The 91,226-nt window shown below is 67.6% G+C and carries 77 protein-coding genes; 34 read left to right on the top strand and 43 right to left on the bottom strand.

Going from position 1 to position 91,226, the window contains the following annotated elements:
- Positions 1–118: 118 nt before the first annotated feature.
- The gene (locus KEG38_RS42495) at positions 119–814 is read right to left on the bottom strand and encodes a carboxymuconolactone decarboxylase family protein (protein WP_272426428.1); all 696 of its coding nucleotides are present in this window, start codon (positions 812–814) and stop codon (positions 119–121) included.
- Positions 815–877: 63 nt separating this feature from the next.
- Complete coding sequence (locus KEG38_RS42490; protein ID WP_272426426.1) at positions 878–1,147, bottom strand: carboxymuconolactone decarboxylase family protein; 270 nt, start codon at positions 1,145–1,147, stop codon at positions 878–880.
- 337 nt (positions 1,148–1,484) lie between these two features.
- Here KEG38_RS42490 and KEG38_RS42485 point away from each other — a divergent pair, with 337 nt between their 5' ends.
- Positions 1,485–2,069 carry a TIGR02265 family protein gene (locus tag KEG38_RS42485; RefSeq protein WP_272426424.1) on the top strand — a complete coding sequence of 195 codons (585 nt, stop codon included), beginning with the start codon at positions 1,485–1,487 and terminating at the stop codon, positions 2,067–2,069.
- Here KEG38_RS42485 and KEG38_RS42480 read toward each other — a convergent pair.
- On the bottom strand, positions 2,058–3,158 hold the full coding sequence (locus KEG38_RS42480) for a class I SAM-dependent methyltransferase family protein (protein ID WP_272426422.1): 1,101 nt from the start codon (positions 3,156–3,158) through the stop codon (positions 2,058–2,060). The two genes, KEG38_RS42485 and KEG38_RS42480, sit on opposite strands and share 12 nt — an antisense overlap.
- Positions 3,159–3,397: 239 nt before the next feature.
- Positions 3,398–4,420 (bottom strand): Rieske 2Fe-2S domain-containing protein, encoded by a 1,023-nt coding sequence (locus tag KEG38_RS42475; RefSeq protein ID WP_272426421.1) that lies wholly within the window; start codon positions 4,418–4,420, stop codon positions 3,398–3,400.
- 535 nt (positions 4,421–4,955) lie between these two features.
- Between KEG38_RS42475 and KEG38_RS42470 the strand changes: the two genes are divergently transcribed.
- Positions 4,956–5,726 (top strand): VOC family protein, encoded by a 771-nt coding sequence (locus tag KEG38_RS42470; protein WP_272426419.1) that lies wholly within the window; start codon positions 4,956–4,958, stop codon positions 5,724–5,726.
- Positions 5,727–5,733: 7 nt separating this feature from the next.
- Here KEG38_RS42470 and KEG38_RS42465 read toward each other — a convergent pair whose 3' ends face one another.
- The 4 genes from KEG38_RS42465 to KEG38_RS42450 form a co-directional block, all read right to left on the bottom strand.
- Positions 5,734–7,374, bottom strand: a complete 1,641-nt coding sequence (locus KEG38_RS42465) for a hypothetical protein (RefSeq protein ID WP_272426417.1) — start codon at positions 7,372–7,374, stop codon at positions 5,734–5,736.
- Between the two features lie 64 nt (positions 7,375–7,438).
- Positions 7,439–7,978 (bottom strand): DUF4142 domain-containing protein, encoded by a 540-nt coding sequence (locus KEG38_RS42460; RefSeq protein ID WP_272426415.1) that lies wholly within the window; start codon positions 7,976–7,978, stop codon positions 7,439–7,441.
- 154 nt (positions 7,979–8,132) lie between these two features.
- Positions 8,133–10,178 carry a monovalent cation:proton antiporter family protein gene (locus tag KEG38_RS42455; RefSeq protein WP_272426413.1) on the bottom strand — a complete coding sequence of 682 codons (2,046 nt, stop codon included), beginning with the start codon at positions 10,176–10,178 and terminating at the stop codon, positions 8,133–8,135.
- Between the two features lie 108 nt (positions 10,179–10,286).
- Positions 10,287–10,844 (bottom strand): hypothetical protein, encoded by a 558-nt coding sequence (locus KEG38_RS42450; protein ID WP_272426411.1) that lies wholly within the window; start codon positions 10,842–10,844, stop codon positions 10,287–10,289.
- Between the two features lie 152 nt (positions 10,845–10,996).
- Between KEG38_RS42450 and KEG38_RS42445 the strand changes: the two genes are divergently transcribed.
- Complete coding sequence (locus tag KEG38_RS42445; protein ID WP_272426409.1) at positions 10,997–11,545, top strand: DUF2231 domain-containing protein; 549 nt, start codon at positions 10,997–10,999, stop codon at positions 11,543–11,545.
- Between the two features lie 321 nt (positions 11,546–11,866).
- Here the strand turns inward: KEG38_RS42445 and KEG38_RS42440 are convergent, their stop codons facing one another.
- From KEG38_RS42440 to KEG38_RS42390, 11 genes are all read right to left on the bottom strand, one after another.
- A complete protein-coding gene (locus tag KEG38_RS42440) occupies positions 11,867–12,790 on the bottom strand; it encodes an SDR family NAD(P)-dependent oxidoreductase (RefSeq protein WP_272426407.1) in 924 nt (307 codons plus the stop codon).
- 132 nt (positions 12,791–12,922) lie between these two features.
- A complete protein-coding gene (locus tag KEG38_RS42435; RefSeq protein WP_272426405.1) occupies positions 12,923–13,369 on the bottom strand; it encodes a hypothetical protein in 447 nt (148 codons plus the stop codon).
- A 107-nt stretch (positions 13,370–13,476) separates the two neighbouring features.
- On the bottom strand, positions 13,477–15,495 hold the full coding sequence (gene ligA / locus KEG38_RS42430) for an NAD-dependent DNA ligase LigA (protein WP_272426404.1): 2,019 nt from the start codon (positions 15,493–15,495) through the stop codon (positions 13,477–13,479).
- A gap of 17 nt (positions 15,496–15,512) precedes the next feature.
- Positions 15,513–17,138 (bottom strand): right-handed parallel beta-helix repeat-containing protein, encoded by a 1,626-nt coding sequence (locus KEG38_RS42425; protein ID WP_272426403.1) that lies wholly within the window; start codon positions 17,136–17,138, stop codon positions 15,513–15,515.
- An 18-nt stretch (positions 17,139–17,156) separates the two neighbouring features.
- Positions 17,157–18,350, bottom strand: coding sequence for a sialidase family protein (locus KEG38_RS42420; protein WP_272426401.1), 1,194 nt, complete (start codon positions 18,348–18,350; stop codon positions 17,157–17,159).
- Between the two features lie 104 nt (positions 18,351–18,454).
- Entirely contained in the window at positions 18,455–19,903 is a 1,449-nt protein-coding gene (locus KEG38_RS42415; RefSeq protein WP_272426399.1) for an adenylate/guanylate cyclase domain-containing protein, read from the bottom strand.
- A gap of 40 nt (positions 19,904–19,943) precedes the next feature.
- Positions 19,944–21,149, bottom strand: a complete 1,206-nt coding sequence (locus KEG38_RS42410; protein WP_272426398.1) for a cytochrome-c peroxidase — start codon at positions 21,147–21,149, stop codon at positions 19,944–19,946.
- A gap of 137 nt (positions 21,150–21,286) precedes the next feature.
- Entirely contained in the window at positions 21,287–21,547 is a 261-nt protein-coding gene (locus tag KEG38_RS42405; RefSeq protein WP_272426397.1) for a hypothetical protein, read from the bottom strand.
- Entirely contained in the window at positions 21,544–21,795 is a 252-nt protein-coding gene (locus KEG38_RS42400; RefSeq protein WP_272426396.1) for a hypothetical protein, read from the bottom strand. The genes KEG38_RS42405 and KEG38_RS42400 overlap by 4 nt, the downstream gene beginning before the upstream one ends.
- Positions 21,796–21,864: 69 nt before the next feature.
- Positions 21,865–22,728, bottom strand: a complete 864-nt coding sequence (locus KEG38_RS42395; RefSeq protein ID WP_272426395.1) for a class I SAM-dependent methyltransferase — start codon at positions 22,726–22,728, stop codon at positions 21,865–21,867.
- A gap of 28 nt (positions 22,729–22,756) precedes the next feature.
- Entirely contained in the window at positions 22,757–24,154 is a 1,398-nt protein-coding gene (locus KEG38_RS42390; protein WP_272426394.1) for an APC family permease, read from the bottom strand.
- A gap of 101 nt (positions 24,155–24,255) precedes the next feature.
- Here KEG38_RS42390 and KEG38_RS42385 point away from each other — a divergent pair, with 101 nt between their 5' ends.
- From KEG38_RS42385 to KEG38_RS42375, 3 genes are all read left to right on the top strand, one after another.
- Positions 24,256–24,603 carry a hypothetical protein gene (locus tag KEG38_RS42385; protein WP_272426393.1) on the top strand — a complete coding sequence of 116 codons (348 nt, stop codon included), beginning with the start codon at positions 24,256–24,258 and terminating at the stop codon, positions 24,601–24,603.
- A gap of 11 nt (positions 24,604–24,614) precedes the next feature.
- Positions 24,615–25,940: a hypothetical protein gene (locus tag KEG38_RS42380; RefSeq protein ID WP_272426391.1), complete on the top strand. Its 1,326-nt coding sequence runs from the start codon at positions 24,615–24,617 to the stop codon at positions 25,938–25,940.
- Between the two features lie 83 nt (positions 25,941–26,023).
- Positions 26,024–26,755, top strand: a complete 732-nt coding sequence (locus KEG38_RS42375; protein WP_272426389.1) for a hypothetical protein — start codon at positions 26,024–26,026, stop codon at positions 26,753–26,755.
- Between the two features lie 5 nt (positions 26,756–26,760).
- On the opposite strand, the gene KEG38_RS42370 is transcribed toward KEG38_RS42375, so the two are convergent.
- From KEG38_RS42370 to KEG38_RS42345, 6 genes are all read right to left on the bottom strand, one after another.
- The gene (locus tag KEG38_RS42370) at positions 26,761–27,828 is read right to left on the bottom strand and encodes a M28 family metallopeptidase (protein ID WP_272426387.1); all 1,068 of its coding nucleotides are present in this window, start codon (positions 27,826–27,828) and stop codon (positions 26,761–26,763) included.
- A 39-nt stretch (positions 27,829–27,867) separates the two neighbouring features.
- The gene (locus KEG38_RS42365) at positions 27,868–29,271 is read right to left on the bottom strand and encodes an HTTM domain-containing protein (protein ID WP_272426385.1); all 1,404 of its coding nucleotides are present in this window, start codon (positions 29,269–29,271) and stop codon (positions 27,868–27,870) included.
- The gene (locus tag KEG38_RS42360) at positions 29,264–30,352 is read right to left on the bottom strand and encodes an imelysin family protein (RefSeq protein WP_272426384.1); all 1,089 of its coding nucleotides are present in this window, start codon (positions 30,350–30,352) and stop codon (positions 29,264–29,266) included. Before KEG38_RS42360 ends, KEG38_RS42365 begins: the two co-directional genes overlap by 8 nt.
- Before the next feature lie 47 nt (positions 30,353–30,399).
- Positions 30,400–31,791: a di-heme oxidoreductase family protein gene (locus KEG38_RS42355; RefSeq protein WP_272426382.1), complete on the bottom strand. Its 1,392-nt coding sequence runs from the start codon at positions 31,789–31,791 to the stop codon at positions 30,400–30,402.
- A 5-nt stretch (positions 31,792–31,796) separates the two neighbouring features.
- Positions 31,797–32,987: an imelysin family protein gene (locus KEG38_RS42350; RefSeq protein ID WP_272426381.1), complete on the bottom strand. Its 1,191-nt coding sequence runs from the start codon at positions 32,985–32,987 to the stop codon at positions 31,797–31,799.
- Positions 32,988–33,069: 82 nt separating this feature from the next.
- Positions 33,070–33,549 carry a hypothetical protein gene (locus KEG38_RS42345; protein WP_272426379.1) on the bottom strand — a complete coding sequence of 160 codons (480 nt, stop codon included), beginning with the start codon at positions 33,547–33,549 and terminating at the stop codon, positions 33,070–33,072.
- 100 nt (positions 33,550–33,649) lie between these two features.
- Between KEG38_RS42345 and KEG38_RS42340 the strand changes: the two genes are divergently transcribed.
- Complete coding sequence (locus tag KEG38_RS42340; RefSeq protein WP_272426377.1) at positions 33,650–34,918, top strand: ferritin-like domain-containing protein; 1,269 nt, start codon at positions 33,650–33,652, stop codon at positions 34,916–34,918.
- Here KEG38_RS42340 and KEG38_RS42335 read toward each other — a convergent pair.
- Positions 34,871–36,058, bottom strand: coding sequence for a type 1 glutamine amidotransferase domain-containing protein (locus KEG38_RS42335; protein WP_272426375.1), 1,188 nt, complete (start codon positions 36,056–36,058; stop codon positions 34,871–34,873). The two genes, KEG38_RS42340 and KEG38_RS42335, sit on opposite strands and share 48 nt — an antisense overlap.
- Before the next feature lie 211 nt (positions 36,059–36,269).
- Here KEG38_RS42335 and KEG38_RS42330 point away from each other — a divergent pair, with 211 nt between their 5' ends.
- The 4 genes from KEG38_RS42330 (at position 36,270) to KEG38_RS42315 (ending at position 42,025) form a co-directional block, all read left to right on the top strand.
- Positions 36,270–38,027, top strand: coding sequence for a DEAD/DEAH box helicase (locus tag KEG38_RS42330; protein ID WP_272426374.1), 1,758 nt, complete (start codon positions 36,270–36,272; stop codon positions 38,025–38,027).
- A 40-nt stretch (positions 38,028–38,067) separates the two neighbouring features.
- On the top strand, positions 38,068–40,128 hold the full coding sequence (locus tag KEG38_RS42325) for an alpha/beta hydrolase (protein WP_272426372.1): 2,061 nt from the start codon (positions 38,068–38,070) through the stop codon (positions 40,126–40,128).
- A gap of 4 nt (positions 40,129–40,132) precedes the next feature.
- On the top strand, positions 40,133–41,350 hold the full coding sequence (locus KEG38_RS42320) for an alanine racemase (RefSeq protein ID WP_272426371.1): 1,218 nt from the start codon (positions 40,133–40,135) through the stop codon (positions 41,348–41,350).
- A gap of 192 nt (positions 41,351–41,542) precedes the next feature.
- Positions 41,543–42,025: a hypothetical protein gene (locus tag KEG38_RS42315; protein ID WP_272426369.1), complete on the top strand. Its 483-nt coding sequence runs from the start codon at positions 41,543–41,545 to the stop codon at positions 42,023–42,025.
- A gap of 202 nt (positions 42,026–42,227) precedes the next feature.
- Here KEG38_RS42315 and KEG38_RS42310 read toward each other — a convergent pair whose 3' ends face one another.
- Positions 42,228–43,775 carry an IS1182 family transposase gene (locus tag KEG38_RS42310; protein WP_272426431.1) on the bottom strand — a complete coding sequence of 516 codons (1,548 nt, stop codon included), beginning with the start codon at positions 43,773–43,775 and terminating at the stop codon, positions 42,228–42,230.
- 1,189 nt (positions 43,776–44,964) lie between these two features.
- Positions 44,965–45,270 carry a hypothetical protein gene (locus KEG38_RS42305; RefSeq protein WP_272426367.1) on the bottom strand — a complete coding sequence of 102 codons (306 nt, stop codon included), beginning with the start codon at positions 45,268–45,270 and terminating at the stop codon, positions 44,965–44,967.
- A gap of 120 nt (positions 45,271–45,390) precedes the next feature.
- On the opposite strand from KEG38_RS42305, the gene KEG38_RS42300 reads away from it, so the two are divergent.
- Entirely contained in the window at positions 45,391–46,626 is a 1,236-nt protein-coding gene (locus tag KEG38_RS42300) for an RICIN domain-containing protein (protein ID WP_272426365.1), read from the top strand.
- A gap of 179 nt (positions 46,627–46,805) precedes the next feature.
- On the top strand, positions 46,806–47,609 hold the full coding sequence (locus tag KEG38_RS42295; protein WP_272426364.1) for a hypothetical protein: 804 nt from the start codon (positions 46,806–46,808) through the stop codon (positions 47,607–47,609).
- Between the two features lie 346 nt (positions 47,610–47,955).
- Here KEG38_RS42295 and KEG38_RS42290 read toward each other — a convergent pair whose 3' ends face one another.
- The gene (locus KEG38_RS42290) at positions 47,956–49,017 is read right to left on the bottom strand and encodes an aldo/keto reductase (protein WP_272426363.1); all 1,062 of its coding nucleotides are present in this window, start codon (positions 49,015–49,017) and stop codon (positions 47,956–47,958) included.
- Between the two features lie 115 nt (positions 49,018–49,132).
- On the opposite strand from KEG38_RS42290, the gene KEG38_RS42285 reads away from it, so the two are divergent.
- Together KEG38_RS42285 and KEG38_RS42280 are read left to right on the top strand one after the other, a co-directional pair.
- The gene (locus tag KEG38_RS42285) at positions 49,133–50,050 is read left to right on the top strand and encodes a LysR family transcriptional regulator (RefSeq protein WP_272426362.1); all 918 of its coding nucleotides are present in this window, start codon (positions 49,133–49,135) and stop codon (positions 50,048–50,050) included.
- Positions 50,051–50,148: 98 nt separating this feature from the next.
- Positions 50,149–51,024, top strand: a complete 876-nt coding sequence (locus tag KEG38_RS42280; RefSeq protein WP_272426361.1) for a hypothetical protein — start codon at positions 50,149–50,151, stop codon at positions 51,022–51,024.
- 35 nt (positions 51,025–51,059) lie between these two features.
- Here the strand turns inward: KEG38_RS42280 and KEG38_RS42275 are convergent, their stop codons facing one another.
- The 5 genes from KEG38_RS42275 to KEG38_RS42255 all read right to left on the bottom strand — a co-directional run bounded on the left by KEG38_RS42275 (position 51,060) and on the right by KEG38_RS42255 (position 57,039).
- Positions 51,060–52,031, bottom strand: coding sequence for a DUF1259 domain-containing protein (locus KEG38_RS42275; protein WP_272426360.1), 972 nt, complete (start codon positions 52,029–52,031; stop codon positions 51,060–51,062).
- A 129-nt stretch (positions 52,032–52,160) separates the two neighbouring features.
- A complete protein-coding gene (locus tag KEG38_RS42270; protein ID WP_272426359.1) occupies positions 52,161–53,783 on the bottom strand; it encodes a sialidase family protein in 1,623 nt (540 codons plus the stop codon).
- A 20-nt stretch (positions 53,784–53,803) separates the two neighbouring features.
- Positions 53,804–54,748: a hypothetical protein gene (locus KEG38_RS42265; RefSeq protein ID WP_272426358.1), complete on the bottom strand. Its 945-nt coding sequence runs from the start codon at positions 54,746–54,748 to the stop codon at positions 53,804–53,806.
- Between the two features lie 23 nt (positions 54,749–54,771).
- Positions 54,772–55,650, bottom strand: coding sequence for a right-handed parallel beta-helix repeat-containing protein (locus tag KEG38_RS42260; RefSeq protein WP_272426356.1), 879 nt, complete (start codon positions 55,648–55,650; stop codon positions 54,772–54,774).
- A 45-nt stretch (positions 55,651–55,695) separates the two neighbouring features.
- Positions 55,696–57,039 (bottom strand): hypothetical protein, encoded by a 1,344-nt coding sequence (locus tag KEG38_RS42255; RefSeq protein ID WP_272426354.1) that lies wholly within the window; start codon positions 57,037–57,039, stop codon positions 55,696–55,698.
- A 298-nt stretch (positions 57,040–57,337) separates the two neighbouring features.
- Here KEG38_RS42255 and KEG38_RS42250 point away from each other — a divergent pair, with 298 nt between their 5' ends.
- From KEG38_RS42250 to KEG38_RS42230, 5 genes are read left to right on the top strand one after another with little or no spacing between them, the layout of a single operon-like run.
- The gene (locus tag KEG38_RS42250) at positions 57,338–57,943 is read left to right on the top strand and encodes an RNA polymerase sigma factor (protein WP_272426353.1); all 606 of its coding nucleotides are present in this window, start codon (positions 57,338–57,340) and stop codon (positions 57,941–57,943) included.
- Positions 57,928–59,178 carry an outer membrane protein assembly factor BamD gene (locus KEG38_RS42245; RefSeq protein ID WP_272426352.1) on the top strand — a complete coding sequence of 417 codons (1,251 nt, stop codon included), beginning with the start codon at positions 57,928–57,930 and terminating at the stop codon, positions 59,176–59,178. Before KEG38_RS42250 ends, KEG38_RS42245 begins: the two co-directional genes overlap by 16 nt.
- Positions 59,175–60,212 (top strand): hypothetical protein, encoded by a 1,038-nt coding sequence (locus KEG38_RS42240; RefSeq protein WP_272426350.1) that lies wholly within the window; start codon positions 59,175–59,177, stop codon positions 60,210–60,212. Before KEG38_RS42245 ends, KEG38_RS42240 begins: the two co-directional genes overlap by 4 nt.
- The gene (locus KEG38_RS42235; protein ID WP_272426348.1) at positions 60,209–61,528 is read left to right on the top strand and encodes a hypothetical protein; all 1,320 of its coding nucleotides are present in this window, start codon (positions 60,209–60,211) and stop codon (positions 61,526–61,528) included. Before KEG38_RS42240 ends, KEG38_RS42235 begins: the two co-directional genes overlap by 4 nt.
- A 27-nt stretch (positions 61,529–61,555) precedes the next feature.
- Positions 61,556–62,059 carry a hypothetical protein gene (locus tag KEG38_RS42230; protein ID WP_272426347.1) on the top strand — a complete coding sequence of 168 codons (504 nt, stop codon included), beginning with the start codon at positions 61,556–61,558 and terminating at the stop codon, positions 62,057–62,059.
- Between the two features lie 43 nt (positions 62,060–62,102).
- Here KEG38_RS42230 and KEG38_RS42225 read toward each other — a convergent pair whose 3' ends face one another.
- Positions 62,103–63,635, bottom strand: a complete 1,533-nt coding sequence (locus tag KEG38_RS42225) for a mechanosensitive ion channel family protein (RefSeq protein ID WP_272426345.1) — start codon at positions 63,633–63,635, stop codon at positions 62,103–62,105.
- 178 nt (positions 63,636–63,813) lie between these two features.
- Here KEG38_RS42225 and KEG38_RS42220 point away from each other — a divergent pair, with 178 nt between their 5' ends.
- From KEG38_RS42220 to KEG38_RS42210, 3 genes are all read left to right on the top strand, one after another.
- Positions 63,814–64,107 carry a hypothetical protein gene (locus KEG38_RS42220; RefSeq protein WP_272426344.1) on the top strand — a complete coding sequence of 98 codons (294 nt, stop codon included), beginning with the start codon at positions 63,814–63,816 and terminating at the stop codon, positions 64,105–64,107.
- A 12-nt stretch (positions 64,108–64,119) separates the two neighbouring features.
- Complete coding sequence (locus KEG38_RS42215; RefSeq protein WP_272426342.1) at positions 64,120–65,787, top strand: serine/threonine protein kinase; 1,668 nt, start codon at positions 64,120–64,122, stop codon at positions 65,785–65,787.
- A 227-nt stretch (positions 65,788–66,014) separates the two neighbouring features.
- Positions 66,015–68,261, top strand: coding sequence for a penicillin-binding protein 1A (locus KEG38_RS42210; RefSeq protein WP_272426341.1), 2,247 nt, complete (start codon positions 66,015–66,017; stop codon positions 68,259–68,261).
- 7 nt (positions 68,262–68,268) lie between these two features.
- Here KEG38_RS42210 and KEG38_RS42205 read toward each other — a convergent pair whose 3' ends face one another.
- The 3 genes from KEG38_RS42205 to KEG38_RS42195 all read right to left on the bottom strand — a co-directional run bounded on the left by KEG38_RS42205 (position 68,269) and on the right by KEG38_RS42195 (position 72,906).
- Positions 68,269–69,348, bottom strand: a complete 1,080-nt coding sequence (locus KEG38_RS42205) for a serine/threonine-protein kinase (RefSeq protein WP_272426340.1) — start codon at positions 69,346–69,348, stop codon at positions 68,269–68,271.
- A gap of 435 nt (positions 69,349–69,783) precedes the next feature.
- The gene (locus tag KEG38_RS42200) at positions 69,784–71,265 is read right to left on the bottom strand and encodes a serine/threonine protein kinase (protein ID WP_272426338.1); all 1,482 of its coding nucleotides are present in this window, start codon (positions 71,263–71,265) and stop codon (positions 69,784–69,786) included.
- A 105-nt stretch (positions 71,266–71,370) separates the two neighbouring features.
- Positions 71,371–72,906: a serine/threonine-protein kinase gene (locus KEG38_RS42195; RefSeq protein WP_272426336.1), complete on the bottom strand. Its 1,536-nt coding sequence runs from the start codon at positions 72,904–72,906 to the stop codon at positions 71,371–71,373.
- Between the two features lie 458 nt (positions 72,907–73,364).
- Here KEG38_RS42195 and KEG38_RS42190 point away from each other — a divergent pair, with 458 nt between their 5' ends.
- The 8 genes from KEG38_RS42190 (at position 73,365) to KEG38_RS42155 (ending at position 85,267) form a co-directional block, all read left to right on the top strand.
- Positions 73,365–73,622, top strand: a complete 258-nt coding sequence (locus KEG38_RS42190; RefSeq protein WP_272426334.1) for a hypothetical protein — start codon at positions 73,365–73,367, stop codon at positions 73,620–73,622.
- A gap of 473 nt (positions 73,623–74,095) precedes the next feature.
- Positions 74,096–76,222 (top strand): GMC family oxidoreductase, encoded by a 2,127-nt coding sequence (locus KEG38_RS42185; protein WP_272426333.1) that lies wholly within the window; start codon positions 74,096–74,098, stop codon positions 76,220–76,222.
- A gap of 12 nt (positions 76,223–76,234) precedes the next feature.
- Positions 76,235–77,074, top strand: a complete 840-nt coding sequence (locus tag KEG38_RS42180; protein WP_272426332.1) for a gluconate 2-dehydrogenase subunit 3 family protein — start codon at positions 76,235–76,237, stop codon at positions 77,072–77,074.
- A gap of 324 nt (positions 77,075–77,398) precedes the next feature.
- Positions 77,399–78,202, top strand: a complete 804-nt coding sequence (locus KEG38_RS42175; protein WP_272426331.1) for a hypothetical protein — start codon at positions 77,399–77,401, stop codon at positions 78,200–78,202.
- A gap of 226 nt (positions 78,203–78,428) precedes the next feature.
- Positions 78,429–82,220 carry an ATP-binding protein gene (locus KEG38_RS42170; protein WP_308215653.1) on the top strand — a complete coding sequence of 1,264 codons (3,792 nt, stop codon included), beginning with the start codon at positions 78,429–78,431 and terminating at the stop codon, positions 82,218–82,220.
- Positions 82,221–82,477: 257 nt separating this feature from the next.
- Complete coding sequence (locus KEG38_RS42165) at positions 82,478–83,494, top strand: zinc-dependent alcohol dehydrogenase family protein (protein ID WP_272426329.1); 1,017 nt, start codon at positions 82,478–82,480, stop codon at positions 83,492–83,494.
- A 50-nt stretch (positions 83,495–83,544) separates the two neighbouring features.
- A complete protein-coding gene (locus KEG38_RS42160; RefSeq protein ID WP_272426328.1) occupies positions 83,545–84,315 on the top strand; it encodes an SDR family oxidoreductase in 771 nt (256 codons plus the stop codon).
- Positions 84,316–84,658: 343 nt separating this feature from the next.
- On the top strand, positions 84,659–85,267 hold the full coding sequence (locus KEG38_RS42155; RefSeq protein WP_272426325.1) for a Dps family protein: 609 nt from the start codon (positions 84,659–84,661) through the stop codon (positions 85,265–85,267).
- 251 nt (positions 85,268–85,518) lie between these two features.
- On the opposite strand, the gene KEG38_RS42150 is transcribed toward KEG38_RS42155, so the two are convergent.
- Complete coding sequence (locus KEG38_RS42150; protein WP_272426324.1) at positions 85,519–86,040, bottom strand: DUF3592 domain-containing protein; 522 nt, start codon at positions 86,038–86,040, stop codon at positions 85,519–85,521.
- A 105-nt stretch (positions 86,041–86,145) separates the two neighbouring features.
- Here KEG38_RS42150 and KEG38_RS42145 point away from each other — a divergent pair, with 105 nt between their 5' ends.
- Together KEG38_RS42145 and KEG38_RS42140 are read left to right on the top strand one after the other, a co-directional pair.
- Positions 86,146–87,036 carry a LamG domain-containing protein gene (locus KEG38_RS42145; protein ID WP_272426323.1) on the top strand — a complete coding sequence of 297 codons (891 nt, stop codon included), beginning with the start codon at positions 86,146–86,148 and terminating at the stop codon, positions 87,034–87,036.
- A gap of 31 nt (positions 87,037–87,067) precedes the next feature.
- The gene (locus tag KEG38_RS42140) at positions 87,068–87,505 is read left to right on the top strand and encodes a hypothetical protein (protein WP_272426321.1); all 438 of its coding nucleotides are present in this window, start codon (positions 87,068–87,070) and stop codon (positions 87,503–87,505) included.
- Here KEG38_RS42140 and KEG38_RS42135 read toward each other — a convergent pair.
- Genes KEG38_RS42135 through KEG38_RS42120 form a run of 4 tightly spaced genes read right to left on the bottom strand, consistent with a single transcriptional unit; the run spans position 87,490 to position 90,550 of the window.
- On the bottom strand, positions 87,490–88,293 hold the full coding sequence (locus KEG38_RS42135; RefSeq protein WP_272426320.1) for a phytanoyl-CoA dioxygenase family protein: 804 nt from the start codon (positions 88,291–88,293) through the stop codon (positions 87,490–87,492). The genes KEG38_RS42140 and KEG38_RS42135 overlap by 16 nt on opposite strands.
- Complete coding sequence (locus KEG38_RS42130; RefSeq protein ID WP_272426319.1) at positions 88,290–89,267, bottom strand: aldo/keto reductase; 978 nt, start codon at positions 89,265–89,267, stop codon at positions 88,290–88,292. The genes KEG38_RS42135 and KEG38_RS42130 overlap by 4 nt, the downstream gene beginning before the upstream one ends.
- A 44-nt stretch (positions 89,268–89,311) precedes the next feature.
- Positions 89,312–89,635, bottom strand: coding sequence for a hypothetical protein (locus KEG38_RS42125; RefSeq protein WP_272426317.1), 324 nt, complete (start codon positions 89,633–89,635; stop codon positions 89,312–89,314).
- 54 nt (positions 89,636–89,689) lie between these two features.
- Positions 89,690–90,550, bottom strand: coding sequence for a hypothetical protein (locus tag KEG38_RS42120; RefSeq protein ID WP_272426315.1), 861 nt, complete (start codon positions 90,548–90,550; stop codon positions 89,690–89,692).
- Positions 90,551–90,613: 63 nt separating this feature from the next.
- Here KEG38_RS42120 and KEG38_RS42115 point away from each other — a divergent pair, with 63 nt between their 5' ends.
- Complete coding sequence (locus tag KEG38_RS42115; RefSeq protein WP_272426313.1) at positions 90,614–91,081, top strand: hypothetical protein; 468 nt, start codon at positions 90,614–90,616, stop codon at positions 91,079–91,081.
- Positions 91,082–91,226 lie beyond the last annotated feature (145 nt).

The raw sequence follows: 91,226 nt of genomic DNA, 5'->3' as shown, positions 1-91,226 counted from the left end.
CAGTTCTTCCACCCCGAGTCCAGGGCTTGCCCTGGTTCGGGTCGAGGGGCGAACAGCCCCCGCGGGGTCCGGGGCAGCGCCCCGGCGCGGCGGCCCCACGGTGACGGGGAGGCGCTCGTCATCCGGAGGTCGCGAGCGCTGCGAGGCCATGGTGCATGCGGGAAAACGTGTTCTGGTGCGCGACGAGCGTGATGGCCGCGAGGATCGCGGGATCGTCGAGGCCGTGCGCGTGGAGCGCTGCCGCATCCGCGGCGGAGGCGGCCCACGGCGTGCGCGTGAGCTTCGTTGCGTACGCCGCGAGGGCGCGCTCGCGAGGATCCCGCGCGACCGCGTCCTCGTAGCGGGCGACCGCGCCGGCATCACACAGCTCGACGGCAGCGGCGCGGGCGAGGAGCCGGCGCTCGTGGCGCGAGAGCAGCACGTCGCGCTCGAAGTGATACGCGTGCCACTCTTCGAGCAGCCCCTGGGCAAACGCGCGGCGGGGGAACACGGGCACGCGCGAGCCGTCGACGGCGGGATTCCAGTCGCTCGGCGGCGGACGCGGCAGGGCCTCGCGCGTGGGATCGATGGTGAGGCGCGGCAGCGGAGACTCGTAATCGAACGTGATGCCCGTGCCGTCCGCGACACGCGTGTAGTAGTTGAAGAACGCGGCGACGCAGATGGCCTGCTCGACGCCGTCCTCGGACAACCCCACGGCGCGGAGGTGGTCGAGATCGGCGGCGTCGATGGACCACGGCGCCTCGGTCATGACGACCGCGAACCCGGCCAGGGCGCGCTGCCGCGGGGAAGCGCGCGGGAGGTCGGTTCCCGTCACGACGTCCGCGGCGAGGGCCTCATCCTGAGAAGCGGCACGCAGAAACTCTGCGTGAGCTGACGTTCAGTAAAAGCACTGGTTCGTCCGCGAGGCGGACGTGGCGATGAGCTCACGCTCCGCCCAGGAGAGCCCGTCGCCCCGGTGGAACGTGCCGGTCGCGGCGAAGGTGATCCGGAGGAGATCCGGGTCGAGACTGTGCGCGCGGTGGATGCCGGCCGGTCCGCCGTGCGGCGCACGGTAGACCGCGGGGATCGGGCGCGACAGCACGGCATCGTAGACGGCGCGGAGGGGTGCGTCCGCTTCGTGGGCCTCGACGATCCGGATGTGGGGCATGACAGGAGGCTATCATGGATCCCGAGGCGGAGTGAAATCCGGACGCGGACGCCGAAACGCGAAGCGGTGGAGCGCGGGACGATTCCCATGTCATTCTGGCAATGACGGACGCACGATTCTCGCGCGCGTGCTATGCGCGTGCCGCGCCGAACCTGTCATGTAGAACATGCCATGTAGAACGCGGGGGGAAGAACGGGGGAACTTTGGGCGCGAAGAACCGATAACGGCTCGGCCGCCTCGATGGGCAGCACGAACGTCCTCATCGGGGATGGTGACGGACGGGAAGGTTCGTGTAAGCTGCGAGCACTTCGTTCCTGGGAAAGGACCTGGACGGGCGATGGACTCCAAGGAGATGCTTGACAAACGGATCGTGCTGGCAACGAGCACCGACAACATGCTCGGCATGGTGCTCGACGGCGCGCTCACCCACCTCGGCCAGGCCTACGGGGTCGCGAAGGTGAACACCATCCGCACGCAGGTGATGGGGGACAAGACCATCCGCTCGTTCTTCTGGTACCCGGTCACCTCGCTCCTCAAGGTCGCGCGGCGCCTGGTCGACGACCCGAGCCTCGGCCTGACCTGTGACGAGGTCATGACCGGCTGTGGCCAGCACGCCTTCAGCTCCCTGCTCGAGTCGCCCGTGGGGAAGATGCTGGCCCGGTTCGGCCAGGGCAACCCGCAAGCCCTCGTCGCGAACGGCCCCTATGCCTATACCCTGGCCGTGAGCTTCGGCGAGCGCGAGTACTCGAAGACGGGCGAGCGCTCGGCCGACGTGGTCTTCACGCGCGACCTCTTCGGCCCCGCCTTCACCGTCGCCGTCTACAAGGTGGCGTACAAGCTCGTGAGCAACGTGGACGCCACCGTCACCGCGACCATCTCCAACGACGCCGGGACCGACTTCACCGTCCACTCACGGTGGTGATTCCATGCTCGGGCGGTCGCCACGCTTGCGGACCAAGAGGAGGTGGAGGCAGCCGGTGGGGTCCGTCCAGACCTCCGCATCCTCGACGTTCGGCAGCCCCGAGGCCAGCCCCAGCATGTCCGGCACATCCCTGTAAATGAGGTACCAGTCCATCGCCGCCTCGATGAAGCGGCGCATGGGATCGTGGCCGTTGAAGTTCCCCAGCGCCAAGAGGCCCCCCGGCGCGAGGTTGAGCCAGAGCCGCGCCGTGAGCGCCGTCGCGAACCGGGGCGAGAGGTAGTCGTACAAGCCGATCGAATAAATGAAGTCCTGGTCGCCGGGGACGAGGGTGGCCTTGCCGCGGATGAGCGTGAAGACCGAGCCGGACCAGGTGCGCACGTGGGCAGGATTCATCCGCTTGCCGAGCGCCGTGACGGCCGCATACAGGGCCCCCTGGTCCTGGTCGAGCAGCGTGACGCCGTCGAACGGCGTCGTTGGCACCACTTCGGAGAGCTCCGAGGCCGCGCCCGATGCCACGTTCATGACGTAGCGAGCGCCCCGGTTCCACTCGTCGTGGAGCAGTGACTTGAGCTTCTCCCGGCGGTTCCGGACCGCGACGAAGCCGGGCTGCTCGAGCACCCATCGGTCCATCCAGCGACCGAGGGTCGTCTCGCCCTTGGGGACGTTCTTATACACGTCGTCCATCATCAAGAAGTCGCCGGCGTAGCCCCGAGGTTTGGCGAAGCAGCGATGGATGATGGGGCTCTGCCAGAAATAAGTGCCCAGGACCTCCTGGAAGCGGCGCTGGGCCGGGGAGTTACGCAGGAGGCCGGAAGGCCCGAGGGCGTCGCTCGCCTCCCAGATGCCGCGCAGCATCTCCCCGAGCCGGGCGCAGTCCTCCGGCGACGGGGGTAGCGCGCTCCGTGGCGACGCCTCGAGCTCCCTGCACCATGCGGCGAGCTGGGCGAGCCGCCGCTCGCAATCCATCGAGATGGGCGGCCCTTGGACCTCCTCGTCCTCCGGACCGAATGATCTTCGAGCAGCGTGCTCCCCCGCCGCGCGCTCCTCGGCCCCCTTCGCGATGCTTTCCCTGGCAAGCTGCTGGGACATGGCCGGGCTCCTGTCGTTGTTCTCCGAACTGACGCAGAGCATCGCCGAAAAACGCCCTCGCTGACAACCCTTCAGGTACTCGACGCACGAAGGACACGTTTGGGTGAGTCCGGCCACGCGAACCCCGGGGCCTCAGCGGCCCTCGACGCCGTTCGCGGGAACGTAAGCGGTTCTTTGGCGACGAACCCGCCGCGCAGCAGGGCCACAGGGCGCAACCTCGGGGCGCGCGGGCAGGCGCTTCAGCGAATGAACTCGGCCGAGGGGTGTGCCCGCGGGAATTTGCGCAGGTATTCGAAGAAACGCGCGAGCGCCGTGTCGCTCTTCGTCAGGGCGCCAGGCCGGAAGTGGACGCCCCGGAGGATGGGAGCGTCGTCCGCGAGGATTTGCCGCTGCACGCCCATCGCGAAGTCGAGCAGCTCCTTCTGCGACGCCGCATCGCCCTCGGATTTCCTCGTGGCCAGGACGTAATACACCTTCGTGCGCCCCGGCGCCGGCATCCCGAACGGGGCGATGTATCCATACCAGCGGCCGTTGAAGAAGCTGCTCTGATAAAAGATCGTCGTCCCGAAGATCCCCACGCGGAACGTGACCCGCGGGCCCGCAGGGTGGATGCCGTCGAAGTCGTACATCATCGAGTGGTCGGTGAGGACCATGTTCTCGGCGGGCTCGCCCTTGTCGAACTTGAAGCCGTGCACGACGCGGATGTGCTGCACATCCGGCGTATTGCAGCAGACGACCCAAGGATCGACCGGAAAGACCTCGTCGTGCGCCTCGACCCGGAAGACGAGATCGTCGTCGGGATAAGGGAAATCCGGGAGATCGAAGAGCGGGGTTTCGCCGTTGAAGACCCAGATCATCCCGTACCTCTCCACCGTCGGGAAGCGGAAGAGGCAAGCGCCGGGCGGCGGCGGGTCGCCGGGGCCGGTCTTCAAGCAGGTTCCCTCCTGGCTGTACTCCCAGTGGTGAAACGCGCAGCGGATGGCGTCCCCAACGACCGATCCCGCGGCGAGATCAGCGCCAAGGTGCGGGCAGTAGGCGCTGAGCGCTTGCACCCTGCCGCTCTCGCCGCGAAACACCACGATGCGCCCGTCGAGGAAGCTCGTGCCGAGAATCGTCCCCGGTGAAAGCTCGCTCGACATGCAGACGGGATACCACGATTGCGTGAATACCCCGCCCTCCCCTTCGGCCGGGATCGGTTTGCCGAGGAGTCTCCTCCTCGCGCCGACCGCCGGGCCCGGTCCCCCATGGCTCTTGGTGTCCATCGTACGTCGTCTCCGTCCTTCGTCCGTGATGGCCGATTCAATGCGGGAATGCCGCGCTTCGAGTAGACGGGACCGCCAAGGCGCGTGTCAAGCAACGCGGGGGGCCGTTTCGCTGGGGCTTTGCCCCAGACCCCACCGGGGCTGTCCGCCCCTGGACCCGGACCAGCGCAAGCGCTGGACCCGGGGTCGATGAACTGCGCAACGCGCAGTTCATCGAACAGGCCGAGGCAAGACCAGGAGCGACGCTGCCAACCGAGAGCGCCGCGACGTGTCGACCGGCAACGTTGTCGCTGGTCTTGCCACCGGCCTGTGGGAAGAACTGCGCATCGCGCAGTTCTTCCCCAAATGGTCCAGGGCTTGCCCTGGTTCGGGTCGAGGGGCGAACAGCCCCCGCGGGGTCCGGGGCCGCGCCCCGGCCCCACGGTTCCAGCCGAGACCCATCGATGTGTCATTTGCGCATTCGCTGCGCCAAACTCTTCAGGTGACATGAAGGCCGCGCTGTGTAGAATGGGCCCCGCCACGAAGGGAGGAGTCTATGACGGTGAAGAGCTCGTATGCACCCGGCCAGTTTTGCTGGGCGGACCTGATGACCACGGATCCCGCGGCTGCCAAGGCGTTCTACACGACGCTGTTCGGCTGGACGGCCGAGGAGATGCCGTTTCCCGGCGGGACGTACACGATGTTCCGGAAACGCGAGCATGACGTGGCGGGGCTCGGCGGGCAACCGCCTGAGGAACAGTCGCGCGGGATCCCGCCGCATTGGAACGTCTACGTCTCCGTGGACGACATCAATGCCGTGTCGGCCAAGGCTGCCACGCTGGGAGGGAACATCCTTGCGCCCGCGTTCGATGTGATGGAGTCGGGGCGCATGGCGATCCTCGCGGATCCCACGGGTGCCGTGTTTTTCCTCTGGCAGCCGCAAAAGCACATCGGCGCGACCTTGTGGGGCGAACCGGGCGCGCCCTCTTGGTTCGAGCTCCAGACCACCGACCCGGAGAAAGCCAAAGCGTTTTACACGGCGCTCTTCGGCTGGTCGACCGGCGGCGACGCGACGTATACGGAGTGGATCGTGCGCGGCGAACACGTCGGCGGGATGCTGAAGATCGACCCGAGCTGGGGCCCGGTGCCGCCGAACTGGGGCGCGTATTTCACGGTCGAGAACGCGGACGACACGGTGGCGAAGGCGCGCGGGCTTGGCGCAAAGGTCTACATGCCGCCGAAGGAGATCGGTGGTGGCGGTCGGTTCGCCGTGCTCTCGGATCCGCAGGGCGCGGTGTTCTCGGTGTACGAGGAAAAGCGCCGCTGACTGCCCTTCACGGCCCCGGAGGGCTGCCGCCCCGGATCTTGAAGAGCACCTGAAACTTCACGGAGCCCTTCACCTCCGGGGCCACGATCTTCTCGAGTTTGTCGTAGATGGCCTGCGCGAACGGCTGATCCACGGTCGGCCGCTGGGCCATCTCCAATTTCTTCTTCTTCCCGGGCAGGAGCTCGCATTCGACGAGCAGATCGGTGCCCGGCCCCTTCGACGTGCCCACTTGCGCCTCGACGATGGTGATGATCTGCTTGGCGAACTCGCTCAGGTCGTCGACCGTGGTCCGCTTCGCGATGTCTTGCTCGCTCGTCAGGAGCACCAGCGAGGTTTCGACCTTGTCGTTCCGCTTCTGCGCCGCGGCGCCGCCCTCGGGCTGGGCCGTATCCCAGCCCCATTCGGATTCGTACCGTTTGCCGTCGATGGGATTCACGTAGGTCGTCTCGACGTGTTCCACGGCAAACGCCGGCATGTCGCCCTGGCCGGGAATCGTGATCTCTTTGCCCGAGATGAGCGCCTCGCGAATCCGTTTCCACGTGGCCACGGGGAACATCAGGAAGAACCCGTCCTCGGCCACCCCGGCCTTGGACGCGTCTTTGTCGCCGGCGAGGACGAGGAAGTTGGCCGTGATCCGATCGTTCATTCCCACCGGGCTCGTGATGGCGGAGAGCCCGGTTTGTCCGGGATACCAGAACAGGCCCGTGTTCGAGCTCGGATCCATTTCGAGCATCAGGATGAGCGCGTCCTCGTCCCCCTTCGCGACGGCCGCCTTCAGATTGTCGAGCCCGCGGGGAAGCACGCGCAGGACGATACGATCCCCCGGAATGAAAAAGCTCTTCGTCGGGGCGGCGTTCTTGAGGCCGCCCTTTCGCTCCATGCGCACCGACGCGCCGCGGACGTGTGTCCGCGGGCCCTTCGTGATCATGGTCTGGTCAGCCTCCCCGGGCCTGGCCACGGAAGGGCGCTTGCGGTCGGTCCAGAACGGCGTCGGATACGCCATCGCCGCGGCGCCGAGCCGGGCCAGGATCCGCGCATAACCGGCCTGCCCCCCCACGTTCTCCTCTTCGCACGTGACCATCACGGCGGAGAGGTACGGCACGTTCGCCGCGATTCCCTCCAGCGGCTGCGGCGGACCATAGATGATGCAATGAAACCCGTCGCGCCCGAGGAGCGGTGGACCATCGAGCTGCGAGCGGCCATGGACGTCGACGAGCTGCCCCTGCTCCGCGAGCTCGTAGATGAGCCCGTAGAGCTTGAAGAGCTGACGATCGAACGTGCCCTCGGCATCTCCGGGCTCGCGCTTGATGGAGAACCGGATCTCGCGTTGCCCGAGCGGCCAGAGGCCCTCGCTCACGTACGTCCAGAAGTGCAGCGGTCCCGCGGGCGTCGAGATCGCGTGCGAATACACCGTGACGGAGAGCTTCCCCGGCACGACCTCCTCGCGCAGGAGCACCTGCGCGGCGGACTCGGACGATCGGGACGCGGAGGCCTCGGCGCGGGGCGGCGGCGCGCCCGCCGAGATCGGAGGTTTTTCGTTCGCCGGCCCCGCGCAGCCTGCGGCGAGCGTCGCGGCGAGCAGCGCCGAGCGCACGCCGCGACGTGCCGTGATCCATGTCCCCTGCCGATGCATGCGCTTCGTCGCCATCGGCCGACGAGGGTAGCCGCATCGGAGGCGCGCCGTCACCTTTGTCGTGGTTCGCCCTCGGGCGTCATTCTTGGGGCAACGTCCGGAGGATCTCCTGCGCCGCGTCCAGGTGCCCCCGCAGAATGGGCAGGTTCTTCTCGGCGAATGCCTTCACGTCCGCGTCCCGGGAGGAGGACAGCGCAAGCGACAGGATGGCCACGTCGTACCGGTGCGACTCGATGACCGTGTGCAAGTACGCTCGGTCGAAGCGATTTCCCTGGAGGTTCGAGAGACGCTGGAAAAGGCTCTCACCCAGAGGCTCGAGCTCCGTCGGCATCTCGACGCCGAATTTACCCGCGAGCGCCTCGATCCCCTCGGTCACGTTCACGTGCTCGGCGAGATCCTGCAGCGCGAGCGCCTCGACCTTGGAGTTCTTCGCCAAACGCACGGCGAGCCGCGCGGCCTTCACCGACCAGAGATTGCTGCTCGCCGCCGCCTTCACGAATTGCGCGTCGTCGTACGCGACCGCGAGCTCGGCCGCCGCTTCCTCTTCCGGCGTCTCCGCAAGGGCCACGGACGACATCCCCATCGTGGCGAGCATGATCGCCATGAAAAATTTGTTCATGATGACATTCCCCCTCCCCGGCTCCTCACGGAGCGCCGGCTGTCCTGGCTGAATCCTGGGACCGCGAGCGCACGGGCGGGAGCCTAGCCGGAGAAAATGTCGCGCCTCGCTGCCGAGGCGCGCGACGACGAGGGAGCAGATTCGCGAATCCGCGTCAACCGCGTGAAGTCGGCATGACCTCGCTGACCGGCGCCTCGCCTTCGGCCAGCGGCCGGCTCAAAAGATCAACGGCCTTCTTCACCGAGCTCACGGGCCCCGCGAGATAGACGATGTCGCCGACATCAAAAGGCTTCTGCGGATCCATCTGTTCGAGGAGTTTGTCGCCGCGACGCACCGCGATGATGAGCGCCCCGGTCCGGCGACGCACGCCGAGGGACGCCGCCGAGCGACCCACCGCCGCGCTTGCCATGGTCACCGAGGCGCTCTCGATCTTGAGCTCGGCGAGATCCGCATGCTCGCCGAGCACCCGTCGCGGGAGCCTGTGCGTGCGCTCCGTGGTCTGCGTGGTCGCGCGCGCCTCGTCCACGCGATCGTCGATCACGTTGCGCGGAACCTCGAGCCAGCGGAGGAGCCGCGCGAGGATCTCCACGCCGCCCTCGACCTCCTCGGCCACCACGTCCGTCGCGCCCATGCGCAAGAGCGCCGGTTTCTCCAGGAGGTAATGCGCCCGCATGAGGATCGGAACCTCGGGCGCGACGCGTTTGGCCGTGTCCACCACGCGCTGCGCGGCCTGCGGATCGTTCATGAGCAAAAGAAGTGCGCGTGCCTTTTCGAGGTGGGCATGGCCAAGCGCCTCCTCGCTCGTCGCGTCGCCGTAATACACGGGCTGGCCCGCGGTGCGCGCGGCGCGGACGGTCTCGGCGTTCAATTCGAGCACGACGTACGAGACACCGGTCGCCTCGAGCGCGCGCGCCACTAGCTTGCCCGCGACGCCGTAGCCCACGATGACCACGTGCGCCGAGAGACCGTGCGCCTCGCCCGCATCCGCCTCGTCGATGCTGCGCACGCCGATGAGGCGCTCGAGCGGCGCGAGCAAGCGCTGCCCCGCGGTGACGTGCGGCGCGACGCGCACGAAGACCGGCGTGAGGAACATGCTGGCGATGCCAGCCGCGAGGAGCGGGCGCGTGGCGTTTTGATCGACCACACCCGCGCTCTCGCCGAGCCGCGCGAGGACGAACCCGAACTCGCCGAACTGCGCGAGCCCCACACCCGCGAGCCAGGCGACGCGCGCGGGAAAACGCATGGCGAGCGCAGCGATCGTGGCAAGCACGCCCTTGGCGACGAAGAAGCCGCTGAGGAGGAGCAGCACGAGCAGCGGCCGCTCGAGCACGACCCGCGGGTCGAAGAGCATGCCGAGCGAGACGAAAAAGACGCTCACGAAGGCGTCGCGCAGCGGGAGCATGTCGCCCATGGCGCGGTGGCCGTACTCGGTGTCGGCGACGACCATGCCGCCGAGGAACGCGCCGAGCGCGAGCGAGAGGCCGGCGAGCGACGTGAGCCACGCGGTGCCGACGCAGAGCGCGAGCACGGCGAGGAGGAAGACCTCGCGGCTGCGGCTCGCCGCGACCCAGCGCAAGGCCCGCGGGACGACGAGACGCGCGACGAGGATGGTCGCGACGACGACGGCCGTGGCCTTGCCGAGCGCGAAGCTGATCTCCTTCGCCATGTTCGTGCCCGCGGAGCCTTCGCCGAGCATGGGGACGACGAGGACCATCGGGACGACGCAGAGGTCCTGGAAGATCAAGGTGCCGACGATGAAGCGGCCGTGCGGCGCGTCGAGCTCGCGGCGCTCGGCCAGGGCGCGGAGGACGATGGCGGTGCTGGAGAGCGCGAAGACGAAGCCGTAGAAGACGCTGCGCCCGGCCGGCTGTCCGAGGGCGTTCGCGACGAGCGCGACGACGCCCGTGGTGAGCCCGACCTGGATGATGCCGCCGAGCGCGACTTGACGGAAGATGCTCTTCAGGCGCGCGAGCGAGAACTCGAGGCCGATCGTGAAGAGCAAGAGGACCACGCCGATCTCGGCGAGGATCTCGATCGCGTGGATCGAACGCACGAGCTTGAAGCCGAACGGCCCCACGAGCGCGCCCGAGAAGAGCAGCCCCGCGACCGTGGGCAGCGAGAGGCGCGACAGGACGACGGTCACGAGGACGCCGAGCGCCGCGATGACGGCGATCTCGTCGAGGAGCGGAATGTGGCCCATCGGAGTGGAAGATAACGTCGAACGGGGTTCTTTTGAAGACAAACGAACGGCGCGCTCGATCGTCACCCCATCCGCGTGCCGAAGCAAGCCACTTCGCGCGTGGCGTCGTCAGGCCGAGGGCTTCCCGAAGTCGACGGCGAACCAGAGCACATGGACCGCGCCCTTCTTCGTCTTCACCATGGCCGGGCCGAGCCAGACGTCGGGCGCGACCTCGCGGATCTCGTCGCGGATGCGAGCGATGAAGAAGGGGTTTCCGGGTTGCTCGTAGTCGAGGTAGACGCAAGGGCGGTCGTCGACCGCAGAGGGCTCGATCCGCGTGCGGAACGGGAACCAGTCGAACCGGAACGGCAGGAGTTTTACGCGGTTGATACCCGTGCCCTCGCTCCGGTCGAGCGCGCCGAAGCTCTTGCCATCCCAGGGAAAACGCCGGCGGGACGCGAGGAACTTGAGCGCTGAAAAGAGCGGCGTGCCGTCGGTGCCGCGGACAGCGAGCATGCGGCCCTTCGGTGTACCCACGAGGCGCTCGACGCTCATGGGCGCGGGGGCGGCGCGGTAGAGTCGATCGAGCTCCGCGCTCGAGAGCTTCGCAAGATCGTCCAGGTTTCGCACGAGCGCGGCACCCTCGCCGCGGGATGTCGTGCCGTTCGCAGTCGTCGTCGTGGCCATGAAATACCTCCCCTCCAGGTGACAGGAGCCATGGAACCACGGGCGCCGCACGATTGAAAACCCGCTTTTCGTGCGCCTCCCGCGATTCCAGAGGGGACGATCCGAAGGCAGGCGGCCCGAGCGTTGCTTGGCCGGCATTGCGAGGTGGCAGCATGAGAGTTCCGTGGCTCCTGCGTGTCGTCGAGCGGCTACAGCTCGATGAGATCGTCGAAGTGTTTCACGCGCCCGTGCGTGGTTTCTTCACGCGGCATCCCCGCATTCGAAGGGCGCTCGATGGAACCTGGCTCGGGCATCCGCTGCATGCAGCGCTGGTCTCCGTGCCCATCGGTGCCTTCACGACGGGCCTCGTCCTCGATGTCGCGACGCTGCTCGGGTGCACGTGGGCGGCGCGCGGGGCGGATCTCGCATTCCTGTTCGGGCTCGTGGCGCTCGTGCCCTCGGTGCTCACGGGGATCACGGACTTCGGTTACATCGAAGGAAAGGCGCGGCGCGTGACGTTCGTGCACGCGTTGTCAGCCGCGGCGAGCACGATGCTCCTGGTGGGCTCGGTGATCCTGCGGGCAATGGGGCTCCGCGGCGCGGGGATCGCAGTGTCGTTGCTCGGTTTCCTGATTCTCGGGGTCGGCGCCTGGCTCGGCGGGGAGCTCTCGTATCATTATGGTGCAGGCGTCGGGCGCATCTCGGAAGATCGGCGCGAGTAGCTGAAGCCGCTTCGCTGGGGCGTTGCCCCAGGCCCCACCAGGGGCTATCCGCCCCTGGACCTGGACCAGCGCAAGCGCTGGACCCGGGGTCGATGAACTGCGCGATGCGCAGTTCATCGAACAGGCCGAGGCAAGACCAGGAACGATCCTGCCAATCAAGAGCCGCGCTGCCATTTCGAACGGCAACGTTGTCCCACCGGCCCGTTGGAAGAACTGCGCATCGCGCAGTTCTTCCACAAATGGTCCAGGGCTTGCCCTGGTTCGGGTCGAGGGGCGAACAGCCCCCGCGGGGCCCGGGGCAGCGCCCCGGCGCGGCGGCTTTCAGTAGAGTGTCCCCTTCCCCCCGCGGCGCATGCCGAGCCAGCCGAATCCGCCGCTCTTCGCGTGCGGGTCCTTCGGTTCGAAGAGGTTGCCGAGTGTCGGCGTCGCGTGTTCGGCGCGGATCGAAAAGCGGCACGTGACCGAGCTCATGAAACGCGCTGAGAGTGCTGGAGAGAGCCGGCTCAAGATGTAAACGAAGGCGCCTGCGACACCGATGGGACGCCGCGGGCGCGGCCGTTCGGCGAGCCCGACGAGGATCTCGGCCACTTCGTTCGCCGAGGAGACCGGAAGTACCGGCCCGACCTCGTGGCCCGTGAGGTTGCCGGCGCGCTCGTAAATGGGCGTGTCCACCGAAGGCGGGAGCACCGAGCATACGTGGATGTCGGGAAAACGCGCGAGCTCGAGGCGCAGGCACTCCGAGAGGCCGAGGACCGCGAACTTGCTCGATACGTACGAGCTCACGAGCGGCGCGCCCACGAGCCCCCAGCCAGAAACGTTGTTGATGAGTATTCCCCGGCGCTGCGCGAGGAATACCGGGAGCACGGCCCGCGCCCCGTGCAGGTAGCCGTAAAGGTTCGTCTCGACGACCCGCTTCCAGGCAGCGCTCGGCGTGTCGAGCAGCGTGCCGAAGAGCAGAAGCGCCGCATTGTTGATCCACACGTCGATGCGGCCGAAGCGGGCGATCGCCGCTTGCGCGAGCGCTTCCACCGCGGCTTCGTCGGTCACGTCGGTCGGTACCGCGAGCGCCTCTGCGCCGAGCGCCTCGCACGCGCGCGCCGCCTCCGCGAGGGCGTCCGCCTGCCGCGCTGCGAGCACGACCCGTGCCCCGCGCCGGGCGAATGCCTCGGCCGTCGCGAGACCGATGCCGCTCGATCCGCCGGTGATGACGACGACCGATCCCTTGATCCCGCTCGAACCCACCATATCGATTCCACTCCGGCAAGACCCGCGCCCCACGGACCGAATAGGGCCTGGCCCCCGCTCCCCGGACGTGGGGAGTGAGGGCCGGGCGATCTCACGAATCCCAAGCTCGAAACGCCTGCGTCCCGGCTCGACCTAACGACCGAAGCGGTCGTCGTCGAAGCGGTCGTTGTCGAAGCGGTCGTTGTCGAAGCGGTCGTCGTCGAAGCGATAGAAGCCGCAAACACGCCTCACGCAGTACCTGTACTCGCTCTCGCACCGACCAGGGCGGAAGTGGTGCCTGGGGCCGAACCGATCTTCGAACCGCTCGCAGCGGAAGTAGTTGCGCTGGCAGCGCCTCATGCAGCGGCCATACCAGCCCCGGCGGCCGCGATCGAAATTGTCGAACGGCGGCGGCTGGCTCGACAGCGCTTCGTCGGAGGACGTGATGTTGCGCTCCTCGGTGGCCTCATTGTCCATGAGCGCGCCCTCGGTCTCGGCGACGATCCCTTCCTCCACCGGCTGCTCGGCGCGGGCCACGCTGGCGGTCCCGACGAGACCCATCGACATCACGGCCAAAAGCAACGACTTGATAGCGTTCATCGTACATCCCCCCTGCGCCCGGGACGCCCCGGACAGGCAAGCTGTACGTCGTGCCCGGACGGCCGAACGTCCACAGGGGGAAATGCTTTTTTCTGTCTGTCGTGAGCTCACGCTCCCGGCTTTGCCAGAAGCTCCAGGAACTGCGCCTCGTCGAGAATCCTTACGCCCAGCTTCTCGGCTTTTTCGAGCTTCGAGCCCGGCCCCTCGCCCACCACGAGGTAGTTCGTCCGCGACGAGACGCTCGACGTCACCTTGCCGCCGAGCGCCTCGATCCGGGCCTTGGCTGCCTCGCGCGACATGCCCGCGAGCGTCCCGGTGATCACGAATGTTTTTCCGGACAAGGGCCCCTCCGTCCCCTTCCGCTCCTCGGTCAGGCGCACGCCGGCGCGGCGGAGATCCTCGACGAGCGCCTGCGTGGCGGGCCGGTCGAACGCCTCGCGCACCGCTCTGCCGATCGTGGGCCCGACGCCCTCCACGGCCGCGATGTCCTCCACGCTCGCCCTGGCGATTGCGTCGAGCGAGCCGAATGCGTCCGCGAGCCGCCGCGCCGCGGTCGCGCCCACGTGGCGAATGCCGAGGCCGTACAGCAATCGATCGAGGGGTCGATCCTTGGCGGCCTCGATCGCCGCGAGCAAGTTCCGGATCGAACGCTCCTTGTACCCGGGCAAACCCGCGAGATCCGCCTCCGTCAAGAAAAACACGTCCGACGGGCCCCGGATGAGGCCCCGATCGAGCAAGGCTTGCGCCGTGGCATAACCGAGGTGCTCGATGTCCATCGCGCCGCGAGAGGCGAAATGGACGACACGCTCGAGAGCCTGCGCCGGGCAATCGAGGTTCGGGCACCGCGCGACCGCCTCGCCTTCAGGCCGGACGACCGGGCCGCCGCAGGCCGGGCAAACCGTGGGCATGTGGAAGGGGCGCTCCGCACCGGTGCGCACGCTCGGAATGGGGGCGACGACCTCGGGAATGACGTCACCCGCGCGACGCACCACCACCGTATCACCGATGAGAATGCCTTTCCGGGCGATCTCGCTCTCGTTGTGCAGCGTCGCCATTTGCAGGGTGACGCCGCCGACGCGCACGGGTTCGAGGATCGCGAACGGCGTGACCGCGCCGGTCCTGCCGACATTGACCCGGATGTCGAGGAGTTTGGTCGTTCGTTCTTCCGCCGGGAGCTTGTACGCGACGGCCCAGCGTGGCGCCTTGGCCGTGGTGCCGAGCTCGATCTCGGCCGCGAGTGGATTCACCTTCACCACGGCCCCGTCGATCTCGTGCGGCAACGAATGCCGATCCTCCGCGAGGCGCCGGACCTCGGCCTTCACTGCGTCGAGATCGGGCGTGCGCGCCGAACGCGGGTGGACCCGGAGGCCGACGTCGCGCAGGTAGTCGAGCATCTCGAAATGGGTCGCGAACGTGCGCCCCTCGATCCGCACGAGACCATGAAAATAAATGTCGAGCGGCCGCCGCGCCGTGACGGCCGGATCCTTTTGCCGGAGCGTGCCGGCGGCCGCGTTGCGCGGGTTCGCGAACAGGGGTTTTCCTTGCTGGCCGAGATCCTCGTTGATCCGATCGAACGCGGCGATCGGCAAAAATACCTCGCCGCGGACCTCGAGCCACGCCGGCGGGTCTTCCGTACGCAGGCGCGCGGGGAGCGCGCGCAGGGTCCTCAGGTTTTGCGTGACGTCCTCGCCCACCGTGCCGTCGCCGCGCGTCGCGCCGCGCAGATAGCGGCCGCCTTCGTAGACGACCGCGACAGAGACGCCGTCGATCTTGGGCTCGGTCACGAGGTCGACGTCCCGGCCGAGGGCGCGACGCACGCGATCGTACCAGGCGTCGAGCTCGGCGTCGTCGAAAACGTTATCGAGGGAGAGCAAGCGGTCGCTGTGGCGGACGGGCGCGAAGAGCGCCTCGGGCGGGGCGCCCACGCGCTGGGTGGGCGAATCGGGCGTGATCAGCTCGGGATAAGTCGTTTCGATGGATTCGAGCTCCCGGACGACCTCGTCGTATTCGGCGTCGGAGATCTCGGGCGCGGCGAGGACGTGATACCGATAATCGTGGTGCGCAATGGCAGCCCGGAGCTCGTCCGCCCGCACGCGCGCCCGCGCGAGGTCTTCGTCGGAGGGCACGCCGGGAGCATGCGGCTTCAGCGCGAGGCGCGCAAACGACGGCGAATGCGGGTCGAAAGGAAGGCGCCGGCAACGAGCGCGAGGGCGCCGTGGTTCGTCGCGTCGTCCGTTGTTCCGGCCACGCGGCAACCGCAGCTCCCGTCGGAACCGGGATCGTCCGCGGATGCGCCGCCCGCGCCCGCTCCGCCGCCGCCGGACGCGCCCGCTCCGCCGCCGCCGGACGCGCCCGCTCCGCCGCCGCCGCCCGTGCCGGAGCTGCTGCTCGAACCTCCGCCCACGCCGCCCGTGGGCGAATCCATCACAAACTCGTAAGCGCCCACCGCGGGGGGTTTGGCGCGGAGGTATCCGTCGAGGTCGGTGGTAAAACCGTCTGCGCTGTGATCGATGCCAGCGCCGCGCGCGGGCGAGCTCTCCGTGAGGTGGTAATCGTCCGCGTCGGGCGCGACAAACCCGGCCTCGGCGACCGTAGGCACGAAGAGATTGCCCTCGGCCGCCCAGCCGACATCGTTCCCTGCCCCGATGGCCGAGGTCGGCCCCACGACAAAGTTGTTGTAGGCGAACGCGCCTTCGATCTTGTCGCCGAAGACCTGTACCGCGGCCTTGCCGAATCCGACCAGCGTGTTGTGGGCGATGCGATAAGCGACGGGCCCCGGGTTGTTCTGGATGTTCGCGTAAATGTTCGTCTCGCCGAAGCGGAGCACGACGTTGTCGGCGACGGTGGTGTCGTTCGCGCCGAACACGAAGATGCCGTTCACCGGGCCGTCGGAGATGATGTTCCGGCGGATGTCGCACTTCGAGGGGCCCCCGATCTGCAGGCCCATCCACTGGTATTGCACCATCTCGCCGCCGACACGGCGGATCACGTTGTCGTGGACGCTGCAGCCTTCGCGGGCCATGCCGACCTGCGCGCCGTCCCAGCCCGTGTCCTCCACGAGGCAATGGTCGATCTCGATGCCCTCCAGGAAATGCGGCATGCGCACCTCCTGCTGGCCGTTGCAGGTGATGGTGTGGCCGGCGCCCTGGGTGCTGCCCACGTAAAACCCCTCGCCGCCGGTGTCGTGGATCCAGAGGTGGTGGAGGCGCACGTTTTTCTGGATGAACTTGTCCTGGTCGGCGCTGCCGTCGCAGAGGGGGTCGGTCTTCGACATGACGCCCGCGAAGCCGGTCTCGTAGACCTCGATGTGATCGACCTCGTAATCGGTGCTCTTGTCGAGGAACCAGAGGCCGACGCCCGGGTACGGTTCCTTGTCCGGCGCGCTGACCCGGAAGCCGTACTCGACGCCGGCTTCCCCGGTTCCGGTGAGATGAAAATGGTGGGAGCTACCCTGGAAATCGACGGCATACGCACGATCGGTGTTGCGCACGTTGACGACGCCGCCGCAGTTCTTGACAACGACGGGCGCCTCCGCCGTGCCGCGGATCTCGCGGAAGCGGATGAACTCGTAATCTCCGGCCATGACGCAGACGACGTCGCCGGGCTCGACGCCGAGCTCGGTGCCGTTGACGGCCGTCGTTCCCGGCATGATCTCGTGATTGCAGCCGCATTCGGCGGCCGACGCGGAGGCCGGATCGAGGATCAGGAGCGAGAGGGCCGTGCAGGCGGAGAGGAGGAGCGAGGTGCGGGCGTGGATCGAGGAAGGCATGCCCACATGCTAACGGTATCAACGGCGGCGAAACAAGGTGCCCGTGGGGCGCGGCGAATAAACACCCTCGCCACCCACGAAGACCTCGCCGCTCGGTAAGGCGAAAATCGTATCCACCATGCTGTAGGCGAGCTTCGTCCACATGTTTTGCGCGGCGAGCTCGTCGGTCCACGTTTTTCCGCCGTCCTCGGAATGCTGGAACGTTCGATTGCGGCCACCCACGAAGATTTCACTTTTACCGCGACAAGCGAGCGCGCTGAGCTCCATCGGGCCGAAGGTATGCGCCTTCGCCCAGGTCTTGCCGCGATCCTTCGACTGATGGATCGAGCCGCTGGAGTCGATGATGTGCATCACGCCGTCGCCGGTGCCGCAAATGCCGCGGAGGGGCGCGGCGTTGATGTTCACGAGCGTCCAGGTCTTTCCGCGGTCCGTCGTGTGCACGAGCGCGGTCGTGCTCTGCCACGAGCCGTCCTTCGGGGCGGCGTCGCCGAAAGCCCAGACGTCGCGACCTTTGCCCCAGACGCCGTAGAGCCAGCGAAGGCCCAGCGTTTCCCCTTGCCGTTCCCACGTCTCGCCGCGATTCGTGGAGTGCAGGATCACGCCGTCCGAGCCGACGGCGTAGACGTCCTTCTCGTCGGCCCAGAACCCATTGTAATATGCATTCGCCGGGACCGAGGTGGTTTTCCACGTGACACCGCGATCCGTCGAGCGATAGATGACGTTTTTCGAGCCCACCCAGACCTCGTCGGGCGAGGTGCCCCAGACGCTGAGAGCCTGGGCCGATGGCGGGAGTTTTACGAGGCGCCACGTGAGGCCGCGATCGTTCGACTGCAAAAATTCGTCGGCGGTGGCGGCAAAGAGGAGGTCCCCGGCGCCCCATACCTCCCGCACCGGGGAATGGTAGTTGCCGTGCTCGCCGGTCCACGTGCCGGGCGGGCCGTCGAGCAGGGCCAAAGCCATCTCGCGGTACGGTTTGCCCTCGGGCGGAGGCCCGGGCGAAGGTTCGGGCGCCGCGGGCTTCTCTTCGATCGCCGCGGGTGCGGGCGGCTTCTCTTCGGTCGTCGTGGTCGGAGGAACCAGGGCCACGGGCGCGGATTCGACGGGCGCCGCGGCGGGCGCAGGTCCGGTAGAACTCCCGCCGCCGCAGGCGACCGCGAGGAGGGTCGCCGGCGCAGCGGCCCAGGGAAACAAGCGCGTGAGAGATCGGTGCATTCGCGTGCCTCGTTCGAGCGCGTCATCCTACCCGCAAGCGGTACGATGGAGATGGAGGTTCGCGCCTCCAGGGATGGAGGCTGAAACCTCCATCCGAGGCGCCGTTACGGGATGGACAGAGGCGCTTCCGCCCCCGCGCGGACCATACGCACGACGGGCACCTCGCCCGCGATGCCCTTGAGCGGCGCCGTGGCGCGCGTCGCGACGAGCTCGGCCGCGTGCACGGCGCCTTCGACCCCGGGCGCCTCGAACACCTCGCTCGTGCACACGATCTCCCCGGCCCTCGCAAGGCCCTGCACGCGCGCCGCGATGTTGACGGTGCGGCCAAAGTAATCGAGGCGCTCGTTGAGCTCGACCGCGATGCAAGGCCCCGTGTGCAGGCCGATCTTGAGCAGAAGGTCCACCTCTTTCAGCTCGGCGATCGCCCGGTTCATGAGGATCGCAGCGCGCATCGCGTGGATCGGCTCGGCAAAGCTCGCCATGACCGCGTCGCCGATGGTCTTCACGATGGCCCCGCCCTGCGCCGCGGCGATCGAGCGGAGGACGGAAAAATGCTTGCGGACGAGGTCATAGGCGCGGAGATCGCCGACGCGCTCGTAAAGGGCCGTGGAGCCCGTGAGGTCGGTAAAGAGGACGGTGACGCGCTTGAGCTCGAGCCCGCCCTCGGAGGGGATGCTTTCGGCGCGAAAGAGGTCGCGGAACGACTGCGACGAGACGAGCCGCGCCCCGGTGAGGTACGGGAGCAGCGGGTGTGTGAGGGGTTTTCCGGGCTCGGCCGGATCGGGCCAGGTGCCGCCGACAGGCGCGACGAAATACCCGACGGCATGGGTCGTGCGGTTCAACATGCGGAGCTCGACGCGGCCCGTGCCGACGTCGACGCGGGCCGGGATCGCACGGCCGTCGAGCAGCTCGAACGAGGCCTCGCGCGGGCCGCCCGCCTTCACGCGGACGTACACGGCAACGTGGCCCGCGGGCGCGAGCAGGACGAACTGCCCGGCTTCGGTAAAGTCGACGGCCGCGACGTGGGCCTCGCCGGGGAGCGCGCGTCCCGCGGCGAGGATGCTCTCGCCAAGCGCGCGGTGCGGGCTCGATGCAGGCGCGACGCTCGACGAGAAGTAGAGCCGGATGGCGTCCTCGCGCGGATCGACGCTGTCGGGCGAATGAAAGCGGATGCGGCGCGCCGAGGGGGCCACGGTGAACGCGACCTCGACGCGGTCGTCGATGGATCCCTCGAGGTGGAGGTTGCAGAAGTTGCAGTGCTTCGACTGGAGCGCGCGCAATCCGCCGGAGGTCGTGAGGAAAGCCATGCAGCCGGGGCAAAGCATGCCCCAGGCGAAATCGAGGATGCCGACGTGCGTGGCATGGAGGAAGAACTCGATGCCCTCTTGCTCGTCGAGGCCGTGGCTCGCCGCATACCGGAGAGGGCTCATGCGGAAGAGGGCCTCGTCCGGCGCGCTCGTGACGTACGCCGCGAAATCGTCGAGGGTGCGCGCCGAAAAGCGGTTCTTGCCGCGGAGGACGTCGAGCCGAAGGGAGAGGTCGGAGGGCGTCATGCCGCTCGATCCTACCAGCTCCCCACGGCTGCGCGAGCGTTCAGGGGGAGGCCTTTTCGAACGGGTCCGCGTACATCGGATCGACGAGCAACTCCTCGTCGGTGAGCGTCTTCAAGAAAGCGACGAGCGAGGCCTTTTGCTCGGGCGTGAGGTTCAACTTGCGGGGCTCGGTCGAGCCCTGGACGCGCAGGCGCGGGTCGAGGTTCGGGTGCGGCTTCACGCCGGAGTTGTAATGCTCGACGACCTCGGCGAGGGTCTCGAAGCGGCCGTCGTGCATGTAAGGCGCGGTGAGCGCCACGTTGCGGAGCGAGGACGACTTGAACCGGCCATTGTCCTCGGGGTTGCCCGTGATCTCGCCGAGGCCGTTGTCATCGATGTCGGTGGTCGCGTCGAGGCCGTTGTTCGTGGGGATGGCGATGAAGAAAAACGCGTTGTTCCGGCGCGGCGGCGGGTGAGGCGGGCCGTCGTCGAGGTGACACGCCGCGCAGCCGCCCGCGGGGCCGAGGAAGAGAGCCTTGCCCGCGTTCTCCTCGGGCGTGAAGTTCGGGAAGTCGGCAGCGATGTTGCCGCCCGCGGCCTCGATGCCCTCGTCGAAGCGCGAGCGGTACGAGACGATCGATCGGACGAACTGCGCGAGGGCGCGCGAGATGCGATCCGAGGTGATCGCAGGGTCGCCGAACGCTTTTTCGAAGAGCGCCGGGTAGTAGCTCTTCGCGGAGACGTTCGCGACGAGCTCCTCGAGGGTGAGGCCCATCTCGACGGGATCCTGGATCGGCCCGAGCACCTGATCTTCGAGCGTGGCGGCGCGTTCGTCCCAGAAGAAGCGGCCGTTGCGATAGTAGCGGGCGCCTTCGACGCTCATCGAGTTGCGCCCGGTCTCGCCGCCCTCGAAGCCGAGGCTCAGTCGCGTCGTGTCGGCGAAGGCGTCCTTCTGCTGATGGCAGGAAGCGCAGGCGACGGCGCCGTTTTTCGAAAGGGTTGTGTCGTAGAAGAGCACGCGGCCGAGGGTCGCGCCGTCGTTGGTGATGGGGTTTGCCAGAGGCGTGTTGTCCTGATCCTGCGCGAGCGGGCCCTGGAAATGCTGCGGCAAATCGATCTCGGCGTAGTTGTAGGGCGTCGCGGGGAGATCAAGCCCGTCGTCGGTCGCCACTGGGGGATCCGGCGGATCGATGGGATCGGGCGTCTCGGAAGCGGGGCCCTCGCAAGCGGCAAGGGCAGCCATGCAGGTCAAGGAGATCAAAGCCATCGTCGTCGTCTTGCGCACAAGGCACCTCTCGTCGTCGCCAGGGGGAAAGCCCGACGGCGAGACTGAGCAAATGAGGTGCCAACGGAGAGACAGGCGCAGCCGCGGGGGTGCGCCGCGGGCGAGGTACAGGGATGGAGTTATTCGTTGCCGAAGCCCTGCGAGCCTTTGCCTGGGTCCCGACCCACGTGGCGCGTGGCTCCTTGGCTCTGCTCGCCGCCGACATTCGTGCCGAGCGGGGGCTCAGACGTGCCGGGGGGCTCGTCGCGGTCCTGTTTGTCCTGCGGGACGTTTTGCCGGCCGGGATCGACCGCGCCCTGGTTGCCGACATTGCCCTCGGTGAGATCGCCGTATCCCGGCGCTTCTCCGAGCGGCGCTCCACGCTGGTTCGATTGGCTCATGCGTTTCCTCCTTTTCGCGGGCCTCCCATCGCGCGGCCCGGATCTCCCGTGATCTTGGCGCCCGGCGGGGCTGGTTCGTCGTATTGATGCGGATTGTCGGCGGTATAGCCGCGCTGGCTCGCTCCCTGCTGCCGAGCGATGTCGGCGATGGATCCGCTCGCGTCCGGATTCACGGTCCGCGTCGATTGCCCGGGCTCGATCCGCTCGGCGCCCGCCTCGTCACGCTTGCCCGCCCCCTGTTTGGCCATGTCCCCTTTCCTTTCCGCGCGGCCGCGCACGAGGTCCATGGGCCCAGGCGCCGTCCACGTCGAGCGCCCTCACGGGCTCGTCCCCTCCCGCTGCGCCGTGAATGCCCGCGATTGCCCGCCGGCCGGCATGACGTTCCCGTGAATGCGTGTCCCCTCGACACGGCCGCGGAAATGCATCTCGGGGCCCTCGGCCGTGCGGAAGCTCAACGCGTCGCCCTGCAGGACCACCTCCGCGAGCGGCAAGCGCCGATTGCCGATCTGGAGCGTGCCGCTCACGTCCTGGAACTCCTGCTTGAGCGTGAGCGTGGCCGGCGCCTCGCCCTGCGCCGTGGGGACCGACAAACGGTACGTGCCCTGCACGCTAGCGGGGACGATCCACAGATACACCTTGTCGTCGCCGACGTTTTCTTTCCGGTCGGGCCGCCATTCCCCCATGTCGAAGTCGTGCGAGACGATCCGCGCGCCGGGCTTGAGCTCGGTGAGCAATTTGTTGCGGATCTTCAGGTTGACCGAGGGCAGGAGGTAAAGCGTGACGACGGTCGCGTCCTTGATGTCCGCGTCGAAGAGGCTCTGCTGCCGGAACTCTACGCGATTGGTGACGCCGGCCGCCTTGGCATTGGTGTTCGCCTCCTGGATGCGCACCGGATCGATCTCGACGCCGACGGCGCGCGCGCCGAGCTTTTGCGCGGCCATGACCACGATGCGGCCGTCGCCACTGCCGAGGTCGTAGACGACGTCATCTTTCGTCACGCCGGCGATGCCGAGCATTCGCGTCACGGTCTCCTCGCGCGTGGGCACGAAGGGCACGTCTTTCTGGACGGTCTCCTGTCCTTGCGCGACCCGCGTCACCTGGGGCTTGCGCGCGCCCTCGGCGTGTGCAGTCGCCGGCAGGAGGCAAAGTGCGAGGTACGGAACGAGCATTCGCTTCGGCATGGGCCCTCTCTCCTCGTGATCGATTGCGTTAGCGACGAGCCTCCGCCGCCCGCCGCCGCGCGAGACCTCGCGCGCGCGGAAGGAGCAGCACCGGCACACCAGCAAGGAGCACACCCACGCCCACGAGCGCGCCAATGCCCGTGTACGCCAGGCTCGACCGGAGCATGTGCAGGCAGACGCCGCAAAAGAGCACCGGCACGAGGGGATACAGCGGCACGCGGAAGGGACGCGCGGCGTCGGGGTCCTTTTTGCGGAGCACGAAGAGCGACAGGCCCACGAGCAGGAGAAACCCCCAGAAGACGGGAGCCGTGTATTCGACCATGGTCACGAATCCGCCGCGCGTGACGTCGCCGAGGAGGACCAGCGCGAGCGCAATGGCGCCCTGGACGACGAGCGCGCTCCGCGGGGTGTCGGCCCCGTCGTGCCACCGGCCGAGGCGCCGGAAGGGCGCGAAGCTCTGGCCGAGCGCGAACGTCGTGCGCGCTCCCGTGAAGATGGTCGCGTTCATCGTGCTCAGCGCAGCGAGCGAGACGAGAATGCTGATGAGCGGGACGCCCACGGGACCGATGGCCCGGCGCATGAGATCGGCCGCGACGGCGTCGGAACCGGCAATGGCCTGGAACCCGAGGCCACGGAGGAAGATCAGGTTGACGGCCAAGTAAATCGCCGTGATGAGGCCAATGCCAATGACCAGCACCCGCACGACAGCGCGCCGGCCGCCGCGCAGCTCGGCCGAGAGGTAGGCCGCCTCGTTCCATCCGCCGTACGTGAGGAGCACGAAGACCATCGCCAGGCCAAACGCCGGGTTCGCCGCGGTCGCCGTCGCCGCAGTGGCCGGAGCCGGCGCGGGCGTGAGGACGAGGCCAGCGACGACCACGAGCACGAGGCCAAGGACGAGCGCGGCCGTGAGCGCACGCTGCAGGACGCGGCATTGCTTCAGGCCGGCGATGTTCGCGCCGGTCAGGAGGGCGATGACGAGGGCAGCCCAGACCGACGCGGAGTGCGGGCCGAACGAGGCCACCCGGGAGGCGTAATCCCCGATGAGAAAGGCCTGCATGGTGATGGATCCCGTCTGGATGACGGTCATGCGCGACCAGGCGAAGAGAAACCCCACCGTGCCGCCGAACGCTCGCGTGAGGTAGTGGTAATCGCCGCCTTTGTGGGGGTACGTCGAGGCGAGCTCGGCATAACAGAGCGCGCCGAGCAAGGAGGCCACACCTCCGAGCACCCAGGCGAGCATGGCGCTCCTCGCGCTCGTCACGTTCGCCGCGACGAGCGAGGGCGTCTTGAAGATGCCCGCGCCGATCACGATGCCGACCACGAAATAGACGCCGTCGCTGACCGAGAGCCCCCGCGCGTCGCGTTCGGAGGCTCGCCCCGCGGACGAAGTCGCTCGGATCCGGAGGGTGTCGAAAAAGCGTCGCATCGGCCCCCGAGTGCGTGCAGAAGCCAGGCCAGGCGGCGGGCGGCGCGCGGTCTCCGCCGAGAATTTGCCCGGCCGGCGAGCGCTCGGTAAAGCCCTCGGGCATGCGCTTGCTCCTCGCGTCCCTCCTCCCGTTTTGCCTCCTCCCGCTCGCGGCCTGTAGCTCCGACGAGGTCCAATGCACCACGATCGCCGCGGTCTCCGTGACGGTCACCGTCGTCGACAGCACCGAAACGGCCGTCACCGACGCCGAGCTCACGTATACGGTGAACGGCGGCGCCGCGAAGCCGTGCGAGCAGGTCATCGAGAACACCTACGATTGCGGCGTGGAAGAGGCGGGCGACTTCGTCATTACCGCAACGCGCGACATGGCGACGAAGACCGCGAATGTCACGGTGACCTCCGATGAATGCCACGTCATCGGCCAGGCTTTGACGATCACCATCGATTGATGCGTTTTGCCATGCAAACCCCGGCTCCTGCGCGCGCCACGCTCCTGACCCTCGGGAGCGCGCTCCTCGGCGCATCCTGCGTCGTCCAATCTCCGCTTCAAGCGACCATCGTGTCGGATCCGCAAACGGCCGCGCCCGCGCCGCAGCCGCCGGCGCAGGCGGCCGCGCAGCCGCCGGCCTCGGCCCAGCGGCCCGAGGTCGCGGTGATCCCGATCGAGGACGACCGGCTCTTCCGCGCCGAACGAGCGGCCCTCCGCGCCGAGCTCGCGGCGCACCTCGCCCGGGTCGCGCCCGATTACCTGATTCTCGGGCCGGCCATGGTCGATCCGAAATTGCGGCCCGTCTCCCAGAAAACCGGGCATCGATGCGCCTACGAGGGCGAACCCCTGTCGCGGCGCGCCCACGACGAGGGGTGGTTGACGACGGACGTCATCCACGTCTCCGGGGTCGCGGGGGGCAAGGGCGAGGAGCTCTGGGTCAACATTCTTCCGCGCACGGGCGGCCCCGAGGTCACGTTCCAGGCGCCCTGGGATCGGAAGCTCGGGATCGTGGATCGATATCGCGCGGCGTTCGCGTCGCTCGTCCGCAACGACGGCGCGGGCGGCCTCATCGGTGGCGTCGCCGGCCTCCTGGTGTGGGCTGATAGCAGCGCCCTCCGCGAAGGTCCCCTCACGCTCTGCGAGTATCAAAACTTCGGTCGGTGTGACCCCGGGAGCATCGACTGGAAAGATCGCGCGGGCAGCCTCGCCGCATGTTTTGCGAACGATGACGACGTGACCCGCGATTTTCTCGTGCAGGGCGATGCGGGCGGGCGGTATTGCGAAATGGAAAACCTCGACCTGCGGGACGGCCGCGAGGGCGCGCGCGAGGCTTGCGTGTGCCAGGCGCTCGTGGGTTCGACGGCGATCAGCAAGCGGCCCGGGCGGCGCACGATCCGCGTCCGATACGAGGCGCCGGATCTCGCCGGAAAGCCGCGGCCGGAGCTCCGTGTGATCGAGGCGAGCACGAACATCCACGTCGAGGACGACTGGCATTCGATGGATCAGGTGGTCGACGGGAAGAAGCGATACACGTCCGTCAAGCGGCTCGTGGTCGACAACGTCGATTCGTTGCAAGCGCCGCTCGCGCGTTGCGCGGCCCCTGCCGGCAGCGTGATCGTGGTCGATCTCGACATCCGCGAGGACGGCGTGCCCGCCGCGGGCAAGGTGGTCGTCGGGACGACCGATCGTGAGCTTTCCGCGTGCATCGAGAGAAACCTCGGCCGCGGCACGTTCACCTGCACGGACGACGGCAGCAGTGCGAGGGTGCGCGCAGCGCTGCATTGGCACGCTCCCTGACGCAGGAGATGGTCACTGCATTGACCATCGATTTCGTCTCGATTCGTCCTTTCAATGGTGCGTGCGGAGTGTATACTTCCGTCATGCGCAACTCGTCATTTGCCGTTGCGGTAGCCTCCCTCTTCCTCCTGCTCGGTTGCGAGCAGGCTTCTTCCGAGCAGGCGTCATTCGACCCGCTGCGTGGCGTCAAATTCGCGATTGTTCCCGCGCCGGAGCCGTGTGCTCCTGCGAGTGAGCTGCCCTCGATCGTTGCCCCGCCGTCCACGGAACCGCCTCCCACGGAGCCGCCTCCCACGGAGCCGCCTCCCACGGAGCCGCCGGATCCGACCGATCCGCCCACGGATCCGCCTCCGGATCCGACGGATCCGCCCGACGAATGCGACGTTCCGCTCCTCACGCGGACGCAGGGTTTCTGGAAGAACCACACCTGCGTCATCGATGGCGTCGTGGGTGGGCTCTCGCTCTTGCCGGTCTCGCTCGGCGCGACCGTGACATTCGATTCGTCGGCTGAGGTACAGGCGTATTTCCAGACGCCGCCCAAGGGCGACGCGCAGATCATCCTGGGCCACCAGCTCCTCGCGGCGAAGTTCAACGCCAAGGCATTCGGTATCGGTAACTACGTCTTCGCGGACGTCGACGCCGATGGGGATCTCGAGACGGTGGACGAGCTCCTCGCCCTCGGGGACGTTGCGTTCGACGAGGGCAGCGACGAGCGCCGCCTGGTTCTGGGCGCGGTTCTCGACGCATTGAACAATGCGGGAGATGGCGAGTCCTTGCCGTTCAATCCCGCCTGCGGAGGTCAGGGCGGAACGTAGGCGCTCTATCGCCCAGACCGCTCCTTCCGCACTTCGTCGATCACCGTCAACGTGAGGCGCACGGCGCGCTCGATCTGGTCGATTTCGACCAGATCGGGCGTGTCCGTGGGCTGATGGTAATCGGCGAGCGCGGCATCGGAGAGGAAAATCGTGGGGGTGTGCGGGCCAAACGGGACGCTGTCGGAGGCGTACCCGAGCCGTGTCATCGCCGCCTCAGGAATGCCAAACAGAGGTCGATCCTCGCGTGCCGCCGCACGATCGAGCAGCGCGCGGGTCCTTTCTCGATCCCGTGTCCCCACGACGAACCCGAGCGCCTCGGATGCGCGCGGAACGACGAGCCGGAGCGGCGATCCGTCGAGCAGGGGCCGGCCGACCATGTCCAGATTCACCATGAGCGCGAGGCGCGAGAGAGGCACCGTCGGCGCCTCGACGTAAGCCTTCGCCCCGAGCACGCCGCGCTCCTCGGCGCCAAACGCGACGACGACGAGGTCGAGATCCATCCCACGCAAAGCGTTCAGGCGGGCAATTTCGAGCAAAGCTGCGACGCCGGAGGCATTGTCATCAGCGCCGGGATATGCTTCGTCGTCGCGTTCGCCCTGCGCATCGTAATGGGCACCGACGAGGACGGCAAGGCTGTCGGGACGGGTCTTGCCGCGGAGATGGGCGATGACGTTCTGGTCGCGGACGCCGCTGCGCTCGAAGGGGACACAAGGGTCGTGGCCCTCGGGCGGTGAAAAACCGAACGAGAGGAAGGCGCGCGCGAGCAGATCGGCGACGCGGCGGTTCTCGGAGGAACCGGCCGCGCGGCCGTGGAGGGCGGGATCCGCGAGGAGATGGACCCACGCACGGAGGTTTTCCCGGGAGGGCTCGGGCGCGCGGAGGTCGAGGCGTGGCGCCGAGAGCGGCGGGAGATCGGCCGCGACGGCGCAAGCGGGCTGGATGGGCGGAGGCAAGGCGGACGGAGGCGCGGAAGCCGCCATCAGCGCGGGAGGCGCGGGCGGGGCCGTGGGGGGCGCAGCCGGAGCGCCACACGCGGCGAGGACGAGCGAGAGGGCGAGCGGGAAGCGCGGCATCGGCGAGAGGGTACGCCGGGCCGAGGCCGATTCACCAGATCAAGGTTGCGAGGAGGCCGTGGCGGATGCCTCGGCGTTGTCGTCGAGCGGCAGGATCCACGGTTTGGGCAGCAAGGAATCCTGGACGGTCGTGAGGTCGACGCTGGGATCGATGATCCGCCGGCTCGGTCGACCATTCATGGTCACCCACGCATCCGCGTACACGGCCACGTGTTTGCCCCGGCGCGTGTAGTCGTCCGCGACGTGGTGCGCGAGCTCGAGGATCATGTCCGGGCTCTGCGCCATCATCTTCGTCTGGAGCGGCGTGAGCCACCGGGAAGGCTCGGCGCGGATCGTCCGGCCCGTGGCGTGGTCGTGGATGCGGAGCTCGACATAGCCGAGTTTTTCCACGAGCATGACCCTCCAGGCAAACCTGAATCCCTCCTCGCTCCAGGCCGTGTTCCCAGGGTAAAGGAAATGGCGGAGCGGGAGCGCAATCTGCACGATCGCATGCACCGCGAGGAGCGCGAGCCCCATCCGCTGCCACGCGCCGAGCGTACGCGGCGGCTCTGGGGCTGTGAGATCCTCGGGAATCGAACAGGCAAACCGGCGCGAGAGCCGCGCGAGGAGCGGACGCGGCCAGCTCGGCGGGAAAAAGATCAGCGCGGACGCGGACATGATCCACGGAAAGACGCCGATCGGAAAGAGCATGCCCGTGATGAAATGAAAGCCGATCACCGCGGCATACGCGAAACGCCGCGTGCGATCGCGCAGCAGGAAAAACACCACGGTGAGGTCGAACGCGGCGCCCGCGAAGCTCGCGGCGCGCGCGACCCAGTGCTCGGCGAGCAAGGGTCCGACGAGCGGGATGTCCGTGTGCGCCGAGAGCCAAATGCCGAGCGGTTCGCCGCGCAGGAGCCAATCCGAGCCGAGCTTCGCGATCCCGGCGAATACGTACACGACTCCGATCTGGAAGCGCAACAGCAGGAGCGCCCAGGCCGGCGCGGTGCGGCTCGCGAGCGCCGGGTTTCTCCATGCGTCGATCGACGCCGCCCGGTGGAGCGGCAGGAAGATCATCAGGAAGGAGAGGATGCTGATGAGGTAATAGTGATTGAGATAGGTCGCCTTCTCCAGGAGCTCGACGTACGTGAAGGCGACGAACAGGACGGCCGCGGCGGCGCGGTAGAAGAGACCAACCATCACGAGGGCGCTCGCGAGACCGAGGACCACGAAATGGGCGTACATGCCCCAGCTCGGCCAGGGCGAGACCCACGAAAAACCGAAGTAATGGAAGTGGAACGGGGGGGCGATGTAAAAATCGCGGATCCAGCCGTTCGCCCAGAACCGGACGATGCTCATCAGCATGAGCGCGCCGAAGAGGATACGGAACGCGGCGAGGGACGCGATGTCGACGGGGCGGAAGAGCCTCTCGACGAGGCTCTCCCGTGGCGATGTCTCAGTCACCGTCATTGTCACTCAAGGTGACGCTGACGCCGAGGACGCTGGCGACGTCGGTGGAGAGCACACGCCGCAAGACCCGGAGCGCGTCGTGCGCCTTGGTGACAGCCGCAGGATCACTCGTGATCGCGGTGCGCAGAGGTCCGGGGATCGCCGAGGTCGCGGCCATCGCGTCCGTGAGGGCCTTTCGAACGGAGGAATCGATGGCCGGGCTACGCGCGGCCACGAGCTCCGTGACACCACGCCCGCTTTGGTCGCCGTGGCGGCCGAGGTAGACGTCCTCGATGCCGCGGAGCGTGCCGAGCAGGTCTTCGATGGAGTTGTCGCTGAAGCGTGATTCGACGAGCGTCGGATCCGGCCCGGCGCCGCTCACCGCGCCGAGCGGGCCCGAGACCCGGTTCTCGGCCACCGCCTGCATGGCGAAGACGAGCAGGTTGACGACCCGCGCGATGCCGTCCTGCCCCGTGAGGAAGAGCGTGCTGCCCGACCCCGCTTTCGCGACCTGATCCACGAACGCGCCGCCTTCCAGGCTCCACGCTTCCTGCGCTGTCGTCGCGTCCGCGGCGATCGTCTCGGCGAGGGCGCGTGCATACGCACAGCGCTTCTTCCCCGCCGCATCCGCGGCCCCGAGGGACGCGAGGACCGCGGCATTGCCGCCCGCCGGATCGAAGAGCATGTATTCGAGCGCCGGCAGGCCCTTCGTGGCCACGCCGAGCGAGGCGATGTGCGTGGCGGTGACGGGCTCGGGCGCGGCCGTGATCGCGGACTCGATCGAGTCGGGACGCGCAGGCCAGAAGTCGAGGGCGGTGCCGAGGCGGAGGTCTTCCACCGGGCCGAACCGGAACGCCTCGGCATGCTTCCACGGCACGCGCGCCGCGCGCCACGCCGCCTGCGCGGCTTTCAGCGTGTCTTCCGTCGGCGCGTCGCAGAACGCCGCGACGGCGGGAGGTAGTGGGAGCGCCTCTTTTTCGAGCTCGTCGTAGATCGGCAGCATGACCTCGTAGGCGAGGTCGTGCATCACCGCGCGTTGCGCCGTGTCGTCAGCGGTGGGCGTCTCGCACGAGGCTGCCGCGAGGGCGAGCGTCATGGTGAGGGCGAGCGCGGATCGGGAAGGAAAGGCGGGCGGGGACAAGCTCATAACGACTCCAGGAACCGAACGAGCGCGCGGCGCTCCTCGGCCGGCAGGGCGCGGAACGCCTCGCGGGAGGCTTCCGCCTCGCCGCCGTGCCAGAGCACGGCCTCGACGAAGCCGCGCGCGCGGCCATCATGTAGCAGATTTTGGTGGCCATTGACGGTCTCGAGGAGCCCGAGGCCCCAGAGAGGCGGCGTCCGCCACTCGCGCCCGTCCGCCTCGAAATCGGGCCGGCCGTCCGCGAGCGCCTCGCCCATGTCGTGGAGGAGCAGGTCCGTGAAGGGCCGGATCGTCTGGCCCGAGAGCTCCGGGTAGCCGTCGAAGGTGCCGGTGCGAAACACGGGCGTGTGGCAGTTGCCGCAGCCGAGCTTCAGGAACTGTTGCTTGCCGGCGAGGACCACGGCGTCGCCCACGTCGCGGCGCGCAGGGACGGCCAGGGTGGTCGAGTAAAACGCGACGTCCCCGAGGATCTTTTCGCTCGCCTCGGGGCTGCCGCCGGTCGGGGCGGCCTTGCAATCGGCCTGCACGTCCGTGCACTCCTGGGTCAGGAACATCGACGTGGTGATGCCCATGTCCCCGAGGAACGCGCCCGCCGTCTGCTGCATGAGCGTCGGCTGGTTCGCCTTCCAGCCGAATCGACCGAGCGCAACGGCCCCGCGCGCCACGTCCCATACGTGGTTCGCCCGCCCCGAGATGCCGTCGCCGTCGGCATCGTCCGGATCCTCGGCCTTCAGGAGGTCCTCCTCAGCGATGGCTTCGAGCAGGCCGAGGCCGATCATCGCGGGCGCGACGCGCGCGGAGATCAACGTGTCCGGCTGCATGTCGCCGCGGGCCGCGGCGGTCGTGTAGACGGGTTTGCGGAGGCTGTACGTCTCGCCGTCCGGGAACGAGCCCGGCATTTCTTCATAGGCGACGAACGCGTCGCCCTCCGGCCCGACGTTGGGGATCGCGCGCGGCTGGAGCTGGCCGCCGTAGACGGGCTCGGGAGCGGGGCCGCCGTGCGCGTCCACGCCGGGGATGCTGAGACGGAGGAGGACCGAGACGAGGGGTTCGGCCGGATCGTCCGGCGGGCTGCCGCGGCCGTCGAGGAGGTGACAGGACGAGCACGAGCGCGCATTGAAGAGCGGCCCGAGCCCGTCCCGTCCTTCGGTGGAGGCAGGAGCGATGACCCAGTTTTCCTTGAAAAACGAGTTTCCCACGAAGAACGCGCTGCGCCGCTCCGGCGTCATGTTGCGGGCCGAGAGCGAGTAGGCGTTTTTCGAGGTGTCGTGCACCGTGGTCTCGCCGCCGGAGAGCTCTTCCCCCGGCTCGGCCGAGAGCCCGGTTTCCCCGGGCGGGGCCTCCGCGCCGCAGCCGAGGACCACGAAGACCAAAGGAAACACGGGCCATCGCATGGCGATCACTCCTCGATGTTGAGCTCGATGCCGAGCAACGTCGCGACCTCGATGATCGACGTCGTCTGCTTGCGGAGCGCGTCGATCGCCGCCTTCACCTTCTGCCGCCCGGGCGCCGTGTCGTCGCCGAGAATCGCCTGATCGAACGGATTTCCAATGGCCTCGATCGCGGCGATGCTGGCCTCCATCTCCTCCTGGAGGCGCGCGTCGAGCGCCGGATCACGCTCGCGCACGAGCTCGTCGAGGCCGGGCCGGTCGACCTGGCCGAAGCGGCCGAGGTAGACGTTCTGAATGCCGCGCGCGTTGTTGAGCAGATCCTTGTGCGTGTTGTCGCTGAAGCAGGAGTGCTCGTCTTCCTGCTCCTTCGTGTCCCACGCGACCTGCATCCGCTCGCCGGCGAGCTCGGCGCCGCTCAGGCTGCCGAGACCGAGCAGAATGCGGCGCAGCGCCTCCTCGGGCGGGAGCGCGACGAACGACGCCCGATACGCGCCGCCCTCGGGCGCCCATTCCGCCGAGACCGAGCCGAGATCCGAGAGCAGGAGTTTTCCTGCCGCGAGGAGGTACTGCCCGCGCCGCTCCTGGTTCGCGGCCGTGCCCATGTCGACCACGTAATCGGTGTACGGGCGCTGCCCGGGGCCGTCGGCGGAGAGGTCCTGCCCCCAGAGCAAGAACTCGATCGCGTGATACCCGGTCGCGATGTTCTTCTCGCCGTCCTTCTCGTTCAGTTCGGCGATCGTGGACTCGTCGATCGTCGGGTACGTGGCCGCATCGTTGATGATGCCCGCATTGGCATTGCCGTCCACGTAATCGACGTAGGCCTCATCCATCGGCCAAGCGTTGATGCGGCCCTCGGGGCCGTCGTCGTCGTCGATGGGACCGCCATAAAAGCGGAAGGCCTCGGTCAGGCCGTACGGATCACGCGCGAGGAGCCACTGCTCGCGGGCGGCATCGAGCTTCGCCTGCGAGGGCTCGGCCACGAACTGGGCGAGCGAGGCATTGAGCGAAGCGGATTCGTCCATGGCTTCGGCGTACGAGTCGTGCACGAGGGACGCGTACGCCTCGATGATGGGCGGCGCGGTCTCGGAGAGGGGCTTCGTGCCCGACGCGGGCTCCTCCGACCCGCAGCCGGTGAGCAGCCCGGCCACGGCCGTCACGAAGGCCGCGGATTTCAAGATTCGTTTCGCAGGCTTGGTCATGTCTCGGTACTCCAGAAATTGAAAGTGACTTTCACTTGTCACAGACGACCGAGCCCTGTCAAGCGGAACGGGGCCTTCGTGTTCAGCGATCGGTGGGGCGGATCACGCCTGCGGCGCGGAAGGCTTCGTCGAGGTCCGCCTGGACGTCGCCCGTGGGGAGCGTCGTGGATCGACCGTCCTCCACGACCTCGAGCGCCGAGCATTCGTAACAGATGACGAGATCGACGGTGCGGCCTCCCTGCACGGCATGCACGCCATGGCGCGGGTTGAAGCATTTCGCCTGCGTGCCGCCCTTGCGCACGCCGGCATTGACGATGCCGGCGATACGCTCGCGCGCCTCGGGGCCTTCGACGTCGCCCTTCGCGAGGACCTGATGTCCGTGGAACGTCTCGACGCCCGGCGGCGGCTCTTCCCCGCGGTCGGGATCGAGCGCGAGGACCTGGAACGAATCGGCCCCTTCGAGCACGGCCACCGCGGAGTCCGGGAGCGAGCTGCAGCCAAGAACGGGCGCGGCGACGAGCGCGAGGAGGGCCGTGGCACGGGCGACGAAGGGAATTCGCATGGATGCGATCTTATCTCGCAGATTTGACGTACCCGTCCAGACGAAGACTCGTGATACCCAGACGGAGCCGCGTCCGGATTGGCGCGCGGACGGAGGAGTCATGGATCGTTCTTTCCTTTTCCGGCGCCGGATCGCGGCGCAGTTGCTCGGCGTTGCACTCGCAGGGATGGGCGTGGCGGCCACGCAGGGTTGTGGCAGTGACGTCGACTCGGGAGGCCAGGGAGGCCAGGGAGGCCAGGGAGGTCAAGGCGGCGCCGGCGGTACCGGGCTCATCGGCTCAGGCTCCACCTTCGAGACGAAAACGGAGTGCTTCGCCTGGCCCGAGGGAGACGCCGGGAGCGGCGGCTCGAGCGGCGTCGGCGTCGGCGGCGCAGGCGGCGCAGGCGGGAGCGGCGGCGCAGGCGGCGCGGGCGGCTCGATGGTCCCCCCCTGCCCGCCCAAGGACGCGGCGTTGATGCACCTGCCGAGCGGCTCCCCCGCAACGTACTGCAGCGCCGTCGTGAATACCGAGGGGGCCTTCGAGGACGGCCAGTGCTGCTACGAGGTGACGTACGAGACCTGCGGCGCCGTCGGTCGGCCCTACCTCGTGGAAGGCCGGGCCCGCGCGGCGACGCGCACAGCGGGCCGATCCAACTGGATGGAGAGCCCCCTCCCCTCGCCCAACCTCGCCGGTTTGTCCCCGGACGAGCGCGCCCAGCTCGCCGTCGCCTGGACCCACGACGGCCTGCTCGAACATGCCTCGATCGCGTCCTTCGGTCGTTTCGCGCTGGAGCTGCTCGCCGTGGGGGCGCCGGCCGATCTCGTGGCACGCGCGCACGAGGCGGCGCTCGACGAGGTCCGGCACGCGCGCCTCGCCTTCGCGCTGGCGTCGGCCTACGCCGGGGAGCCGATCGGGCCGGGCGCGTTCCCGTTTGCCGGGGGCGCGGTGGACGTGAGCGCGAATCTCGCGGACATCGCCGCGCGCGCGGTGCGGGAAGGCTGCATCGGCGAGACGCTCGCCAGCCTGCTCGCGGCCGAGCAAGCCGCGCGGGCGACGGATCCGGCCGTGCAGGAGGCGCTCCTGGCCATCGCCGAGGACGAAGCCAGGCACGCGGAGCTCGCGTGGCGGGCGGTGGCGTGGGCGCTTCGGAGCGGGGATGCGTCCGTCGCGCGGGCCGTCCGGGCGGCCTTCGCGGAGGCGCTCGCCGCGGGCGTCACGCTGGAGGTGCGAGCGGGCGGGGCGGGCGCGCTCGAGGCGCATGGGCGGCCGGAAGCGGCCGTGCTGCGAGCCTCGATGGCGCGCGCGCTCGAGGAGGTGGTGCGGCCGGCCGCAACGGCGCTCCTAACCGCGCCGACCGGTGAAGGCCGCGAGCGCGCGGAGCGCGGGTAGCATCACAAGACCCGCGGCAAACGCCGCCGTGAGGCCGAGGACGCTGCGCGCCTTGGCCACCTTCGGCAGGAGCGCCGCGCCGGCGAGGGCCAGCGCCGGCGGCGCGCTCCGCTGCGGCGACGACGCAGCCGGCGCCCACGGCCGCTCGGGCGTCGGCTTCGTACCCGTGAAGAAGTCCACAAGCGACTTCGTGAACACCGGCAGATCCTGCGGTCCGCGGCTCGAAATGATGTTGCCGTCGCGCACGACCGCCTCGTCTCGCCAGGTCGCCCCCGCGTTCACCAGGTCATCCCGGATCCCGGGCCACGACGTGATGTGCCGCCCGCGCAGAATGCCCGCTGAGGCGAGCACCCACGGCCCGTGACAGATCGCGCCGATGGGTTTGCCCGCCGCGTCGAAGGCCCGGACGAACTCGCGCACCTCCTGGCTCTGCCGCAGAAAATCCGGCCCGATGAACCCGCCCGGCACGAAGAGCGCGTCGTACTCGCCCGGATCCGCCTCCCGGATCGTCCGCTGCACGCGCACCCGCCGTCCCGGGACGTCGACGTTCATCCCGACGATCTTCCCGGGCCTTAGCGACAGCACCTCGACCTCTCCGCCCTCGTCGCCGATCGCCCGCGCCGGGCCGAAGAGCTCGACTTGTTCGAACCCGTCCGCCGCGAGCACCGCGATCTTCCGGCCCGCGAGCCGCTTGCGCCGCGACGGTCGCGCCGCGAAGAAGCTCGCGATCCCGAGGGCGAGGTACTTGGCGAGCGTACCCGAGTTGCCCATCGCGCGGCGGAAGTTCGGGACGAGGCGGTCGGGCAGGACCAGCGCGTCGAAGGCGTACCCGCCGAGCGCCGAGAGCGAGCTGGCGAGCAGGATGTCCCGGGGCCGCTCGGGACGGGCCCGCGCCAGCACGCCCTGGTACGCGAGCCCCCAGCCGAGGAGGCCCCCGGTGAGTAGCAGGAAGCCGAGGGGCGTGACGCCGCGCTGGAACCGGATGCCGACCCGCCGCGTCGGCACAGCCGCCGTGGCCATCGCGTTGAGCCCGGCCCACGGTGAGCCTCGCTCGATCGTCGAAGAGCTCATCATGGCCGTCGCGGTCGCCGCCGTCAGCGCGGCGCCCGTCCACAATCCTCGCCTCACGATTGCTCGCATGGTCTCTCCTTCCGCGTCGTGCACCCGGAGAGAGCCGCGGATTGCATCACAAGTGCCACGTCCGAGCGGCCGGACGCTCTCGGCCCGGGGGTTCGACGCGGTGTGGCGGACGAAACTCCGGGCAATCGGTCGTCCGACCTGCTACGGTGCGCGCCTTTCTACATGGGGGCGCCGCTCGGACGAACCGAGCTCCTTGCCCCGCTCGCATCCGATGACCGAAATCGACACCCTTTCCCCTGCACTCGCGGCTGCCTTCCAGAGCCGCGGTTACACGACCCTCACCCCGATTCAGCAAGCCGTCCTCGACCCGGCCCACGCGGGGCGCGACCTGCGCCTCTTCTCGCAGACCGGCTCGGGCAAGACTGTCGCCATCGGCCTCGTCCTCGCCCCCGACCTCGAGCGCATCCTGGCCGAGCGGGCGAGCGCGGCCCCGGCGTCCGCACCGTCTGGCGCGGCCACGCCTGCCACGATCGTGATCGCTCCGACGCGCGAGCTCGCCGCCCAGCTCGCCCGTGAGCTCTCGTGGCTCTTCCGGCCCCTCGGCGCCACCGTCTGCGCCGTCACCGGCGGGACCAGCATCCCGCAGGAGCTCTACAACCTCCGGCAGGGCCCGCTCGTCGTCGTGGGCACGCCCGGTCGTCTCGTCGACCACCTCGAGCGTGGCGCGATCGATCCCTCGCGCGTCTGCGCGGCCGTGCTCGACGAGGCCGATCAGATGCTCGACATGGGCTTCCGCGAGGAGCTCGAGACCATCCTCGGCAAGATGCCCGAGGAGCGCCGCACCCACCTCGTCGCGGCCACATTTTCGCGCGAGGTCTCGGCCCTGGCGAACCGCTACCAGAAGGACGCCGTCGCTGTCGAGGGCACGAGCCTCGGCGAGGCGAACCAGGACATCACGCACGTCGCGCACCTCGTCAAACCCGATGACCGCGACGCCGCAGTCGTGAACCTGCTCCTCCTCGCGCCCACGGAGCGCGCGCTCGTCTTCGTCCGCACCCGCGAGGGCGCCTCCGAGCTCGCCGAGCGGCTCGGGCAGGCCGGTTTTTCGGCGCGCGCGCTGAGCGGCGAGCTCGAGCAGCGCGAGCGCACCCGCACCCTCGCGGCCTTCCGCTCGGGCGCCGTGACCACGCTCGTCGCGACCGACGTGGCTGCGCGTGGGCTCGACATCCCCGACGTCGGCCGCGTCATCCACGCCGATCCTCCGAGCGATCCGGAGACCTTCACCCATCGGAGCGGCCGCACCGGCCGGGCCGGGCGCAAGGGCACGAGCGTGATGCTCGTCCCGCCGCAGGCCCGCGACTACGTGGCTCGCCTCTTCCGCGGCGCCGGCATCCGCGCCACCTGGTCGGCCGCGCCCTCGCCCGAGGACGTTCTTCGCGAGGCTGACGTGCGTCTCGCCGCCGAGCTCCGCGCCCCCGCGGCCGAGCCTGCCGATCCGCGGCTCCAGGCCCTCGCGGCGTCCTTGCTCGCCGACATGGATCCGGCCGTGCTCGTCACCACGCTGCTCGCCCGCTCGCGCCACACCGGCCCTGCGGCGCCGCTGCCCGTCACGCCGCTCGTCCCGCACGAGCCGCTCCCGCGCCGCCCCCCGGAGCCTCGTTCCCCGCGAAACGCGCCGAACGCTGGCGCGTTCGTCCCGTTCCAGGTGAGCTGGGGCGGCCGGCACGGCGCCGATGCGCGCCGGCTCCTCGCGCTCGTGTGCCGGCGTGGCGGCATTCGCAGCGATCAGGTTGGCGCCATTCACGTCGGCGACTTCTCGTCGAGCGTCGAGGTCGCGACGCCCGTCGCCTCGGACTTCGCCCGCTCGGCGGCGCGTCCGGACGAACGGGATCCGCGCGTCCGCATCCGGCCCATGCCCGAATCGAACGGCGACACGCACGCACGCCCGGCGCCTCGGCCCCGCGGCCGTGGTCCGCTCGGCGGCGACGAGCCCCCGCGCCGCTTCCGCAACCATTTCCTCACGCGCTGAAGCCTGGACACGCGCGCCGGCCACGGCGAAAGTGGCCTTCATGCCGCGCGCGTTCGCCCGCCCACGCGTCTCCGCACACCTCTCGGCCGCCGCCTTGGTCCTCGCCGCAACGGGCCTTGGCTGCGGCCCCTCGGGGACGAACCCTCCGGCCCCGCGGCGCACCCGCATCGCCCTCGACTTCACCGGCGAGAGCGGCTTCTTCGGCGCGCCCTTCCCGAGCGACGCGCGCCTCACGGCGAGCGGCACGGCCGACCTCTCGGCCTTCCCGAACCCCTCGAACAACGGCATCGCCGCGCAGATGATCGACCTCGCCGGCGACGTCCGCGGCTTCGGCACCACCACGGCCGTCTACTTCGGCCTCGACGGACCCTTGCCCGCGGGCGAGCTCCTCGCGCCCGTGGACAGCCTCGCGCCCGAGGCCCCTGCCCTCCTCCTCGACGTCTCCGCGTCCGGTCCCGATTCCCTTCGCCGTTCCCCCATCTCCGCCCATTTCCTCGAAGACGGTGGCCCGTACGGCGCGCCCAACCTGCTCGCCCTCCTCCCCGTGCAAGGGGTCCCGCTGCGGCCGAACACCACGTATGCGGCCGTCGTCCGGACATCTCTCGCGGATCGCGATGGCGCCCCGCTCGGCGTCTCCCCGGCGATGGCGGATTTGCGCGCCGGCAAAGCCCCGGCCGGCATGTCCGAGGAGGCACTCGCGACCTACACGAAGGCGCTCACGGCCCTCGCCGAGGCGGGCATTCCGGCGGACGAGATCGCCGCGCTCACGGTTTTCACCACGGCCACGCCAATCGACGATTATGCGCGTGTCGCCGAGGCCATGCTCGCGGAGCCGCTCCCCGCGCCGTCTTCACCGTTCGTACGGAACGAGGTCTTCGACGCGTATTGCGTGTACGAAACCACGATGGGTTTGCCCGTATATCAAAGCGGGGAACCCCCGTATACCTCGGCGGGCGGCAACTGGGTCTTCGACACCGCGGGCAACCCCATGCTCCAGCGGTACGAAGACGCAAACTTCGTCGTCACCGTCCCGCGCCGCCCCATGCCGCCGGCCGGATACCCCATCGTCCTTTTCTCGCGCACGGGCGCGGGCGGCGAGCGTCCCCTCGTCGATCGCGGCGTCCGCGCCGAACCGGGCGGACCTGCGCTCGAGCCTGGCACCGGCCCCGCGCTCACCTTCGCCCGCGCTGGCTTCGCGGGCGCCAGCGCCGACGGCCCTCACGGCGGCCTGCGCAACAAGACCGGCGGCGACGAGCAGTTCCTCGTCTTCAACGTGGGAAACCCCGTCGCCCTCCGCGACAACATCCGCCAATCCGCCGCCGAGCTCGGCCTGCTCACGCATATCCTCGGCGCGCTCGAAATCGACGTCGCCGATTGCCCCGGCGCGGACGCGGCCGGCGGAAAAGCTCGTTTCGACACGGAGACCCTCGCCCTCATGGGCCATTCGATGGGCGCCTCGATCGTCCCGCTCACCGCGGCCTTCGAGCCACGCGTCCGTGCCTTGCTCCTGAGCGGCGCGGGCGCGAGCTTCCTCGCGAACATCGTTCACAAGCAAAAACCGCTCGCCACGCGCCCGCTCGCCGAGTCCCTCGTCGGCGTCAGCGGCACGGGGTACACGCTCACCGAGGTCGATCCGCTCCTGAACCTCCTGCAATGGGCCGGCGAGCCCGCCGACGTGCAGCCGTACGCCTCGCGGATCCTGCGCGAGAGCGAGGGCCCGCCGCGGCATGTCCTCATGATGCAGGGCATCGTCGACCATTACATCCTGCCGCCCATCGCGAACCCGATGAGCCTCTCGCTCGGCCTCGACCTCGCCGGCTCGCCACTCGACGCCTCGCACCCCGAGCTCGCCGTCTACCCCCCGCTCTCCGCGCTCCTCTCGCTCGGCGGCCGCGCGGAAATCCCCCTGCCCGCGTCGGGCAACGTCGACGGGGCCACCGCGGTCGTCGTGCAACATCCGGAAGACGGCGTCGAGGACGGGCACGAGGTCGTCTTCCAGACCGAGCCCCCGAAACACCAGATGCAATGTTTCCTCGAAAGTTTTGCGAAGGGCACCCCGCGTGTCCCGACGGCGGCGCCCGTCAGCGCGGCTTGTGATTGACGCCATGGAAACCCACCAGCACCGCTACGATCGTTACCGAAAAACCCTCGCCGGCGAGGCCTTGCCCGTCGCGCTCGTGGATCTCGACGCCGTCGACGCGAATGTCGACGCCGTCCTTTCGCTCGTGCGCGAAAGCCCCGGAAAAACGCTCCGGATCGGCACGAAATCCGTTCGATCCGTCGATCTCGTCCGCCACATCCTGCACCGCGGCGGCCCCTCGTTCCGCGGCCTCATGGCGTATGCTCCTGCCGAGGCACGTTACCTCGCGGCGCAGGGCTTCGACGACATACTCGTCGCATACCCCACGGCCCAGCCCGCCGACGCGCGCCTGCTCGCCGAGACGAACCGCGAAGGAAAACGTGTCTCCATCGCCGTCGAGGAGCCCATCCACCTCGACGTCCTCGAAGCCGCCGCCGCGCCCTACGGCGTCCGCATTCCGGTCGTCGTCGACATCGACGTCTCCCTCCGCCGCCTCGGCGGCCGCGTGCATCTCGGCGTCCGCCGCAGCCCCCTCCACGAGGCCCGCGGCGTCGCCGATTTCGCCGAGCGCGTGGCCTCGTCCCGCCACCTCGAATTCGCGGGCCTGCTCGGCTACGAGGCGCACATCGCCGGGACGCCCGACCAGACCCCGCTCGGCCCTCTCCCGCCCGGTGCCAAACGCGCCCTGAAGCGAATCGCCTGCGCCGCCGTCACCACGCTGAGGCACGAAATCACCGCCGAATTCGAGCGCCGCCGCCTCCCGATTCCCCTCTTCAACGGCGGCGGCACCGGCAGCGCCGCCTCGTCCCTCGCCGACCCTTCCCTCACCGAAATCACCGTCGGCTCCGGCTTCCTCGGCAGCCACCTCTTCGACCATTACGACGATTTCCGCCCCGAGCCGGCCGCCTTCTTCGCCCTCCAGGTGACACGGAAACCTGCGCCCGGCTTCGTCACGTGCCAGGGCGGTGGCCTCGTCGCCTCGGGCGCCGCCGGCCCGGATCGCCTCCCGATTCCGTACCTACCCGAAGGCCTCTCCTTGCTCGATCTCGAAGGCGCCGGCGAGGTCCAGACCCCGCTCGCCGTCCCGCCTCACGTAAAACTCGCGCCCGGCGATCCCGTCTTCTTCCGCCACGCCAAGGCCGGCGAGCTCGCCACGTTTTTCCGCGACTACCTCCTCGTCCGCGGCGACCGCGTCGAGGCCCACGCGCTCACCTACCGCGGCGCAGGGGAATGTTTTCATTGAAAACATAATCGTCACCCGCGCCGCGTTTTTCAACTGCCGCGCCAGACGGCGGTGCGGTAACAGGTGGTCATGGCATCCGGACCTCGCAGCGCGACCCTACTCGCTGGCACCGGCGTGGCGCTCGCGCTGGCGGCGGCGTGCGCGGGGACGCCATCCCGACGGGAACAGGTGTTGCGCTCGTTTCGGCAAACCGTGGCTGAGGATCTCGGCGGGGCGGTGACGTCGCCGGTGCTCGACTGCGGTGAGGTCGCGAGCTCGTACGACGAGCTCGTCCAGCACGACAGCGAGCCCCGGCGCTGCCTCGCCCATGCGTTCCGCACCTGCCGACCCGCGCGCGTGGATGGCTCGTACGACGGCGTCGATAGCGGGCCGTTTTATTGGTCAGCGGTCGTCACCACGGATGCCGACAAGGCTGGGTGCGAGGTTCGTTATTACGAAGACGCGCGCCTCGATTCCTATGGCGATCGGTCGATCGCACGGTACCGTTGCGGCGACCCCGCCCCCGAGACCGGCGCGCGCGAGATCAGGCCCTCGTGCGAGCTGGTCTGGAAGGAGCGACACGTGCTCTGCAGGGCGTATGCAGGCGAGACGGCGGCGCCGGGGGCCCGTCAGGGTTTGCCGCCGAGCACGAGTTGCGTGGAGCTACCGGCCGACGTTCGATGGTCGAGCCCGTGATCTTCCTCCGCTTCGTGGACCTGAACGCGACCTAGGTGGCTGGTGTCGATCGCGAGCCCGTCGAAGAGGTCGTGGCCGCTCGTGTTCCCATGGCCGCCAGGGTGCATATCGGACAGGTCACCTGACGGCTGATAATGGTTCGGATCGTCTTCTGGTCTTCCGTGGCGGGGGCGGGGGTGTGCGGGGCGCCCCCTGCCCCCGGTCACACGGCCCAGCGCGTTCTCGACCGCTTGTCGTGCCGCAGCCCCAGCGCGGCGAGCCGTCGGAGGTTCTCCGCGGCGCAGAGCATCGTGAAGTCGCGCGTGACTCGCTCGGTGCCGCGTACGCGTACTCGACGTCCGCCGTGCCTTCGTCTCATCAGATGTGCGAGCTTGCGCTCGACCTTCGGGCGCGTGGCTTTATAGCCAGCGCGCCACGCGGGGCTCTTCTGCTCCGTGCGCGCGTGCTGCAGCAGATGCTCTCGCTGATTCACCGCGACGTTGCGGCCTTGCTTGGATTTCGTGCATGACGCCGCGAGCGGGCACTTCCCGCAGTGCGCACCGAAAGACGCTACCCCTGAGCCATCCTTTCGGCGGCGTATCTGGACGAGCTGCCCAGCCGGACAGGTGACCGTATCGCTCGCAAGATCCATGTGAAACGCGTCCTTGGTGAATTGGCCATCAGGCGATGTAGGGGCCTGCACCTTCACATGGGCCGCAGCACCTGCGCTCTCGAGATGCTCGAGCACCTCGCCCGTGCCGTAGGAGCTATCGCCGTAAACGGCGATTTGCTTCTCGTGCTGCTTTCGCGTCTCGGTCTCCAACGCTTCCTTCAGCAACTCTTTGGCCACGCTGCCATCGGCGGCATTGCCCGGCGTGGCGATCGAAGACGTGATGATCTCCGAGTCCGGGTCGATTGCGATATGACCCTTGTAGCCATCGAAGCCGCGAGCCTGCGTCTTGTGCCCGTGGCGCGCCTGCGGGTCGACCGTCGAGATGACGCGCTCGGGCGCCACGCGCCGGGCAATGCGGAAGAAGCCGCCTTCGGTCTGCTCCAGGTCCTGTCCCACGACCGTGGCCAAGAGCGCCGCCGCCTCGCATACCGGCACCGCGAGCGAGCGACCATCCAGGTGTGCGAGCAATGCATATGCATCGCGCGCCAGCGCATCCACCAGCGCCTCGCGTGCGGCTCGCTCCTCCCAATCGCACGCAGGCTTGCCGGCGGTGCTGTAATCGTCGTCCCGCCCCAGAACCCCGCGCAGCTGCGCAGCAAGCTCATTTCCAGCCACGCGAAGCAGGGCACGAATGGCTGCGCGGATCATCGTGACAGTGTCCTGCGTGGCCACTGCGTCGTACAGCGGCGTCGAATCCAGCACGCGTCGACGGCCCACGAGCCCGGCCGCTTTGGCCACTTCGAGGACCGTGCGAAAGATCCGGTCGGGATCCTTCGACTGCCGCAATCTCTCGCGCATGTCGACCAGGACCGTATGAACGAAGCCGGGATACTCGAAGTCGAGCCCGCCGGCCGCGTACTTCCAGCGGATGTCGAAGCTGAACCGCTCGACCGCTTCCCGGTCCGAGAGCCCCTCCAGCCGCTGCAGCACCATCACCACCGCGACGATGCGCGGCGGGATCGAGCGTCGACCGATGTCCCGGAACAGGTCCGCGAACGCCTCATCCGGGAAGAGCCGATGGCACTCGCGGTGCAACAGGCTGTAGATCGACGTCGGCGACAGCTTCGCTCCGCAGTACGCCGACGTCGACCTCCACATCTCGCCCTGCTTCGGGGTTTGTCCACGGGACATGGCACCGCCTTACACCATCGCGCGATGGTTTAGGAGAGAAAAACACCAGCCACCTAGAACATCGATCGGTTTGCAACCGCTCGATGTCCTAGCTCTTTTGTCCCGAGGGGGACGCCTCGCGTCCCCCTCTCGTCCGGGCAAAGCCCGGCCGATTCACCCCCCGAGGGAAGATCGCTTCGCGATCTTCCGAGCATCGAACCGGTCGATGCTCTAGAACATCGAAAGCTCATTCGAGTGCAGGCACCAAAACACAATGCTGCGGCGTGACCTGCCAGCGAAGCGATTTGCCTTCCTCGACCTCGCCCGGGTGAGGTGGAGGCGTCCGTGGCCTCGAGCAGATGGCTCCCCATCCACCGGCCCCCTGATCCGCGGGCCTCACGGTCAGCTGACTCCATGTCGGACCGGAGCCGAGCTGCGACAGCCATTGGATCTCACCACATCCGTCGGGCCCGGTGATGACCTCAGGGAGAGCAGGTCCGGCGGGCATGCCTGCTTCCCATTTGTATACGGAACCGGGGACGGTGTGCAAGGCTTCGGAGGTCACGCGTGCTCCCACGAGCGGCGCCCCCTTTTCATCAGCGAAGCACATGTGCACAGGGGGCGACGTCAACGTGGCCGCGTTTGCCGACTCGTGTGCTGAACGTGGTGACGTACAGCCAATCAGCAAAATTGCGAGGCCGAAGGACGATGGGCAAAGATTCGTGCTCACGTCGTCCCCTGACGTGGATTTCAGACGAAGATTCAATCCGTGCGCGTCGACAGCAGCGGCTTGTTGGGTGGGTGACGCACAGCGTGATCCGCTCCCGCGCAGGCGGCCGAGGCAAGAAGAAGCCCGAGCCGCCCCCGGCAGGACCCGCCGGAGGCTGAAAAACCCCCCCCGGCAGGCCGTCGACAGGCGCCTCGGGGCTCCCAAACCCCCCTCCCCGCCCCGTGAACAGGCGCCGGAGGGCTGAAAAACCCCCCCGGACGGGCTGTCGACAGGCGTCTCAGGGCTCCCAAACCCCCCTTCCCAGCCCGGCAGCAGGCGCCGGAGGGCTGAAAAACCCCCCCGGACGGGCTGCGGACGGCTTCCGGAGGCTGAGAAACCCCTCAGGGTCTGGGTCGACGACCGCAGCATGGGACCAAAGTCCCATACCGGGACGCGCCCCGCCTCCGGCTACTGTGTGTCGCGCGGGGCCAGAGAGGGCTCCCCGAACGCTTCCCTCACCCTGCACCGGAGGTACCTCATGACCGAGACGACGACGAAAAAAGAGCGGCCTTTGAGCAAGAAAGCGACCGAGCGCGCGAACAAGCTTCGCGAGAAGCTGTCGGGCGCGCGCGCCGACTCCCTTGGGGCCCGGAGGATGCAGAAGAACCGCGCGGCAACCCCCTCTTCGGGGCGGCCCTTCATGCCGCGGCGCGCCTCGAGGCGGGCCACGAGCTCAGCGATCTCGAGCGAACCCTCGTCGATGCCCTCGAGCAAGGGATCAGCCAGGAGGAGATCAAGGCGTGGGGCAAGGCGCACCGCGAGACCAAGGGCGCCCGCACGAGGGAGATCTTGCCCGACGTGATCGCCGATCGGCCGATCGACCAACCCTTCACCATGAGGGACCTGGCCGACGCTCTGCCCGCGCAGGTCGAAGCGGTGAAGGCCCAGGGGAACGTGCGCGTCGTGGACATCGCCAAGCTCGCGCCGGACCAGGAGCTCGATCAGAGGGACGAGGCATTCCTCGCCGCCGCGAGAGAGTACGGCTCGAGCTTCGTCTACCTCACGAGCAGCGCGCCGCAGCCGGAGCCCGCTCCGACGTCCGCCGAGAGCTCGGACGGCCCGAGCGAGGTTTTCATCATCCAGCCGTTCAAGTTTCGGACCATCAAAAGGTCGGGCGATACCGTTACCGACCCATCCGACGAGATCTTCTGGTGCTTCAGCGCCGGGAGCGACGAAGATACATGTACGTTCCAGTCCAGGGTATTCGATAGCTGCGACGACGGGGACTGGGACGATCGCTTCGATTATGGCCATTTGGCCTTCATCGGACGGGTGAGCGATTCGCTCGCCATGACCATCGATTGCTGGGAAGAAGACTCCGGAACGATCTTCGGCAACACGTCGGAGTACCTGCACAAGGCGGCCGACCATTGCCTGAGGGCTTGCCAGGAGCTCCAGGGCGATCCCGAGACCAACGCCGCCGGCTGGGCTGCTCTCTGCTCCATCACCCTCAGCCTCGTGGCAGAGATCTTGGACCTCTTCAAGAACGAGGACGATTTCGTGAAAGGTCTCCGCTTCGGCTGGGACAGGGCTGCCCTCCTGGGGCTCGACGACCGAGAGCTCAGCTTCCGCTTCGACGGCGAATCCGATCACGGCGGGGGCATCCAGGATCTCTACCTCAGGTTCAAGACGATCCCCACGGGGACGCTCGTGAAGCTCGTATCGCAGAGGAGCGGAAAGCTCATCTGCATCGACAACGCGGAAACCGCGAACGGCGCTCGGGTCCTTCAATGGGAGTGGGACGCGACCTGGAACACGCACCGGCAGTTCCGCCTCGAGTGGCTGGGCGGGGGGCTATTCAAGATCGTCGCAGTGCACAGCGGGAAGGTCCTGGACGTCCCCAGCAGCTCTCGCGACTCCGGGGTTCCGCTCATCCAGTACAACTTGACCGTAAACAACAACCAGAAGTTCCGTCTGGGTCCCCTGGGTGGCGGGCTCTATGCAATCGCCGCGGAACACAGCGGGAAGAATCTGGACGTGGCCGGTGGGACCACGGCAAATGGGGCCGAGATCATTCAACATCATTGGCTCGGTAGTGACAACCAGAAGTGGAGGATCGTGCCCGTCTGACGGACCGGCCTGTCGCCTCCTGCGAACAAGGCCACCCACCGCCTCCCGCCGTCCTCCCGCCGTGAGGCCCCGGCAAGCCCCCTCGTCCCCACGCAGAGCCCCCCGCGGAGGCGAGCTCCGCCTCCGCGATGCCCTCCACACTTGCCCGCGCGCCTCTCCCCATGATTCCATCCCGCGCCATGACCAGTCCCCAATTCGATCCCGTCAAGGGCAAGCAAGCCTTCGACGTGCTCTTCCCTCACTATAAGACAATGCCCGTGGAATCCCTGGCCGTCGTCAATGCCGACGCGGGCCTCGCCGCCGTCGCCGCGCTCGGCCTCGCCGCGCGCGCGAGCGAGCCGAAGCTCTTGGCCCGCTACAAGAGCCTGCCTCCGAGCGAGTTCGACGCCGCCCTCGTCGAGCTGCTCCCCACCGCCGCCTGGGCGTGCTGGTATGCCGCGACGGAGGACCAGAAGGCCCGCGCCCTCTCCACCGAGGGAAAACTCCCGGCCGAGCTCGTGCAGAAGGCCCTCGGCATCGAGGCACGCATGCAGGCCCTCTGCGAGTATCATTTGAATGACCACCCCGAGGTCGGCCCCTACCTCGCCATGCTGCGCGCAGGCACCGGCCACCGCGACCTCGCCGCCGATTTGCTCGGGTATGCCACCGTGTATCGAGACCATTATGACACCCTCAAGGACGACAAGAAGCACTTCCGCGCGACCGACGCCGACGACGCCGTGAAGGCCGCCGAGGAGATCCTCGCGAGCCTCGGCGCTCGGCTCAGCCCCGAGGCGCGCGTGGCCGGAGAGCACCTCGCCCGCGCCTTCACGGTCTTGCTCGATACCTACGAGGAAGTCGCCGCGACGGGCCGATGGCTCCTGCGCCACGAGCCGACCCCGGAGAAGACCTTCCCCTCCCTGTACAGCGTGATCCGCTCCCGCGCAGGCGGCCGAAGCAAGAAGAAGCCCGAGCCAGCCCCGGCAGGACCCGCCGAGGGCTGAAAAACTCCCACCCGAGGCCGCCGCGCCGGGGCGCTGCCCCGGACCCCGCGGGGGCTATCCGCCCCTCGACCCGGACCAGGCACGGCCTGGACCGAAGGTGGAAGAACTGCGCTCCGCGCAGTTCTTCCAACGGGCCGGTTGGACCCCATCGCCCATCGAAAGGGCAGCGCGGCTGTCTTGGTTGGCAGGGTCGTAGCTGACCTTGCCTCGGCCCGTTCGATGAACTGCGCATCGCGCAGTTCATCGACCCCGGGTCCAGCGCTTGCGCTGGTCCGGGTCCAGGGGCGGACAGCCCCGGTGGGGCCTGGGGCAACGCCCCAGCGAAACGGTTCCAGGATGTGTCGTATCAGATGCGGCGCGCGACGTTCGAACCGCCGAAGATGAGCTGCTGGACCAGCGGCCGCGCGACGAAACGGGCCGGAAAGATAGGCTCGGGTGCGCTCGCCGCGTCGAGCCGCGCGCGCTGCTCGTCGGAGAGCACCACGCCGAGCGCGCCAAGGTTGTCCTCCGCCTGCGCGAGCGTGCGCGCACCCATCACCGGCGCGGTCACCGCCGGGTTCGAGAGCGTCCACGCGAGCGCCACCTGCGAAGCTGTTGCGCGGATCTCCTGCGCCACCGAGCGCACGACGTCGGCGATGCCCAGCGCGCGCGAGCTCAGTTGACCCGAGGAAGCCATGACGCCTTTACGCGTCGCCGCCACCCCCGCTTCGCGCGAGTCCGCGACGTCCGCACGCGTGTACTTGCCCGTGAGCACGCCACCGCCAAGCGGCGACCAGGGCAGCACGCCCATGCCCAGCGCCGCGGCCATCGGAATGAGCTCGTGCTCCACCGTGCGCTCGACGAGGCTGTATTCGATCTGGAGCGCGACGAAGGGCGCCCAGCCGAACAGCTCCGCGAGCGTCTGCATCTGCGCGATGCGCCAGGCGGGCGTGTTGCAGATGCCGGCGTAGACGATCTTGCCCGCCCGCACGAGATCGTCGAGTCCGCGCATCACCTCTTCCGGCTGGGTGGTGGAGTCCCAGGTATGCAAATAGAAGAGATCGATGCGGTCGGTGCCGAGCTGTCGCAGGCTCTGCTCCACCGAGCGCTGCATGTTGAGCCGATGGTTGCCGCCCGAATTGGGGTTGCCCGGTTCGCGCGCCATCGTGAACTTGGTGGCGAGCACCACGCGCTCGCGCTTGTCGCGCAGAAACTCGCCGAGCAGACGCTCGGAGGCGCCGTCCGTGTAGTTGACGGCGGTGTCCACGAAGTTGCCCCCGCGGTCGATGTAGAGGTCGAAGATGCGGCGCGACTCTGTCGCGTCCGCGCCCCAGCCCCAGTCCTGACCGAACGTCATGGTGCCCAATGCGAGCGGTGAGACGCGCAACCCGGAGCGGCCCAGCAGGCGGTATTGGTCGAGTGAAGTCATCGTGTGGTCCTCCGATGAGCGGGGTCATCCCGCCCTGTGTGCGAACAAGCTAGGCCGCGCGCGCCGGAAAGAGAACTTGCCGCGTTCTGGACGCCTCGGTAAGTTCCTCTAACCAATGGCAGTCGATCTGAATGGTGTCGCGGTGTTCCTGGCGGTTGCCGAGGCGAAGAGCTTCACCACGGCCTCTCGGCACCTTGGCGTCACCCGCTCCGCCGTCAGCCAGGCGATCCGGCGGATGGAAGACCGCCTCGGTATCGCATTGGTCCAGCGCACGACGCGCAGCGTGAGCCTTACGGAGGCCGGCGAAGAGCTCTACCGGCGGGTCGCGCCCGCAGTCAGCGAAGTCGGCCTTGCGCTCGATGCCACGCGCGATCGCGACGCTGCCCCTTCGGGCCTTCTGCGGCTTGCGGTGTCCTCTATCGCAGAGCGCTTCATCTCGGGTGCCCTGCTTGCGAGCTTCGTCGAGAGCCATCCCGGCATTCAGCTCGACATCACCATCACGGATGAAGAGTTCGACATCGTGGCGGAGGGCTACGACGCAGGCGTTCGCCTCGGAGAAGTCATCGAGCAGGACATGGTCGCCGTGCCGGTTTCAGCCCATCAGCGCCAGCTCGTCGTGGGCGCGCCCTCCTACCTCGCACGCCATCGCGCGCCGAAACATCCGACGGAGTTGTCTCGGCACTGCTGCATTGGCTGGCGCCCCTCGCCGCGCGCCGAGCCTTATCGCTGGGAGTTCGAAGAAGATGGGCGGGAATTCGACGTGGCGGTGCATCCGCGCATCACGACGAACGATATGTGGGTGATGGTTCGCACGGCAGTTGCCGGCGGTGGGCTCACGTTCGGCATGGAGGAGACGTTTCGGCCCTATCTCCAGCGCGGCGAACTGGTGCCGCTCCTGGAACGCTACTGCCCGCCGTTTGCCGGGTTCTACCTGTACTTTCCTGATCGAAGAAACCTGGCGCCCAAGCTCCGCGCGCTGGTGAGCCACGTTCGCTACGCGACGAGTCCTTCCAAGACGCGGAAACACGGCTGATCTTGCGCGTCTGTCGTGAGCTTGCCGGACCTCGGGAATCCGGTGTATGAGCCGTCCGCCCGCTCGGTTCGGGCGCGCACGGAGGTTTCATGCAGCGGATGATCGGAATTCTCGGGCTCGGGCTGTCGCTTGTTGCCTGTCAGGGAGAAAAGACTGCGGGGGACACGGCCGCGAGCAACTCGGCGGCGGCGCCGAGCACGAAGACGGCGGGGCCGACAGGGACGCCGAAGTTCGTGCACAAGAAGGATCCCATCAATGACGAAGCCGGCCGCAAGGTCGAGACGAAGTTCGTGAAGATGGAGGGAACCGGCGACGACGCCATGCCCGTTTTCGCGATCACGAACAAGTCCGGCAAGCGGATGAAGAGCGCCCAGACCTGGATCTTCTACTACGACAAGGATGGCAAGTACCTCGACCGCTATCCGCACTCGATCATCAGGGACCTGAAGGACGGCGATACGGCCGAGGTGCCGCTCGGCCGCAAGAAGAAGGAGATCAACAAGGAGGCCACGACCTACGAGGTCGAGCTCTCGCGCATCGACTTCGACGACGGCTCGAACTGGTACAACGACGACCTCGTCCCCAACTCGCCCTCGCGCCCCAAGGGCGGCGTGCCCGCGGACGAGCTCAAAGCGCACGCGGGCGAAAAGGTCACGGTCGACGTCTACGCCCTCGATTCGTTCAAGGTGCGGCTCAAGAACGAGTCCGATAAAGAGGTGAAGCGGTGCGAGGTGATGCTCTATTACTGGGACGACAAGAATAAGCGCAAACTCGACACGATATCGGCGGGCCTCGACGATGTGGGCCTCAAGCCGGGCGAAACCCGAGACTTCACGCTCGAGGTCGAGGACTTCAAGGTCCCGCCCGAGGCCAAGATCGTGGCGGGCACGGTGCCGACGGTGACGTTCGCCGACAGCACGAAGTTCGAGAACAGGAAGCTGCGCTCCTTCGATCGCCAGCCGCCGCCCGGCTGAGGCGCAGACCCCTGCGCCAGCAACCGCAGGTGCGCTCATCCCCCGGCTTTCGTCAGGTTCAACGCCTTCTTCACGCTCGTCGCGAGGGCAGCGGCGGTGCCGCGGCCCCAGTAGTGCAGGAACAGGATCCGCGGCTGCTCGCCGACCATGTGGTGATGGATGGCGACCACGTGGATCCCGTCGCCTCGCAGCGATTTCAGCACCGGCTGTAGCTCGTCCTCGGTCACGGCGAAGTCGCCGTCGACGACTGCATTGTCGTCGGCCCCCGCAAAAGCTGCCCAGGTGTTGACGCCCATCGCCTTGCCGATCTGGCATCCGCAGGCAGCGTTCGTCGCCGGGCGCCCGATCGTGACCTTGTACATCCCATCCTTCGCCGCGCCCTTCACGCCGAAGACAGCCTCCACTTTGGCGCCGTCGATGGAGTTCGTGGCCGGGAGCGGCGCGCCTGCGAATCCAGGAGCGGGCTCGGGAGACTTCGCGCGAATCGTCTTTGCGGCATCGAGCGCGCCCTTTACGCCCTTGCCAAGGGTGTCCACGCTGCCTTCGCCCTCGATGTGCATGAAGTAGACCTTGGGTTTGTCGAAAAAGAAGTGGTTGTGCAGCGCGGTGACTTGGAGCCCGCTGCCGAGAGCCGCGCTCATCGCGTCGCTCACTTCGTCCTCGAAGAGCACGAGATCGCCCATGACCATCGCCTCGACGCCGGGCGCCTTCCCCGGGGTGAAGCCGGCCCAGGACGTGAGGCCCATGAAGGGCGGCATGGTCCACCGGTCCACCTCCACCTTGACTTCGTTGCGGGGGAAGGAGACGCGGACGACGCCGTCGGTCACCTCCGGCTTGAGGCCCGTGGCCGCCTCCACGGCTGCGGGATCCATCGCCGCGGGCGCCGGCGGGGGGGCTGTGGAGCCGGCCGTGGGGGAAGACGGAGTATCGGGGGACGGAGGCGGCGTGCCCTTATCACAGGCGGACGCCAAGAGCAGAGCCATTCCGATGACAACCTTTTTCATCATGGTACCCAACCCCTTTCACAGCGATGCGACGTGCAGATCGTCGAAGTAGGTCACCAAATCCGCCTTGGCGGCTCGTGCCCATGCCGGTGATGTAGCGAGATCCGCACGAGCGGCAGGGAACGCCCGAGGTCAATCGGCGCGGGCGAAAAAGACCTCGAGATCCGGTCCGCCGCGGTTCTCCTCCCACGCGACGTATACGGTACCAAAAACGTCCGTCGCGACCGAAGGATAGTCGCCCACGACGCCCTCCTTGCCGGCGACGGTGCTCGGCGCGAGCGGCGGATCGAACGTGCCATCCTCGTTGAAGCGCGAGAAAACGGTCCTCTGCCCGTCGGTCGTATCGAAGAACGCGACGTACACATTGCCCGCCACGTCCACGACCGCCTGCGGGTGGAACTGATCGCCGCCGAGCCCCGCGCCCACGTCGATGTTGGGGGACCACGTCATTCCCCCGTCCTTCGACGTCGCGAAGAAGACGTTCGCGCCGCCACGGCGGTCCTCCCACGTGGCGAAATACTCGCCGGTCTGCGGATCGACGGCCACGGAAACGTTGAGCTGGTTTTGCCCCTGCATGTCGTCATCGATGCGCACGGGCGCCCCGAATGTCTTGCCCCCGTCGGTGGAGGCGGCCGAATAGATATTGCTGTCGCCGCCTCCTTCGAGCGCATCCCAGGCCACGAGTACGTCGCCGGTCGTCGGATGAACACCGACGCTCGGCGCCTTGGAATTGTTGAGCGAGCCGCTCACCGCGACGGGCGCGCCGAAGGTCTTGCCGCCGTCCGTCGAGGCAGCCTGCTGGATCGTGGTGCCGTCGACGAACGCCACGTGAATGCCGTCGATCCCGAGCGCGATATCGGGGTTCGTGCCTTTCCCGATCGTCACTGGCGTGGAGAACGTGCCCGCAGCGGGGTCGAACGCGGCAAACAGGACGTTGCCACCCTCCTCCCACGTCAGGAACAGGACCTCGGGCAGGACGAGCATCCCGGCTTCGTCGACGACCGCGTTACGGACCACGATGGCGGGGTTTTGCCCGCTCATCGTGACGCGCGCCGCTGTCGGCCAGGTATCGCCGAAATCGCTCGAAATCGAGAGCGTCACGGCTGCGCCGTCCTCCATCGCGAGGTAGAGCCGCGTGCCCGTGATGTTCGAGGCGAGGTCGGGATCCGCTTGATCACCGTCCATGGCCGCATTGACGATGACGTCTCCACCGAACGCGAGCACGTGCGGGATGCCCGCGACCTGGCACGAGACGAAGCTCGACATCCCATTCGCGCCGAGCGGGGCCACGACGACGAAGGTACCCTTGCCGTTGTCCAGCGGCGCGAGCGTGGCGCGGCGCGCCTCGGGACCGACCGTGATCTTCTGATCGAGCGTGGCCGGCCCGGGCCCATATCGCACCTCGAAGCCGCCCGAGGAGTCGATCATGCCGTTCACCTTCCAGCTTACGCTGAGGGCGCCATCGGCCTCTGCGGCGAACACGTCGAGCCCCTTGGGATCCAGGCAGCTCGGAATGCGCCCCGCAGTCCCTTCGGGCTCGCAGACGTTGCCGTCCCCCGAAGGGCGACAGAGGAAACCTCCCGGGCAGCTCGCTGCATTGGCGATGTCGCAGGAGCAGCGGTCACCCTTCGTGGGGTCGCAACCGTCGTTCCTGTTCTCGTCGTCGCCGCAGCCGGAGACGCTCGCCACGAAGGCAAAAAGCGCGACGGAAGCGAGCGTGAGGAGCTTGTGCGTTACCTTGGACGATTTCCGCATGAGCATGTCTCCCTTCCGGTTCAATGCCACTTCCACTTGCCCTTGCCTTTGCCTTTGCCCTTCCCGATGACGATGACGGGAGGCTGAACGACGACCACCGGGACCCAGTTCACGGCGACGAACAGGGGAAGGACGACAGTCCCGACGACGATCACCACGCCGGGGCTCCAGCCGCAGAGCACCACGATGGGCTCGATGTCGCTCTCGTCGTAGAACACGACCGTGAGCTTCGACGGGTTCGCCTTCACGGTCAGTTTGCCCGTGAAATACATGGCCTTGGGCTCGGGGGTGAGCTCGATCATCTCGGGGCTGCCCGCGACGACGCCGATCTTGACCTTGTGTTTGCCCACGGGCATCGGCTTCAGGTCGTCGTCGAGCAGGTAAACGCGCGTCTCGCCCGTCTTCTGGTCCGCGACAACTTCGAGAAGGTCGTCACCCGCTACCTGGAGAATCCCGCCATTCGGTCCCTTCTTGCCTTTGGGGATTTCGACTCCGGCCGTGACCTTGGCCGTCGCGACGAGCTCCTTCGTGCCGCCCTTCGGGAGATGCAGCGCGCCCTCGACCGGCTTGCCGTTGACCTGGAGCTCGTAATCCACCTCGGTCAAATCAGCGTCGAGCTTGGGGATGTCCGCCGTGTGCAAGCCCGTCTTCGCGTCGAACACGAGCGTCGCCTTTACCGGCTGCGCGCCCTTCTGCAGGGGCTTGACGGTCAGCTTGCCGGAGACGTCTTTCTCGACGGGTTGACCGTCGGGCGTCTTGACCCGCGCCCGCACCTTACCGTCGGGCGTGACCGACCACGAGATCGTGGCGGGGTCGTGTTGCTCCGTGATCGTGTCGTCCGCCGAGAGGTTCTCGGCGGTGACCTCCGCGGAGGCGTCGGACTTCTTGCTGCACGCCGGCAGCGTAGCCATCGAGCCGAGGACGAGAGCAACGAACGTCGTTCGCAAGATCATGGTGGACTTCATGCGGTGGTTCCTTCTCGCCCCATTCAATCACAAGTGCCCATCGGCGGGGTGACGATCGGTTCGACCCCGAAGTTGTCGAGCAGCGTGGCATTGCTCGAAGGCACTACGGTCGTCCCGCAGAATACGTTCCGCACGAATGCGCCGGCATTGCCGGTGATGCTCGTATTTCCGAACACCCTGGAAAAGCTGATCCCGAAGTTGTTGCCCTTCGACGCGAGATCCCCCGTGATGGTCAGCCCACGTAGCCGGACCGCCTCGCCGTTGACCGTGACCGATCCGTTGATGACCACGGCGTTTTCCAGGAAATTCTCGCCGAAGAGGAGCACGCCCTTGCCGGTGATCGTCAGGTTGCCGGTGTACGTGCCGCCGCGCAGAACCACGACCGCGTCATCCACGCCGAGCTTTGCCTCGACGTCAGCCAGGATGTCCGCGGGGCCGAAGAAAAAACCGCCCGAGTTGGCGCCGACTGGATATCGGATCGGTGTGTTCGGGTAAGTCTCGGCGTTCGCTCCGTCGAACCCGAGCGGGGCGTCGTACACGTCGCCCTCGGCGAGCACCGTGTGCTTCAGCAACGCGTCTCCGATGCGTACATCCACCTCGCCGACCCCCGTGCCTACCACCGCGATCCCCGATTCACTCGTATCGGCGCTTCCTGGGAAGGCGTCGACGGGGATGAGGTCCCGTTCGTCGCCCGTCACGGCGGGCGTGCCCGTCGTGTGGCCCGTGTTGGCGACGGGGTTGATCACGGCGACGAACGCCGTGCTCCCGGCGGGAACATCGACATCGTCGGGCCCATTGTTGCCGCTCCCGCCATTGCCTTCGTCGCCTCCGCAGCCGACGAGGCCCGCGAATGCGAGCATCCACACGCCCAGGGAAAGGAAGGTCGGTGTTTTCTTCAGCATGGTTCCTCCAGGACGAAGCAATTCGTTGTTGACCAAGGGTAACGTTTACAACGTGCAGACCCCGCCGGTGCACGAGAGACCGGAGCAGCAATTGGCCTGGGCCGCGCAGGACGCACCCACGGACTTGCAGGGCGAAGGCACGCACTCGGGGAACTCGCCGCCGCCGCAAAGGCCCGAGCAGCACTCGCCGTTGTTGGAGCACAAAGCCCCGTCCAGCGCGCACGTCGGGCCGCCGCCGTCCGGCGTGCCGCCCTCGGGCACACCGCCGTCGGGCTCGGGGGGGACGTTGAAGCTGCCGCATTTCAGTTTGTTGCCGTCGTTCGGATCCGGCGAGCAGAGCCCGCCGCAGCAATCGTCCGGCGTCTGGCACGCGGCACCATCGGGCTTGCACATGCAATCGGCGCACGTGCCGTTGTTGCACATCGAGCTGCAACAATCGGCGTTGGTCGCGCAGGTGTCGCCGACGACCTTGCATGCGAAGCCGTTCTCGCATGTCTTGCTGTTCGCGTTGCACTTCTTCGAGCAGCAATCGGCGTCCGTCTGGCAGGCCACGCCGCTGAGCGAGCAGCACGGCCCCTGGCAACGCGTCACGCCGTAGGAGCCTTCGAGGCAAAGGAACGCGCCTTGCGGCATGCCCGGACAACACTCGCCGAAGGACGGATCGCAGATCTCGCCCGGCGGGCGGCAGTTCGGCGGCTGCCCGCACTTCTTGACGCCGCTCCCATCCGCTTGGCAGTTGCTCGTGCAGCATTGGGCGTTCGCCCCGCAGAGCTCGCCGATGGGCTTGCAGCCGCCGATCGACTGGCAAAACGACGAACCCGGCAGGAGCTCCACGCACGCATTGGAACAGCACTGACTCGGCCCGTTACACGCCTCCCCGACGGCCTTGCACGCGCCGAGGGATGTACACTGCTTGATCCCGTTTCCGCTGTCCTCGCAGAGGTTGCCGCAGCAATCGGCGTTGGTGTTGCAAACCTCGCCGGTGACGTGACACCCGCCGAGCGAGAGTCCACACGTTTTCACCCCGCCGCCCTTGTCCAGGCAAACCCCGCTACAGCAAACGCTGCCGCCGGTTGCGCAATCCTCGCCGGGCTGGAGGCATCCGCCGCCCTGGGCACACACGCCGCCTTGGCACAGGTTCGAGCAGCAGTCGGAGTTCGCCGTACACGCGTTGCCGAGCTGCGTGCATTGCGCCGTGGCGTCGCAGACGCCGTTCTTGCATCCGAGGCCACAACACTCGATCGCTGCGCCGCAAGCCTCGCCCTCGCCCTTGCACGAAGCGCCGCCGGTCCCCGAGCCGCCCGCGCCTGCCATGCCGCCCGTGCCACCACCCGCGCCCGCGCTGCCCCCCGTCCCCGGCGCCGCGCCGGCGCCCGCGGTGCCACCCATGGACGGATCGTCGCTGCACCCAGCACCAAGCACGAAGCCAGCGCCAACGACGGAGGACAGGGACGCGGCAAGGAACAAGAGACGGTGTGATCGCATGGGTCTCCTCCAGGCTTGGAGGGAGGTACCGAGAGGGACCCAGGGCGGTTCACGTTTTTTGCGTGTTGCAGTTCACGAAGATGATTTCGGTGAACCGTGGGCGCAGCTTCGGGGTACCTCCACGATCGAGCCCTCGATGCCGCCCGCGCCCCAAGCCAGCCGACCCCGCGACAGCGTCCCCCAGGGGAACGCGAGCCCGGTCGTGCGAACCTTGCCGGTCATGCGGGACGACATGGCCATCGTGCGCGGGCTCCGCGCGGGCGAGCCATGGGCGCGCGCAGCGCTCTTCGATCGGTGCGGCCCCTCGGTCGAGCGGATCGTCCGGCGTATCCTGGGCCGCTGCGACCGCGATCAGATCGCTGAGCTCGTGCACGAGGTGTTCGTGCAGGCGATGGCCTCGCTCGACAAGCTACGCGATCCGGATGCGCTCGTGGGCTGGATGCAGATGGTCGCGACGCATACGGTCTACAAGGCGATCCGGGCGCGCCGCGCCCGTCGCTGGCTCCTGTTCTGGGCGCCCGCGGAGCTGCCCGAGCCGATGGTCGAGGACGTCGATTCCAGCGTCGCCGAGGCGTTCCGGAGGACGTACGCCGCGCTCGACAAACTCCCCGCCGACGAACGCGTGGCCTTCGTGCTCCGGTACGTCGAGGGGCTCGAAGTCGAGCGTGTGGCGGCCCTGTGTGAGGTGTCGCTCTCGACGATCAAGCGGCGTCTCGACCGGGCGGAGACGCGGTTCGCGGCCATCGCTCGTGGAGACGAGGTGCTCCGCGGCTGGCTCGAGGAAGGTGGGCGATGGACGACGAGATGAAGCAGCGCCTCGAACGGCTCGGCCGTGCGGTGGCGGATGTCTCGGACGCGTCGGCCGATCGCGGCGCCCTCGATGCCGCACGATCCCGGTTCCTCGCGCCCACGCCGCAGGCCCCGGAGAGCGCGAGGCGCAAGGGCATCGTCGCGGGCCTCGCCCTTGCAGCCGCTTGCGCAGGTGCCTTTGCCTTGTACGTGGCGACGCGGACGCCAGCTCTCTCGTTCACCGTGGGCGCGTCGCCGGTCCAGGGCGTGGCAGGCGACTGGATCGCTGCTGGGGAGACGTCGCTCGGCCTGCGCTTCTCGGAGGGGAGCGCGTTGACGCTTGCGCCGGGCGCGCGGGTGCGCGTGACCGAGACGAACCCCCGAGGAGCTGCGGTGCTCATCGAGAGCGGCGCCGTGCACGCCGAAATCACGCACGCGCACGACGACACGCGCTGGGCGCTGCGCGCGGGCCCGTTCGAGGTGCGGATCACCGGGACTGCGTTCGATGCGCGGTGGGACCCCGCGACGGAGACGTTCGAGGTCGCGATGATGGAAGGTTCGGTCATCGCTACGGGGCCGCTCCTGCGGGAGGGGCGTGCGCTCGTTCCCGGCGAGCGCCTGCGCGTCTCCGTTCGTGAGAGCAAGCTCGAGATCCAGGAAGCCCGGACCGCGACGAAGTCGACGAACGAGCCCGCGCCACCCGGTCCGTCGTCGGTCCAGACGAACCCCTCGGCGCCGATCCTCTCGCCAAGCGCCTCCGCGGCGATGCCCGTGGCGCCCGTCCCGGAGGAGAGCTCCGCGCAACCCGGCTGGCGGGAGCTCGCGTCCGCAGGCAAGTACAAGGATGCGCTCGCCGCGGCGGAACGCGCGGGCTTCTCGCAGGAGGTCGAGCGCGCTTCTGCCGCGGACCTCTTCGCGCTCGCGGACGCCGCGCGCTTCGCCGGCAGCCCTGCGCGCGCTCGCGAGGCTCTGATGGCCGCGCGCCGCCGGTTTGGGGACCGCGGGCGCAGCGCCTTTCTAATAGGCAAGATCGCGGCGGATCAACAACGGTCGCCGGGAGAAGCGGCCACGTGGTTCGAGACGTACCTGCGTGAGGAGCCCGGCGGACAGCTTGCCGAGCAGGCCCTCGGCCGCTTGCTGGAGATCCGGCGGCGTGGCGATCCGGCCGCCGCGCGTGCGATCGCGAAGCGGTACCTCGCGCGGTATCCGCAGGGCGCGTACGCTGCGCTCGCGAGGAGCGTACTCGAGCCTTGAGCGGACGACGAACGATGGCGCTCGCGGTGCTCCTTGCGGGGCTCGTCACCGCGTCTCTTGTGCTCGCCGACGCCGGAGCGCGGGTGGTGATCGTGGCCCCGTCGCTCGGGGATCCGACGGCGCAACGCATGCGTGACGAGCTTTCCGTGCTCGGCTTCGACGTCGTCGTGAGAGCCGGCGTCGCAGGGGAAAACCTCGCAGACGTGGCGCGCGCCGAAAGAGCGGCAGCCGCGGCGCGCGTGGAGCGCTGGCCGCCGGAAATCCTCGTGTGGGTGGGCGAGGGCGCGAAGGACGCGGGAGAGCTGCGGGTGAGCGAGTCGCTCGCCGGCCCTGTGGAGCCGGAGCTGCTCGCGCTCCGCGCCATCGAGCTCTTGCGTGGTCGTCTCCTGCCCGTCCCCGCAGGTTCCCCCACGGCGGCGCCCGGCGCGGCGCCTCCGGTCGCGCCGTCCGCCCCATCGACCTCACCGCCTGCCGCGAGCAGCGCTCCGCCGCTTGCGGATCCTCCTCCGCCCCGAGAACCCCGCGTCTCCCTGCTCGCGGGCCCCGCGCTCCTCGCGAGCCCGGGCGGCGTCTCCATCTCCCCAAACCTCGCGCTCTCGGGCCGTTTGTCTCTCTGGAGCCGCGTCTCGGCCGAAGCGTGGTCCTTTCTCCCCCTCTCGCCTGGGTTTGTCCAGAATGCCGACGGCGAGGTGGCGCTGCGTGCATTTTTCCTCGGCGCTGGCGTCGGCGTCCGCGTCACGTCCCCCGACGAACCCTTTTTCGGATCCGTCGGGGCCGGCGTGGGGCCGATGCTCCTCTGGTTCGAGGGAGAAGCCGAACCGCCGAGGATCGCAGCCTCCGGTACCCGGTGGGCGGCGCTCGCATACGGACGCGCGGGCATCGGTTATCGTATTCATCCCCGCGTCCGTCTCCGTTTTGATGGTTTCGTCGGCCCCGTGTTCCCGGAACCCGTGCTCCGTATCGTCGGCCGCGAGGTGGCCTCGTTCGGTCGCCCCGCGGTGTTCTTCGTGCTTGGCGCGGAGGTGATGCCTTGAAGCGCTCGTACTTCCTGTTGGCGCTCGGCGTGTGGGGATTCGCTTGTGGGCAAACGTATCTCGACGGCGTGCTGCTTCCGAGCGGCGACGGCGGCGCGGGTGGCATCGGTGGCGGGTCGACCGCCGGTGGGGTCTCGTGCAAGAGCGAGGGCGAGGCTTGCAGCGCTGCCATCGAATGTTGCGGCCTTGGCTGCGAAAATGGCGTCTGCGACGCCACGGCGCCCTGCACGCAGCTCGGCGATGCATGCGCCGTGAGCTCCGATTGCTGCTCGAACCTGTGCCAGGGCGGCGTGTGTGCGCAGGGCGGCGGATGCCTCCAGCCCGGCGAGGACTGCGCGATCGGGGGGAGCGAATGCTGCAGCGGCATTTGCCTGGACAAGGGCGGCGGGGTGAAGACGTGTGGCATCTCGCTCGGCGGCTGCCGCGTCACGGGCGAGCTCTGCAACACGAACGCGGATTGCTGTGGAAACCTCTGCGAGGACAGCGGAAGCGGGATCAAGCAGTGTACGTCCCTCGGCGCATGCAAGGCCGTCGGCGAGGCGTGCAATGGCCCGAGCCAGTGCTGCTCCAACGCGTGCGTGGAGCTTCTGGCGGGAGCTGCTTTCTGCCAGTCGATCGGCGGCTGCAAGCCCATCGGCGAGCTTTGCTCCACGGACGCACAATGTTGCACGAGCAACTGTCAGGCCGACGGAAGCGGCGTCACGAAATGCGGGCAGCCCGCGAACTGCCGCCCGCCCGGCGAGATCTGCGATTCGTCCTTCGGCGAGTGTTGCCCGGGCATGCCGCAAGGCGCGCTGCTTTGCCTCGATGGCTCCTACGGCGTCACGCGTTGCCAGGGGCCGTGCTGCTCACTGAGCGGCGTCGCGTGTCAGGCGGACGTCGATTGCTGTTCAAGGAAATGCAACGTGAACAGCAAGACCTGCGAGGACGGCTTCGCGTGCAAGGTCGTCGGCGATACCTGCGTGAGCAACGCTGAGTGCTGTAGCTCGACGTGCAGCGGCGGCACGTGTACCGATTGCACGTGCAAGCCGAACGGCGAGCCGTGTCAGACGCCGGACGATTGTTGCGGCAAGCTATGCTCGCCGGATCCAGACGACGGCGGCGCGCTGAAATGCGGCACCTTCGGCGGCAGCCCGACGTGCGTGCCCGAAGGTACGCTCTGCGGGAGCAACGGCGAGTGCTGCTCCGGCCTCTGCGGTGGCGGGGAGTTCCCGAGCTGCAAGCCGTCGGGGTGCAAGTCCGTGGGTACGTCGTGCGCGAGCGGGGCGGAGTGCTGCTCCGGGCTCGCGTGTACGGGTGGGGTCTGCACGTTGTGAACGGCTGAGTCCAAAGGAGAAACGAAGATGATTCGAAAAACGGTCTACCGCGTTGCCGCCCTGGTTTTCCTCCCGCTCCTCGTGGCTGCTTCGTGCGGCGACGACCGCCGCTACGACGACGGCGACGACTGCGAGATTGGTGTCCCCGGGGAGGGCGCGGCGTGCGAGTGCAGCGGGCTCGATTGCGTGTGCCCGTCCTCTGGCGACTGCGAGATCAACTGCATCGAGGGCTGCAACCTCCAGTGCGCCGGCTCCGGGTCCTGTGACTTCCTGTGCATCGCCGGATGCAATACGGAGTGTACCGGCTCGGGGAACTGCTTCGTGGATGTCGGCGACGACTCGACTGTTTCCTGCACGGGCAGCGGCGATTGCGACGTGACGTGCGCGGGAGACTGCGCGGTCGCGTGCCCCGGGAGCGCCACCTGCACGGTTCGCTGCGCAGCCGGCGCGATCTGCACGATCGACAAGTGTTCCGGCACGGTGGAGAGCTGTCCGGACGGCGTGCAGGTGTGCAACGGGAGCTGTTCCTGATCGACGGCGAGGTCATCACCAACGGGGCCACCGTGGAAAGCACTCACGGGGCCCCGAGCTCGAAGAAATTGCGAATTCGAGCCACCAGGTCGAGCTCCACCCTCCCTACCGACGGCGCTGCGTCGTTCGCAGCGTCGAAGCCCTGACGTGCTGCCTTGAGCTCCTCGGTCCGCTGCGCGAGCACGGCGGCGAGCTCCCTGGCGAGCTCGGGGCGGTTCTCGATCACGCGCTGGAAGGTCGCTTTTTCCAGACGGAAACACTCGACGTCGGTCTCGGCGGCCACGGTGGCGCGCCGCGGCGCCCCCGTGAGGAGTGACATCTCGCCGAAGAAGCTCCCGGGCCCGAGCTTCTTGACCGGAAGCTCCCGCCCGCCCTCGGAGACGCGCACCGATGCCGTGCCGTCCTCGACGAGGTAAAGGCAATGGTGCCCCTCGTCCCCCTGGTGGGCGATGATCTCGCCGCGGGTGAACGGGGCGTAATTGAGCTGCTCGGCGAGCTCGGTCCGCTCCGCATCGGAGAGCGCCTGGAAGAGCGGGACCATCTCGAGCAGGTGCTTGCGCCTCGAAAGGCGCTTTGCGTTTTTCTCTGCCGCTCGACTCGTCTCCTCGGTCATCAGGATCGAGGCCGCGGGGATAGCCAGATGCATGCCCGCGCGCTCGAGCGCAAAGAAGATGCGCGTGCGGACATCGGAGTCCGTCGAGGCGTCCGCGTCGAGGTCCGTCAGCCAGTAGCGCAACGCATAACGCCCGTACGACTCGCCGAGATCGACGAGCACGCAGCTCGGCGGAGGATCCACGGCGACACGCTCCATCTTGGCGTTCTTCACGGCGTCGCGCACGACGTCGATGACGTCCGAGGGCTGGTAACGGAAATCCACGTTGAAATGGATGACGCGCCGCAAATACTGCGGCTTGCCCTGGCGGCGGCCGAACACCGTCACCTGGGACTTCATGAGCACGTTGTTCGGGATGAGTACCGTCTCCCAGTTGCCCGTCTCGATCGCCGTGTACCTCCACCGTATCTCGGCAACGCGCCCGCTCACGTCGTTCACCTTGATCCGGTCACCGACCTCGATGGAGTTGTCGAGCTGGAGCGCGAGCCCGCCCGCGATGTTGCCGATGACGTCCTGCAAGGAAAAGCCGAGGATCGCGGTGAGCACCGCGCTCGTGGCGATGAGGCCCGAGAGGTTGATGCCCGCGCGGCTCGTGATGGAGACGGCGGTGACGACCGAGAAGATGGCCACCAACACGTCTTCGACGATGCGCGGCGCGTGCAAGCGCAGACGAGGCAGGATGACGTGGAAGAGCAGCACGGCCGCCGCGCCCACGAAGGCGACGCCGCCAAACACCGCCGCCGGGATCCTGATCTCGTTCACGAGAGACGAGCCCGTGACCGCGAGCCCTGCCGCCCCGAGGAGCGAGAGCACGTGCATCGACAGGAAGAAGCCGAGCGGACGCAAGCGGGGCCGGCTCGACGCCGAGAACCGACTCGCCACGAGCGCGATCACGAGCGCCGTGAGCAACCAGAAGGTGTGCGCGATGAGCGCTTCTTGCCAGAGAGCGTAGAGGAAACCCACGGGCGCACCCTATCAGCTCGTCCCGCGCCGCCCCAGGGTATGGGAAGCAAGAAACGCCCACCCCGGTCGCACCGCACATGGGCCACTGGCCCTCGCCGAGGCCCACGGCCGCATCGCGCGGCCCATCGAGCTGCCGCTCGGGGACGCGAGTGGCTGCGCGTCGCTCCGGATCGTCTCGGTGGAGGCGGGGCCGACGGTGCTCGCCGGTGGGTTCGAGAAAGATCTCGCGCTCGTCGTCGCGCCCTCAGTCACGATCCCCTGCCAGCCGCCGAACCCCGACGCGAAGCTGCCGCCGCTCGTGAACGTGGCCACGCTGCAGCCGGGACCGTTCACGGTCACCGTGCCGATCGTCGGGACGTACGACGAGCTCGCCAAAGCCGCTCGTGGGCGAGTTCGGCGAGCGTGGGGCCAAACCGTCCCGACTGTTGCGGACATCGAAAACGACATGAACTGCCGGTGCATTTGGTGTTAGCATCCGGCCGGCATGGATGAGCTAGAGCGCAGAGTCGGCACGGTCCTGTGCGGAAAGTGGACGCTCGAACGGCTGCTGGGTTCCGGCGGCATGGCGGCTGTCTACGTCGCCGTGCACAAGATCGGGCGGCGAGACGCCATTAAGATTCTCCACCCCGAGATCGCTCGCGTACCCGAGCTGCGCGCGCGGTTCGATCAGGAAGCGCGTGCCGTCAATCAATTCGTGCATCCTGGAGCGGTCGAAATCCGCGATGTCGACACGACCGAGGACGGTTGCCCGTTCCTCGTCATGGAGCTGCTCGAGGGTGAGTCGCTCGCCGCGCGTGCCCGTCGCGGCCCGATGGACATATCCGAGATCCTGCGAATCATCGACGGGCTTTTGGACGTCCTCGCAGCGGCGCACGCGCATGGCATCATCCACCGCGACATCAAGCCGGACAACTTGTTCTGCCTGCGCGACGGGCGCCTGAAGGTGCTCGACTTCGGTGTCGCCCGCGTGCGACAGGCGGCCAACTCCGTTCACACGCGCACTGGAACGACGCTCGGCACGATCGCGTACATGCCCCCGGAGCAAATCGCAGGTAAAGACGTCGATGCGCGCGCCGATGTGTTCGCGGTCGGAGCGACGATGTTTCGGCTGATCACGCGGAGGCGCATCCACGAGGCGCACTCCGATTCCGAGCTGCTCATCAAGATGTCTTCGCTGCCGGCGCCGTCCCTCGCGAGCGTCGCTCCGGAGGCGCCGCAGGCCGTGTGCGCCATCGTCGATCGAGCGCTCGCGTTCGAGCGCGATAAGCGCTACCCGAGCGCGAGGGCGATGCTGCAGGACATACGCGCAGTCCGAGCCGGCCAACCGCTCGCCATCCCCCAGCAGGTCGTCATAGCCGCGGCCTCCAGCCATCCGGATGAGGCGATCGGCACGGACGCGACGGTGGCCGCTCCGCACGCAGCGGCGGCGGGGGCAGGACAGGGGCTCGTTCCTTCATCGGCCGCATCGGCGCGCGCTGGATCGGCGGTCGCTCCAGCGCGTGCGCCGTCCTCCACCGCGTCGGTCTTCACCCAGGCGACGCAGTGGACGGTGACCACGGTACGCGGACGAAGACTGCGATGGGCCGCGCTGGCGTTCCCGTTGCTCGGCGCAGGCGTGCTCGCCCTCGTGTATTACCGTGCGGTGCACGTCGATTCCGACGCGACGCCTTCCGCGTCGAGCCGGACGCTCAGGCCACCGGCCTCGCCGTCCACACGGAGCCCCGCGGTCGCGCCTGGAACTCGCAGCACGGCTGCGGTTATCGATCCCAGCCTCGCGAAAACGGGCGGCGACAAGCCTCGCCTGCCGAGCCAGCCGCCCCGCGGCAACGGGCAAGGGGCTGGCGCCCTGCCACATACCAACTGCATGACGACCAACGCCTGTGACTACGTGTGCGACGACGCGTGCGAGGTCTCATGTAAAGACCCGCGCGGCTGCGAGATAGGAGCGCGCCGCGATGCGCAGGTAGACTGCACGGGATCGTTGACGTGCAAGGTCTCGTGCGAAGGGGATTGCGTGATCAACTGCATCGAGGGCACCCCATGCCTGGTGCACTGCACGCCTGGATCCCGATGCGTGTTCGGCGCGTGTCCGCAGCAGAGCGAGACCTGTGCGGGCGATATCACCGTGTGTGGAGCCAAATGCCCTGAATGACGAACATGCGGGGAATGTGAATGGCCACGAATCGGTTTGACAGCCCTGACAAGGTCGCGTCCGGCTCGCACGCCGACAGCCGTCCTCTCGACGCGAAGGCGAGCGCGCGCTCGCCGCACGCCGTCCCTCCGACGATCCCCGACGTACAGCCAGGGCCGCCACCGCCCGCAGGCAGCGACCAGCAGCGCAGGCGAAAGGTGTCTTGGAAACGACGCTTGCGGCGGTGGATGTGGCGCATCGCTACGGCCGCTTCGATACTGCTGGGCCTCGGTTTTCTTTCGTTTGCGGCCCTCATCTTGTACTACGGCCAAGGCCTGCCAGAGACCGCGGAGCTCAAGAACTACCGTCCGCCGCAGGTCACGCGCATCCTCGCGCGCGACGGGACACCACTCGCGGAGCTCTTCACCGTGCGACGCACGGTCGTCCCGATCTCGACGGTGCCAAAGAGCATGAAGTTCGCTGCCTTGGCTGCGGAAGACGCAAGCTTCTACTCGCACGAGGGGCTGAACTACTTCGGCATCCTGCGGGCACTTCTGGTGAACCTGTGGTCCGGGCGAACGCGCCAGGGCGGCAGCACGATCACCCAGCAAGTCGTCAAGAATGTGCTCCTCACGAACGAGCGCACCTTCGCGCGCAAAATCCGTGAGCTCATCCTCGCGCGCCGCATCGAACAGGAGCTCACGAAGGACGAGATCCTCGAGCTTTACCTCAATCACATCTATTTCGGGCATGGTCGCTACGGCATTGAAGAAGCAGCGCGGTACTACTTCGGCAAGAGCGTTCGAGACGTGCAGCTCGCCGAAGCAGCCACGCTCGCGGGCCTGGTGAAGGGGCCAAGCGTCTACTCTCCGCGCGTCGACCTCGCCAAGGCCGAGGAGCGGCAGCGCTACGTACTACGGCAGATGGGCGACAAAGGATTCGCGCCGCTCGCCGACGTGGAAGCCGCCGCTCGCCAGAAAATCACCCTCGCCCCCTTGCCGGAAAACAATGCGGAGCTGGCGCCCGAGGTCGTGGCCGAGGTCGAGCGCAAGCTGGTCGCCGTGGCCGGCCCGCAGGCCGATCAGGGTGGCTACACGGTGACGACCACGATCGACCCAAAGCTGCAGTCAGCGGCGAGGGCGGCGGTGCGCAATAACCTCGACGCGTACGCCGCACGCCGCGGGCTCGTCGCTCCGCTCAAGCGTGGCAAGGGCGATCCGGCTCCCTTCAAGGGAACCCCCACGCCGGGCGGCGGGCGCGTCTACAATGGCGTGGTCACAAAGGCCGACGACGGACGCGGCACGCTCACCGTGAGCGTCGGTACGGCCGAAGGCACCGTGAAGTTGGACAAAGCGAAGCGCTATAATCCTCGCAATCTACCCCCGAGCCAGTTTGCCGAGGTCGGCAAGGTCGTGCGTGTCACCTTTGCCGACGACGACCCGCGCAGCGGACGGCTGGAGCTCGCGCTTGGGCCCCAGGCTGCGCTCGTCGCCCTCGACGTCCGTACGGCCGAAGTGCTCGCGGTCGTTGGCGGCTATGACGCCGTGCGCGGCGCCCTCGATCGGACGAGGTCGGCGCATCGGCAGCCTGCCTCGACGTTCAAACCGATCGTTTACAGCTACGGGATCCACACGCGCGTTTTCACCGCGGCGTCGATTCTCGAGACCGAGCCGGCCGCTCTCGGAGGGAGATACCGACCCGCCAACTACGACGAGAGCGACGGACAGTCTCCGCGTCGGCTGCGTGAGGCGCTTGCCACGAGCGTCAACGTCGCCGCGGTGTGGACGCTCGACAAGCTCGGGCCGGCCAAGGTCGCGGCGTGGGCGCAATCCCTGGGCATCGCCTCGAAGCTCGGCGCGGATCTGTCGCTGGCGCTCGGAGCTTACGAGGTTACGCCGTTCGAGATGGTCGCCGCGTACAATACGTTCGCCGCTGGCGGCACGTACCGTGAGCCGGTGCTCATTCGGAGCATCACCGACCCGGACGGCAAGCCGCTGCCGCTACCCGACGCAACGCCTCCACGCCGCGTGATGGAGGAAGCCGAGGGCTACATCATGACGAGCCTCTTGCGTTCGGTCGTCGAGACGGGGACAGCCAAGCGCGCGCGCTCCATGACGATACCCGTCGCGGGCAAGACGGGCACCTCGAATGCTGCGAAAGACACCTGGTTCGTGGGTTACTCGCCGGCTATCGCATGCGCCGTCTGGACGGGTTACGACGACGCCTCTCCGCTCGGCGCCGGAGAGACGGGCGGCACGACGTCGCTGCCGGCCTTCATCGCGTTCATGCAGGAGGCACACAAGACGATACCGCGTACCGACTTCGCCGCGCCGCAGGTCGGGCTCGTGCGCGTGCCCATCGATCCGCAGACCGGTCAACTCGCGCCGCTGGGTGTCGGGGGCATCGAGGAGGTGTTCCTTGCGGGCACCGAACCGACGGGGCCCGCGGAGCTGCCGTCGAGCAACGAGCCTGCTCCCTCGCTGTGGCCTTTTTGAGTCTCGGTCAGTTGCTCAGGATGGCGATCAAGAGCGCGACGCTGAGCAAGAGCGATACGACGATGGACGCAATGAGCCACGGCCGCATCGCCGGCGAGGTCCACCGGGGCGCGAGCGGCGTCGCGCTCGTCGGGTGCCCCGGAGCACCGAGGTGCATCGAAACGGTCGGCTCGATCTGCCTCGGCGCGCCCTCCATCGCCGCAATGGCCCCGTCGATGGCCGCGATCACGTTGGTCGCCGTCGGATAACGTTGGGTTGGGTCTCGCTGGACGAGCCGCATCACGATCGCCTCTACTTCGGGGCGGATACCTGCTCCCGGAGCACGCTGGCGGAGTGGGGGCGCTTCCTCGAGGAGCCGCTGCCGGAAGGAAGATTGGCCGTCGCTCGCGTCGAACGGGCCTCGCCCGGACAGCATTTCGTACAACATGAGTCCAAGCGCATAAAGATCCGCGCGAGCATCGACGGCCTCCATGCCGCGCACGGCCTCCGGCGCGAGATAACTGAGCGTGCCGAGGACTTGGTCGGCAGCGGTGAGGTCCTGGCCTTTGCGCGCGGCCTCGCGGCTTTCGGTGGACAGGAGCTCTACGTTCACCTTGGCGAGGCCGAAATCGATGAGCTTGACCTGATCATGGGCGCCGAGAAGGATGTTTTGCGGCTTCACATCGCGGTGCACGATCCCCTTCGCGTGTACCGCCTCCAGAGCAGACGCGATCTGCCTCGCGATGTGGAGCGCGCGTCGCGCGGGGAGCGGTGCCGAGGCGATCACGTCCTGGAGCGGGGTGCCCTCGACATACTCGAGGACGAGAAAATGCGACCGATCCGGGAGCTGACCGAAGTCGCTCGCCGAGACCACGTTCGGATGCTGGATATGCGCCCCCGCGATCGCCTCGCGCTCGAACCGCGCCACGATCTGGGGGAGGTTCCGGGCGCCCGGCTGGAGGACTTTGATCGCGACCTGCTTGCGCAGGTGCACCTGCTCGCCGCGGTACACGGCTCCCATGCCGCCCTCCCCGAGAAGCTCGTGGACGCGGTACCTCTCCGAGATCAAGCTCCCGATCAGCGCTGGCGCTTGGTTGTCCGAGCGCACCAACGTGGGTGCGTCATTGTCTGAGCGCACCAACGTGGGTGCGTCGTCCGTCCACCGTACCGTAGTCTTTTCTTCCCCAAGCGCCGAGTTCGAGAGCTCAACGACGGATGCGTCGCGTCGGTTCCCGATCATCGGCACCGTGACGTCATCGTCGGTGCTCGAGCGCCCCTTGGGTGGGATGATCCCTGCCATGTCGAGGAGTGTACACGGACAAAGGTGCTGAGAGCGGAGGAACCGCACCGCCGTCCGAGTGGACATCATGCTCGATCCACCCCACGGCACGGAAAGCTGTGTAGTTCCGTGATGTTCGTGGAGTTGGTCCCGTACACCGACATCAGCCTACAAGGATGACCACAGTGCAACGGGCCGTAGCTCGCTGGACGCCGCCCGCATCGCCGGAGCCCAAAGCCCCGTCCCGAAGGTGCACGCCTCTAGCTATTCCCATTGAAACTCGGAGGGGTGGTAGGCTTTGAGGCCGTCAACCGGAATGGGCCCTTCGGGGGTGCCACTGCACACTTTGACGCCCTCGTCATTCGTGCGTACTGGATATGCATTTTTCAATTTCGACGTGACGCAAAATGGATATTTGCCGTCCTTGAGGAGTAGCCGATACTTGCCATTTGGGGCGGGCCGGCGCGTCGATGAGGGCCCAGCGGTCGAGGATGGCTTGCTGGTATTGGAAGACGCGGCCATCGTGCCGCTCGCCTTGTCCTCTCGAGATGTGTCATCGTCCGCGCTCTCACGAGTGTCTTCGGCGGAGTCCCCCGAACGAACGACGAAGAAGACAACGGCGAGGCATACAGCGACAGCAAAAGAGCCAATCACTGCAATCATCAAGAACCGGGAATTCGAGCCTGCTCCTGCGCTGGTTGCAGCAGATTGAGGCCGCACGGACGTGGCGACGGGTGCCTGCATCGCTTGGTCGGGAGCAGGAGTGACCATTGGTGCCTGCATCGCTTGGTCGGGAGCAGGAGCAGCCATCGTCGGCCCATCGACACTGATTCCAGTCGACGCGTCGGCTCGGATCGACACCGGAACTGGCGCGTGAGGGGTAGCCTTGGCGCCCAGAACTCGCTCGATGTCTTCACGCATGGCGCGGGCCGTTGGATAGCGGCGCGATAGATCGAAAGCGAGCGCGCGATCGACGATGGCGCAAACCTCTGGGCTGACAGAGGGGGCAACGGTGCGCAGGGCCGGCGCAGGCTGCGTCGCCATCTTGATGAGGAGCTCGCTTTCCATGGAGCCCTCGTGCACATGGCGTTTTGTCAGGATCCGAAACATCGTGGCGCCGACGGCGAAGACGTCGGCCCGCCCATCGATTTCGCGACCAGCGATTTGCTCGGGCGACATATAAGGTATCGTCCCGAGCATCGAGCCGATACGTGTACGAACATTGGAGCCGCCCTGTTTCATTCGAGCGATCCCGAAGTCGAGGACTTTGACGCCGCCTGAAGAGGTCAAAAACAGATTATCAGGTTTGATGTCTCGATGAACGATGCCGAGCCCGTGCGCGACATCGAGCACTTCGAGCACGGTCGAGACGATGCGGAGCAGCTCGCGCTCCTCGATGCCGCCGGAGCGATGAGCGCGCTTGCCGAGCGATTCACCATCGAGCAACTCCATCACCAAGAACGGCGATCCATCTTCGCTCGTGTCAATGTCTAGGACATTGACGGCTGCGGGGTGACCGAGCTGGTTTACTGCGAGCGCCTCTTGCTCGAACCTGGCTCGATGCTCCTTGGAGACCGCGATTTCCGGATGGAGGATTTTGATTGCGCAGCGCCGGCCGATCCTGTGTGTCGCCTCGTAAACCGCAGCCATCCCGCCGACGCCGATGAGCGAATCGATGCGCCATTTGCCCCGGAGGACCGTTCCGATTCGTGCTGTATACTGTTTTAGCTCGGGATCATCACTCATTGAGGTTCAGGCTCTCCAATATACCGGATGCGAGGACAGGTGAAACATCCCCCGAGCCGCGCGGGGCGGCCGGTTTACATGCCCTGTCCGTGAGCGATTGGCTTCTCACTTCGGTGGTGCGTTCACCCTGAACGTCCCCACGGCCCACCCGACACCGAAAACGAGCTGCAGCACGTCCCACGGCGCCCACGCCACGCCGATGGCCTGCCGTAGCAACACCGTCTCGAACAGGTGAATGAGGATCGTGCTCGCGCCATAGACGCCGAGGCCTCCGGCGACGATCGGGAAGAGCCGTGCGAGGAGCTCCGAGACTTTGGCATCGTCCTGCCAAACGATCCGGTACGCACGGCGGGCGAAGAACCCGCCAATCGCGAGCACGAGGCCTCCGACGACCAAAATTAGGAATGCTGACTCTCCCCCTGTGATGTTGCCACGGACAGAGGCTCCGCGCGAAAGCCGCAGAATCGACGCGACCGCTGCGATGAGCATCCCCGCGGCGCCGCACGCACCGATCGCGGCGGTGCCGGCCAGGAGCATCCTGTCCGAGATGAGCGCGTTCTCGCGTCGCTTCAGCGAGACACCCGCCGAAGCAGAGCTCCCGGTCACGCTGGTGCCCGCGCTGGACGCTTCCGGATCGAACGGCGTCAGGGCCTCGTCGAGCTCACGGATATCCTGGAATCGGTCCTGCGGCTCTTTCGCCATGGCCCGCTGGATGATCATCTCGACGTTGTCCGGGATGCTGGGCTCGAGGGTTCGCGGGCGCGGCGGATCCTCCGAGAGCACACGCATGAGGATCGAGGTCGGCTCGTCTCCGTCGAAGGGTCTCCGACCCGTGAGCACGGCATACAGGATCGCGCCGACGGCATAGATATCGGTGCGATGATCGATTTTCTGCCCCTTCGCCTGCTCGGGTGACATGTACGAAGGCGTGCCCATGATCATCCCGGTCTTGGTGAGCGCGGGCCCGGTGCCGGAGTCGACCTTCGAGATGCCGAAATCAAGGATCTTGGCCGTGGGTTTCTCCAGATCGCCGGTGAGAAAGACGTTCTCCGGCTTCATGTCCCGATGGACGATCCCTTTAGCGTGGGCCGCATGGAGCGCCTTGCAGATCTGCCGGACGATTCGCACCGCCGGACCGAGCGCCATCTTGCCTGATCGCTCCAGGTGTTCGGCGAGCTCACGCCCCTGGAGAAGCTCGCCGACGATGTAGGCACGGCCATCTGGCGTACGATCGACGTCGTAGACTTCGAGAACGTGAAGGCTCTTGATGGTTGCTGTAGCTTCGGCCTCCCGGATGAAGCGAGCGAGCACATCCGGCTGCCGGGCGTACTCGGGGTGCAGCATTTTGATGGCGAATCGCTTGCTTGCAATGCGCGTGTGTTGCGCCTCGTAAACACGCCCCATGCCGCCCTCGCCGAGGACACGCACGAGCCGGAACGTGTCCCGGAGCGTGGTTCCGACGAGCTCGTCGTGGAGGGAGAGCGCCGCCCCATCTTGCGGGCAGACGTTGAAGTGGGGAGGGTACGTCCTGCTACAGGTCGGACAGGCCTTGCTGCCCGCCTGCGGCGTGACCGCTGCGAGAGCAGCGTCAGGCGTCGAGTACGACGTCATCTCCGAACCGAGGATGCTCAGGCTCGCCATCGAGGAACGCACGACGATGGAGGGCGCAGAGGCATGCGGATCCGACGATGCAGCGGGAGGGGCCGCGTAGCCCGCTTCCCCCAGAGGACGCTCGGGACCGGAAGGCATGGGGCGGCCACGGTAACATGACAGGCTGGACGCGTCTGCCCCCCTGAAGAGCGGGGTTGCAGGAAGTGCCTGTAATCACGGCTACCATGTTATCATCCGAACCGAATAGGCCGCACGTGGCGGGCGCTAATCGTCCAGGATCAGCGTCCGCGCTAGATCCTTCGCTAGGAGCTCGGCGAGCGCGTCCTCGGAGTCCGCGGCGTTGGCCGGGACATCGGCTTCGATGAACGCAAGACCGTATTTGTCCTCGACCCCTTTTATTGATGTCGTTGGGGCTGGTGTTCAGGTTCGCCGGATCGGAGAACAGCAATGGCCCCGGACCCCCACCCCAGCGGGGTATCGCGGCCCCTGTGATCCGGGTAATTCGTCCAGTATGCGATCTTGACGATGACGACCAGCAATCGTCCGAGGGATTGGAGCACGAGCGATGCGTCCTTCGGATTCCCCTTGACCGTCAGCGCCGTGAGCGTGCCGCCCAGGAGCGCATCGACGAGGCCTTGCTGCTGGGCATCCTGGGCGGGCTCGTAAGCTCCACGCTGCTCAATCTGCTCGTGCTCCCACCGCTGTTCGCGCGGTTTGCGAGGTTCGAGACGCCCGGCACGACTTGACCCGTCGGTATGGCCGTCCCCGAGGGCCGTTCGTCCGGGTGCCACGGGAGCGGCCGAGCGTGCCCGGGCGGCATGGGCACGACGGGCAATTCATGAGCGTGGTCACGCGTGTTTCCACGAGCGAACGCGCACCACGCGTCATCACCTTGGCGGTCTTGTAGGGGCATCCTGCACGGCGCACGTCGTAGGGCCAAAGGCCCACGCGTTCGAGGCGGCCCGCTTTTACGATTTCGCCCCAATCCGGCATGATCGAAGGAGTCGCGAAAGCTTGACTCCCGAGGTACCGTGATCCAGCGTACCGAAAGCCGACGCGCGCCCATGAGAGGACTCTGGGCGTACACGGTGATTCGTCGGAGCGCTCCGCCCTGCGCGCGGGGCGGACGCCCTTCCGAGTGACAGGTTGGCGCGAGGGGATCGCGCGCCCAGCGTTTCCGGTCCGGGCATGGGGGAGTATGTCGAATCATAACGATACATTGTCCAGGCGAAAGTTCGTCGCGGTCACGGGGGGCGTCAGCCTCGGCATCATTGCATTCGGCCATGCCCTTCCGGGCGTGGCGAAGGCGGAAACGCCGGACCAGGGCGATTTCGACTTCATCGTCTGCGGGACGGGCTCCGGCGGTGCGATCGTGATCAACCGCCTGGTCAACGAGGGATTCAAGGTGCTCGCGCTGGAGGCGGGCATCGACATGCCGACGCCGAACGCTCGGCGGGCGGAGGGCACGCAAAGCACGTTCGACGACTACGAGTCGAAGGATTGGCCCTACGTCGGGGAGCCGGAAACGACCGGCTACGGGTTCCAGGTCCCGATGGGGGATCAGGCGATGGGCAAGATGGTCGGGGGTAGCAGCCACCATTACGGCATGGTGTGTTATCGGGCCGCCCCCGAGGACTACGACGAGTGGGACCATTACCTGCGCGACGGCGCCGGAAGCCTGGGCAACCTCCAGTTCGTCGGCACGAACATCGTTTCGGGCAACAACTTCACGTCGGAGCTGAAAGCGGGCGACTACATCCGCCTCGACCAAGATGGCCAGCCCTTCCGGGTCGTCGATATCATCGATGACGAGCACCTCCAGATCGACCCGGGAGGGCTCCCCGTCCCCACCGGCTCGGGGCCCGGGACCAAGCTTACGCCCTGGAACCGCAGCTCGATGCTCACCCACTATAAAAAGGCGGAGAACGACATCGACATCGAGCACCCCGCGATCGATCCGAGCACCCACAGCGGCACCGGGTACATCGAGATCGGTCGGATCGGCGGACCGCTGCTCGGTGATACCCGCCCGAACGTCACGACCCCGCGCATCAATCCGGTGCTGATAGATATCGTCCAATCGCTGACGAATTCGGCCGCCCACGACAAGCTGCCGCTAGATTTCGTCGACGACATCAACGATTGGAACTTCCTCGCGAACACGACGAACAACTTCCACAAGGCCCCGCTCGGCTACGTCGGCTTCGACAGCCAGGGAAACCCGGTCGCGGGCGGGCGCCAGTCCCTGAGCTTCCACCGCGTCGACAAGTACGACGAGCGCCGGAGCGCCCTGATCGTCGCCATCGACCCGGTGCGCGACAAGCCAAACCTCAAGCTCGAGAGCCAGGCGGTCGTGAACCGCGTGCTCTTCGTGAAGAAGCCCGGCGGCGGCCTCCAGACGGCGGGCGTCGAATACCTTCAGAACCAGAATGGCGTGTGGGTGATGAAGACCGCCCTCTGCCCGAACGTCATCCTTGCCGCGGGCCCCTATGGGACGCCCGCGATCCTGCTGCGATCGGGCGTGGGGGATCCCAAACGCATGCCGAAAGGGACGCCCTTGCTTCACAAGTTGCCCGGCGTCGGCGCGAACATCTTGCAGCACGTCGGAATCAACATCGTGTACCGCACGAGGAGGGACCTGCCGCTGATGTTCCAGGGCCTCACGTACGGCGGGCGCCTGCGGACGGACCAGGTGCGGACGGACCCCAAGTTCAGGGTCGGCAATCCGCCGACGTTGTTCGACGAATCGCCGGAGATCGTCTACCTCCTCTCGACCGGCAACAACGACCTCGCGAACGCGAAGATCAACGTCTTCGACCATGGGCTGGCTGCAAAGCGCGCCATCCGGACCAACTACAAGCGGCTCGTGCGGATGGGCGTGGCCAACTACAAGCCGCGCTCGCGTGGCCGGGGCGTATTCGTGGAATCACCGGATCCGCGGGTGACACCCAAGATTTTCCAGGGGCTCCTGAACGACCCGGCGGCGAAGGACGCCGAGGCGCTCGTCGAAGCTGCGCAGGTCACGCACGCGGCGATGATGGACCCCTCGCAGCCCTTCTTCCAAAACTGGCTCGACCCGAACTTCACCCCGATCGTGCCGACGACGGTACAGCAGCTCCATCCAATGGTCTCGGGGCATTTCCACGCCAGCGGTACCTGCGGCATGGGTCCGGCCAGCAATCCAATGGCCGTGTGCGACGAGCAGGCCCGCGTGTACGGTATCGAGGGCCTTCGTATCGCGGACTGCAGCATCTTCCCCACGCACGTCCGAGCGAACAACCACCTCCCGATCACGGCACACGCCGACCTGATCGCCGACATGATCATCGCAGACGAAAGCGCATAGAAGGAGGTCGTCATGTCACAAGATGGTCAGCTCTCTCCGTTCTTCTCGCTGAACGTGCCCATGTGGAGCCCGGGGCATCTCCCCGCTTTCATCCGCGGGCTGAAGCTCAAAGAAGACGGCGCTGTGACGTTCAAGCCGAGCAAGGGCACGCTGACGAGCATCGGCCCGAGCATGAATGCCTTTGCCAGCATCATCATCCCGGCCGATCCCGACGTGCCGGGCGACAAACCCGCGGGCGCGCTCGCTCCCGCGAGTGGTCAACCGACCAAATCCTTCCACGAGCACATGATCCTGATCATTCAGACGAGGAACGTCCCCGCGATCGGCGTCAGGGTCACGACGGACGACGCGCTCGCCGTCATCGCCGAGCTCGACGCGCACGCGGACAAGGACTTCAACAGGGCCACGTTCGCCCAGTTGACGAACGCCCAGCAGCAGGGCCTCGTCAATGCGCTGCTGGGCGGCACGCTCACGGCGCTGACGGTCAAGGGGAAGCCGCAGGACGCATCGCTCGTGCTCCAATCCCTCGGCCGATTGCTGGTCGTCATCGTCAAGATCGCCTACTGGACGAATTACCCGGAGCACAGGGTCCGCGATACCCCGCTAGGGTGGGGTCCGGGCCCACTGCTGTTCTCCGATCCGGCCAACCTGATCACCAGCCCCAACGACATCAATACCGTCACCGGCTTCGATTACCTCGGCTGGCACTTTCCGCTCCGGAAAGGGGTCGAGGACAAATACGGTCTTGCGTTCATCGAAGCCGATGTCCCGGCCAACGCCGCGGACTCCGAGGACGCGCTCGCCGAGCTCCTGGCGAAGGATCTGGCGCGGACGCTGATCCTCGACCCGTAAAGCGTCCGCTGCCGGACGTTGAGCGCCTGGCGGTAGGCTCTGGTTGCCTCACGCAAGCGCCTCGCGGCGCGCTCGAGCCGGCTGCGCTTCCGGGTGCCGGGGATCGGGACGACGGTCACCGCGTGGACACGCGCGCGCCCGTGAACCCAGGCCAGCGCGAGCTCTGCCGCCGTGACGCCCCGCGCGGCGGAGACCTCCGGCGTCTCGGCCCTGTCGACATGCTCGTCGTCGGGCGCGAACACAGCCCCCGCGGAGGCGAGTTCCGACTCCGCTATGCCCTCCACACTTGCCCGCGCGCCTCTCCCCATGATTCCATCCGGCGCCATGACCAGTCCCCAATTCGATCCCGTCAAGGGCAAGCAAGCCTTCGAGGCGCTCCTCCCTCGCTACCAGACAATGCCCGTCGAATCCCTGGCCGTCGTCAATGCCGACGCGGGCCTCGCCGCCGTCGCCGCGCTCGGCCTCGCCGCGCGCGCGAGCGAGCCGAAGCTTTGGGCCCGCTACAAGAGCCTGCCTTCGAGCGAATTCGACGCCGCCCTCGTCGAGCTGCTCCCCACCGCCGCCTGGGCGTGCTGGTATGCCGCGACGGAGGATCAGAAGGCCCGCACCCTCTCCACCGAGGGAAAACTCCCGGCCGAGCTCGTGCAGAAGGCCCTCGGCATCGAGGCACGCATGCAGGCCCTTTGTGAGTACCATTTGAATGACCACCCCGAGGTCGGCCCCTATCTCGCCATGCTGCGCGCGGGCACCGGCCACCGCGACCTTGCCGCCGATTTGCTCGGGTATGCCACCGTGTATCGAGACCATTATGACGCCCTCAAGGACGACAAGAAGCACTTCCGCGCGACCGACGCCGACGACGCCGTGAAGGCCGCGGAGGAGATCCTCGCGAACCTCGGCGCTCGGCTCGGCCCGGAGGCGCGCGTGGCCGCCGATCACCTCGCCCGCGCCTTCACGCTCTTGCTCGATACCTACGAGGAAGTCGCCGCGACGGGCCGATGGCTCTTGCGCCACGAGCCGACCCCAGAAAAGACCTTCCCCTCCCTGTACAGCGTGATCCGCTCCCGCGCAGGCGGCCGAGGCAAGAAGAAGCCCGAGCCGCCCCCGGCAGGACCCGCCGGAGGCTGAAAAACCCCCCCGGACGGGCTGCGGACGGCTTTCAGGGGCTGAGAAACCCCTCGGACGAAGGAAGCGTTGCACGCGCCCCTCTGCATCGAGCTCGCTCGCTGGTCTTCGCGAGGCAGGGCGTCCGCTCGGAGACGAGAGAGCCTGCTTGGCCGAGCCCCCGCGGGCGTGGTGACGCGCGACGAAGAAGGATTGCAGCGATTGACAGTTGTCCATGCCACACGGATAAATGGCGCGGACCACTGCCATGCGGCGCAGCAACAATCCATCTTATACGCAGTCTTCCATGAGTGGGCCTCGGACTGCGGATCCGGACTTTCGGACCCTCTTCGAGTCCGCCCCCGGGCTCTACCTCGTCGTCGAACCCGATGCGCCTCGGTACACGATCGTCGCGGTCAGCGATGCTTATGCGCGCGCGACGATGACGAGGCGCGAACAAATACTTGGTCGCGGTATTTTTGAGGTATTCCCTGCCAACCCGGCGACGTCGGAGCAAGGCGCTACTGCCGTCCGGAACCTCGGCGCGTCCCTCGAGCGGGTGCTCCGTCGGCGAGTCCCGGATACAATGCCCATTCAGCAGTACGACATCCGCCGGCCTGATGAGGAAGGGGGCGGATTCGAAGAGCGATGGTGGTCCCAGGTCAACTGCCCGGTCTTCGGGCCCGACGGCGAGCTCATCTATGTCACGCATCGCGTCGAGGACGTCACGGAGTTCGTCCGCGTCAAGCAAGCTGGCCTCGAAGCGCAAAGGCTGACCGCCGACCTTCGTATCCAAGCGGAGAACATGGAGGCCGAGATCTTCCAGCGAGGACAGGAGATCACGGAGGCCAACCGGCAGCTCGTGCGCGCCAATGAGGAGATCACGCGGCTCTACGAGAAGACCAAGGAGCTCGACCGGCTCAAGTCCGAGTTCTTCGCGAGCGTCAGCCATGAGCTTCGCACGCCGCTCACGCTGATCCTCGGGCCCACGCAGCGTCTCCTCGATGCACCCGAGATCAGCCCGGCTCTTCGTCGCGACATCGAGGTCATCGAACGCAATGCACGCACGCTTCACCACCACGTCGATGATCTGCTCGACGTCGCAAAGATCGACGCTGGCCGAATGACGCTCGAATATTGCGAGATCGATCTGGCGCGATTGCTCCGCTTCGTCGCCAGCCATTTCGAGGTGCTGGCCAAGGAGAAGGACATCGCATTCACGGTCGAGGCAGAGGTCGCGCTCCGGGCGGAGGTCGACGCGGACAAAATGCAGCGGGTCCTCCTCAACTTGCTCTCGAACGCATTCAAATTCACTCCTGTCAGTGGGAGCATCCGCGCGAGCTTGCGACAGATTCCCGAGGATCGCATGGTCATCGAGGTGGCGGACAGCGGTCCCGGCGTTCCCGTTGACAAGCGAGAAGCTGTATTCGAACGCTTCCGCCAGCTGGATGGCGGAGCTACACGGCGGTTTGGTGGGACGGGCCTGGGCCTCGCGATCGCGCGGGATTTCATCGCCCTGCACCACGGCGCGATCTCCGTCTCCGAAGCGCCCGAAGGTGGAGCCTTGTTCACGGTGGAGCTGCCCCGACGAGCCCCGCCCGAAGCCGTCGTGCGGCCCCGGGCGGCCGATGTACCGTCGGGGGGGCCTGTGCCGGCAGTGGTATCGCAGGCGGCCTTCGAGCTTCACGGTGGGCCTCCGGCCGAGGTCGTCGGAGCGCCGGAAGGCGCGCTCGTGCTCGTGGTGGAAGACAACCGCGAAATGAGCGGATTCATCATCGAAAGCCTGGCGTCCGATCATCGCGTCGTGGCGGCGTTCGATGGCACGGAGGGCCTGCGAAAAGCGCTGGAGCTCAAGCCCGACCTCGTCCTCTGCGACATCATGATGCCGGAGCTGAGCGGCGACGCGCTCGTGCGCGCGATCCGCTCCCACCGCGAGCTCGATGGGATCCCCATCGTGCTCCTCACGGCGAAGTCGGATGACGAGCTACGGGTGAAGCTCTTGCGCGAGGGCGCCCAGGATTACATCACAAAACCTTTTACCGTCGACGAGCTGCGCGCTCGTATTGACAATCTCATCGCCGGAAAGAGAGGGCTCGAAGCCCAGGCACGGCTCGCGGTGCTCGTCGAGCAGGCGCCGGACGGCATTTTCGTCGCCGACCTCGAGGGTCGCTATACCGATGCGAACACCGCTGGCTGCCGCATGCTCGGGTATGCCCGCGAGGAGATCATCGGAAAGACCATGGTTGATTTCATACCCCCGCGAGACGTCCCCCGGCTCTCGCATGCCAAGGAACAGCTTCTCGCGGGGGCCGTGGAGGTCGCCGAGTGGAGGCTACGGACCAAGGGGGGGGCCTACTTGCCGGTCGAGGTGAGCGCCAGGTTCCTCCCCGACGGTCGATGGCAGAGCCTGGTTCGTGACATCAGCGAGCGAAAGCGCGCCGAGGAGGCGCTCCGCGCGTCGGAGGCGAGGTTCGCGGGCCTGATCTCGATCGCCGCCGACGCCATCATTTCGTTCGACCAGGACCAACGGATCCACATTTTCAATGAAGGTGCCGAGCAAATCTTCGGCTGGAAGCGCGAGGAGATCCTCGGCCAGCCCGTGGATGTCTTGATCCCGGAAGGGCTGAGAAAGCGCCATCAGCAGCACGTTCGCGACTTCGCGAAGACCCCGCTGAAGGCACGAAAGATGTCCGAGCGTGAAACCATTTGGGCGCTCCGCAAGGACGGCGTGGAGTTCCCCGCAGAAGGAGCCATTTCCAAGCTCGACGTGGAAGGCGTGCCTCTCTTCACCATCATCCTCCGCGATATCACCGAGCGCAAGGAGGTCGAAAAGGAGCAGCGGCTCCTCTTGAACGTCGGCGCCGTTCTGGCCTCGAGCCTCGATTACGACCAGACCGTGGACAGCCTGGTGAGCCTCGTCGTCCGCCATCTGGCGGACTGCTGCATCGCGGAGCTCATGAACGAGGACGGGGGGCGTCGCTTCAAGGTCGCACATGCGGATCCCGAAAAGGCAACGGTCGCGGATGCTCTCCAGCGGCTCGAGCTCGATCGAGGGGGTCCGCACCTCGTTTCGAGGGTCTTCGAGACCAGACAGCCGCTTCTCGTCAACGAGGTGACGCCCGAGTACTTGGAATCGATCGCGCAGAGCGAGGAGCACCTGCGGGTGCTGCGCGAGCTCGATCCGAAATCCCTCATCGGCGTGCCGCTGATTGCCCATGGGAATCTCGTGGGTGCCCTCCTTCTCGTCAGCACGACGGCGGCCCGGTACGCCGCGCGGGAGCTTGCCGTGGCCCAGGAGCTTTCGCACCGAGCCGCCTTGGCCGTGGAGAACGCGTGCCTCTTCCGCAACGCCCAGCGAGCCATCAGGGTACGCGACGATACGCTCGGTACCGTCGCGCACGACCTCCGCAATCCGCTGAACGCCATCCTCGTCCACGCGGAGCTCCTGCGGCGTGCGCGGGAACCAGGGATCTCTCGACGCGGGGAGTCGATTCAGCGTGCCGCGCTGCGAATGAATCGTCTCATCCAGGATCTCCTCGACGTGGCTCGCGTCGACGCGGGGCAGCTCTCCGTCATGCGTGGCTCTATCCCCGCCGACAAGGTTGCCATCGAGGCGGTGGAGGCACAGAGACCGTTTGCACGCGAATGCTCGCTGGAGCTCGACCTCGATGTGGCGGCAGAGCTTCCTGAAATATGGGCGGATCACGATCGCGTCTTGCAGGTTTTCGAGAACCTCATCGGCAATGCCATCAAATTCACTGCAGCGGGCGGACGGATTCACGTGGGTGCGGCTCGGCGGGAGCAAGCGGTGCTCTTCTGGGTCACGGATACGGGCGCGGGGATTCCCATGCAACAGATCCCGCACCTCTTCGATCGATTCTGGCAGGCAAAGGAGGCCGGGCGCGGCGGCGCCGGCCTGGGCCTGTCGATCGTCAAGGGCCTCGTCGAGGCACACGGCGGAAGAATCTGGGCGGAAAGCACGGTCGGGGTGGGCAGCACGTTCTTCTTCACCATTCCAATCACGAAAACTGCGCCATCGTGACTCTCCGGCGTCTTTCAGGCGGCGCACGGCGAGCTCTTTCGCGGCCTCGACGCAGACGGAGCGAGGCGCATGCGTGACCGCGGTCGTGCTCATCGCTCGAAGATCATGGGCACGTCACCGCATTGTCAAGTCTGGCTTTACAGGCCATCCGCATTTGGCCGTCTACTCGGCATGACTCGCGTGCCGCATGTTCCTTGCGTGCCCCGGTGGCCTGTTGAGGCATAGCGCCGGACCCGTACCAAGGAAGGACGTGAGACATGCGAGGAGCCGTTCTGCACGGTGCGCGCGACGTTCGCTTCGAAAAGCTCGACGCGCCCCGAATCAAGGAGCCCACCGATGCCATTCTTCGCCTTTCGGCAAGCTGCATCTGCGGTTCCGACCTGTGGCCCTATCGCGGCATCCAGCCGACGACCGCGCCCAGGGCGATGGGGCACGAATACTGCGGCATCGTCGAGGAGGTCGGCCGCGGCGTGACGTCGGTGAGGCCGGGGCAGTTCGTGATCGGTTCGTTCTTCGCGTCCGACAACACGTGCCCGCATTGCAAGGCCGGGTATCAGACGTCCTGTGAGCATTCTCAGCCCGTGGGCGGCGCGCAGGCGCCGATGTTGCGCGTGCCGCTCGCGGACGGAACGTTGGTCGCGACACGCGAGGTGCCCTCGGCCGAGCTGATCCCGAGCATGCTCGCAGCGTCCGACGTCCTCGGCACGGGCTGGTTCGCGGCCGATGCGGCGAACGTGAAGCCCGGCACGACGGTCGTCGTCGTCGGCGATGGCGCCGTCGGTCTCCTCGGCGTCCTCGCGGCAAAGCAGCTCGGAGCAGAGCGGATCATCGTGATGAGCCGTCACGAGCCGCGGCAGAAGCTCGCGCGCGAGTTCGGCGCGACGGACATCGTGACCGAGCGCGAGGACGAAGGCATCGCTCGTATCCAAGAGCTCACGAAAGGAATCGGAGCGGACGCCGTCCTCGAATGCGTTGGAACTTCCGAGTCGATGACGCAAGCGATCGGCTGCGCGCGCCCGGGCGGATACGTGAGCTACGTCGGCGTTCCGCACGGCGTAAAGCTCGATGCCCAGAAGCTGTTTTTCACGCACGTGCATCTGCATGGCGGACCAGCGCCGGTGCGTCGCTACCTGCCCCGGCTCATCGAGCTGGTCGAGAAGGGCTCGATCGAGCCAGGAAAGGTCTTCGATCTGACGCTTCCGCTCGACAAGGTCGCAGAGGGATATCGCGCAATGGACGAGCGGCGCGCGATCAAGACGCTCCTGCGCGTGTGAAGGGCGCGGTTCACCTGAGCCGCAGAAGGAAACATGCAGTCATGGTTACGATGAACGAGAAGAGAAGCTTCGAGGGAAAGGTCGCGTTCGTGACCGGGGGCGCGAGCGGCATCGGCCGCGCGGCGGCGCTGGCGTTCGCCGCCGAGGGTGCGAGCGTGGTGGTCGCCGACGTGTCGGACGAGGGCAACCAGGAAACGGCCCGCATGATCGAGGAACGAGGCGGACGAGCGTTCGCCGTCCGCTGCGACGTCACGCGAGCCGAGGACATCAAGGCGGCGCTCGACAAAACCGTCGAAGCGTTCGGGCGATTGGATTTCGCGTTCAACAACGCCGGCGTCGAGCCGAAGGGTTTGGTCCCGACCGCGGAGATGCAACCGGAGGAGTGGGACCGGATCATGAACATCGACCTCCGCGGTGTCTTCCTGTGCATGAAGTACGAGATTCCGCGGATGCTCGAGCACGGTGGCGGCGCGATCGTGAACACTTCGTCCGGTGCCGGGGTCATCGGCATCAAAGGCAGCCCCGCGTATACCGCCGCAAAGCACGGCGTGATCGGCCTCACCCGAGCGGCGGCCCTCGATTACGCCGCGCAGAACATTCGTATCAACGCCGTCTGCCCTGGATACATCGACACTCCGATGATGGCTCGCTACACCGGCGGCACCGCCGAGGGCCGCTCGAAGGTGATCTCCGAGGAACCTGTCGGAAGGATGGGTCGGCCCGAAGAGATCGCCGCGACGGTCGTTTGGATGTGCTCGGACGCGGCGGCCTTCATGATCGGGCACGCGCTGGTCGTCGACGGTGGCCAGACGATCACCTAGAGCATCGACCGGTTCGATGCACGGAAGATCGCGAAGCGCTCTTCCCTCGGGGGGTGAATCGGCCGGGCTTTGCCCGGACGAGAGGGGGACGCGAGGCGTCCCCCTCGGGACAAGAGAGCTAGAACATCGAGCGGTTGCAAACCGATCGATGTTCTAGCGAGCTCGCCACGTTTTTCCGCGATTACCTCCTCGTCCGCGGCGACCACGTCGAGGCCCGCGCGCACCTACCGCGGCTCCCGGCGGGCGGGCTGGACACAATAAGATCACCGTGAGGTTCTCGCGGCTCGACGAGTCCGGCCGATGTTCCTCACGTGATCTGCGTGATGACCAAAGGGGGACCACCATGAAGAGAAAGACGCAACGGAACCGGGGCACCAAAGAGCAGGGCGCGCCCTCCGAGGCCCAGCCGATCCTCGACCAGCGAGGGCGGGAGATTCAGCCTTACGGCACCTTGGTCTACTACCCGATCGACGTGAATGAAAAAGCGAAGATCGAGAATGTCGCGGCGCTGAACCAGCTCCTCAGCGACACCATGGCGCTCCGCGACATGTACAAGAAGCACCACTGGCAGGTCTCGGGGCCGACTTTCTATCAATTGCACCTCCTCTTCGACAAGCACTACGAAGAGCAGGTCCGGCTCATGGATCTCATCGCCGAGCGCGTGCAGACGCTCGGCGGGATCGCCGTGGCCATGCCGCACGACGTCGCCGAGATGACGCGAATCGAACGCCCGCCGCGCGGTCGCGAGCAGGTGCCTGTCCAGCTCTCGCGGCTCATCGAGGCGCACACACAGGTGATCAAGCAGGCGCGCGCGGCCGCTCGGCTCGCGGTGAAGAACGGCGACGACACCACCAACAACCTGCTCACCAGCGACGTGCTCCCGGCGAACGAGATGCAGGTGTGGTTTTTGTCCGAGCACCTCGTCGACACGCCACTGGTGAAGGCGCGGTGAACGGATCGAAGAACGCTCGCTTTTCCAGCGAGCGAGCCCCGCCGGCCCCGGCAGGACCCGCCGGAGGCTGAAAAACCCCCCCCGGCAGGCTGTCGACGGGCGTCTCGGGGCTCCCAAACCCCCCTTCCCGGGTCGGGAACAGGCGCCAGAGGGCTAAAAAACCCCCCCGGACGGGCTGCGGGCAGCTTCCGAGGGCTGAGAAACCCCCTCGGAGGGGCTGCGGACGGCTTCCGGGGGCTGAGAAACCCCTCTCAATCGTCGCCCGCGCCGCGTTTTTTCGTGCGCAACGTCGCGATCCCTGCCCCGGCGAACAGGAGCCCCACGGCCGAGAGCCCCAGCATGAGCCCGAGGCTCACCGACGGCGGTCTCTCTGCCCGCGCTTGGACGAGCAACGCGTCCGTCGGCTCGGCTGGATCGTACCAGCACGGCACCCGCTTGCCGGGGAGCAGCTCGAGCTTCCTCGCCGCTGCCACGGCGTTGTCGACCTCCATCCCTTCCCAGGAGAACCCGCTCGCGATGAACGTCCCGGCTTGCCCCGGGACGTGCACCCGATAGTCGACCGAAACCCGCGTCTTTCCGGACTTCGGATTCGGATCTCCCCAGACGATGTCCTCGAGCGTGCACGTCGCCTCGGAGAACGTACGCATGCGCGCGAGCCGCTCCGCGCGCCCCTCTGCCTGGCTCCGGAGGATCCACGGCAATACGAGGAGAATGCAGCCGATCACGGTGATCATGATCGCGATTCCCTGCGAAGAGCGGTCACGTTTGCCCATCAGTGCACCTCGCGATGCATGCGCCGCATGATGCGGCAGTGCGCTCTCGATTTCCATCCCCGTGGCTTGACTAACCTCACTCCCTCGACGGATGCTCGATCCGCGATGTCCTTTGCGCCGCGCCTCCTTCCGACCCTGCTCCTCGCCGTCCCGCTCCTCGGATGCGCCACGGCCCTCCCGCCGCCGCCCGATCCCACCTCCCCGACCACCTCCGCGGCGCCGCTCGAAATCGCTGGAGACGCCCCATCACCTCCGCAGGCCCACACCAAGCAGATCGCCGCGGACGATTGCAGCGCCGCCACCGCGCCCCTGCCCGCTCCTTTCCTCGGCCCTGCGCCGCCAGGACTTGCGGCCTGGTATCGCTTCGAGGAGACCGACGGCCCCGTGCTCGACAGCTCCGGCCATGGCCATCACGGCACCGCCACGAGCTCGGGCCTCGTTCGCGGCGCGCCCGGACGCGTGGGACGCGGGCTCTCGTTTTCCGGCGGCCATGTCCGCGTCCCGGCGTCCCCCGGCCTCGACTTCACGACCGCCGCGACCATCGAGCTCTGGGTCCGCATCACCCCGGAGCTCGACAAGCCCCTCACCGTGGGCTCGACCGTCAGCCGCGGGACCGGCGACAGCGACGACAACGTCACCATGCAGGCGTGCTGCGGCGGCATTCAGCTCATCTTCTCGCGAGCGTCCACGGGCACGACGAACGTGGGCAGCGATTGTGGTGTGCTCCCCGTCTGCGCGTGGACCCACGTCGCCTACGTGAACGACGGCCGCACCCTTGCGCTCTACATCAACGGCGCTCTCACCAATACGTACAAAGGCGGCTTCCTCGGCCCGCTCCGGTCCGACCTCTTCATCGGCCGCCGCGAGCAGGGCATCTTCCCGTTCGCCGGCACGATGGACGAGATCCTCTGGTGGCGCGAAGCCCGCAGCCAGCCGCAGATCTGCGGTGACGCGGGCGGGCGCTGGTCGGACGGCCGTTGCCTGCTCCGTCCTTGACAACCCCCGAATTTCCCGTTTGCTTCGAGGCGTGTCGTCGGAGCCGGATCGAGAGGTATACGCGGAGGGCGGCAACTACAGCATGACCCTCGGGGACGGCGTGGCCGCGTGCCGCGTCTGGCGCCGGCCCGACGTGAGCCGCGAGGTCGGCGCGGCCTACGCGCGCGAGATGGTCGGCGTGTTCCAGCGCATCGCCCGCGAGCCCACCGCGCGCGTGCGTGGCGCCGTCCTGGACCTTCGCGAGGTCACGATCGCCTGGGGCCCCACCACGGATGCCGCGCTCGGGGAGATGTTCGGCGCGCTCGAAGGGGCCTCGCGGCGGATCGCGCTGGTCTCCGCGGACGACGCCCTCCAGATGATGAGCCTCCAGAGACTCCTCAAGGCGCACGCGCCGAAGTTCGGCCGCGTCTTCGTCATCCCCGCGGACGCCTTCCGCTGGGCCGGCTCGTTCCGTCAGGGAATCGGCTGACGGGCCTCGAAGATCGTTTCGAACGTCCGCGGCGCCCGCCGCTTGCGCATGCACCGCGTCTCGCCGCGCAAAAAACACACGGTGATGGCGCGCCGCGGCCGGTCCGTCGTGTTCGTCCCCGACCGGTGCCACACGTCATTGTGGATGAGCATCGCCTCCCCGGCGCGCGCGGGCACGAGCACGGAATGCGCCTCGGCTTCGGCTTTGCGCGTCACGTCGTCCGGGATCACCCCGCCGAGGGGTGTCGCGAGCCCGCCGAGATGCGACCTCGGCACGATCTCCACGCACCCCGCCTCGGCCGGCGCGTCGTCGAGCGCGGTCCAGATCTGCACGAGCGGCGCTCGATCAAGCCCCCAAAAACTCCCTCCATCCTGGTGCCACGGCAGCGCCGTCCCCGCCCGCGCCGCCTTGTTGAACAGGACCGCGCGATAGAGCGAGACAGACCCATCGGTCATGGCCCGCGTGATCCGCTCGAAGAGCGCATTGCCGAGGAAAGCTCGAAAGATGGGATCCTTCTCCAGCTTTTCGAGCTTCCGATAATGGATCGAGGGGCCGATCCACCCTTTCCCGTGCTTCAGGTCCTCGTATCGCCCGCTCTCCGCGTCGTGCTGGAAAAACAGCCCTTCGTGCACGACACGCCCGAGCATGAGGTCATCGGCCCGCGCGGCGAGCGTGGTGATGCCTTCGTCCGAGAGCACGCGCCCGAGCCGCGCGAACCCGACCTCCGCGAGCTCGGCGAGGGCCGCCTCCACAGACGCCGCCGAGGCCTCCTTCGCGAGGAAATTCATCGCGCGTAACTCGCGTCGGTCCCCTGGAAATCGCGGTAGAGCTCGTTCACCCTCTGCCGCGCCTCGGCGGGCAGCTCCTTCGCGCAGGCGTCGATCGCGGCGTCGAGGTGCGCGATCGACCCGGGCCCGACGAGGATCGAATCCACGCCCGGCGTCCCCGCGACGTAAGCGTAGGCGAGCTCGACGAGCGTCATCCCGTGGCTCTCGGCGACCTCGCGATAGGCGGAGGCGAGCTCGAAGAACCGGTCGGTCCAGTACCTTCGCTGATACAGCGGATTCTTCTCGAACCGCGACCCCTTCGTCGGCTCGGCGGAAGGCGCGTGCTTGCCCGAGAGCAGCCCTCCTGCGAGCGGATTGTACACGGTCGAGTGCAGCCCGTACTTCTTCGTGAACCGGAAATATTCGAGATCGAGCTGGCGGATGAGCACGTTGTAAAGCACCTGTGACATCACGGGCCTCGGCATGCCGTGCTGCGCGGCGAGGTGGAACATCTCGAGCACCTGCCAGGAGGCGTAATTCGACACGGCCCACGCTCGGATCTTCCCGGACGCGAGCAGTGTCTGCACGGCGTCGAGCGTCTCCTCGATGGGCGTCGCGGGATCCGGCACGTGGAGGTAATACACGTCGACGAACTCCATCCCGAGCCGCCCAAGGCTCTCGTCGATGGCGGCGAGCACCCGCGCTCGGGAAAGCCCCTCGGGCTTGCCGGCGGTCCGCCCGAACCCGACCTTCGTCGCGACGAGGGCCTGGTCGCGCCGCCCGGCGAGCGCCTTGCCCAGGATCCGCTCGGCGTTTCCATCGACGTAGGCGTTCGCGGTATCGAAGAGGGTGAGCCCGCGATCGAGCGCGTGATGCACGAGCCGGATGCTCTCGTCTTCGGGCGTACGCTTGCCGAAGTTCATCGTGCCCACGGCGAGGAGGGGCTTTTCCGACGGGTCACGCGGGCGGGTCCAGGGCGCGAGGAGGGAGGACATGGGCGGGAGGCGTAGCGCAAGGGCGGCCGGAGGCAAAGAGCGTGTCAGCTCCCGCCCGGCACCCGCACCCCCGGCACCCGCACCCCCGGCCGAGGCTCCTCCCGCCACCACAAGTCCGGCGGATACACCCGGTTCCACCAATCCGGCGCCGCGCACCGGATCCGCATGCACATGGGCAAACACCGTCCCATCGCGCACATCCGCAGGCACCGCTCGCAAATGCCTTGCGCGAAGAGCGCATCCGACGCCTCCTCGAGCACCTCGCTCTCCGCGTCGACCTCCTCCGCATCCTCCGCGCGTGCCTCAACGCCCGCGCCGACCACCACCGCCCCCATCACCCAGGCCAGCACCCACGGACGCATTCTCATCGGGCACCTCCCCTCGGATTTCCTGGGGCCCCGGCGGCCAGCGTCAACCGCGCGCTACTTCCGTTCCACGATGCTCGCCTTCCACGCGCCGTCCTCGAACCAGTGCCGCTCCTGCGCCGTGACGAACGATCCCATCGCCGTGCGGTTCACGACGAGCACGGGAGGCCGGCCCGGCGGGGCCTCGATGCTCGAGCTCTCGTAACAGCCGTGCGTGACCGGCTTGGCCTTCAACATCGCCCCGACGCCGGGCGTGCCCGCGGCGGGCCGACGCTCCACCACGCGCCCCTCGTGCGGCACGAGGCGCCCGTCCTGGATGCGAAAGAACGCGTGCCCGTCGCCGCACCAGCAGCTCGCGAGGCATCGAACGCGCTCGATCGTCTCGATCAGCACCGCCCCCGGGCCCATCGTTCGCAGCTCGACGTCGAGCTCCGGCCAGAAGCGCTCGACCTGCAGCGTGGTGCCCTTCTCGTCGATCAGCTCCACCCGGCTCGGGAGCAAATCGCAGGGCGGCAGGACAGGGTGCGTGCCGACGCGCACGGCCCCGGGCCGCGTCAGGCGCGAATCCTCGAGCACGCGGAGCTTCCCGGCGCCGCCGTGCGCCCCGAGGTCCACGGGGAACGTCCGCCAGGTGGCATAAAGCCTGGTATCAGGCGAGGGAATCGGCGGAGGCTTTTCAGGGTCGCAGGATTGAATTTCGGCCGCGCCCGTGTCCGCGTTCGGAGGGGCAGCGCTCGGCGGAGGCGCGGGAGACGGTGCGGGGGACGGCGCGGGCGTCACGACGGCCGAGGGCGGGCTGCTCGGCGCGCTCGCGGCGGCGTCGCTGGGGGTCGCTCTCGACGCGTCCTCGTGCGTGCAGCCGAGGAGCAGCGTGACGAGAAGAAGCGCGCGCGTGTCCCACGAAGCGGCAAGCAGCATCCCGCAGGCGACGCCGGGGCCCCGGCGCCTATTCGGGGCATCGTCATTGCATCGGCCCTCGACGTGTACCCGCTCGCTACAGTGCTCGTGCCGCTCTCCGCTGCCGTCGCGCTCTTCTCGTACGCTCACGCCCTCGCCTATGCGCCGGACGATACCGGCGACCTGGCGACCATGCACGTCTATTTCTCGACCCCTCTCCCCAAACGCATCGATTTGCTCCTCGATGGCAAGCCCTGCGTCTCGATTTCCTCGTCACGAGGGACATGCACGGTTACGGCCACGCCGACATCCGCGTGTTACGTATACGAGCTCGCGCTCTCTCCAAACGGTTGCTTCGACGAGGAGGGCGGGAAGCTCGTGACCTTCCAGGTTCACCCCGAGCATCGACCACGTGTCTCCGCGCCCTACACGATGGTGGCGCGATTCTGGACCGAAGAGGGCATCACGATGCGCGCGGGGAGAACCGCCCAGGACTTCTACGTCCCGCAGCCCGGGAACGCACGGGTTTACTACGGCGTCGTGCACTTCTGACTTTTCTTGGGGGCGTCGCGCCGGGGCGCCGCCCCGGACCCCGCGGGGGCTGTTCGCCCCTCGACCCGAACCAGGGCAAGCCCTGGACCATTTGGGGAAGAACTGCGCGATGCGCAGTTCTTCCCACAGGCCGGTGGCAAGACCA

Source organism: Polyangium jinanense, assembly GCF_028435265.1.
GTDB lineage: Bacteria > Myxococcota_A > Polyangia > Polyangiales > Polyangiaceae > Polyangium > Polyangium jinanense.
This window is presented reverse-complemented; position numbering and strand designations above follow the sequence as displayed.

Bases quoted from the DNA above. Each gene is read 5' to 3' on its own strand.
- KEG38_RS42490 (WP_272426426.1), bottom strand. From the start codon at position 1,147: ATGCCCCACATCCGGATCGTCGAGGCCCACGAAGCGGACGCACCCCTC.
- KEG38_RS42485 (WP_272426424.1), top strand. From the start codon at position 1,485: ATGGACTCCAAGGAGATGCTTGACAAACGGATCGTGCTGGCAACGAGC.
- KEG38_RS42480 (WP_272426422.1), bottom strand. From the start codon at position 3,158: ATGTCCCAGCAGCTTGCCAGGGAAAGCATCGCGAAGGGGGCCGAGGAG.
- KEG38_RS42475 (WP_272426421.1), bottom strand. From the start codon at position 4,420: ATGGACACCAAGAGCCATGGGGGACCGGGCCCGGCGGTCGGCGCGAGG.
- KEG38_RS42470 (WP_272426419.1), top strand. From the start codon at position 4,956: ATGACGGTGAAGAGCTCGTATGCACCCGGCCAGTTTTGCTGGGCGGAC.
- KEG38_RS42465 (WP_272426417.1), bottom strand. From the start codon at position 7,374: ATGGCGACGAAGCGCATGCATCGGCAGGGGACATGGATCACGGCACGT.
- KEG38_RS42460 (WP_272426415.1), bottom strand. From the start codon at position 7,978: ATGAACAAATTTTTCATGGCGATCATGCTCGCCACGATGGGGATGTCG.
- KEG38_RS42455 (WP_272426413.1), bottom strand. From the start codon at position 10,178: ATGGGCCACATTCCGCTCCTCGACGAGATCGCCGTCATCGCGGCGCTC.
- KEG38_RS42450 (WP_272426411.1), bottom strand. From the start codon at position 10,844: ATGGCCACGACGACGACTGCGAACGGCACGACATCCCGCGGCGAGGGT.
- KEG38_RS42445 (WP_272426409.1), top strand. From the start codon at position 10,997: ATGAGAGTTCCGTGGCTCCTGCGTGTCGTCGAGCGGCTACAGCTCGAT.
- KEG38_RS42440 (WP_272426407.1), bottom strand. From the start codon at position 12,790: ATGGTGGGTTCGAGCGGGATCAAGGGATCGGTCGTCGTCATCACCGGC.
- KEG38_RS42435 (WP_272426405.1), bottom strand. From the start codon at position 13,369: ATGAACGCTATCAAGTCGTTGCTTTTGGCCGTGATGTCGATGGGTCTC.
- KEG38_RS42425 (WP_272426403.1), bottom strand. From the start codon at position 17,138: ATGCCTTCCTCGATCCACGCCCGCACCTCGCTCCTCCTCTCCGCCTGC.
- KEG38_RS42420 (WP_272426401.1), bottom strand. From the start codon at position 18,350: ATGCACCGATCTCTCACGCGCTTGTTTCCCTGGGCCGCTGCGCCGGCG.
- KEG38_RS42415 (WP_272426399.1), bottom strand. From the start codon at position 19,903: ATGACGCCCTCCGACCTCTCCCTTCGGCTCGACGTCCTCCGCGGCAAG.
- KEG38_RS42410 (WP_272426398.1), bottom strand. From the start codon at position 21,149: ATGGCTTTGATCTCCTTGACCTGCATGGCTGCCCTTGCCGCTTGCGAG.
- KEG38_RS42405 (WP_272426397.1), bottom strand. From the start codon at position 21,547: ATGAGCCAATCGAACCAGCGTGGAGCGCCGCTCGGAGAAGCGCCGGGA.
- KEG38_RS42400 (WP_272426396.1), bottom strand. From the start codon at position 21,795: ATGGCCAAACAGGGGGCGGGCAAGCGTGACGAGGCGGGCGCCGAGCGG.
- KEG38_RS42395 (WP_272426395.1), bottom strand. From the start codon at position 22,728: ATGCCGAAGCGAATGCTCGTTCCGTACCTCGCACTTTGCCTCCTGCCG.
- KEG38_RS42390 (WP_272426394.1), bottom strand. From the start codon at position 24,154: ATGCGACGCTTTTTCGACACCCTCCGGATCCGAGCGACTTCGTCCGCG.
- KEG38_RS42385 (WP_272426393.1), top strand. From the start codon at position 24,256: ATGCGCTTGCTCCTCGCGTCCCTCCTCCCGTTTTGCCTCCTCCCGCTC.
- KEG38_RS42380 (WP_272426391.1), top strand. From the start codon at position 24,615: ATGCAAACCCCGGCTCCTGCGCGCGCCACGCTCCTGACCCTCGGGAGC.
- KEG38_RS42375 (WP_272426389.1), top strand. From the start codon at position 26,024: ATGCGCAACTCGTCATTTGCCGTTGCGGTAGCCTCCCTCTTCCTCCTG.
- KEG38_RS42370 (WP_272426387.1), bottom strand. From the start codon at position 27,828: ATGCCGCGCTTCCCGCTCGCCCTCTCGCTCGTCCTCGCCGCGTGTGGC.
- KEG38_RS42360 (WP_272426384.1), bottom strand. From the start codon at position 30,352: ATGACGCTCGCCCTCGCGGCAGCCTCGTGCGAGACGCCCACCGCTGAC.
- KEG38_RS42355 (WP_272426382.1), bottom strand. From the start codon at position 31,791: ATGCGATGGCCCGTGTTTCCTTTGGTCTTCGTGGTCCTCGGCTGCGGC.
- KEG38_RS42350 (WP_272426381.1), bottom strand. From the start codon at position 32,987: ATGACCAAGCCTGCGAAACGAATCTTGAAATCCGCGGCCTTCGTGACG.
- KEG38_RS42345 (WP_272426379.1), bottom strand. From the start codon at position 33,549: ATGCGAATTCCCTTCGTCGCCCGTGCCACGGCCCTCCTCGCGCTCGTC.
- KEG38_RS42340 (WP_272426377.1), top strand. From the start codon at position 33,650: ATGGATCGTTCTTTCCTTTTCCGGCGCCGGATCGCGGCGCAGTTGCTC.
- KEG38_RS42335 (WP_272426375.1), bottom strand. From the start codon at position 36,058: ATGCGAGCAATCGTGAGGCGAGGATTGTGGACGGGCGCCGCGCTGACG.
- KEG38_RS42330 (WP_272426374.1), top strand. From the start codon at position 36,270: ATGACCGAAATCGACACCCTTTCCCCTGCACTCGCGGCTGCCTTCCAG.
- KEG38_RS42325 (WP_272426372.1), top strand. From the start codon at position 38,068: ATGCCGCGCGCGTTCGCCCGCCCACGCGTCTCCGCACACCTCTCGGCC.
- KEG38_RS42320 (WP_272426371.1), top strand. From the start codon at position 40,133: ATGGAAACCCACCAGCACCGCTACGATCGTTACCGAAAAACCCTCGCC.
- KEG38_RS42310 (WP_272426431.1), bottom strand. From the start codon at position 43,775: ATGTGGAGGTCGACGTCGGCGTACTGCGGAGCGAAGCTGTCGCCGACG.
- KEG38_RS42300 (WP_272426365.1), top strand. From the start codon at position 45,391: ATGAGGGACCTGGCCGACGCTCTGCCCGCGCAGGTCGAAGCGGTGAAG.
- KEG38_RS42295 (WP_272426364.1), top strand. From the start codon at position 46,806: ATGACCAGTCCCCAATTCGATCCCGTCAAGGGCAAGCAAGCCTTCGAC.
- KEG38_RS42290 (WP_272426363.1), bottom strand. From the start codon at position 49,017: ATGACTTCACTCGACCAATACCGCCTGCTGGGCCGCTCCGGGTTGCGC.
- KEG38_RS42285 (WP_272426362.1), top strand. From the start codon at position 49,133: ATGGCAGTCGATCTGAATGGTGTCGCGGTGTTCCTGGCGGTTGCCGAG.
- KEG38_RS42280 (WP_272426361.1), top strand. From the start codon at position 50,149: ATGATCGGAATTCTCGGGCTCGGGCTGTCGCTTGTTGCCTGTCAGGGA.
- KEG38_RS42275 (WP_272426360.1), bottom strand. From the start codon at position 52,031: ATGATGAAAAAGGTTGTCATCGGAATGGCTCTGCTCTTGGCGTCCGCC.
- KEG38_RS42270 (WP_272426359.1), bottom strand. From the start codon at position 53,783: ATGCGGAAATCGTCCAAGGTAACGCACAAGCTCCTCACGCTCGCTTCC.
- KEG38_RS42265 (WP_272426358.1), bottom strand. From the start codon at position 54,748: ATGAAGTCCACCATGATCTTGCGAACGACGTTCGTTGCTCTCGTCCTC.
- KEG38_RS42260 (WP_272426356.1), bottom strand. From the start codon at position 55,650: ATGCTGAAGAAAACACCGACCTTCCTTTCCCTGGGCGTGTGGATGCTC.
- KEG38_RS42255 (WP_272426354.1), bottom strand. From the start codon at position 57,039: ATGGGTGGCACCGCGGGCGCCGGCGCGGCGCCGGGGACGGGGGGCAGC.
- KEG38_RS42245 (WP_272426352.1), top strand. From the start codon at position 57,928: ATGGACGACGAGATGAAGCAGCGCCTCGAACGGCTCGGCCGTGCGGTG.
- KEG38_RS42230 (WP_272426347.1), top strand. From the start codon at position 61,556: ATGATTCGAAAAACGGTCTACCGCGTTGCCGCCCTGGTTTTCCTCCCG.
- KEG38_RS42215 (WP_272426342.1), top strand. From the start codon at position 64,120: ATGGATGAGCTAGAGCGCAGAGTCGGCACGGTCCTGTGCGGAAAGTGG.
- KEG38_RS42210 (WP_272426341.1), top strand. From the start codon at position 66,015: ATGTGGCGCATCGCTACGGCCGCTTCGATACTGCTGGGCCTCGGTTTT.
- KEG38_RS42200 (WP_272426338.1), bottom strand. From the start codon at position 71,265: ATGAGTGATGATCCCGAGCTAAAACAGTATACAGCACGAATCGGAACG.
- KEG38_RS42195 (WP_272426336.1), bottom strand. From the start codon at position 72,906: ATGGCGAGCCTGAGCATCCTCGGTTCGGAGATGACGTCGTACTCGACG.
- KEG38_RS42180 (WP_272426332.1), top strand. From the start codon at position 76,235: ATGTCACAAGATGGTCAGCTCTCTCCGTTCTTCTCGCTGAACGTGCCC.
- KEG38_RS42175 (WP_272426331.1), top strand. From the start codon at position 77,399: ATGACCAGTCCCCAATTCGATCCCGTCAAGGGCAAGCAAGCCTTCGAG.
- KEG38_RS42170 (WP_308215653.1), top strand. From the start codon at position 78,429: ATGGCGCGGACCACTGCCATGCGGCGCAGCAACAATCCATCTTATACG.
- KEG38_RS42165 (WP_272426329.1), top strand. From the start codon at position 82,478: ATGCGAGGAGCCGTTCTGCACGGTGCGCGCGACGTTCGCTTCGAAAAG.
- KEG38_RS42160 (WP_272426328.1), top strand. From the start codon at position 83,545: ATGAACGAGAAGAGAAGCTTCGAGGGAAAGGTCGCGTTCGTGACCGGG.
- KEG38_RS42155 (WP_272426325.1), top strand. From the start codon at position 84,659: ATGAAGAGAAAGACGCAACGGAACCGGGGCACCAAAGAGCAGGGCGCG.
- KEG38_RS42150 (WP_272426324.1), bottom strand. From the start codon at position 86,040: ATGGGCAAACGTGACCGCTCTTCGCAGGGAATCGCGATCATGATCACC.
- KEG38_RS42145 (WP_272426323.1), top strand. From the start codon at position 86,146: ATGTCCTTTGCGCCGCGCCTCCTTCCGACCCTGCTCCTCGCCGTCCCG.
- KEG38_RS42135 (WP_272426320.1), bottom strand. From the start codon at position 88,293: ATGAATTTCCTCGCGAAGGAGGCCTCGGCGGCGTCTGTGGAGGCGGCC.
- KEG38_RS42130 (WP_272426319.1), bottom strand. From the start codon at position 89,267: ATGTCCTCCCTCCTCGCGCCCTGGACCCGCCCGCGTGACCCGTCGGAA.
- KEG38_RS42125 (WP_272426317.1), bottom strand. From the start codon at position 89,635: ATGAGAATGCGTCCGTGGGTGCTGGCCTGGGTGATGGGGGCGGTGGTG.
- KEG38_RS42120 (WP_272426315.1), bottom strand. From the start codon at position 90,550: ATGCTGCTTGCCGCTTCGTGGGACACGCGCGCGCTTCTTCTCGTCACG.